Consider the following 113,041-nt stretch of genomic DNA (forward strand, 5'->3'; position numbering starts at 1 on the left):
AAAAGCGGCTTACGCTGGTAATACGGGACAAACCCTCCGGGTTTGCTCGGGCGCGATAAACCGCTCAAGCGGTTTACGCTGGACGCGATAAGCCGCTTTGCGGCTTACGCTGGTAACGCGGGGTGGAGCAGCCCGGTAGCTCGTCAGGCTCATAACCTGAAGGCCGCAGGTTCAAATCCTGCCCCCGCAACCAAATCACCCAAATGCATATACTTCAAAACGGCGATAAGACCGCCACCGCAGACCAATAAAATAGCCCGCTTCTCGCGGGCTTTCGGCGTTTAAGGTTAAGCTGATGGCCGCCAACCTCACCAGCAGACCCAAAAAGGCAAACTGCCCGCCTGGAAGCGTGGCTGTTACAGCTCCGGAGTGAGAATGCAGCATTGCTCGGGCACCGGCACGAGCACGGCCACATTGCCGGCTGCCAGCGGGTCCGACAAAGCGCCGTTGGCGACGATATCGCCGGCCGGCGTCGTGCATTGATATTGATAGGCCCGGCCGAGATAGGTTCTCGTTCCCAAGACCGCCGGCAAGCCATTGCCTTCCTGCTGCACCGAAAGGCCGTCGGCGCGGCAACCGAGGATGAAATCATCGGGAATAAGTCCGAAATCATCCTGCGACAGCGTGATCTTCGCGCCACCGGCGCCTTCTGCCGTGACTAGCGCCCCATCGCGCGCGATAGTCCGCAACGGCAGCAGGTTCTCGAAGCCGACGAAACGGGCAACGAAGGCATTGGCCGGTTTGCGGTAAAGGACTTCGGGCGTATCGAGCTGCATGATGCGGCCGGCATTCATGATGGCGACGCGATCCGAAATCGAGAAGGCTTCCTCCTGGTCATGCGTCACGTAAAGCGAGGTCGTGCCGTTTACGCGCTGTAGCTGCCGGATTTCGACGCGCATGTCGATCCTCAGCTTGGCGTCGAGATTGGAAAGCGGTTCGTCGAACATCAACAGCGGCGGCTCGATGACGAGGGCGCGCGCCAGCGCGACGCGCTGCTTCTGGCCGCCGGAGAGCGCGGCAGGAAGACGGTCGCCAAGGCCGGAAAGGCCGACGCGTTCCAGCATGGCCGCGGCTTTCTGCCGGCGCTCCTGTGCCGCGATGCGGCGTTGCTTCAGGCCGAAGGCAACGTTTTCTAGGACCGTCAGATGTGGAAACAGCGCATAGTTCTGGAACACCAGGCCGATATCCCGGGCATGCGCCGGAAGCGTGGTCAGATCGCGGTCACCCAGTCTTATCGCGCCGCTCGTCGGTTGCAGGAATCCGGCGACGAGCCGCAGCGTCGTCGTCTTGCCGCAGCCGCTGGAGCCGAGCAGCGAGACAAGCTCCCCCGCTGCGACGGACAGCGACAGGTCCTGCAGCACCGGCGTCTTGCCGTAATGGGCGCTGATGGATTGGATGGTAAGCGATACGGTCACGGGCGGCTACTTTGTCAGGAAGGTGAGGCCCAGGGTCGCTTCGACGACCGCCATGACGGCGACTGTCACGAGCATCAGCAGCACGGAGACCGAGGCGATGGTCGGGTCGAAGAACTGTTCCATATGGGCGAGGATCTGGATCGGAAGAGTGGAGATACCGGGACCGGTCAGGAAGACCGAGACGGAGACGTCGTTGATGGACGTGATGAAGGCGAGAATGAAGGCGGCGATGACGCCGGCGCGGATATTCGGCAGCACCACCGTCAGGAAGGTCTTCAGTGGCGGGCAGCCCAGGCTGATCGCCGCCTCTTCTATGGAGAAGTCGAAGCTGGCGAGGCTGGCGCTGACTACGCGCACGGAATAGGGCAGCACCAGCAGCGCGTGACCGATCAGCAGGCTTGGGAAGATCGGAAGTCCGAGGCCGATGGTGACCGATTTCATCAGCGAAAAACCGAAGACGATCTCCGGAACAAGGATCGGAAGGACGAAGAGCGTCGAAAGCCAGCTCGGCAACTCCACTCTGTATCGGCTGATGGCATAGGCGGCGGGGATGCCGATCAGCAGCGAAAGCGCTGTTCCAAGCAAGGCGAGTTCGAGGCTGGTAATGGCAGTCGTGCGAAAGGCCTCGATCTCGAAGATGTTCCAGAACCAGTGCAGCGTCAGGCCCTGCGGCGGGAAGGTGAGGTAGCTGGTGTCGCTGAAGGCGGAGCCGATGATGATGACGAGCGGCGCCAAAAGGAACAGGAAGACGCAAGCCGTGAAAGCGATGAGCGTTGGGTGGACGGATCTTGCCATATCGTCACACCGCCATCGGGTTTAGCCGTCGGGCGATGCGGCTCATGATCGCCACGATACCGATCGTCACGACGACCATGATGGCGGCAATCGTCGAGGCTCCGACCCAGTCGAAGGTGACCATGGCGCGCTGGTAGAGGAAGGTGCCCATCATCATCTGCTTTTCGCCGCCGAGCAGCTGCGGCGTGGCATAGGAGGTGAAGCTGCCGGTAAAGACCAGCACGGCGCCGACGATGAGGCCGGGCGTGGCGAGCGGCAGGATGACCTGTCTAAATGTCGCCGCCGGCGTCGCGCCGAGTGAAGTTGCCGCCTGTATCAGATCCTGCGGTATGCCTTCGAGCACACCGACGAGGGTGAGGATCATCAGCGGCACGAAAAGATAGACCATCGCGACGATGACCGAACCTTCGGTATAGAGCATCGAGAGCGGCTCGCTGATGACGCCGACCGAGAGCAGCATGGTGTTGAGAATGCCGTTCTTGCCGAGAATGATCAGCCAGGCGAAGGAGCGCACGACGACCCCGGTCAACAGGGGAAAGACCGCGGCGATGATCATCAGGCTTTTCGTGCGACCTGGCATTTGCGCGATCACATAGGCGGCAATGAACCCGATGACGAGGGAGATTGCCGTCGTCACAAGGGCGACTTCTATCGTTCGGTAGAGCACCGTGCGGCGAAAGCCGCTGGTGAAGAAGGCGACATAGGGAGAAAACATACCCTTGGGTTCGCCGAATGTCGCTGCGATCGTGATGATTACGGGGACGAGAAGGAATAGCACCACGGCTGTCATCGCCGGCGCCGTCAAACCCCATTTTGCAAGATGCTTCATCAAACGAATTCCGTAAGGGATGCCGCCGGGTCGCCGCGGCACGCCCTGTTACATGCCGAAGATCTCGTTCCAGCGATCGATCCAGTCCGATTGCGCTTCATTCAGCTTGGCATAATCGATGCGGGTGAGCTTGGCGATCATGTCGGGACCGTAGGTCCAGAGCTTCGCCTTGTCGGGCGTCAGCACGACCTTGGTGGAAACAGGCGCATCCACGCCCTGCTCGGCCTCTGCCTGCTGGACGTCCTTCGACAGGATGAAATTGATGAACTGGTGGGCGAGCTCGACATTTTCCGAGCCCTTGGGAATGTTGACCGTATTGAGGGTGGCGACATCGCCTTCCTTGAGAGTGGCCCAGGCCATCGTGGGAACGGCTGATTGCATCGATGCCAGGGTGAAGTCCTGTGCCAGAGCCACCTTGGCCTCGCCCGTCGAGATCAGGTTCACGAGCTCGGAGCCGGTATTGTAGTTCTTGACGACATTCGGCTTCAGCGCGCTGATCGCTTCGAAGGCCTTGTCGGCATCGTCATAGGGATCGGCACCTGCATGCTTGGCGGCCTGAAGCACCGTCAGTGGTCCGGCCGTCGTGGTGATGCCCGGAAGCGTGACGGCGCCCTTCAAGTCGTTGCGCCAGAGATCGTTCCAGGAGGTGATCGGCGTGACGACCTTCGTCGTATCGTAGACGATGCCCACGCGGCCGATCGTATAGGCGGGGCCGTAATTGCCCTGCGGTGCCTTGGCGAGATCGTAGAGATCGGCAAGGTTCGGAATCTTGCTGCGATCGAGCTCCTGAAAGAGACCCTGCTGAATGCCGACCTGCGAATAGCTGTCCGTCAGGTAGATCACATCGACGCCCTTGCCGCCGCGCAGCTTCAGCTTGTTGAGACGATCGGCATTGTTGCCCGTTTCGAAGACGACGTCGCAGCCGCAGATCTTCTTGAAAGGCTCGATAATGTTCGCCTTCATCTTCTCGCCGTTGTAGCCCCACCAGGAAATGGTCAGCGTTTTTGCCTGGGCATAGGCCGGTAGGGCGGCAGTGGCAGCAAGAATCGCAAAGCCCGCGACATGGGCAAGGGTGAGGCCTTTCATTATCGAAATCCTTTGGTCAATGAAATCAGGCATATGCTTCAAGCTTGCAGGATACTATTTTTCGAGCACCGGCTTTACAAGCCCAACAATTGAGCACGGGACAGTTTTTCCGCCGCTGCATCGGCAGGCCACGTATTTCGGCGCGCGTGATAGCCGGAAATGCAACCCTTTGAGATAATTTGGTTTCTTTCAAGCAAGACAGACCGCTTTACACACCGGATCGCCATCTCTACCCTCGGCGGATCGAATTCTCGCAGGCATGCCTATCATGACGTCTCCGACGACAAATCTCCCCGACGATCTGCTGGTGAACGCGGCTGACGAGGTGTTGATCCGCCAGGATCTGACGCTCACCGCACTTGGTCGCCGTCCTGCCGACCGCTTGCTGCGGGTCGGTCGACTGCTTGACGTGCATAGCCGCACCTGGCTCGAGGATCAGGAGATCGTCATCAAGGGCAGGCGCATCGCCTATGTCGGCCCGGCCGGCAGCTATGAGGGCGAGGTCGGCGAGCGTGTCCACGAGCCGCATCTTGTGGCCGTTCCCGGTTTCGGTGAGGCGCACAAGCATATCGAGAGCTCGCATTTGACGTCGGAATGGGAGGCCGCTCTGGTCATGCCGCACGGTGTCACCTGGACCTGCGAGGCGAGTCACGAGTTTTCCAATGTGAACGGCGCCCGCAATCTCGAATTCTGGCTTGAGGCGCGCCGTCGCGGATCGCCGATGAAGATCTTCCCCTTGCCGGGCTCGGCCGTGCCGCCGACGGCCTATGAATGGGGCGGCGGATACTTCGGCTATGACGAGCAGAAAGCCTTTCTCGGCGAAAGCCTGATGGTCGCCGGTCTCGACGAGGTGATGGATTGGCCTTCGGTCAGCAATCCGGAGAACCCGGCTTATGACCGTCTATGGGGCATGATCCGCGCCACTTTCGAGCAGCGTGGCGTCGTCGAGGGCCATGGCGCCGGCCTGCGCGATCTGGCTTCGATCAATGCCTTCGCCGGCGCGGGCCTCGCCTCGGATCATGAAGGCTGGTTCCTCGATGAAATCTGGGAGAAGCTGACGCACGGCCTGTTCATCGAGCTTCGGCCGCATTCCTTGCCCGAGGTCATTCAGGGGCTGATCGAGAAGGGCCTGTCCGACTGGTCGCAGATCGCTTTCGTCACGGATGACCGCAGCGCCTCCGATACGCTGAAAATCGGAGCGACCGATCACAATGTCCGGCTTGCGATCGAGAATGGATTGGCTCCCGAGATCGCCATTCAATGCGTGACGATCAATCCGGCGCGGCATATGCGGCTTACGCCCTGGGTCGGCTCGATTGCGCCCGGCCGCTTCGCCGATATCGTGCTTCTGGACGATGTTGAGAGGCTGTCGATCGCCAAGGTCTGGGCTGATGGTAAGCCGGCTTCCGAAGGCACGAGTTTCGTCGGCGTCCGTCCCGAGATCGACTGGCCGGATTGGGCGACGAAGACGGTGCGGATCGACAGGGTCGTCGCGCCACAGGATTTTCGCGTTGCCGCGCCCTCGGATGCCGCGACGGCGAAGGCGGCGCTGCTGCGGCCATTCCATTGGGCCGACGATTTCATCACCATGGATCTGCCGGTCCGGGATGGCGCCGTCCAGCGCGATCCGGATCGCAATGTCACCAAATTTGCGATCGTCGACCGGTTTTCGGGCGAGGCCAAGGTTTCCCGCATGTTCTGGCTGGGCACCGGACCGCGCACGCCGGATACGGCGCTCGGAGCGACGCTCGGCCACGACAAGCACAATATCTGGGTCGTCGGTTCCTCCGACGAAGCCATGGCAATGGTCGCCAATGCGCTCAATGAGCAGCAGGGCGGCTGGGTACTGGTTTCAGGTGGCAAGGTCGTCGCCCGTGTCCACTATGAGGTCGGTGGCCTGATGACGGCGCGATCGGCGGAGGAACTCGACGCGGAAATGCAGAGGCTTTATGCTGCCGGCGCTGAGATCGATTGGATGTACGAGCCGACTTTCTCGCCCCGCTGGTGGCCGGGTTTCCCCGAGCGCCTCTCCTTTGCGACGCTGACCTGCGCGCCATGGCGCTGGGTTCTTGTGGCGCCGTCTGAGCTTGCGCCGGAAGGTTTTGTCAACGTCGCGACTGGAGAGACGCATCCCGTCGTCTGGTAAGGGATAGCTATATCTCACGCATTGGATATCCTTTATCAGACGACGGGATATCAACGCGCCGGCTCTTGACGGCCGAACATCGTTTCATAATTATCCGTTTGGTTACTTACGCCGCACTGCGGGCGATGGGACAAGGCGGAGGAGGCCGTGGTGATTGCCGCTGACAATGATGGGCCCCACATGACGTTGGCATTTTCGACGCTCGGATGCGCCGACCTCGAATTGGACGAAGCCCTTGCCTTGGCGGCGCGCTACGGTCTCGATGCCATCGAAATTCGCGCGCTTGGCGGCACGATCGATCTGGCGACTCATTTTACCGAAAGATTCGGTTCGCCTGCCGGCCTCGCGCGTGCGCTGGAAGCCTCCGCCGTGCGCGTTTGCGCCTTCAACACCTCGCTGCGGCTCGTCGGCGCGACATCCCAGGCAAAGGAAGAGTTCCTGCGCTATCTGCCTTGGGCGGAGGCGGTCGGCGTCAGATCCCTGCGGGTTTTCGATGGCGGCGATAGCGGAGATGCCGGAGAAGTGGCGGAGGCTCTGTCGACACTGCAATGGTGGCGTGAAACGGCCGTCCGCGAGGGTTTCAGTGCGGAGATGATCGTGGAGACACATGATTTTCTCGTGCAGCCGGATGCCATCGCTCGTCTTCTGGAAGGAGCGCCCGATTGCGCGCTTCTCTGGGATACCCACCACACCTGGCGCAAGGGTGGGCAGGATCCTGTTGAGACCTGGAAACAGGTGCGGGGCAATACGCGGCATCTTCATGTGAAGGACAGTATCTCCAAGCCGGGGCCGAAGCTGCCATATAGCTATGTGCTGCCGGGCAGCGGTGAATTTCCGATGGCTGCGCTGCGTTCCGCGCTCGCCGCCGATGGTTATGACGGTGTCATGAGCCTCGAATGGGAGAAGCTGTGGCACGTCGAACTGCCGTCGTTGGATCTGGCTCTTCAGGCGGCAAGGCGAAGCGGCTGGTGGCCTCCGGCGGCGGCCGGAAAGTGACTGGCGAAGTTCGTTAATAATTTAGTTGAATTAGAAATAAGAAAAACGCGCGGTGTTTGACTTTTGCAATGGTTTGTTAATTAGTGTATTAGCATAAAGTAACTATAAATATTATCGGCGCATCGCGTTGGGTTGACTATCGTCTTCGGCGCAATATCTCCGGCTCATTGAAGGGAACCTCGGTGACATGGGGTTTAAAGGTGTCTGGAAGATGGGAGGAGCGGATTCTAGGCACCAGAAATCTGATGCATCGCAGGCGCATGCGCGGCTTTCAGTCATCGTTCTTTGGTTCCGGATTTCCGCTTGCGGTCATGTCCCTGGCCAAGGGAGGTTTGATGATCGGTAATGGGATTCGCAGCGAGGAGGGACATAGCGCCCTGATTTTACAGGCGATCGCCGACGGTGGCCTGAGCTTTGCGGCGCAATGGATCCATGACGTCGAGAATATCGAGGAGATCGCCTATGCGGAAAGCCTGGCGCGCGTAACGGATTCCGATGGTATCGTTCATACGGCAGGAACGTTCGTTTCGCTTCTCGAGCAACAGGATCGCTGGTTCGATCTCGATTTGCGCATGCTCGACATGGTGTTGTCAGCCTTGGCGGCGGACGCGACCCTTGTACTCGGCTGTAATTTGTCCGTGGCCAGCCTATCCCATCCCGAATGCTTTGCCGGCATCGTCAGCCGAATCGCCCGCCAGCCAGAGCTTACTCCCCGGCTTGTCGTGGAGATCACCGAAACCTATCCGCTCACTGGTGCTGCCATAGAGTGCGTGAAGATGATCCGCGCACTCGGTTGTCGCATCGCGATCGACGATTTCGGTTCCGGTTTTGCCACGCCGGAATCCCTGCTTCAGGTCGCTAGCGACATCGTCAAAATCGACGCCTGCTTCATCCGCGACAATAGGCCAAGCCGCGAGGGCCGCAACAGTCTTTCATATATTGTCGGTTTTGCCGCATGTTTCGCCCCATCGGTCGTCGTCGAGGGCGTCGAGACGGAGTCGCAGCTGGAGGCCGCGCGAATGGCCGGCGCAACGCATGTGCAGGGCTTCCTGTTGTCGAAGCCGGTTTCGCTGACGCAGCTTCGGCGGCCTGAGGGCACGGCTGGCATGAGGGGGGTAGGATGAGCATTCCTGCTGTTGCCCGGCCGTGCGGCGTCGGAATCCGGATACGCCATATCCGGAATTCATGCGCGGTTCGTATCACAGAGGCCTTCATGTTGGCCAAGCGGGTGCTGCCATGATCAAGCATCCGCTCTCTGCCGCCGATTATGAAGCCGCCTCCGCCAGCGCCACGTGTGATCTCAAGACCAAGACATTGTTGCGTGCCTTGGTGTGTCGTCTTCGCGATTTGTTCTCCGATGCAGGCTTTCCGCTGTCCGTCATCTTCACGGGCGGCACCGAGCCTCATGTCACCATCCGCGATGAAACGGCGGGAATCTCCGCGCGTATAGCGATCGACGCCGAAAGCGGCCTGTATGTCTTTTACGAACTTGGCTGTCGCGCAACCGTTATTGTCCTGGCAACGGCGAACGAAAATCGATTGATCGAAGAGATCGCCCTCCACCTTGGCGGCGACAGTCCGGTGCCGCAAACGATCGACACCGCCGTCAGCGTTCTCGTCGGCCAGACGACCGAAGATGTCGAGCGCAAGCTTATCCTGCAGACGCTTCATCACTGCGATGGAGACCCCACTCACACGGCATTCATGCTCGGCATGCCACTCGTTGTCCTCTGTAACAAACTGGCGGTCTATTTTGCGGACTCCGCCAGGAGACTGCCGGAAGCACCCACCGGTGCAGGCCGGAGAGCGGTGGGCGGCCGACCATGATCGCGGACGCACCTGATGCGAACGTATTCTATCCCGGCGACAATGCCGGGGAAACCGGCGCCAGGAAGACGGCGCAATTCGAACCGGTGCGGGGCCTGGAACGGGCTTCGCATATGACCCAATCGCGCTGGGCGGCGCACGAGGAACCAAATGAGATCCGGGAAAAGATCATGGATTCTTTCAGTGAGAGAAAAAACCCCGCACCACCACCGCAATCGCATTTTCTATTTGAAGGCTGTGTGAAGATTGTTTCGGCCTATGTCGCTCACAACGCCATTTCGGCCGCCAGCCTTCCCAAGCTGATCAAGGATATCCACGGCGCGCTGCAAGCTTTGCGCAGCTCTGCTCCCGTTGCCGCGCGCAGCAATCTGGTGCCGGCGGTGGATTTGAAGAAATCGGTGACGAACGACTATATCGTCTGCCTCGAGGACGGCAAACGCTTCAAAACGCTGAAACGCCATTTGCGCGTGCACTACGGCATGACACCTGAGGAATATCGCCAGAAATGGGGTTTGGCGCCAAACTATCCGATGGTCGCACAAAATTATGCGAACCGTCGGTCGGAACTCGCCAAGCTTTCCGGTCTTGGCGCCAATGGCAACAGAAAGGAAACTGTTCGCTAGGGCAATTCCCGGAAAAGTGCGTAGCGGTTTTCCGTTCGGAATTGCGTAAAAACAATAGCATAGAGCGGTCAGGCGATTCCGTGAAACGCGTAACCGCTCTAGCACGTCCGCGTGAGAAAGCGTGCGGATCACGACGGGGATTGCGGACGTTTCGCCGTACCAGCTGTGCGGCGCTACGCTGCAAGGATAATGGCGCCCTACGAGGGGGCGCCATTATCTTTTTGGGCCATTTGTCGGGCAAAATCGGCAGGGCCGATGAAACGTGTCGATCAGAAGACCTGACGGAGCACAAGGAACAGCATGAAGGCGAGCGCGATCGAGGCCGGCAGCGTCAGGATCCAGGCCATCAGCATGTTCCGCACGGTCGACCACTGCAGGCCGGAGCCGTTCGCCGCCATGGTGCCGGCGACGCCCGAGGACAGGACGTGCGTGGTGGAAACCGGCAAGCCGAGGTGGTCAGCCGCACCGATCGTCAGCATGGCGACGACTTCGGCGGCCGCACCCTGGCCGTAGGTCAGATGGGTCTTGCCGATCTTTTCGCCGACGGTGACGACGATACGCTTCCAGCCGACCATGGTGCCGAGACCGAGTGCCAGCGCCACGGCAACCTTCACCCAGAGCGGGATGAACTTCGTCGCATGGTCGACGGCGGCGTGATAGTTGGTAACGGCCTTCAGATCGTCGGCGCTCATCGGCAGCAGCTTCTGCTTGTCGATCAGCTTCAGCGATTCACCGATCAGATAGATGTCGTTGCGCACGTTGCCGACGAGCTCGTTCGGCAGCTTTTCGACGCTCGGATAGGCGGCGATCTCGGCGCTGGTGGTGTGGATATAGGCCTGAAGTGCAGGCGTCGTTGCATCCGACCATGTCTTGCTCTTGACGGCATCGCTGACGGCGGCCTTCGGATCGGCAGGCGCGGTCACACCGGGCTTCACATACTTGCCGAGCACGGTTTCGACCTGCGCCGAAGCGGCCTTGTAGGCCTCGAGATAGTTGATGTCGGGCGTCTTGTTGAGAGCGAAGGCGGTCGGGACGAGACCGATGAGGATGAGCATGATCAGGCCCATGCCCTTCTGGCCGTCATTCGAGCCGTGGGCAAAGCTGACCCCGGTGCAGGTGAAGATCAGCAATGCGCGAATCCACGGCGGCGGCGGCGCGTTGCCCTTCGGCGCTTCATAAAGCTCCTTGTTGCGGATCAGAACCTTGGAAACCAGCAGCAGCAAAGCGGCCGCACCGAAGCCGATGATTGGCGACAGCAGCAGCGACATGCCGACGCTGCTGGCCTGCGACCAGTCGACGCCGCTGGTGGCGGAGCCGGCGGGTGCCAGAAACTGATTGGCAAGGCCGACGCCGATGATGGAGCCGACGAGCGTGTGCGAGCTCGACGCCGGCAGGCCCAGATACCAGGTACCGAGGTTCCATATGATGGCGGCAGTGAGCAGGGCGAAGACCATCGCAAGGCCCGAGCCGGAGCCGACCTGCAGGATCAGTTCGACGGGCAGAAGCGCCAGTATGCCGAAAGCGACGGCGCCGGAAGAGGTCAACACACCGAGGAAATTGAAGAACCCGGACCAGATGACGGCGAATTCGGCCGGCAGCGAGCGGGTGTAGATGACGGTGGCGACCGCATTGGCCGTATCGTGGAAACCGTTGACGAATTCGAAACCCAGCGCGATCAGCAGCGCGAGGCCGAGCAGGATCCACGGAACCGCAGCTGCCTCGGCAAGATCGTTGCCGAGAGCGTAGCCGACATAGGCGAGGCCGCCGAGCACGACGACGCCGAAGAGCGGCAGAAACCATTTCGCCGAACCGCTGGCGCCGTGAATTGGGTGATTGGCGTTGCCACCCTCCACGTTGTTTGAAACGACGTTCACCATCTCAAACTCCCTTATGGCAAATGATATCCCTGATTTAAGCGCCGTTCATGAAACTCTCGTGACGCCTGTAAAGACCGATAGGCGTTTTGCGAATGGGCCGGGATTTCCTTATGGAAAGATGACGAAGCGGCAGAAGAAATCCTTGCTCCGGAGGGCAATCCTGGCGGCTCTCGATTTCGCCGCCAAAACGCCTTTTTCGGTTCAGCCCGTGTTCATCCGCTTGGGTTTTAAATCCCGCATGTAAGGGACTTGGATAGAGGACCACCAAAATGAGATCGTCCGTGTTTGCCATCGCTGCTTTACTTGGTGGCCTGGCTGTATCTTCGGCAGAAGCAATGCCTGTTCCCGCTGTCGGGACAACGGCTGCCGTGCCGGTCGTGAAAGTTGACTATGCCTGCGGTCGTGGCTGGCATGTGACCCGCTGGGGCGAATGCCGCCCGAACCGGTGGGGACCGCCGCCGCCGCGTTATGGCTGGGGGCATAGGCCGCCACCGCCATGGGGCTGGTACGGTCATCGCGACTACCGCGATGGCTGGCACGGAGACGGCCGCTGGCGCCGTCATCGCGACTGGTGAAATTAAAACACCGCCGCAAGCTCTGCGGCGGTGTTTTTTTAAAGCGATTCCAGGAAAAGTGGCTAGCGGTTTTCCGTCCGGAATTGCGCGAAACAACAATATAGAGCGGCTATGCAATTCCCCGAAACGTGTAACCGTCTCTAAGGACGGGGTTCTGTCCGCAGCGCCCGCGCCGTCAGCCACAGTCCGGCGACGGTTGCCAGCAAGGCCGACAGGATGGCCAAGAGGCTTCTGGCGTGCAGAATGATGTCGGTGAGTTTCGGCCGGATCATGTCGGCAGTATTGAAGCTTTCGCCGCTGAATTTGCACAGGATAAGCGATAGATTGTTGTGCACGAGCGTAGCGTCGATCTCCGAGACGAGATCGCCGACGGGCGCCGTTTCATTCTTCATCGTCCGCATATGAAGCAGCACCGCCTTGGCTGCCGCGAGATAGGCGTGCGAGCATTCGTTGAACGGACTTTCCTCGTCGCTCACACTGCCGGGCATCATCCCCCAGAGACAATAGGCGCGCTGGATCTGCGCGAAATTCAGCAGGCGGCGGAAGGTTTCGTCGGTATCCGATGCGTTTTCCGCAAGCGCGACGATCCGCCCGTAATAGGGTGCGATGACAGCCATTTCGCCATGTGGGAGGCTTGGTATCGGGATGCCGGTTTGGTTTCCCGACGAGCTGCCGCCATGGGCGGCAAGCACTGTCGGCCAACAAGACAGCACGAGGCAGAGCGCGGCGAGCAAGGCGCCGCTTCTATGCAGGCGTTTCCCGCGCACGAGATCATGCGCGGGATGGGATGGATTTGCCATGCTAGGCTCGGCGTAGCGCCGGGTTGCGGTAGCGTGTCTGCGGCAGCTCTCGCTCCGCCCAGGCTCCGAAGGCAAGCCCGAGGGTGGCCCACAGGATCGCGTGCATACCGAGCGATGCAATCCGGAACCGCCAGAGCACAACGGCCGAGAACTGTTCCGGCACTTCGTTGATCGACGGAAGCAGGTACTGGATCAGTGCGATGAAGACGATGTAGCCGATGCCGGCAAGGATCGCCCCGTTCCATGATCCGTAACGTGCCGCCAGCCGGCGACCCAGCCCGACCGCGACGATCATGCCGACGATCGAAGCAACGATCATGATGAAGAACAGCTCGGTCCTGGCGCCGATCGTGTCGGAATTGCCGACCGCTGGCGGGTTTGCCGGGTACTTGATATCGGGGACGAGCGAAATCGTCACGAAAGCCGCGATTGCGAGCAATGCTGCCGTGCCACGCGCGCCGAGCGGGCTGATGCGGCCGTAGACGAAGGAGAAGACCAGCGCGAACAACCCGCCGATTGCCGTCGAAAAGATCACGGTGCCGGTGAAAAGACCGATGCCTGACTGTGTGGCGCGGCTGACGATTTCCGGTTCCGGCGCTTCGCCGGCTGCCTGCGCGGCCTTTTCTTCAAAGCCGATCGCCCAATCGACCAGCGGCTCGCCGAAAGTGTGGGCGAAGGCAAAAACGAGAATGCCGGCAAGGGCCCCGACGATCATGCCGCGGAGCAAAAGACGTCCAACCATGTGCCTTGTCCCTTAGTGGCAGGGGAAACCGAGCAGGTGACGGGCATCATGCACGAATTCGTGCACATACATGCCTGATATCAGCGAGGTCGCGCCTTCCTCGGCGCCGACGAAATAGATCGCCAGCAGCATCAACAGGCCGGCGAAAACAGCCCATGGCAGGATTTGGCCGAGCGGGATCGGCTGGGGGATTGCGGATGGTGCGAAAGCGGTGTCAGACATTGTCGTTCCCTCTTTAAGAAAAGCGCGTTCCATTTGCGGAAGGGTTCTTTACGGGAAGGGTCTGGCTCTCGAGGGCGAAGCTTCCGTCATCGATTACAGTGGCGCGACCGCGCCGGGATTTCACCGGCTTCCACACCCGTAAGTGCAAGTTTATATCTGTCCACAAAGATGATTGTCAATCAAACGCTGTTGCGATGTTAAATCGCGACAAGGCATGGGGATATCGAGTGTCATGAAGGCACGCCTGAGCTGGATTTGTCATGGGCCGACGGAAGCCAATCGAAAGGGCTGTTTTCCGGACGACGAGCCGTTGGAAGCGAAAGCAGCGCAGCGAGCCAAGTTGCCCGTTGCCAGGCTCGCAACGATCGATCGGGTCTGGACGGCCCCGGCGATGCGCGCGCGTCAGACGGCCGCTATCCTCGGTCCTGACGCCATCCTTGAAACTGCCTTGCGCGAATGTGACTACGGCGAGTGGTGCGGAAAATCGCTTGCCGAACTTCATGAAAGTGATCCGGAATCCCTGGCGCTATGGATGACAGATTTGGACGCCGCACCGCATGGCGGCGAATCTCTGTCGTCGGTCGTGTTGCGCATTGGCGAATGGATGGGGCATCATCTTCATGATGCCGGTCACACCGTCGCCGTCACCCATGCCAGCGTCATCCGCGCTGCTGTCCTGCACGTGTTGCAGGCCCCGCTTGCGGCATTCTGGACGATCGACGTCGAGCCGTTCGGCATGGTCGAGATGACGAGCGACGGCCGGCGCTGGCAGCTTCGCTTCCCGCGGATGGTGGAATAGAGCAATTCCAGGAAAAGTGCCTAGCGGTTCTGTCCGGAATTGCGGAAAACAATACCATGGGGATCAGCGGACCGCCTTCGCCCGCTGCCGTTCGAAATAGACGAGGAATACTGCGAGGCCGAGCGTCATGACAGCCAGTCCGTACCAGGTAATGGCATAGACGAGATGGCTGTTGTGGAAGACGATCTGCGTCAATCCTCCAACCGGCAGGTCGCCCGGATTTTTCGTATCGTCCGCGTCGATGAAGTAGGGCGCCACGTTCTGCAGGCCGCGCACGTCGGCTATCGCGTTCACGTCGCGTGAATACCAGCGCTCCTCCGCCGGCACATTGGAACGCAGCAGCGTGCCCTTGGGCTCGTTGATCCGCAGCAAGCCGGTGACGGTCGTCTCGTCGCTGATCTGGCCGGCCGGACGCGTCGCCGGCTTGCGCTTGTCTGTGGGAACAAAGCCGCGATTGACAATGACGATCGTCCCGTCGGCTTCCTTCAGTGGTGTCAGCACCCAATAGCCGGGGCCGAGCACGGTCGAGGCATAGACCTGCGTTTCCTTGTCGTTGAGGAAAGTGCCGCTCACCTGGACACGCTTGTATTCGGAGTTTTCGGCTGTCACGTCAGCCCATTGCGCTGGTCCCGGCGCCGGAACCGCCGGTGCGTGCACGCGGGCATCGACCCTGGCGATCAGATCGAGCTTCCAATGCAGCCGCTGCACCTGCCAGGTGCCGAGGCCGATCAGGAGCGCGGTCAGCAGCAGGAGCAGCAGCACCCAGATGGCGAGCTTGAGCATCGAGCGAGGCTTATCGGGAGACGTTGTCGAAGGAGTATCGGTCATGCGCTGGTCTCCGGGGGACGCGCTGCCGCATGATTTCGGGAGGTGCGAAACGGCCTTCGCGGAATATCATGCGTCGTCTGGGAAATTGGGCTGCGAACCTCGTGCGTCCCGAGGGCTGTGCCACGCAGCATCCGGCGGAACTCTCGCGCCGGAAAGAGGGCGGGCCTCCTGTCGAAGGCCCGCCGCTTGCGATCAAGGCATGTTGCGCATCATCTCGGGCGACATGGGCATCATGTTCGAGTTGAGGTGATGCATGACCCAGAGCGAGCCGGAAAGGGCGATGATGACAAGCACGATGGTGAAGATCAGCGCCATCATGTTCCAGCCGCCTTCCGAACGGGTGTTCATGTGCAGGAAGTAGATCATGTGCACGATGATCTGGATCGCGCCGAGCACCATGATCAGGGCGGCTGTCACGACGGGATCGGAGAAGACCTTTGCCATGACCAGCCAGAAGGGAATGGCGGTCAGGATGACGGAAAGAACGAACCCCGTCATGTAGCTCTTGAAGGTGCCGTGAGCGGCCTCGTGACCGCCATGGTGGTCGTGACCGTGGGCGTCGGCGGAATGATGCGAATGGTCGGTGTTCGAGCTCATCCGAGAACTCCCATGAGGTAGACGAAGGAAAACACGCCGATCCAGACGACGTCGAGGAAGTGCCAGAACATCGAAAGGCACATCAGGCGGCGCTTGTTCTCGGGGATGAGGCCATGCTGGCCGGTCTGCACCATCAGTGTGATCAGCCAGACGATGCCGACGGTGACGTGCAGCCCGTGCGTGCCGACCAGGGTGAAGAAGGCCGACAGGAAGGCGCTGCGCTGCGGGCCGGCGCCGTCGAGGATCAGGTGATAGAACTCGTAGAGTTCGAAGAAGATGAAGGCTGCGCCGAACAGGCCGGTGATCGCCAGCCACATCATCGTTCCCGACTTATTGTCCTTCTCCATCGCCAGCATGGCGAAGCCATAGGTGATGGAGGAGAAAAGCAGCATCGCCGTGTTGAGGGCGACGAGCGGCAGCTCGAAGAGGTCGGCCGGAGAAGGGCCTGCCGCGTAGTTATGGCCGAGCACGGCATAGGTCGCGAAGAGGACTGCGAAGATCAGGCAGTCGCTCATGATGTAGATCCAGAAGCCCAGCGTGGTGCTGCCTTCCGGATGATACTCTTCCGTCATGTAGAAGGCGGGCGTTTCGCCGCCCTTGGGAGCATGTGCGGTTTGGGTCGTCATGGGTCTTATACCTGTCCTGCGAGCAGCTTCGTACGCTCGTTCTCGGTCTTCACGACCTCCTCGGCGGGAATGTGGAAGTCGCGCTTATAGTTGAAGGTATGGCCGATCGTAATGATGATCATCGCGGCGAAGGTGATGGCGGCGAGCCACCAGATGTACCAGATCATGCCGAATGCGAAGGCGATCGAGAGAACGCCGAGGATGATGCCCGTCCCCGTGCTCTTCGGCATGTGGATCGGTATGAAGCCTTCGGTCGGCCTGACGTAGCCGCGGCTCTTCATGTCCCACCAGGCGTCGTTGTCGTGGACGATCGGCGTCAGCGCGAAATTGTATTCCGGCGGCGGCGAGGACGTGGACCATTCCAGCGTGCGGCCGTTCCACGGGTCGCCGGTCACGTCGCGAAGCTCTTCGCGCTTGATGAAGCTGACGACGAGCTGGATGATGAAGGAGGCGATGCCGATGGCGATCATCACGGCGCCGAGCGCGGCGACGATGAAGTAGATCTGCAGCGAGGGATCGTCGAACTGCGAGACGCGGCGGGTGACGCCCATCAGGCCGAGCACGTAGAGCGGCATGAAGGCGAAGTAGAAGCCGACGACCCAGAACCAGAAGGACATCTTGCCCCAGAACGGATCGAGCTTGAAGCCGAAGGCCTTCGGGAACCAGTAGGCGATGCCGGCGAACATGCCGAACAGCACGCCGCCGATGATGACGTTGTGGAAGTGGGCGATCAGGAACAAGGAATTGTGCAGCACGAAGTCTGCCGGCGGAACCGCAAGCATGACGCCGGTCATGCCGCCGATCGTGAAGGTGACCATGAAGGCCACGGTCCACAGCATCGGCACTTCATAGCGGATGCGGCCGCGATACATGGTGAAGAGCCAGTTGAACAGCTTCGCACCCGTCGGGATCGAGATGATCATCGTCGTGATGCCGAAGAAGGAGTTGACGCTGGCACCCGAACCCATGGTGAAGAAGTGGTGAAGCCAGACCAGGTACGACAGGATGGTGATGACGACGGTGGCGTACACCATCGAGGCATAACCGAAGAGGCGCTTGCCGGAGAAGGTGGCGACGACTTCCGAGAACACGCCGAAGGCCGGCAGGATCAGGATGTAGACTTCCGGGTGACCCCAGATCCAGATGAGGTTGATATACATCATCGGGTTGCCGCCAAGGTCGTTGGTGAAGAAGTTCGTGCCGGCGTAGCGGTCGAGCGACAGCAGGGCGAGAACGGCAGTCAGGACCGGGAAGGCGGCGACGATCAGCACGTTGGTGCAGAGCGCGGTCCAGGTGAAGACGGGCATTTTCATCATCGTCATGCCTGGCGCACGCATCTTGACGATGGTCGCGACGAGGTTGACGCCCGACAGCAGCGTGCCGATGCCGGCGACCTGCAGGCCCCAGATGTAATAGTCGACGCCGACGTCGGGACTATAGGCGCTTTCCGACAGCGGCGGGTAGGCGAGCCAACCGGTCTTTGCGAACTCGCCGATGAACAGCGAGATCATGATGATGATCGCGCCGGCCGTCGTCATCCAGAAGGAGAAGTTGTTGAGGAACGGAAACGAAACGTCGCGTGCGCCGATCTGCAGCGGCACGACGAAGTTCATCAGACCCGTCACCATCGGCATCGCCACGAAAAAGATCATGATGACGCCATGGGCGGTGAATACCTGGTCGTAGTGGTGCGGCGGCAGGAAGCCGTCCGATCCGTTGAAGGCGAACGCCTGCTGGGCACGCATCATCAGTGCGTCGGAAAAGCCGCGCAGCAGCATGATCAGCGCCAGCACGATGTACATGATACCGATCTTCTTGTGGTCGATGCTGGTGAACCATTCCTTCCAGAGATAGCCCCAGAGGCGGAAATAGGTGAGCACGCCCAGAAGAGCGATGCCGCCGATGGCGACACCGATGAAGGTCACGACGAGGATCGGCTCGTGATAGGGGATGGACTCGAGCGTCAGCCGACCGAAGATGAATTTATAGAGGTCCGGGTTGGAAAACATGGATTGCCTCTGTCCTTATAAATGTCTTGTTACTAAGCGCACCGGATCAGTGACCCTGGTGCTGCGCCGAACCGGTCGACGAATCTGAAGAAGAGCCGTTGCCCATATCCATGCCCTGCATCGAATTATCGCCATGCTGCATGGTATGGTCCGCGGAGCCGTCCGTCTTTACGGGCGTTGCGTCCGCGTGACCGGCGCCGCGGTTGTCGTAGATCAGACGCTCGCGGTTTTCCTGGCTTTCCTTGCCGGCGCCGCCCTTGGCATCGATATGCATCATTTCGCTCATGCACATCTTGCTCGGATCGGCGCACATGTTGAGGATGGCGTTGTAGAGACCATCATCGACGGCGTTGAAGTACTGCACCGGATTGCGTTCGCTCGGCTGAGCGAGGCTCAGATATTCCGGGCGGCCGAGCGCCGTGCCCTGGCTCTTGGCCTTCTGGATCCACTGGTCGAAATCCGCCTGGTTCAGGCCATGGAACTTGAAGCGCATGTGCGAGAAGCCGGCGCCGCTATAGTTGGCGGACAGGCCCTGGAATTCGCCGGGATGATTGATGACGGCGTGCAGCTTGGTCTCCATGCCCGGCATGGCGTAGATCTGGCCTGCCAGTGCCGGGATGAAGAAGGAGTTCATCACCGAGGAAGCCGTGATCTTGAAGTTGATCGGCCTGTCGACCGGGGCGGCCATTTCGTTGACCGTGGCGATGCCGTAGTCCGGATAGAAGAAAAGCCATTTCCAGTCGAGCGCGACGACCTCGACCGTCAGCGGCTTCACGTCGGCGCTTATCGGCTTGTCGGCGGCGATGCGGTCGAGCGGTCTGTAGGGGTCCAGCTGGTGGGTGCTGATCCAGGTGACGGCGCCGAGCGCGATGATGATGGCGAGCGGGGCGGACCAGATGACCAGTTCGAGACGTGTCGAATGATGCCAATCCGGCTCGTAGGCTGCCTCTTTGTTCGACTGGCGATATTTCCAGGCGAAGAACAGCGTGAGGAAGATCACCGGTATGATGATGACCAGCATCAGGACGACCGAGACGATGATCAGGTTGCGTTGCTGTACGGCGATGTCGCCGGAGGGGGTCATCACCACCATGTTGCAGCCTGACAGCAGCAAAATCAGGGGGAGGACAAATAAGCGGCTGAAAATCTTCGCTAGTCTTAGCACGTCTTAAAGCTCTTTTTGTTTCGACCGTACCGCGACTAAAGGACGGCGGTCATGAACGATATGAGGTGTTTCGTCGCACCGCAACAAGCGCAAGTGCGGTGCGGCATGAAATGCCGTTCCCCCCTATCGGGGAAATCCTGAGAAATCTAGAAGGTTCTCCGGCGGCCATTCGCTTTTTATGGCGGCCAATATACCCGGATCGGAACAAATGGCTACCGATGGTAGTTCCCCGGCTATCGGGAATGCGGCGACAAAGGCGGAAATCGTGTCACTTGCCTCTAATTTGCGAATTATTTCATGCTCCAGTCTTGATATGTTCGCGCGTTTGATCGACATTTTCATTATGCGCGAATTCGTGGAGGAGTTCGCGCTCGGAGTGGGAGGCTCCCGTACATGGTCAGCGTGACACATGAAACACTGAACCCTACATCTTCAACTCTCGAGAGCGATGCCCGCAGTATGCATGCCGGTGGTGCGGTCGCCCCGGGCAACATTGCCATCGGCGTGATCATCGGTCGCACGTCCGAGTTTTTCGATTTCTTCATCTATGCCATTGCCTCGGTGCTGGTTTTTCCGAAGCTTTTCTTTCCCTTCGCAGACCCGCTGCGTGGCACGTTGCTCTCCTTCCTGGTCTTCGCGCTGGCGTTCATCGCCCGCCCGATCGGATCGTTCATTTTCATGGCGATCGACCGGAGATACGGTCGCGGCGTCAAGCTTACGATCGCACTGTTCCTGCTTGGCGGCTCGACGGCGGCGATGAGCTTTCTGCCGGGCTACTCCGAGGTCGGTGTCTATGCGATCGTCCTGCTCGCCACCTTCCGCATCGGCCAAGGCCTTGCGCTCGGCGGCGCCTGGGACGGCCTGGCCTCGCTGCTGGCGCTGAATGCACCCGCCAATCGCCGTGGCTGGTATGCGATGATCCCGCAGCTCGGCGCCCCCATCGGCTTCATGCTGGCGAGTGCGCTGTTTGCCTATTTGATCACGAGCCTGACGACGGCGGACTTCCTCGATTGGGGTTGGCGTTACCCGTTCTTCTGCGCCTTCGCGGTCAACGTGGTCGCGCTGTTTGCCCGCCTGCGTCTGGTGGCGACCGAAGAATTCGGCACTCTGCTGGAGCGCCATGAGCTCGAGCCCGTGAAGATGACGGAACTGCTGCGCGTGCATGGCCGCGACGTGCTGATCGGCGCCTTCGTGCCGCTCACAAGCTTCGCGACCTTCCATCTGGTCACCGTCTTCCCGCTCAGCTGGGTGACGCTTTACAGCGAGCAAACTCCCGGCTCATTCCTGTTGATGGAGTTCCTCGGCGCCATTTGCGGCATCGTCTCCATCATCTGTTCCGGCCTCATTGCCGACCGGATCGGCCGTCGCAATCAGCTCGCCGTCGCCGCAGTGTTGATCGCCTGCTTTGCCTTCGTCGCGCCATGGCTGCTCGATGGCGGCGTCACCGGCCGTCACATCTATGTGGTCCTCGGCTTCACGCTGCTCGGCCTTTCTTTCGGTCAGGCGGCGGGCGCCAGTGCCTCGCGCTTCAGCCGCAATTATCGCTATAGCGGCTCGGCCTTGACGTCGGATCTGTCCTGGCTGATCGGCGCGGGCTTTGCGCCCTTCGTGGCGCTGAGCCTCTCCAGCCAGTTCGGCCTCGTCTATACCAGCCTCTATCTGCTGTCCGGCGTCGTTTGCACGCTGGTCGCGATCTTCTTCAGCAAGACGCTGGAGACGAAGGACAGCTGAGCCGGATTTTCGAATTGAAAAAGGCCGCGGCGTGCGAGCGTCGCGGCCTTTTTCGTTCAGGCCGAATGCATCAGCCATGCGATCAACGGTGCCGCCAGCACATTGGTCAGCCCTACCAGCACCATGACCAGCCCGGCGATTGATCCTTCTTCGCGGCCGATCTCGTTGGCCTTCGCGACGCCGACACCATGTGCCCCCATGCCGAACAGCGCGCCGCGGGCGATACCGGACCGGAGCGGCAGCAGCCGTAAGAGCGTCTGGCCGATGACGGCGCCAAACAGGCCGGTGATGACCACGAAGACGGCGGTGAGATTTGGCACGCCGCCGATGTCGCCCGATACGACCATGGCGAAAGGCGTGCTGATCGAGCGCGGCATCAGGCTGAGACGCAGGCTTTCATCAAGGCCGAGAAGGCTGGCAAACCCCCAGGCCGAGACCATGGCCGTGGTGCTGCCGACCGTTACCCCGAACAAAAGCACGGGCCAATAGCGCTTGATAAGATTCCGCTGCTCGTAGATCGGCACCGCGAAGGCAACGGTCGCCGGCCCCAGCAAGGCAAGCAGCCAACGGCTGTCATGCATATAATCCTGATAGCTCGCATGCAGGACGAGGGCGATGAGGATCAGAACCGTCGGCGCTGCGATCAGCGGCGACAGCCACAGCAAAGGCCGGCGGCGATAGAGCGCTTTGGAAAGATAGTAGAGGCCGATCGTCGCCAATGGCCAGAACAGACCGGATGCAGTCGCTTCAATTGCGGACATGACGGGATACTCCCTGGCGCATCATCAGGCGGCAACCGATATCGATCGCAATCGCAGTGACACCCATGACGATGATGGTGCCGACCAGAATGACGGCCAGCACTTTCAGCCCGACGATCCCGATGAATTCGCCATGGTCTAGCACCGCGAGCACAGCCGGCACGAAGAACAGCAGCATTTCGGCCAGAAACCATTCCGCTCCACGCTGCATGCTTGCGACCCCCACCTTGCCGCTCGCAAACAATGCCAGCACCAGCAGCATGCCGGCGATGGCGCCGGGTATGGGCAGATGCACAAGGCGCACGATGGCCTCACCCGCCTGCCAGAAGGCCAATAGCAGCAGGATCTGAGCCAGGCGGCTCAGTTTCGGACGGTCTTGCAGGTCGATGCGCATGGGAAAACTCGGGGAAATCGGATGGCCTGAAGATAGTCGTATCCCGCCCATGAATAAAATGAATTGATTTCATTAAATTCAGTCCTGTATGGAATAGTGATGGAACTTCGAACGCTGCGAGCCTTTGTCGAGGTGGTGCGCCAGGGCGGCTTTTCGGAAGCGGCTAAGGTGGTGTTCGCGACCCAGTCCGCCGTAAGCAAGGCCGTGCGACAGCTCGAGGACGAGCTTGGTCTGCCGCTGCTCAATCGCATCGGCCATCGCACGACGCTGACGGATGCCGGCGAGGTCGTCTATCGCCGGGCGATAACGCTCCTTGCCGGGCGCGACGATCTTCTCGCCGAACTCGCCGAATTGCGTGGCCTCGCACGCGGCACTCTGCGGCTCGGCCTGCCGCCGATCGGCAACGATGCGCTGTTCGCGCCGGTATTTGCCGTCTTCCGTAGCCGCTATCCCGGCATCGAGATCAAGCTGGCGGAGCAGGGCGCCAAGCGGCTGGAGGAGATGGTGCTTTCCGACGAGGTCGATCTCGGCGCCTCGCTTCTGCCGACGCTCGATGCGTTCGAGTGGCAGAGCGTGCGTTGCGAGCCGATGCATGTGCTGCTGCCATCAACGCATCCGCTTGCCGGCCATGAGACGGTTTCGCTCGCGGCGCTGCAAGGCAATCCCTTCATTCTGTTCGAAACCGGCTTTGCCCTTAATGGCATCATTCTCGATGCCTGTCGCATCGCCGGCTTCGCGCCCGATATCGTCGCACGCTCAAGCCAGATCAATTTCATCGTCGAGTTGGTCGCCGCCGGTCTCGGTGTCGGCTTCCTGCCGCGGCTGATCGCCGAGCAACGCCTGCGCCCCGGCATCAGCCACGCGCTCGTTGTCGAACCTGACATGCAGTGGCACATGGCATGGATTTGGCGGCGGGGCGGTTACCTGTCGCATGCCGGCCGTGCCTGGCTCGAGCTTGCCGCAGAGGTGTCAGTGAAAACTTGACTCCGTTGTAAAACTTTTGTGATAAGCAGGGCGCGAGTGTAAACTTGAAAATAATTCTCAGGAAAAATATACGCTAGCGGCATCGCTGCCGGGGGCGGCGACTTTCAAGCGAGAGGACTTATGGCTTTTTCCTTTTCTCACCTCACCGGCGCGCTGGCGCTTGCAGCAGGCCTTGCCGTTGCTCCGATGGTGGCGAATGCCGCCGATTCCGAAGGCATCGTGGTCTACAATGCCCAGCACGAGACGCTGACGCAGGCCTGGGCGGACGGCTTCACCAAGGAAACCGGCATCAAGGTCACGATCCGCAACGGCAGCGACATGCAGTTCGCCAACCAGATCATTCAGGAAGGCGCCGCTTCCCCCGCAGACGTTTATCTGACCGAGAACTCTCCGGGCATGACGCTGGTCGACGCCAACAAGCTCTTTGCCCCGGTCGATGCCGCCACGCTCGGCCAGGTGCCGGACACCTTCAAATCCGCCGATGGCAATTGGGTCGGCGTTGCCGCCCGCTCGACGGTTTTTGCCTATGACAAGACCAAGCTGAAGGAAGGCGACCTGCCGAAGTCGATGCTCGATCTGGCCGATGCCAAGTGGAAGGGCCGCTGGGGCGCTTCGCCGGCCGGTGCCGATTTCCAGGCGATCGTCAGTGCGTTTCTCGAGCTGAAGGGCGAGGATGCCACGCGCGCATGGCTGAAGGCGATGAAGGCAAACGCCAGCTTCTACAAGGGCAACAGCGTCGCGATGAAGGCCGTCAATGCGGGCGAGATCGAAGGCGCGGTGATCTATCACTACTATTGGTTCGGCGATCAGGCCAAGACCGGCGAAAACAGCAAGAACGTTGCCCTGCACTATTTCAAGAACCAGGATCCGGGCGCATTCGTCAGCATCTCCGGCGGTGCGGTTCTGGCCTCCAGCCAGCATCAGAAGGAAGCCCAGGCATTCCTGAAGTGGATCACCGGCAAGGGCGGTCAGGCCGTACTGCGCGACGGCGACTCCTATGAATATGCCGTCGGCATTGGCGACGCTTCCAATCCGAAGCTGGTGCCGCTGACGGACCTGCAGGCACCGAAGGTCGAGCCCTCCAAGCTGAACAGCAAGAAGGTCACCGACCTGATGACGGAAGCCGGGCTCATCTAAGGCAAATGCCCGGATCGAGACGCCTTTCCGCGGTTTTCGGATAGGCCTATCCCGACCTTGGCTCTTGCATCACCGTCGCATGCCCTGCTAGGGGCATGCGATGGCCTTCAGGTCGGTCGATCTGGCAATCGCCTTTCAACGGCGGTTGCCTTCCCATTTCAGGGCGTGAAAGGCAGCTAGGACTTGCTGCAGAAGAACACATATGCCGCGCCGGCCGGTGAGGCCGCCGCTACGCGAATGCCCCAGTTGACGGCTGCTCCCCGCAGTCGCGTTCGGCATGCTTCCGTCGTCGCTTTCGCATCCGTCGTTGCCCTCATGAGCCTGGTGCCGCTCGGCTTTATCGTCTGGATCACGATCGATACCGGCTGGGCCGAAGTCATCGCGCTGATTTTCCGCAATCGTGTCGGCGAACTGCTCGTCAATACCGTCCTGCTCGAGCTCTGCACCATCCCGCTATGCATCCTGCTGGCGGTAACGCTCGCCTGGCTGACGGAGCGCACCGATATCCCCGGTGCCCGCATCTGGTCCTGGCTGGCTGTCGCGCCGCTTGCGGTGCCCGCCTTCGTGCACAGCTATGCCTGGGTCAGCCTCGTGCCGAGTATGCGCGGGCTGTGGAGCGGCGTGCTGGTATCGGTGCTTGCCTATTTTCCATTCCTCTATTTGCCGGTCGCGGCAGCCCTGCGCCGGCTGGATCCGGCGATCGAGGATGCTGCCGCCTCGCTCGGTCTCGGCCCTTGGCGCGTCTTCTTCCGCGCGGTCCTGCCGCAGCTTCGCCTCGCCATCTGCGGCGGCTCGCTGCTGATCGGGCTGCATCTCCTGGCGGAATACGGCCTCTACGTGATGATCCGCTTCGACACCTTCTCGACCGCGATCGTCGATCAGTTCCAGTCTGCCTATAATAGCCCTGCCGCCAATATGCTGGGCGGCGTTCTCGTTTTCTGCTGCCTGCTGTTGCTCGGCATCGAGGTGTTGGTGCGCGGCAACGAGCGTTATGCGCGCGTCGGTTCCGGCGCCGCGCGCCCAGCCGATCGTCGTCGTCTGGGCTGGTTCGTCATTCCGGCCATCGTGCTCCCGGTCTTGACCGCCGCGTTGACGCTCGGTGTTCCCTTTGTGACGCTGGGGCGCTGGCTCTATCTCGGTGGTGCCGGCATCTGGCGGATCGATACCGTCGGCTCTGCCTTGCTGCAGACAATCGTTTTGGCGATTGCAGGCGGCCTGCTGGCCACGATAGCTGCGGTCCCCATGGCGTGGCTGTCGGTGCGGGCGCCCGGACGGCTGCAGCGCATCCTCGAAGCCTGCCACTACTATGTCGGCTCGCTGCCGGGCGTCGTCGTTGCCTTGGCTCTGGTCTCGATCACTGTCCGGTTGATCCTGCCGCTCTACCAGACATTCGCCACGCTGTTGCTCGCCTATGTCCTGCTGTTCCTGCCGCGTGCGTTGGTCGGCCTGCGCGCCAGCATCGCCCAGGCGCCGGTCGAGCTTGAGCGCGCAGCCATGGCGCTCGGCCGCACGCCTGCCCAAGCCGTGCGGCAGATCACCATGCGCCTGGCCGCGCCCGGCTTTGCTGCCAGCGTCGCGCTTGTGGCGCTCGGCATCACCAACGAGCTGACGGCGACGCTCATGCTGTCGCCCAACGGTACTGAAACGTTGGCGACGAAGTTCTGGTCGTTGACCAGCGAAATCGATTATGTCTCGGCCGCGCCCTACGCCTTCATGATGGTCGTGCTGTCGCTGCCTCTCACTCTTCTCCTCTATGTGCAATCCAAGCGGACGGCCGGACAATGACCTTTCTGGCGATCAAGAATATCAGCAAGCGTTATGGTCCGGTGCATGCGCTCGACGGCATCGAACTTTCGGTGGCCGCCGGCAGCCGCACGGCGATCGTCGGTCCCTCCGGCTCCGGCAAGACGACGCTGCTGCGCATCATCGCCGGCTTCGAGATTCCGGATGAGGGCCAGGTGATGCTGGAGGACCAGACGCTGGCGGACGGGCCGGCCATCGTACCAGCGCATCGCCGCGGCATCGGCATCGTGTCACAGGATGGCGCCCTGTTTCCGCATCTGAGCGTGGCCGAGAATGTCGGCTTCGGCATGGAGCGCGGCGCGCAAGACCGTGATCAGCGGATCAATGCGCTCATCGACATGGTGGAGCTCGATCGCGGCATGCTCGATCGCCGCCCGCATCAGCTCTCCGGCGGCCAGCAACAGCGTGTCGCTCTCGCGCGCGCCCTTGGCCGTAAGCCGAGGCTGATGCTGCTCGATGAGCCCTTTTCTGCGCTCGACACGGGTTTGCGTGAAAACATGCGAAAAGCGGTCGCCCGCGTGCTGCAGATTGCGGGCATCACCGCGGTTCTGGTGACGCACGATCAGGTGGAGGCGCTATCCTTCGCCAACCAGGTAGCGGTTCTGCGCGACGGCAGGCTGATACAGGCGGGAACCCCGCAGACGCTCTACCTCAATCCAAAAGACCGCGAGACCGCTATCTTTCTCGGTGACGCCATCGTGTTGCCGGCGGACCTTGGCAATGACGCTGTCTCGTGCGTCTTGGGGCGTATTCCGGCTGATACCAATGGTCGGCAGGGGCGTGCAGACATTATGCTGCGACCGGAACAATTGCGCCTCAGTGTTGTCGCTGATGCCGGCACGGAAGCCGTTTGCATCGGCAAAGTCACCGACATTGAATTCGGTGGCGCGATCTGCACGGTGACGGTTGTCCTTTCCAACGCCAATGGCTTGGAGACGTTGAACATCAAAAGTTCTGGTGTCGGCTTGCCAGAGATCGGCAGCGTGGTCTCCGTTACTGTCCTCGGCAAGGCGCACATCTTCGACAAGCTCGGCGCTTGAGCATCATTTGAGTTGAAGTCGCGGGAGCTTTGGGGAAGATAGAGCGCCCCTATGCCGAAGGAACGCTCATGTCTTTGCTCGATGAGATCGCTCAGGATCTCCCATTCCTGACGTCGCTTCGTCATAACCTTCACGCCCATCCCGAGCTTGGCTTCGAGGAGGAACGCACCAGCAGCATCGTCGCCACTTTGCTGGAGGAGGCGGGTCTGACGGTGCATCGCGGCCTCGGCAAGACCGGTGTGGTCGGCACGCTGCAGGTCGGCAACGGCACCCGCCGCATCGGCCTGCGCGCCGATATGGATGCGCTGGCCATGCCGGAAAAGGGCAACCGAGCTTACAAGTCCACCATTCCCGGCAAGATGCATGCCTGCGGGCATGACGGCCATACGACCATGCTGATCGGTGCCGCCCGCCATCTGGCCGCCAGGTGCGGCTTTTCCGGCACGGTGCATTTCATCTTTCAGCCGGCCGAGGAAGGCCGTGGCGGCGCCAAGCGCATGGTGGACGAAGGCCTCTTCGATCTCTTCCCCTGCGATGCCGTCTATGGCCTTCATAATATGCCCGGTCTCGACGTCGATGAAATGGCTGTCGTCGAGGGCCCTCAGCTCGCGTCTTCGGATAGCTGGCGCATCACCTTTCGCGGCACCGGCACCCACGGCGCCAAGCCGCATCTCGGCAAGGATCCGATCACGGCCGCCGCAACATTTCTGTCTTCGCTGCAGACCATCGTCGGCCGGGTCGTCGATCCGCTTCAGCCGGCCGTCGTCAGCGCCTGCTCGCTGCAGGCGGGTGATCCCAAGGCGCTGAACGTCATTCCCGATACCGTCGATATCGGCGGCACGGCGCGCGCCTATACGCCAGAGGTTCGCGATCAGCTCGAGCAGGAGATCGGACGCCTGGCGCAGGGCACGGCGGCCATGTACGGGATCGCGGTCGATTATCAGTTCGAGCGCCGCATTCCCCCAGTCGTCAACAATGCTGATGCCACCGCGCGGGCGCTGAAAGCCGCGACTGCCGTCTTCGGCGAGAAGGTGTTGACGCGCTTCCCGCCTTCGACCGCCGGCGACGATTTCGCTTTCTTCGGCCAGAATGCTGCGGGCTGCTACGTCTGGCTCGGCAATGGCCCGGCGGTCGACGGTGCGCTGCATCACAACACGGCTTATGATTTCAGCGATGATGCGATCGCGTCGGGCGTGGCATTTTGGACGACGCTGGTGCGGCAGGAGTTGGGGGAGTAAGGCGAGGGTCTTTCTTCTAACTGAAACGCCGAGTTTGACGAGCCTGTGACACCCGTCCGCAAACGCCTAGCTGATGCCGGCTCTCATCTGATGGATCGAGCCTAAACCGCCCCAAGCACCGGCGTCTCCAACACCCGTCCAGTCGCAACGTCAGCAATCCCACGATCCGTCTGGTGCGGTCCGGCATTGCAGGCGAGCGTTGCGCCGAAGCAGGCCTTGAAGACGAGGTAGGGCGGGCTCCAGTCGACGATGGCGTCGATCGCCTCGCGGATGGCGCGGAAGGCGTTGGCGGTTTCCTCGAGCGGCGCATCGCTCACCAGCCCGGAGAGCGGCAGCGGCAACAGTGCCTCGATCCTGCCGTCGCGTGCGACCGCCAAGCCGCCGCCGGCAGAGATGACGGCATTGGCGGCAATTGTCATGTCGCGGACATTGCCGCCGAAAACCGTCAGGTTATGGCTGTCGTGCGAAACCGTCGTGCAGAAGGCACCGCGCCATTCGCCCCAGCTGGTCAGGAAGCCGATGCGCGGCCGGCTGTCCGCCTTACCGTGGCGATGGGCGACTGCGAGCATGGTGGTTCCAGCGGGTGGCACAACGAAGCCATCAGCCACCTCGGCCTCCATCGTCCCCCATTGCGTGAAGCGTGGCCGATCGATGGTCGCAAGCCGTATGCGGCTGCCCGTCGCCGGGACGCGGAAATCGTCCTCGCCAAGTGGCGTCAGCTTGATGGAATCGCGCAGCAGCTCAGGATCGATCTCGGCGGTCGCGCCGACAATCCGGCCCGCCTCGGCGGCCAGCGTGCCGTTGGTGATCACAAGCCTTGCCTTGAAGCTCTCTAAATCTTCGAACAGCACGATATCGGCACGGCGTCCGGCCGCGATCAGGCCGAGGTCGTTCCGTCCGAGCCGCATGGCGCCATTCAAGGTCGCGGCCCTCAGCGCCCATTCGGGCTTCAGCCCATAGCGCACCAGACGGCGCATGACGTCATCGAGGCCGCCGTCGTCATGGAGTTCGTCGGGAAAGACATCATCTGTGCAGAGCGTCACGGTCTGCGGCAGAAACCCCAGCTCGTTGATCGCTTCGACGAATTGCGGCATCAGATGGTCATGCGAACCGCGCAGCTCGATCGTCAGGCCCGCCGACAGCTTGGCCAGCAGATCGGCCCCGGATGTGAGCTCATGGTCCGAGGTAATGCCGGCCGACATGAAAGCGTTGAGATCCGCGCCCTCGAGGTTGCGGGCATGGCCGCAGATCATTTTGCCCGAATGCAGCCCGGCATTGACGATCGCGCTGGCACGCGGATCGCCGCTGATCACTTCGCGCATGGTCATGACTTCCGCGATGCCGCCGATCTCAGGCCATGCCAGCATCTCGGTCATGTCGGTGCGGTCGAAATCGGCGCCCGCCAGCTCGAGCCCCGGCGCCGAAGGCACGCAGGACGGCGCCAGCGGTATCACACGGATCGGTAATTGGCGGCTCGCGTCGATCGCCCAGCGCACGCCTTCCAGCCCGTGCACATTGCCGAGTTCGTGCGGATCCCAGACGATGGTCGTCACACCCCGCGGCAACACGGCCTCGGTGTAGATAGCCGGCGTCACCATGGAGCTTTCGATGTGCATATGCGTGTCGATGAGGCCGGGCGACAGGAAGCGTCCTTCAGCGTCGATCGTCCGCGCCGTATCGGTACGGCTGCCCGGCGCATGCACGCTTGCAATCAGTGGGCCGACGATGCCGATATCGGCAGCGCGGATGCGGCCGGTCACCATATCGACAAGGCGGCCGCCGGTGATCAGCAGATCGAAGGGTTGATCGCCTCGGGCGGCTGCGACCGCCCGGGCTCGCAGCTCGGGGACGTTCAGATCGGCAGGCTCGTTCGCTAAATCGTTGATCATCGGCCGGCCTCCTGAAACAGGGCGTCGAATATGATGGAGCGTGCCTTGTCGGCGTCGATCTCGGCGGCGAAATGGGCGTTGAACTCAGCATGCGAGGCACGCGTTTCGACGACGGCGCGCCCGCGCGTATGCTGCCCCTGCAATTCGACGTCGATCCGTGCATGCCGAAGCGTTGCCATCTCGGGCGCAACGAAAATGGCCGCCGCCGTCGGGTCGTATAGTGCCATGGCCTGCCGGCCGCGGCTGATAGCGATGTTGACGTAGCCTTCCAGAAGATCGGCGAGCAGCTGCGCCTTTTTGCCGGCCGTCTGTCTGAGACGGGCGACGTCCTCGGGCCAGGCCAGCACCTTCCGGCAGATGTCGAGATCGATCATCCGAAGCGGCATATCATGTGCCAGCACGATCGCCAGCGCCTCGGGATCGGCAAAGGCGTTGAACTCGGCAGAGGCGGTGTGATTGCCCGATGTGACGCCACCGCCCATCCACGTCAGTTCATTGATGCGTGCGGCGAGCTCCGGCCTGGCGAGCGCCACGGCGGCGATATTCGTCAGCGGACCAAGCGCGAGGATGCGTTTCGGCCCCGCGCCATCGGCAAGCCAATCGCAGAGCGCGGCAAAGGCATTGCTGATCGGAAGTGGATCGGCCGGCGGCAGGCTCCTGCCTGATGTAGGGATGCCGCTTTGGCCGAGGATCCCCTGCGCCGTTTCCAGCTTGCACAGCACAGGCAATTCGCGGCCGGTATGGATAGGGAATTCCCAGCCGAAGACGGCGGCCGCACTCGCCGCATTGGCACGGACATGGGATAGCGGCGCATTGCCGCTTACCAGCGAAACGCCGTCGATGACGAGATCAGAATGCGCGACCACCAGAATGGCGGCGATGTCATCGAACCCCATGTCGGTATCGATCCAGATTCCCATGTTTTATCTCATCGATCGTGGCCAAAGGACGCGAGGGCAGGCTTGCGGCCGCTCGTCCTTGGATGATGGCGTAAACGCCATCGAGGCGGGAATGGGTGCGGGACGCGCAAGGTGGCATGCGCGTCCCGGTCGATTGATCAAACGGCGAGCGCCTCGAGGATGCGGATCCAGGAGCGGATGCCCTTGTGGTAGGAGCGCAGCTCGTATTTCTCGTTCGGCGAATGGATGCGATCGTCGGAAAGACCGAAGCCGATGAGCAGCGATTCCATGCCGAGCATCTTCTGGAAATCGCCGACGATCGGGATGGAGCCGCCCATGCCGATGACGATGGCCGGCTTCGGCCATTCGTTTGAAAGTGCAGTCTTCGCCTTGGTCAAAGCCGGTGAGTCGTAGGAGAGCTGGATGGCCGGCGAGCCGCCATGCTCGTGGAACTCCACCGAGCAGTCTGCCGGGATCTTGGAGCGCACATAGGCCCGGAAGCTTTCGCGGATCGCAGCCGGATTTTGCTGGCCGACGAGACGGAACGAAACCTTCGCCGATGCCTTCGCGGCGATCACCGTCTTGAAGCCGGCACCGGTATAGCCGCCCCAAATGCCGTTGACCTCGGCCGTTGGCCGCGCCCAGGTGAGTTCCATCACCGAACGGCCCTTTTCGCCCGAGGGGATCGAAAGGCCCACTTCGCCGAGAAAATCTTCGGCTGAAAGCCCCAGCTTTTCCCAGGAGGCCTTGATGTTGGAGGGCGTCTCCTCGACGCCGTCGTAAAAGCCTGGGAGCGTTATGCGCCCGGTCTCGTCATGCAGGCCGGCGAGGATATCGGTAAGGATATGGATCGGATTGGCGGCAGCGCCGCCAAAGAGACCCGAATGCAGGTCGCGGTCGGCTGCGGTGATGGTGATCTCTTCGCCCACCAGCCCGCGCAAGCCGGCCGAAATCGCCGGCGTATCGCCGTCCCACATGCCGGTGTCGCAGACCAGGGCAAAATCCGCCTTCAACTCGGCGGCATTGGCCTCGAGGAAGGGCTTGAGCGAGGGCGAACCGGATTCTTCTTCACCTTCGAATAGAATGGTGATGCGCACCGGAATTCCGCCCTTGGTCTCCTTGTAGGCGCGCACGGCTTCGACGAAGGTCATGAGCTGACCCTTGTCGTCGGACGTGCCGCGGCCGGTCAGGATCTTGCGGCCGTTGCCCATGTCCTTGATCTCGGGCGCGAAGGGGTCGCTCTCCCACAGCTCGATGGGATCGACCGGCTGCACGTCGTAATGGCCGTAGAAAAGCACATGCGGCGCGTCGGCGCTGCCGGCATCGTGATGGGCCACCACCATTGGATGGCCGGGGGTGTCGCGTAGCGAGGCGGTGAAGCCGAGAGAGTTGAGATAGGTGACCAGCCATTCCGCCGCCTTGCGGCATTCCGCCTTGAAGGCCGGATCCGTCGAGATGGATTTGATGCGCAGCAGCTGGAAAAGATTGTCGAGGCTGGATGGGAGGTTTTGGTCCGCGCGATCGAGAACGGGCGTTAGATCGGTCATATCCGACTCCTTACATGAGAATTCGCCGGACGATAGACCAAAGCCCAGCCGGTTTCGAGGCGGTAAAACCGAAAATTTCCAGCACATTCCCGTGTCTGTCGGCAGTCGTTCTTATCTGATTGGTTGCGTATGTAGTTTACAAGTTTTTTAGATAATTGAAATTAATCTCAATCCGGAAGAGTATTCCAGAGAGCGAGATGTTTTCAGTACCTGCATGCATTCGCGACGACCATGACATCGGGCTGATTTTCGTCGCTGTCTGCCTGATAGGCAGACTCGCCACCATGCTCCTCCTCGGGCCGAGCAGCTGGCCTCTGGCCCTGGAAAAAGTCGAAGCCCAAGCCTAGAGGTGCCTGGAGTTTTCCAGGATGCGCCGGATATATTCCAGGAGCAGCTCGCGCTCGAAACTGCGGAAATCCTTTAGAAGGTCCGTGTCGGCAGCCATTGCGGCCTCGATGGCCTCAGCCTGTATGGCGGCGGCCTTGTCGGTCAGAAAGATCAATTGCGCCCGTTTGTCGGAGGGATGCGGCCGACGTTCCACCAATCCGTCGCGCTCCATGCGGGACAGCGTATTGGCCATGGTCGCCTGCTCGATATCGACCCTCTCCAGCAATTGTTTCTGTGTCAGTCCGTCCTCGGACCACAATTCAAGAAGGATCGGAAACTGGCCGGGAGAAAAACCAAGCTTAGCCGCGCGTTGTTGTAACGCGCGAGCGAATCCCTTTGCCATTTGACTGGCGAGGTAGGCCGCGGAGTCCATCCGATTAAATCCCATGATTGCAAGTATGCCGATAATTCAAAACCAAGACAATCAGCAAATCTTGGGTGGGGACGGGTCTGAGATCGGCAACTTCGCCGAAGCTTTTTACACGCTTTAGGCGCAGTTTTCTTAACGAAAAAGCCGCCATGGCCTGGAGGGCACCATGGCGGCTTAGAAAAGGGCGGACAAAGGCCCGGAGAGGGGATAGGCCTTTGTCCAAGTCTGACATGGCGGGGGACAGGCCGGGTGTCAGACCCTCGGCGTAACAATCGCCGGTGAGTATGATTTGTGATTTCAAATATGGTTTTTCAAGGGAATCTGCAGATTAGATTGATTAAAACTTAGTAACGTTTCGGTGAGAGATTTGGCCCCTCGCGACCTCTCGAAATAGAAGTTTATATGGACGTTCCAGGTGCGCCACGCTATCCATGCTTCCATGAAAAAAGGTGATCATCTCTTCCTCGTCGACGGTTCCGGCTTCATTTTCCGAGCCTTTCACGCCCTGCCGCCGCTGACCCGTAAGTCCGACGGATTGCCTGTCGGCGCCGTCTCCGGTTTCTGCAACATGCTGTGGAAGCTTTTGACCTCGGCGCGCGATACATCGGTGGGCGTCACCCCGACGCATTTCGCCGTGATCTTCGATTATTCCTCGAAGACCTTTCGCAAGGAAATTTTCCCGGACTACAAGGCAAACCGCTCGGCCCCGCCGGAAGAGCTGATCCCACAATTTGGCCTCATCCGTCAGGCGACCCGCGCCTTTAACCTGCCCTGCATCGAGACTGACGGCTTCGAGGCCGACGACATCATCGCCACCTATGCGCGCCAGGCCGAGACCACCGGCGCCGATGTCACCATCATCTCGTCCGACAAGGACCTGATGCAGCTCGTCACTCCTGCGGTCCACATGTATGACAGCATGAAGGACAAGCAGATCGGCATTCCCGATGTCATCGAGAAATGGGGCGTGACGCCGGACAAGATGATCGACCTGCAGGCCATGACCGGCGATTCGGTCGACAACGTCCCCGGAATCCCCGGCATCGGCCCGAAGACGGCGGCGCAGCTTCTGGAAGAATTCGGCGACCTCGATACGCTGCTTGCCCGTGCCGAGGAAATCAAACAGCAGAAGCGCCGCGAGAACATCATTGCCAACGCCGATTTGGCTAGGATCTCCCGCCGGCTGGTGACGCTCAGGACCGATGTGCCGCTGGACCTTGAGCTCGACGCACTGGTCCTCGAGCCGCAGAACGGCCCGAAGCTGATCGGCTTCCTGAAGGCGATGGAGTTCACCTCGCTGACGCGCCGCGTCGCGGACGCCTGCGATTGCGATCCCGCCGCGATCGAACCGTCCGAGGTCAAGGTCGAACTTGGTGATACCGCGCATGGCCCGGATCTCGATGTCGCAGACAATGTCGAGCTCGTTGCCGGCAGCGCGGTTGTGGTCGAGGGCTCCTCCGTGCCGGCGCCGGCGGTCAAGCCGCGTTTGGCTGTCGAGGGGCTGACCGAGCCGACCGACCTTGCCAATGCGCGCGCGGCAGGCTTCGCCACCGCGCCGATCGATCATTCGAAATATGTAACCATCCGCGATATTGCCACGCTCGACCAATGGATCGCGGATGCGCGGGAGACCGGCATCGTCGCCTTCGATACGGAGACGACGTCGCTCGATGTCATGCAGGCCGAAATCGTCGGCTTTTCGCTGGCGATCGCCGACAACCGCAACGACCCTTCGGGTGCCTCCATCCGCGCCGCTTATGTGCCCCTCAGCCACAAGACCGGCGTTGGCGACCTGCTCGGCGGCGGGCTCGCCGACAATCAGATTCCGTTGCGCGATGCCCTGGCGAGATTGAAGGATCTGCTGGAGGATGTCTCCATCCTCAAGATCGCGCAGAACCTGAAATACGACTATCTGCTGATGAAGCGCTATGGCATCGAGACCAAGGCCTTCGACGACACGATGCTGCTCTCCTATGTGCTCGACGGCGGCTCCAACGCCGCGCACGGCATGGACAGCCTTTCCGAACGCTGGCTCGGCCACAAGCCGATTGCCTATAAGGATGTGGCCGGCAGCGGCAAATCCAACGTCACCTTCGACCTTGTCGATATCGACCGCGCGACGGCTTACGCCGCCGAGGATGCCGACGTGACGCTGCGCCTCTGGCTGGTGCTGAAGCCGCGGCTTACGGCGGAAAAGCTCTCAGCCGTCTATGAGCGATTGGAGCGGCCTCTGGTGCCCGTGCTCGCCCATATGGAAGAGCGCGGCATCACCATCGACCGGCAGATCCTGTCGCGGCTTTCCGGCGAGCTGGCGCAGGGTGCCGCGCGGCTGGAGGACGAGATCTACACGTTGGCCGGCGAACGCTTCAATATCGGCTCTCCGAAACAGCTTGGCGACATCCTCTTCGGCAAGATGGGATTGGCCGGCGGCAGCAAGACCAAAACAGGCCAATGGTCGACCTCGGCGCAGGTGCTGGAAGACCTGGCGGCGGCCGGTTTCGAGCTGCCGCGCAAGATCGTCGACTGGCGTCAGCTCACCAAGCTGAAGTCGACCTATACCGACGCGCTTCCGGGCTATGTTCATCCGGAAACGAAGCGCGTCCACACCTCCTATTCGCTGGCATCGACCACGACCGGGCGCCTGTCCTCGTCCGAGCCGAACCTGCAGAATATTCCGGTGCGCACGGCGGAAGGCCGCAAGATCCGTACGGCCTTCATCTCGACCCCCGGCCATAAGCTGGTTTCGGCCGATTACAGCCAGATCGAGCTGCGCGTGCTCGCGCATGTCGCCAATATTCCGCAGCTGAAGCAGGCCTTCGAGGATGGTATCGACATTCACGCCATGACGGCGTCGGAGATGTTCGGCGTGCCGGTGGAGGGCATGCCGAGCGATGTGCGCCGCCGCGCCAAGGCGATCAACTTCGGCATCATCTACGGCATCTCGGCTTTCGGGTTGGCCAACCAGCTTTCCATCGAGCGCTCGGAAGCGGGCGACTATATCAAGAAGTATTTCGAGCGCTTCCCGGGCATTCGCGATTACATGGACGGCACGAAGCAAACCGCGCGCGACAAGGGCTATGTCGAGACGATCTTCGGTCGTCGCATCCATTTCCCCGAGATCCGCTCCTCCAATCCTTCCGTGCGTGCCTTCAACGAACGCGCCTCGATCAACGCACCGATCCAGGGCTCGGCCGCCGATGTCATTCGTCGCGCGATGATCAAGATGGAGCCGGCGCTGACCGCAGCCGGCCTCGGCGATCGCGTGCGCATGCTGCTGCAGGTGCATGACGAACTGATTTTCGAAGTCGAGGATGCCGATGTCGAGCGCACGACGCCGATCATCGTCTCGGTCATGGAAAATGCGGCCATGCCGGCCGTGGACATGGCTGTGCCTCTGAAGGTCGATGCACGCGCCGCCAACAATTGGGACGAAGCGCACTGAGGCAATGTCCGGCCCGGCGAAGAGATTAGTCCTCATGGTGCGGAGGCCTGAAAGGCCGGAGCCTCGAACCAAGAGGGGGTGGGGTATTGCTACTCGGCGCCCCCGGTGCTTCGAGGCCTTGACGCTGGCGCGCCAAGGCACCTCAGCATGAGGTGGTGAGAGATCGGCGATTTGGCATCAATATATAAGCGTTGGGATGATCCGAGCAGAACACCGAACGGTTATTTCCCAATCAGCACGTCCAGCGCGGAGATGATCGCGCGCTCGGCATCGCCAAGTGTGCCGCTATTGTCGATATCGGTCACGTCGTAGCTGCCCTCAACGGTGAGCGAACTGCGATCCAGGCGCTTCAACACATCCTCACGGCTTTCGCGCCCGCGCGCCATCAGCCGTTCCGCCAGTACCTCACGCCGCGCCGTGACGTTGATGATCTTCAGTCTTGGAAAGGCCGCCTGGAAACGATGCAGGACCGAACGGGAACCGTTGGCGATGACCAGATTGCCACGCGCCAGCTCGTCGGTGACGTCGGCGGGAATACCGTATTTCAGGCCATGCGCCTCCCAAGAGACAGCGAAAGCACCGGTCTGCTCCATGGCGTCGAAATCTGCTTCGGAAACGCTTCTGTGATCCTCGTTGCCGGCATCCCCCTCGCGGGTGATGACGCGGCGAACGAAATGAACGTCCGACCGGCCGGCGAAATGCCGGGCGGCGAGGTTCATCAGTGTATCCTTGCCAGCGCCGCTCGGGCCAACGACAACGGCCATGATACCAGCTGCGTTATCGGGCAGACGGTCATTAGCCGGCTTGATGTTGGCGTCAGCGCTCATGCGACCCGGCGTCCTTCCCGCCACACCGAACGCGTGACCGGCACGCCGTGATCGCGACGAACGCGCACGAGATCGGCGCGCAGGCCTTCGGCGATGCGTCCGCGATCGCTCAGGCTGACGGTTTTCGCTGGCGTTGCCGTCACCATGGCAATGGCCTGCGGCAGCGAAATACCTTCGACTTCATCGGCCAGGATGAACGGTGCATGCAGCAGGCTGAGCGGCACGTAATCGGAGGAAAGCACGTCCAGTACGCCGAGTTCGGCCAGGTCGCGGGCGGCGATGTTACCGGAATGCGACTTGCCGCGCACGATGTTCGGTGCGCCCATCAGCACGCTCATGCCAGCGCCATGCGACGCCTTCGCCGCATCGACGCTGGTCGGGAACTCCGCCAGGCGAACACCATAGGCAATGGCTTCGTCGACATGGGCGAGCGTAGCGTCGTCATGGCTGGCAACGGTAATGCCGCGCTCGGAGCAGACCTTGGAGATCGCGTCGCGGTTCGGTGTCGCGTATCTGGCCGATTCCTCCTGGCGCTTGGCGACGAAGCGGGCAAAGGCCTCGTCGCTCAGGCCGCGCTTCTTCTGGTAGTAGAAGATATATTGATCCATGGTCTGGAACTGGCGCTGGCCCGGCGCATGGTCCATCAGCGAGACCAGACGGACATAGTCATCCTTCTCGAAATCCTGGAAGTGATCGAGGACGTTGTCGGAGGAGACTTCGCAACGCAGGTGGATCAGGTGATCGGCGCGCAGCCGGTCCTCGCGCTGTGCCGCCTGGATGGCGTCGGCCATATCGCGCATCTCGCCCTTTTCGAAACCGCCGTCCTCGTCGGAGCCCATGCGCAGGCAGTCGAACACCGTCGTGATGCCTGAGGTGACGATCTGGGCGTCATGCGCCTGGATGGCCGCCGTCTTGTTCCAGCGCACGCCGGGGCGCGGCGAATAGTGGGCTTCCAGATGATCCGTATGCAGCTCGACCAGGCCCGGGATCAGAAAATCGCCCTCGAAATCCTCGCCGATATCGGACTTGCCTTCGGAAATGCCGGCGATGCGACCGTCGCGGATCAGCACGGAGCCCTGGACGATCTTGTCTTCAAGGACGATGCGGGCATTGGAGAGGACGGTTTCTTTGGTCATGTAAGGTCTTTCACTTTTAGGCGCCGGCAAGCGGCAGCCAGGAACGGACGGTAAAGGGTGCCCCGCGCTCTTCTTCGACGAAGATGGCGAGACCGGAAATGTCGAGCGGCTTGCCGGTATGGTCGGCAAAGCGTTCGCGCAGCACCTCGTGCATTTCAGCCTGGCGCTTGGCGGGGACGCGCCCCGTCAATGTCATATGGAAACGAAACTCGTCGTTAACATAAGGATAGCCCCAACGCAGCAGATTGGCGCGCTGCGCCTCGGTCATTCCTTCAGGGTTGCGCCGGGCGATATCATATTGCGAAAGCGGCGCGCGGAACGGCTCGAAGGTCTTGACCACCCGCGAGGCGAAATCCTGCAAGGGCTGGTAAAGCGAGCCGGGCACGAGGGCGAAGAAATGGCCGAGCTGGCCAAGAACCAGCTCGGGAATGACGAAGGCCTTCGTGCGGGCCGCGAATTCGGCGGCAACCTCAAGCAGATCGCGCTCGTTCACCGAGGCGGCGAGTTCGAAGGGCGCCTTCAATGTAGCATGGAAGCCGTAGCGGCGCGGATCGGCCGTCAGTTCGGCATGGCCTTCCGGCACCGGGCCGATGGCCTTGTCGGAAAAAATCTCGTCGGAAAAAGCATCGCGACCCAGCCAGAGGGCAGCAAGCGACGTCAACGGATCGTCTTTGGGCGGCGTGAAATAGAGAGCATAGCGCAAGGCTGTATTCCTTGGAAAAATCGGCTGCGCGCGACACTGTTGGGTGATTTGCGACAAACCGCAAGAGCGGCAAGGCAGCAACCTATCGAATCCGGCTAAACCCGGCTCGATCGATGCGATCTTGCCGCGCCTGCGCTATCGGATTCCCGTGACAAAATGATGATGCGTTTCGATTTATATCGGGCTTTTTATTTGACGCGTGTGCCCATCAGGCGCGAGCGCAGAGCGTTGGACGCGGCGTCGAACAGGAAGACCACGAGCAGGATCAACAACACCATGTAGGCGACGTTCTCCCAGTTGGCGTTGGTGCGCATCGCTTCCCAGAGCTTCAGGCCGATACCGCCCGCGCCGACGGCGCCGATGATGGTCGCGCCGCGCACGTTGGATTCCCATTGATAGAGCGTCTGGCTGACGATGACGGGGACGATCTGCGGTACGATGCCGTAGCGATGCACGAGGATCATCGACGAGCCGGTGGACTTCACGCCTTCACGCGGCTTGTTGTCGATATTCTCGAGACCTTCGGAATAGAGCTTGCCGAGCGTGCCGGTCTCCGTGAGGAAGATCGCGCCGCTGCCGGCGAGCGGGCCGGGGCCGAAGGCGCGGGTCAGGAACAGCGCCCAGATCAGCATGTCGACCGAGCGCAGGAAATCGAAGAAGCGCTTCAGCACCTGATTGAGCAGCCGGTTCGGCGTGATGTTGCGGGCGGCCAGGAATGCGAGCGGGAAGGCCGCGAGCGAACCGAGCAACGTGCCGAGGAAGGCCATGACGATCGTCTGGAAGAGCTTGGTCCAGACATCGCCATGCTGCCAGGCGCCGTTGTTCCAGATATTGTCGAAGGCCAGCGAGAGGTTGGACTGGTCCGGCTCAAGCCGCGGGCCGGAAACGATCAGGCTGATGACTTCGCTGGCCGGCTTGTCGAAGAAGGGCGAGTGCGTATCGAAGACGAAATTGGCCCAGCCGATGAAACGCTTGCGGATCTTCACGCGGTCCGTGGAAATGCTGACGTCGCCGGCAAAACCCATGTTCGCGAGGATATTATCGTCATAGACGGTCATCCAGCTGGGAACGGGTTGTGAGCCGACGATCTTCGGCATGTCGCCGGTGATATCGATCGGGATGGTCACGCCATGCGCCGTCACGATGGCCTGCGTCTTGGTGATCGTGACCATGCGGCTGGTGCCGCTGACCGAAACGGTCATGCTGCCGTCGGGCGCGGTCTTCACCCAATCCGGGTTGGGGTTGTCGCCCAGAGGCGAAAAGCGCGGATATTTGATGGTGATCTTGTCGCCGGAGATGCGGAATTCCGGCTGGACGTCATAGCTGATCCATTCGCTGAGATAGATGCCGACGCGTTCCCAATGCGCTTCCGCGATGACTTTCGGCAGGTCGAAGAACCACACCGCATAGAAGCCATAGAGGATCACGCCGATGAAGATCATCAGCGCGCCGAAGCGCTGGCGGAACGACCGGTGAAGGATCTCCGGGTAGCGCGCTTCGATTTCCTGCATACGGCCGGCGTCGATGACGGACATGGGAACCTCAATGCTGCAAAAGGAAGGCATGTTCGCCGACGAGACGGCGGCGGAGCCATGCGGAAAACTGGTCGACGGCGATGATGGTCACGAAGAGCAGCAGCACGAGCGCCACGGTCTTGGCGCCGAAGCCGCGCGAGATCGAGAGTTTCAGCTCCTCGCCGATACCGCCACCGCCGACGGCGCCGATGATGGTGGAGGCGCGAACGTTGATCTCGAGGCGCAGCAGCGCATAGGACATGAAGTTCGGCATCACTTGCGGCAGGGCGCCGAACCGGACGCGCTCCGTCCAACTCGCGCCGACGGCCCGCATGCCCTCGTCGGGCTTCATGTCGATATTCTCGGCGACTTCGTAGAACAGCTTGCCGAGCGCGCCGATCGTGTGCAGGCCGACGGCGATGATGGCGGCGATCGGCCCGATCGACAGGATCGCCGAAAACAGGCCGGCGATGACGATCTCCGGAAAGGCACGCAGGAATTCCATGACCCGCTTCGTCACCAGGCGGATGGGCTTGGAAGGCGACAGGTTGCGCGCGGCAAGGAAGCTGAGCGGCAGCGCGAAGACGAAACCGATGATGGTCGACACGAGCGCCACGTTGATCGTGATGATCATCAGCTCGAAATATTCGGGAATATAGAAATCGCCCCAGACATAGACTCGGCCAAGCGGGAAGTTGAATTCCTCGCCGCCGACGCCATTGGCGCCGTTGGGGCTCGGCAGATCGAAGAGCGCACGGTAGACATCGGCCCAGTCTTTGGGGATGAGCCAGCTCAGGAAGTCGAAGAGATGCGGTAGACGGTCGAAGAAGTGGCCGGCATTGCTTTCGTCCGCAAAGCGGACGGAACTGACGAAGGCAACAAACAGAATGAGCAGGCCGATGCCGGTATAGAGGCGGCGCCGCGCCACCATCTTGCTCCAGGCGTCGCCGATATCCCGAGCGCTCTGCGGCGCTGCTTGCATCTTCAGCTGCGTATCGGCAATCGTCATGAATTCTGCCCTTGTGATAGCAAAAGGGCGGCCGTTGCCGGCCGCCCCGTATTCAGAATGCGGATCAACCGCCGATGGCAGCCTTACGAACGTCGATAACGGCGTTGTAGAAGTCCGGGGTGACCTTGACGTAACCCTTGAAGTCGCCGCCTTCGATAGCCGAGAAGCACTTGGCGTCGGTCGTCGGGAGCTTCAGGAAGAAGTCGGTCAGCTTGGTCTTCCATGCGTCGCCGAGCGCGTTGCGGACAACGAGCGGGCCGTTCGGGATCAGCGGCGAACGCCAGACTTCGACGAGCTTGTTCGGGTCGACGGCGCCCTTGTCGACTTCCTTGCGGAACGTGCCGGAGGTGTAGCCGTCCTTGAAATCGCCGAGGCCCGAGGAGTCGTCGACGGCGACGTCGACCTTGCCGTCATAAGCGGCGAGCAGGTTGTTCTCGTGGCCGCCGTTGAACTGCGTCGAGGCGAAGAACTTGTCGTTTGGAGCGCCCGTGTCCTTCGGGATCTGCGTCAGCGGAACGAGATAGCCAGACGTCGAGTCCGGATCGGCGTAGCCGAGCTTCTTGCCCTTGGCATCCTTGATGTTCTTGATGCCGGAAGACTTGAGGGCGAGACCGATCGAGTAGTAGCCGGTCGAGCCGTCTGCCTGCTGCGTGGTCAGGATCGGGGTGACGGCCTTCGGGTCCTTGATGGCGACGGCTGCGTAGCCGGACGCACCGAGTTCGGCGAAGTCGAGCGTGCCGCCGAGCAGGCCCTGGATAACGCCGTCATAGTCGGCGGCCGGGAACAGCGATACCTTCTCGAAACCGAATTCCTTCTTCAGGTGGTCGGAGAGGCAGGCATAGTTGCGCAGGCGGTCGGCTTCGTTTTCGCCACCGAGAATGCCGACTCGGAATTCCTTGAGGTCTTGAGCGGCAGCGCCGCCAACGAGCGCGAGAAGCGCCGTGGCTGCGAGAAGGGTCTTCTTCAACATTGGGTTCGTCTCCTGATTAACCGGTGTCCCCGGATGCCTTCGGTCTAGAAAAATGTGCCCTTGACGCGGGCTCTCGATCCCGGCTGCCTCTCTCAGAGACCGGCCAGTGCCAGCGGTTGCGGGCCGGCAGATTCGCTGGCCGCGGCTTGCGCGGCCGGATCGGCGAAATTGATTGATGTCGACGTCATGGTTTCGTCGATGCCGGCGCCGTCCTTGTCGGTTCCGTAGATTTCCTTGACGGCTGCAGCCGTGAGATCAGCCGCCTTGCCGTCGAAGACGACGCGGCCGGCCGCCATGCCGATGATGCGTTCGCAATAGTTGCGGGCCGTATCCAACGTATGCAGGTTGGTGATGACGGTGATGCCTTCGCGCTCGTTGATGTCGCGCAGCGCGTCCATGACGATTTTGGCATTGAGTGGGTCGAGCGAGGCGATCGGCTCATCGGCGAGCATCATCTTCGGCTGCTGCATGAGGGCGCGGCAGATGGCCACGCGCTGCTGCTGGCCGCCGGAAAGCGTGCCGGCCATCTGCAGTGCCGTCTGCTCAATGCCGAGGCGCTCCAGCGCCGCGATGGCTTCGATGCGCTCTTCGCGGGTGAAGACGGAAAGGAGGCTCATGACGGTCGAGCGCTGATTGAGGCGGCCGAGCATGACGTTGGTGAGCACGTCGAGGCGGGGAACGAGATTGAACTGCTGGAAGATCATGGCGCAGTCGCGCTGCCAGTTGCGCAGCGCACGGCCTCTGAGCTTGGAGACCTCGACGCCGGAGAAATGGATGGAGCCGGAGCTCGGGTCGGCCAAGCGGTTGATCATGCGCAGCAGCGTCGACTTGCCGGCGCCGGAGCGGCCGATGACGCCGACCATCTGTCCCTGCGGAATGTCCAAAGTCACGGAATCGACAGCGAGCTTGTTGCCAAACCGGCGTGAGACATTCCTGAGTTCGAACATGAAGCTTCCCTTTCGCGGCTGCCCTGGATCGGCAAAATGCATTCGATCCGACGCTATGAACGGGCGCACACCCTTGCCTCGAAGTGAGTTTCAAGGGGCGCGCGCCAAGCACAAGGCAACGCATTAGTCTCGCTTCGTGAAGCTCCAATGTCAGTTTTGTGTAAGTGCTGTTACAATCGGCGGCTATTCGATATGATTAGCCGGCTGACGGATTTGGTTACTTTTAGCCGTCAAACAAACCCGTCGGCAAACCATCCATGCTAAGGGTATTCTTCTCGCGCCGGTATTCCTCAATACCATCAGGCCCCTTGGCCTTGGCCCACTGATCGAGGCTTGGTCTTTCGCCTTCATAGGAAAACAGCGGCACGCCGAAACCGCAGGACGTCTGCACGAGATCGATGTCCAGCCAAACGATCTGCCGTGCGCCCAGCGGCTCGTCTCCGGCGTAGTGGTCATGCAGCAATTCCCGGTATTCTGGCGATGCCCGATGCATGATCCTGCCGCGGCCGTAAAGACGCAGGATCATCGGTGGCCCTTCCATCGCACAGAACATGATGGTCAGTCGGCCGTCGGCCTTCATGTGGGCCGACGTTTCGTTGCCGCTGCCCGTGCGATCGAGGTAGATGGCCGTGTTCGGGGAAATGATGCGCAGGCACAGCGTTTCGCGCGGCGAAACATTGACACGGGAATTCGCGGTCGCGGATGCCGTGAAGAAGATGTGTTGCCGCGCGATGAAATCGCGCAGCCGGTCATCGATGCTGGAAAACTGCTTTGCCATGAAGAGAAGCCTCCCTTGGTCTCGGGCTGGACAGATCGCCCGAGGCTGGATCGCCTGTCGGCCCCATGCAAGCCCGATGTGGGCGGAAAGCGTCCTCAGGCGCCGTAGCGATCCAGAAATTCTTCGCCGGAAAGGGCGCGGAAGTCGGCAAGCGCCGTGCGAAGGCGATCGTGATCCCAATCCCACCAGGATAGCTTATCCATACGCGCTCCGACCTCGGCGGTGAAGCGCTCGCGGATCAGCTTGGCGGGTACGCCGCCGACGATCGCATAGGGAGCGACATCCTTGGAGACAACAGCACCCGCGCCGATAACAGCGCCGTTGCCGACCTTGACACCAGGCAGGATGGTGGCGCCATGGCCGATCCAGACATCGTTGCCGATGACGACGCGATGATCGCGCCGCCAGGTGAAGAAGTCCGTTTCCATATCGGCATCCGGCCAATAGTCGGCGGCACGGTAGGTGAAATGGTGCAGCGTTGCCCGCCATGTCGGATGATTGGTGGCATTGATGCGCACGGCAGCGGCGATGTTGACGAATTTGCCGATGGTCGTGCACCAGACGGCGCCGTCCTGCATGATGTAGGAATAGTCGCCGAGCTCGGTTTCATCGATGCGGCAGCGGTCGGACACTTCGGTATAGCGGCCGAGCGTCGATTTGCTAACGCTGGCCGAGGCACTGATGAAGGGCGTTTCGCCCAGCTTGCGGCTCATGCGGCGGCCTTTCTCGGCGAAAATTGCGAAACATCGAGGATGCGGCTGCCGACGGCTTCGCGCACCTCTTCGTCGTGGAAGATGCCGAGAAGGGCGACGCCCGCTTGTTTCTTCTGTTCGATCATGTCGACCACGACGGCTCGGTTTTTGGCGTCGAGCGAGGCTGTGGGTTCGTCGAGCAGAAGGATGGCGTGGTCGGTAATGAAGCCGCGCGCGATATTGACGCGCTGCTGCTCGCCGCCTGAGAAGGTGGCAGGCGGCAACTGCCAAAGCTCTTTCGGCAGGTTTAGCTGCGCAAGCAGGCCGGCCGCCTTTTCGCGGGCGTCAGCGGGTGCGACGCCGCGGGCCAGCAGCGGCTCGGCGACGACATCGAGGGCGGGGACGCGCGGCACCGTGCGCAGGAACTGGCTGACATAGCCCATGGTCTGCCGGCGCACCTCGAGCACGGTGCGGGGATCGGCGGTGGCGAGATCGACGATCTTGCCGTTGTGCGTAACGAGGATCTGGCCGTTGTCGACGGCATAGTTGCCATAGATCATCTTCAGCAGCGAGCTCTTGCCGATGCCGGAGGGGCCGCCGAGCACGACACATTCGCCAGAGGCGACAGAGAAGGAGACGTCGGCGACGACAGGCAGGCAGATGCCGTCGCGCAGGTGCATGATGAAGCTTTTGAAGACTTCGGAAACGACGAGTGGGGTTGCCATGATAGTTCCTCAGACCTGCAGGATCGAAGAGACGAGCAGTTGCGTATAGGGTTCACGCGGATCGTCGAGCACGCGGTCGGTCAAGCCCTGCTCGATGACGTACCCATCCTTCATCACCATCATGCGATGCGACAGAAGCCGGGCGACGGCGAGATCATGCGTGACGATGATCGCCGACAGGCCGAGATCGTTGACGAGGCCGCGGACGAGATCGAGCAGGCGTGCCTGCACCGAAACGTCGAGGCCGCCGGTCGGTTCGTCCATGAACACCAGGCGCGGCCCGGTCACCAGATTGCGGGCGATCTGCAGGCGCTGGCGCATGCCGCCGGAGAAGGCGCGCGGCTGGTCGTCGATGCGGTCGGCATCGATTTCGACCCGCTCCAGCCAGTCGATGGCCGTGTTGCGGATGTTGCCGTAGTGGCGGTTGCCGATCGCCATCAGCCGTTCGCCGACATTGGCGCCGGCCGAAACCGTCATGCGCAGGCCGTCGGCGGGGTTCTGATGCACGAAGCCCCAGTCGGTACGCATCAGGAAGCGCCGTTCGGCCTCGCTCATGCGGAACAGGTCGCGATAGGTCTCGTCGCGCATATGATATTCGACACTGCCGGTTGTCGGCAGCAGCCGCGTCGAGATGCAGTTGAGCAGCGTCGTCTTGCCGGAGCCGGATTCGCCGACGATGGCCAGCACTTCGCCGGGCCAGAGATCGAAGGACACGTCCCGGCACCCGATGCGGCTGCCGTAGAATTTCGAGATGTCCTTGACTTTCAGAAGCGGTGTGTCGCTCATTCGGCGGCCTCCTTGCTATCAGGCAATCCATCGGCTGCGAGCCCATTTGGCGCCAGCATAGGGCCAACATGGCCATGGGCGCGGCGGTCCTCGCAGAAATCGGTATCGGAGCAGACGAACATGCGCCCACCCTTGTCGTCGAGGATCACCTCGTCGAGATAGACCTGCTCGGCGCCGCAAAGGGCGCAGGGCTTGTCGAAACGCTGCACCTCGAAAGGATGGTCCTCGAAGTCGAGGCTGACGACTTCGGTATAGGGCGGCACGGCATAGATACGCTTCTCACGACCGGCGCCGAAAAGCTGCAGCGCATCCGACAGATGCATTTTCGGATTGTCGAATTTCGGCGTCGGCGACGGGTCCATCACATAGCGTCCGGCGACCTTGACCGGATAGGCATAGGTGGTGGCGATGCGGCCGTTGCGGGCGATATCCTCGTAGAGCTTCACATGCATAAGGCCGTATTCCTCGAGCGCATGCATCTTGCGCGTCTCGGTCTCGCGCGGCTCCAGATAACGCAGCGGCTCGGGGATCGGCACCTGATACACCAGCACCTGATTGGGGCCGAGCTTGGCTTCCGGGATGCGATGGCGCGTCTGGATGATGGTTGCCTCATCGGTGCGGGTGGTCACCGCGACATTGGCGACCTTCTGGAAGAAGGCGCGGATGGAGACGGCGTTTGTCGTGTCGTCAGCCCCCTGGTCGATGACCTTCAGCACGTCTTGCGGGCCGATGATGGCCGCCGTCAGCTGCACGCCGCCGGTGCCCCAGCCGTAGGGCATCGGCATTTCGCGCGAGGCGAAGGGCACCTGATAACCGGGTATGGCGATCGCTTTCAGGATGGCGCGGCGGATCATCCGCTTGGTTTGTTCGTCGAGATAGGCGAAATTATAGGTGGCGAGTTCGGTCATTCGGCTGCCTCCGTCATCGGGTCCATGCCGCTGTCACGGGCGGCTTCGAATTCGCGGCGCATGCGCCGCACCAGGTCGAGTTCGGCCTGGAAGTCGACATAGTGCGGCAGCTTCAGATGTTCGACGAAGCCGGTCGCCTGCACGTTGTCAGAGTGCGAGATAACGAATTCCTCGTCCTGTGCCGGCGCCGTGATGTCTTCGCCAAGCTCTTCGGCGCGCAGCGCCCGGTCGACGAGCGACATGGCCATGGCCTTGCGCTCGCTCTGGCCGAAGACCAGCCCGTAGCCACGGGTGAACTGCGGCGGCACCTTGGCGGAGCCCTTGAACTGGTTGACCATCTGGCATTCGGTCACCTGGATGCGGCCGAGCGACACGGCAAAGCCGAGTTCCGGCACCTCGAATTCCACTTCCACTTCGCCGATGCGGATTTCACCGGTGAAGGGATGTGTGCGGCCGTAGCCGCGCTGCGTCGAATAACCGAGCGCCAGCAGGAATCCTTCGTCGCCGCGGGCGAGCGCCTGCAGGCGCAGGTCGCGGGTCATCGGGAACTCCAGCGGCTCGCGCGTCAGGTCGCCGATTTCATGATCGACCGGCATGACGCCGTCGCCTTCGATCAGCCCTTCCTGATCGAGAATTTCGGAAACGCGCATGACGCGGCCCTCTTCGGCCGGCCGCTGCATCGGCTCGTCCACTTGCTCGTCGGTCAGAAGGCTCGGATCGAGCAGGCGGTGCGTATAGTCGAAGGTCGGGCCGAGAAGCTGGCCACCCGGCAGATCCTTGTAGGTGGCGGAGATGCGGCGCTCGATCTTCATCGCCACCGTGTCCAGCGGCTGGGAATAGCCGAAGCGCGGCAGCGTCGTGCGATAGGCGCGCAGCAGGAAGATCGCCTCGATCATGTCGCCGCGTGCCTGGCGGACGGCGAGGGCTGCCAAGGTGCGGTCATAGAGCGAGGCTTCGGCCATGACGCGATCGACGGCAAGCGCCAGCTGCGCGACGATCTGGTCGATGCCAACAGCCGGCAGCGAACGGTCGCCGCGGCGACGGTCGGCCAGTAGCCGGTGAGCATTGGCGATGGCGGCTTCGCCACCCTTTACGGCAACATACATATGTCACATCTCCGTCGCGGTGATCTTGGTGGTGCGCGGCAGGCAAAGGAATTGCCGGCCGGCCGTCAGAACGAGATCGACGCCGCGCGGGAAGAGCGCGCGATTGTCGGTCCAGATGCGCAGGAATGCATCCGGCAGGCCCCTGGGCGCGATCATATGGACGCCGTTGATGCCGGGACCCGAAAGTGCCAGATCCTTGCCGCCTTCAAGGCTTTCGACTTCCAGCACCAGCGTCGTCGAACGGTCGGGATATTCCTGGGTGCCGATGCCGAACTGGTTGAAGGAGGAAAGCGCCATGCTGGCCTCGATGAAGGCAAACATCGCTTCCAGCCGTTCCTGGATGATGGGCGCGCCGGTGTGAAAGCTCAGCCATTCCGGCAGGCTCGACCGTCCAAGGCTGGTGGAGAGCCAGACCGGCGTATCATGGTCGCAAAGCGTCAGCCCGATCGCGCCGGCAGCGATGCCAAGCGGGGCAGGCGGTGCAATATCGGCTGTCACGGTCTGCAGGATGCCCGGCCGCGCCATCGCGTCCATCGTCATCTTGAAGACGCTCTGTGCATCGAAAACCGGGTCGGTGAAGCCGCCGATCAATGCATCATTGCCGAAGGTGGAGGTAGTGAAGCTCATCAGTCTTCTCCGCGAACCATGGTGAAGAAATCGACGCGGGTAGCGGCCGTTTCCTCCGCGCGCTTGCGATCATAGTCTGCGATGCGCTCGGTGACCGGCTGCAGGATCGCCTTCTCGACGAATTCCTTGGTGGCCGACTGCTGCCAGAGGGCATCGAATATGGCCGAAAGCCGTGCCTTTTCGCGATCCGTGCCGAGTGCATGCGCATGGCCTATGGTGCCGGATGCCAGCCGGATGGTGGCGCGGGTCACCGTGACCTCGCCGAGATTGAAGGGGGAACCACCGCCGCCGATGCGGCCGCGCACCATGACGAGCCCCGTTTCCGGTCCGCGCACCGGCTGTACCGTCGGCTTGCTCGGCAATGCTTCCCAGGCTGCGTCGAGCTCGTCGCGCTGGGCCTGTGCCAGAAGATCGGCAACACGTTTGCGCTCCCGACGCTCCTGTGCGGCTGCTTCCTGCCTTTGTGCTGAATTCATCGCGCCTTCCTCTAAATGTCTATTGATATAGACAACCATACAAGATAGATTTATATCTATTAGTGAGTCGTGACAAGCGTGTGACAGGGCGAGTGGGCGAAATGGCAGGGCAGAGGATACAAAGGCAGACAGGCGTGGCGCTCTGGCGGCAGATCGCCGACCGAATACGGATGTCGATCAATCACGGCGACTTCGACGAAAGCGGCATGGTGCCGCCGGAAACGACGCTGGCGCTGCAGTTCGGGGTCAACCGGCATACCATTCGCAGCGCGCTCGCCGCGCTGGCGCAGGAAGGCATCGTCAGGGCTGTGCAGGGGCGCGGTACGCTGATCGAGCGCAAGGAGCGGCTGAGCTTCCCGATTTCGAAGCGGACACGTTTCTCGCAGGGCATCGGCGATCAGGTGCGCGAGACCCGCAGCGTCCTGCTTGCGACGAGCGACGAGGCAGCGAGCGCGGAGGTGGCCCGGCACCTCAAGATCAAGACCGGTACGCCACTCGTGCGCCTGGAAACGCTCGGTCAAGCGGATCGCCGTCCGGTATCGCGCGCCACCAGTTGGTTCCCGGCGGATCGGTTTGGCAATATCGCCGAGATCTACCGGGCGACGGGATCGATCACCAAGGCGTTTCGGGAGCTTGGCGTGCCGGACTATGTGCGCGTCATCACCGAGATTACCGCGACCCATGCCGACGAGAGCGATCTCGCCGATCTTCAACTATCTCCCGGCGCCATCGTCCTGATCACACAGGCGCTGAACACCGATCTCGACAACGTGCCGGTCCAATACTCGATCTCCCGCTTCGCCGCCGACAGGGTGCGTTTCACGATCGAGAATTGAGGTTGGGGCGCGGCCCCTCATCCGGCCTGTCGGCCACCTTCTCCCTGCCGGCGGGGAGAAGGGGAAAGACGCACCCTCCGTCGCTTCTCAACATAAGAGTCAAGAGTTTGCCGCAAGAGAGGTCGTCCCCTCTCCCCGTCAAACGGGGAGAGGGCCAGGGGCTTTTCGGAGATAGCTAGTTTAGATGACGCTCAATGCGCGCCGGACATGTCGCCAAGGACTTCCTTCGAGGCGACGGTGGAGTCGGCCTTGAGCTTGTAGACCATCGGCACGCCGGTCGCGAGGTTGAGCGCCAGGATCTGTTCCTTGCTCAATCGGTCGAGAACCATGACGAGAGAGCGCAGCGAGTTGCCATGGGCGGCGACCAGCACGTTCTTGCCGGCAAGCACGCGCGGCAGGATTTCCGTCAGATAATAGGGCCAGACGCGGGCGCCGGTGTCGCGCAGGCTTTCGCCGCCGGGCGGGGGCACGTCGTAGGAGCGGCGCCAGATGTGCACTTGTTCCTCACCCCATTTGGCGCGGGCGTCATCCTTGTTGAGGCCGGAGAGATCGCCGTAGTCGCGCTCGTTCAGTGCCTGATCCTTGATGGTCTCGAGCCCGGGCTGGCCGATTTCATCAAGGATGATCTTCAGCGTGTGCTGGGCGCGGACGAGGGCCGACGTGAAGGCGATGTCGTATTTGATGCCGTAGTCGGCGAGCGCCTTGCCGCCCGTCTTGGCTTCCTCGATGCCGAGGGCGGTCAGATCGGGATCCTTCCAGCCGGTAAAGAGATTCTTCAAATTCCAGTCGCTCTGGCCATGGCGAACGAGGACGAGAGTACCGCTCATAAAATTTCTCCTTAATGAAGCAATTCCAGGAAAAGTGTGTAGCGGTTTTCCGTCCGGAATTGCGAGACAATAAAAGGCTGGAGCGGATCGGCAGTTCCATGCCGCTCCGCTCCAGGATCAGGTCAACGTGTGGAGAGCCCGAGAACATCGAGCATGGAATAGAAGCCGGGTTTCCTGTCGCGCGCCCAGAGAGCGGCTTGCAGCGCGCCCCGGGCAAACAGCGAACGGTCGCCGGCGCTGTGGGACAGGGTCAGCCGCTCGCTCTCGCCGGCGAAGATGACCGAGTGATCGCCGACCACGCCGCCGCCGCGCAGGGTCGCAAAGCCGATCGTGCCAGCCGGACGCGGGCCGGTATGGCCATCGCGCACGCGCACGGAATTGTCATCGAGATCGATGCCGCGGCCTTTGGCCGCGGCCTGGCCGAGCAGAAGCGCGGTGCCCGAGGGCGCATCCACCTTGTGCCGGTGATGCATCTCCAGCACTTCGATATCCCAATCGGCGGAGGGAAGGGCGCGTGCCGCCTGCTCGACGAGCACGCTCAAAAGGTTGATGCCGAGGCCCATATTGCCCGATTTGACGATGCGGGCATGGCGGGCCGCCGCCTGGAATTTGGCTTCGTGTTCGGCCGTGCATCCCGTTGTGCCGATGATGTGGACGATGCGCGCCTGCGCGGCAAGCCCGGCGAAGGTGACGCTGGTTGCCGGCGTCGTGAAATCGATGACGCCTTCGGCATGCAGAAAGGCGGAAAGCGGATCGTCGGTGACGGGAACGCCGATCGGCCCCAACCCGGCAATCTCGCCGGCATCCTTGCCGATGAAAACGGAGCCGGGACGCGCGACGGCGGCATGCAAGGTCAGGCCCTCGGTGGCGTGGATGAGGCGGATCAGAGCCTGCCCCATGCGGCCCGCCGCGCCAACCACCACCAGCTTCATCGCATCGTCGCTCATGTCGTCTCTATCGTCTTATTTGCGGGAGTTGCCGGAAACGGCCGGCCGCTGAAGGTTGTTGAGGCGAGCGTAAAGGCCATTGTCGGCCTCCGCAAGCGTCTCGTGGTTGCCCTCTTCGACGACACGCCCATTCTGCATGACGATGATCTTCTCGGCTCGAACGACGGTCGACAGGCGGTGAGCGATGACGACGACCGTGCGGCCGCTCATGGCTTCGTCCAGCGCCTTCTGCACGGCCGCTTCCGATTCCGTGTCGAGCGCGGAGGTCGCCTCGTCGAGCAGGAGGATCGGCGCGTTGCGCACCAGCGCGCGGGCGATCGACAGGCGCTGCCGCTGGCCGCCGGAAAGCGTCACGCCGTTTTCGCCGACGGGCGTGTCGTAGCCCTGCGACTGCGCCATGATGAAATCATGGGCGTAAGCGAGGCGGGCTGCCTCTTCGATCTCCGCGTCGGTCGCGTCAGGGCGGCCATAACGGATGTTGTCGCGGATCGAGCCTTCGAAGAGATAGGGCTGCTGCGAGACGTAGGCGAGATGCTGGCGTAGCGACTGCTTGGTGATATGGCTGATATCCTGCCCGTCGATGAAGATGCTACCGGCCTTCGGGTCGTAGAAGCGCGGAATGAGATTGATGACGGTGGACTTGCCGGCGCCGGAAGGGCCGACGAGCGCCGTCGTCTGTCCGCCTTCGGCAACGAAGCTCACGTCGTCCAGAACAGTATCGTCGCCATAGGCGAAATGGACGCCGCGAAATTCGATGCGGGCCTCGGTGACAACCAGCGCCTTGGCTTCGGGCAGATCGCGCTGGCGCGGCTCCATGTCGAGCAGTTCGTAGATCATCCGTGCATTGACGACCGCGCGTTCAAGCTGCGTCTGCAATTTCGCGAGGCGGCGGGCCGGATCATAAGCCAAAAGCAGTGACACGATGAAGGAAAACACTGCGCCTGGCGGCACATTTTCATAAATCGAACGGTAGGCGGCATAGGCAAAAACACCGGCGACGGCAAAGCCGGCAACCGTTTCGATCAGCGGGCCGTTACGCTCGGAAATGCGAACAATACGGTTTTGCCGATTCTCTGCTGCCGTAATCAGCTTGTTGATCTTGCGGTCGAGTTCGGGCTCCATCGTGAAGGCTTTGACGATGGAAATGCCTTGAATGGTTTCCTGCATCGCGCCGAGCACGCGGCTGTTGAGAACGACCGCCTCGCGCGTGACGGCGCGCAGGCGCCTGGAGATGTGGCGCAAGGCCAGAAAGACAGGTGGGGCAATAACGAAAAAGATAAGGCTGAGCAATGGGTCCTGATAGACCATGTTGCCGAGCAGAAAGACGAATGACAGAAAGTCGCGCGCCGTAGACGTGATGACGAGGTTCATCACATCGCGGATGCCGGAAACGTTCTGGCTGACCCGCGCGGCAATCTGAGCCGAGCGCGCTTCACTGAAAAAACCGACCGACAGCGTCATCAGATGCGCATAGAGGCGCCGTTGATAGCGAGCAATGATGTCATTGCCGATCTTGGACAGAATGACCGATTGAAAATAGCCGGCAAAACCACGCGCTATAAAAGCCGCAAATATGGCAAGACAAATCAGCCACATGACTTCGGCGCGGCGCTCGTAGAAGGCTCCGTTGACGATCGGCCTCATCACGAAGGCCATCATTGCTGTGGATGCTGCGACGACAACGAGGCAAAAGATTGCGACCGAATAGCCCCAGACATGATCACGGCCGTTTTCAGCTATAACGCGCTTCAGGACAACGGTAATGGCTTCGCTGTCGATATCGGTCTTTTTCGTGTTGGGCGACTTCAAAAATCGGTTTCCTGTCTCAAACCAAGTGAGCCGCGCACGGCACATGCTGCCGCGGCTCTATAAAGAGTTAGGACGGCTTTGGCTAGGGATGGCCTGCGGCACTGGTTAAGGCCGATCTCGGAGCCGACCTTATTATAGAGGAAGGCGGCTTCTTCAAAAAGGCATAACGCGCCGGTAGTTTCGATGCGCCATCGGCTGTTGGAAGCGATCAAGGCCGCCAGCGGCGGCCGTCGGTCGCAAGCCCGAAGCTCGACGGCTTGCGGGCGTAGGCCGCAAGGCCGGAAAGCGCAGCCAGCGGATTGACGACGACATAGGTCGGGATCGTCTTCATCATTTCGGTATGCGGCGCCTTGTCTTCAAAGGCCGCGCGGAATTCCGGCTTCTGCAGCGCCGGTAGGATCTTTTGCGAGATGCCGCCGGAAAGATAGACGCCGCCGCGCGCCATGAAGATCATGGCGATATCGCCGGCAAGGCGACCGAGATAGGTGACGAAGAGTGTCAGCGTCTCCTCGGCCTGCGCATTGGTGCCGGCAAGCGCATGGGTGGTGATATCGGCCGGCTCCTTCAGGCTCGGCTCGACGCCGTCGACCTTGCAGATGGCATGATAGAGGTTCTGCAGCCCGCGACCGCAAATGACCTGCTCGGCCGAGATGCGACCTTCAATGGCTTCCAGATGCGGCCAGATCTGCAGGTCTCGTTCCGTGCGCGGCCCAAGATCGATATGGCCGCCTTCGCCCGGCACCGGTATCCACTGATGCTGGGTGTGGATCAGGCCGGCGACGCCAAGCCCGGTGCCCGGTCCGAGAACGGCGCGCGAGGCGGCCACGCTGTCCCCTGTCTCACCGATGGTTTCGCGATGCTCGTCGGCAACGTCGGCGATTGCCAGCGCCTGCGCCTCGAAGTCATTGATGACCAGCACGTCCTCGATGCCGAGATTGGCGATCATGGTCTTCGGGCGGATCACCCAGTCGCAATTGGTCAGCGGAATTTCATCGCCCTGCACGGGGCCGGCCATGGCAAGGATCGCGGCGCGGGGCTGGACCTTGCTCTTTTCGAGGATCAGCTTGATCGCATCGTCGATCGTCTCGAAATTCGCCGTCTGCACGACAGGAAAATGCTCCTGTTCGGAATTCGCATCGGCAAGGATCGAGAAACGCGCATTGGTTCCGCCGATATCGCCGATGAGAATCGGAAAAGGCAGGGGGGCATCGCTGTGATTGAGCTCGGGCATGGCCAGGTCCGTGGTCTGCCGCCGGCAAGGCGGATTAATGGTTCAGTGTTTTGATCAGCCGCTCGGCGGTGGATTCGTTGAGCGCCATCGGAATGTCGTAGACAACGGCAAGCCGCGTCAATGCCTTCACGTCGACATCGTGCGGCAGCGGGGTGAGGGGGTCGATGAAGAAGACGAGCATGTCGATCTCGCCGGTGGCGATCAGCGCACCGATCTGCTGGTCGCCGCCAAGCGGCCCGCTTTTCAGGCGGGTGACCTTGAGATCAGGGCAGGCGTCGAGCACGCGGCTGCCGGTCGTGCCGGTCGCGACGATATGCCAATCGGCAAGGGCGGGTTGGTTACGCCGCGCAAACTCCGCCATCGCATCCTTTTTCTGATCGTGCGCGATCAGCGCGATGCTTTTGCCGCCGGCCATAAAACTCTTGCTCCACCCAGTACTTTCAATCGATTTATTCGCCTTCTATACCAAGGGGAGGCGTTTTGAAAGGCCGCTCCGGCAAGGACCATCCGAGCCTCACTGCTGCGGGATCTGGCCGGGCGGCGTGTTGCCGGAGATCGGCATCGTCTCCGTTTCCGCGGACGCGCCGATACCGGTGGCGCCATAGGTGGCAGCACGAACGGAAGCGACCGGCGGCGCGGCCACCACGGCCTGGCAGGCCCTGGGCAGATCCGAAACCATGATCTCGCGGGGCTTTGCCGGCGGCTTCGTGTCGGGCTTCGGCTTTGCCCACGGTTCGGGGCCAAGCCACCAGGCGAGCGTCTTGTCGCAGCCGTCGCCGGCCGCAACAGGCGCCTGCGGCGTGCAGCCGACCGAGCCGGCCGGGCAGCGGATACGGATATGGAAATGCGAGTCATGTCCATATTCCGGGCGCAGCTTGCCGAGATTGCTGCGGTCGCCGGTCCATGTATCGCACATCTTTTTCTTGATGGCCGGATTGACGAAGATGCGCTCAACCTCCGGGTAGCTGGCCGCGCGCATCAGCAGGCGGGCATGCGCCGGCGTCCAGACCCTGTCGTTGATGGTCAGGAACTTGTCCTTCGCCAGCATCGAGGTGAAGGGCAGGGTCTCGCGCTCCGCGACCGTCAGCTTGCGCGGAGGCATGGGCGTCAGCCAGACATCGGCATCGAGGCCGATCTGGTGCGAGGCATGGCCGTTGAACATCGGGCCGCCGCGCGGCTGCGAGATGTCGCCGACAAGCAGGCCCGGCCAGCCGTCATGCTTTGCCGCATCGCGTGACAGGCGCTCGAGAAGGCCGATCATGTCAGGCCGGCCCCAGCGACGGTTGCGCGACAGGCGCATGGCCTGCCAGGTCGGCCCGTCGGTGGGCAGCGCCACGGCACCGGCAAGGCAGCCCTTGGCATAAAAGCCGATCGATTGCGTCGGTCCCTGCGTCGGCAGCGTCACAGCCCCGAAGATCGCCTTGGCACTGCCGGGCGTCGGCCCCGCCTGCTGCGCCAGCGCATCGCCGGCAATGAGACCCGTGCTGATCGTGGCGATGAGGGAAAATTTGCCGATAGTTTGGCCGATAGTTTGGAAAGTGCGAACCAGGAGCGAAACCATGCATATCCTTGAAAGGCGGTCGGCGTCAGCCGAGGTGATTTGCGGCGAGATTACCTTGAAAAGGAAGCGAGGGTAATCCACGTTCAATCGCCGCTGGCTGATGAGCGACCGCCCGCCGCCCGCTTAGACCGTCACCTCCGACGGATCAATTTGCAAGAATTTCTTCCGTCTTGCGAATGCGCGACAGTCGCGGCAATACCTTCGTGCAGGCGAAATCCTGCATTTCCTGGGAAAAAGTCGTCACCGCGTCCTCAGCGACGATGACGGCATAATTTGCCGCATGGGCATCGCGCACCGTCGATTCGACGCCGAAATTGGTGGCGACACCGGTCAGGATCAGCGTTTTGATGCCGCGGCGACGAAGCTGCAGATCGAGTTCGGTGCCGTAGAAGGCGCTCCATTGGCGTTTGACGATCGCGACATCCGGCGTCAGCGCGGCGATTTCGATGGGTGCCGCCAGGGCGGCCGGCGACAAGCCTCCGGCGGGAAGGGCGAAGGTTTCGTCGGTGGGCTGATTGACAGCGTCGGTATAGTCCGAGGAAAATCCAACCGTTACAAAAACGGTGGTTCCGCCATCGGCCTTCAGTTTGTTCGCGATCGCAACTGTATTCGCAACGATCTGTTGAGCGGAATAGGGGGCAAGCGGCAGGCTGAGAACGAGGCCTTGCAGGTCGATGGAAACAAGCGCGGTGGTCCGGGGGTCGTAAAGAGGCATTTGGGGCTCCGAGAGAAACGTGAGGGTATCCTCACAATGGAAATATGAGGATGACCTCACAAAAATCAAGTGAAGAATTGAAGACGCGCACCCCGAAGCGACAGCGCGGCCATGATCGTGTCGTCGTCCTGCTGGAAGCGGCCGCAAGGGTCTTTGCGCGGAAGGGTTATGAAGCCGCAACGATGACTGAGATCGCGGCCGAGGCGCAATCCTCCATCGGTTCGCTCTATCAATTCTTTCCGACCAAGCCTTTGCTTGCGGAGGCGCTGCATATCGATCGCCTGGAGCGGCTGAAGGCGGGTCTTCAGAACCTGGCGGAACGCAGTTCCGGCCTCTCCGCGGCCGATAGCGGCGAAGCGATCTTCGATGCGCTTGGCGCATTTATCGAAGAATTTCCGGAATTTCCTGTGCTTGCCGCGCGCCGCGATATCCCTAAAGACCGGAAGATGCGCTCGCGTGCGGAATTGAAAGAGTTGATCGCCGCCGTCTTGCGGCGAGCGGAGCCGTCGATATCGGACGATATCACGCTGATGTCGGGTATCGTCCTCGAACTGTTGCGCATCGCCGCGGCCGTCGCCAACGAACCCGACGCCAAAGAGGACCAACGCGTCGTCAGCGAATTGCGCCTGATGCTGCGCCGGCGTCTCGAAGAAGCCACCTCCAAAACCTGATTTCGAGAGCTGCCAAACGATTGCGGAGGGAAGAGGTGAGCAATTGCGTCCTGTTTTTTGCCCTCATTTGGCTTATGCTGATTCTAGGAAAAGCATCAGGAGATGATGAATGGCATTGACGCGGTTGAAAGCAGGCTTGGTTGTTTCTCTCATGTGCCTGCTGGCCCTGCCAGCGTCCTCGAAAGCCGAAGAGCCGCAATTCCGCATCGGCACGGCCATTCTCGGCGATCTCAAATACCAGCCCGGTTTCAAGCATTTCGATTACGTCAATCCGGATGCGCCGAAGGGCGGCGAGGTGAAGCTGTCGAGCAGCGGCACGTTCGACACCTTCAATCCTGTCCTGTCGAAGGGCAATATCGCCGAGGGGACAGAGCTGATCTATGATACGTTGCTGAAGAAAGCCGATGACGAGGCCAATTCTTCCTATGGTTTGCTTGCCGAGGGCGTCTCTTATCCGGATGACGTTTCGAGCGCCACGTTTCGGCTGCGCGCCGAAGCGAAGTGGCCCGACGGCACGCCGGTAACGCCCGAGGATGTGATCTTCAGTTTTGAGAAAACCAAAGAACTCAATCTGATGGTCACAAGCTACTACGCCCATGTCGTGGGCGCCGAGAAAACCGGTGAGCGCGACGTTACCTTCCGTTTTAATGAGAAGGGCAACCGCGAACTTCCCTCGATCCTGGGCCAACTGACCATCCTGCCGAAACACTGGTGGGAAGCAAATGGCCCCGATGGCAAGCCGCGCGATATCTCGCGCACCACGCTCGAGCCCGTCATGGGGTCGGGTCCCTATAAGATTGCTTCCTTCCAGCCTGGCTCTTCGATCCGCTACGAACTGCGCGACGATTATTGGGGCAAGAACCTGCCGGTCAATATCGGCACGAACAACTTCGGCGCGATAAATTATGTCTATTTTTCTGACTACGACGTCGCGTTCGAGGCGTTTCGTAGCGGCGTCATCGATTACTGGCAGGACAATTCCACAAGCCATTGGGTGACCGGCTACGATTTTCCAGCTGCCAAGGACGGCCGCATCAAGCGGGAGGAACTACCCAACACGCTGCGCTCGGTCGGCATCATGCAGGCGCTCGTTCCCAATATGCGACGCGCGCAATTCAAGGACGAGCGTGTCCGCGAGGCGCTGAACTACGTTTACGATTTCGAGGAACTCAACCGAACCCTTTCCTTCGGGAAGTTGACGCGTGTCGACAGCTTCTTTTTCGGTACGAAATTCGCCTCCTCCGGTCTCCCGCAAGGCGAGGAGCTCAATGTTCTGAACAGCGTCAAGGACAAGGTGCCCGCCGATGTCTTTACCGTGCCCTATGCCAATCCCGTCGGCGGCGACCCGCAAAAGGCGCGCGATAATTTTCGCAAGGCTATTGGTTTGTTCAAGGACGCGGGCTGGATTCTCAAGGGCAATAAAATGGTGAACGCGCAGAGCGGCCAACCGTTTTCGCTGGAACTCTTGCTGAACAATCCTTCGCTGGAAAGATCGGTGCTGCCTTATGTACAGAACCTGAAGCGCATCGGCATCGATGCCAGCGTCAGGACGGTCGATCCCTCGCAGTACATCAACCGCATCCGCAGCTTCGACTATGATATGATCTGGGTCGTCTGGGCGGAGACGCTGAACCCCGGCAACGAGCAGGCCGAATACTGGGGCTCCGCCTCCGCCGCCCGCCAGGGATCGCGCAACTACGCCGGAATAGCCGACCCGGGCGTCGACGACCTCATCCGGAAAGTGATCCTCGCGAAGGACGTGGCGGAGAAGGAAGCGACGACCAAGGCACTCGATCGCGTGCTGCTCGCCCACCACTATGTTTTGCCCACTTTCTACGGGACGACGACCAGGATCGCCTATTGGGACAAGTTCGAACATCTTCCGGAACTTCCTTACTACTCCATCGGCTTCCCGGACGTATGGTGGTCGAAAAACGCCGGAAAGTGAGGCTCTCTTGCAATAGGGGGCTTGCTGCCTCCAAATGCTAAGGCTGATTCGCAAGTTTCAAGCTGAAATGACTGCGCCGGTCTGTATGCGGCGGAAGGGAATGTGAATTGAACGACGGACGGATTGAGGCGAAGCGGGACATGTCCCTCTGCGAGGGAGCAATGGGCTGATGGGCGCCTATATCCTCAGACGCCTGCTGCTGATGATCCCGACCATCGTCGGCATCATGGCTATTTCCTTCACCATCGTACAGTTTGCGCCCGGCGGTCCGGTCGAGCAGGTCATCGCGCAATTGACCGGCCAGGGCGACAACGCCACCGGCCGGCTTTCGGGCGGCACGGACATGCTCGCGCAGCAGGCGGTTGAGGACAGCGGCTCGAAATATCGCGGCGCGCAGGGGCTCGATCCCGAGCTGATCGCCAAGCTCGACAAACAGTTCGGTTTCGACAAGCCACCGCTTGAGCGCTTCGGCCAGATGATGTGGAACTATATCCGCTTCGATTTCGGCGAAAGCTTCTTCCGCAACACGTCGGTCATCGACCTCATTGGCCAGAAACTGCCGGTGTCGATCTCGCTTGGCATCTGGATCCTGATCTTCTCTTACGCGATCTCAATCCCGCTGGGCATCCGCAAGGCGGTGCAGGATGGATCGACCTTCGATGTCTGGACCTCGGGCATCATCATCATCGGCTATGCCGTCCCGAGCTTCCTGTTCGGCATCATGCTGATCGTGCTGTTTGCCGGCGGCTCCTTCTTCGATTGGTTCCCGCTGCGTGGTCTCGTCTCCGACAATTTCGCCGATCTCAACTGGTGGCAGAAGATCCTCGATTATCTCTGGCATCTGGTGCTGCCGCTGATTTCGCTGTCGCTCGCCGCCTTTGCCACCACGACGCTGCTCACCAAGAATTCCTTCATCGAGGAAATCAAGAAGCAATATGTCACCACCGCTCGCGCCAAGGGGTTGAGCGAGCGGCGCGTGCTCTATGGCCATGTCTTCCGCAACGCCATGCTGATCGTCATCGCCGGCTTTCCCGGCGCCTTCATTTCCGCCTTCTTCACCGGTTCGCTGCTGATCGAGAACATCTTCTCGCTGGATGGCCTCGGCCGCCTCAGCTATCTCTCCGTCGTCCAGCGCGACTATCCAGTGGTGTTTGCGACGCTCTTCATCTTTTCGCTGCTCGGCCTCGTCGTCGGCCTCGTTTCCGACCTGATCTACACCTGGATCGATCCTCGCATCGACTTCGAGCGGAGGGACGTGTGATGGATGCAGCCAACCCTCCGGCAACCCCGACGACGGTAAAGCCGCCGCGCAAGGGGCTGTTCTCGCCGACCAACGTGCGCCGCTGGGAGAATTTCAAGGCGAACCGCCGTGGCTACTGGTCGCTCTGGATTTTCCTCGTTCTGTTCGTCCTCACCCTCGGCGCCGAGTTCATCGCCAACGACCGGCCGATCCTGGTCTCCTACAAGGGCGAGATCCTGACGCCGATCTTCGTCGATTATCCCGAAGAGAAGTTCGGCGGCTTCCTGGCGCAGACGGATTACCGCGCGCAGGACATTCAGGACGAGATCAATGCCAACGGCTGGATGCTCTGGCCGCCGATCCACTATTCCTATCAGACGGCAAATTCCAACCTTCCCCAAGGAAAGTCGGCGCCGACCCCGCCGTTCTGGATGATGAGCAAGGAGCAGCGCTGTTCAGGCTATGCGGGAGGCGTTGCCGACCCGAACTGCAACTGGAGCAATTTCAACTGGCTCGGCACCGATGACCAAGCGCGCGATGTGCTGGCCCGGCTGATCTACGGCTTCCGCATATCGGTGCTGTTCGGGCTGGTGCTCACCATCTGCTCGGCTGTCGTCGGCGTCTGCGCCGGCGCGATGCAGGGCTATTTCGGCGGATGGACCGACCTGTTGATGCAGCGCTTCATCGAGATCTGGTCGTCGATGCCGGTGCTCTATATCCTGCTGATCATCGCGTCCGTCCTGCCGCCTGGCTTCTTTATCCTTCTCGGCATATTGCTGCTGTTTTCCTGGGTCGGTCTCGTCGGCGTCGTGCGCGCCGAATTCCTGCGGGCGCGCAATTTCGAATATGTTCGTGCCGCCCGGGCGCTCGGCGTCGACAACCTCACCATCATGTATCGGCACCTGCTGCCGAATGCCATGGTCGCGACGCTCACCTTCGTCCCCTTCATCCTGTCAGGCTCGATTTCGACCTTGACCTCGCTCGATTTCTTAGGCTTTGGCATGCCACCCGGCTCGCCGTCGCTGGGTGAGATGATCGCCCAGGGCAAATCCAACCTGCAGGCTCCATGGCTCGGGCTGTCGGCCTTCTTCACCATGTCGATCATGCTGTCGCTGCTGATTTTCATCGGCGAGGCCGTGCGTGACGCCTTCGATCCGAGGAAGACGTTCCGATGAGCGAGAATTCCACTCCCCTGCTGTCCGTCCGCAATCTGTCCGTCGCCTTCCACCAGGGCGGAAATACCTTGACCGCGGTCGATGGCATCTCGTTCGATATAAGAAAGGGCGAGGTCCTGGCGCTGGTCGGCGAATCCGGCTCAGGCAAATCCGTGTCGGCCAATTCCATCCTGAAGCTGCTGCCCTATCCGGCCGCCAGCCACCCCTCGGGCGAGATCCTGTTCAAGGGCAAGGATATGCTGAAGGCGTCGGATAACGAGCTGCGCGCCGTGCGCGGCAACGACATCACGATGATCTTTCAGGAGCCGATGACCTCGCTCAATCCGCTCCATTCGATCGAACGGCAGATCGGCGAGATCCTGGCCTTGCATCAGGGCATGGGCGGCCAGGCCGCCCGCAGCCGCACGCTGGAGCTCCTGAACCAGGTCGGTATCCGTGAGCCGGAGAAGCGTCTCAAGGCCTATCCGCACGAGCTGTCCGGCGGCCAGCGCCAGCGCGTGATGATCGCCATGGCGCTCGCCAACCGTCCCGAGCTGCTGATCGCCGACGAGCCGACGACGGCGCTCGATGTGACGGTGCAGGCGCAGATCCTAGAGCTGCTGCGGGATCTCAAGGGCGTGCACGGCATGTCGATGCTGTTCATCACCCATGACCTCGGCATCGTCCGCAAGTTCGCCGACCGCGTCTGCGTGATGACCAAAGGCCACATCGTCGAGACCGGTCCGGTGGAGGATGTCTTCACCCGGCCGCAGCATGAATACACCCGTCACCTGCTTGCCGCCGAGCCGCGCGGCGAGCCGCCGCTTGGCGATGCCAGCAAGCCCGTGGTCATGGAAGGCAGCGATATCCGCGTCTGGTTCCCGATCAAGGCGGGCTTCATGCGCAAGGTCGTCGATCACGTCAAAGCCGTCGACGGCATCGATCTCAAGCTCCGGGCCGGCCAGACGCTCGGCGTCGTCGGCGAATCCGGCTCCGGCAAGACGACCCTCGGCCTGGCACTGGCCCGGCTCATTTCTTCCCAGGGGCGCATCGCCTTCGTCGGCAAGGACATAGCCGGCTATTCCTTCCGCGAGATGCGGCCGCTCCGCAACCAGTTGCAGGTCGTCTTCCAGGACCCCTACGGTTCTCTGAGCCCACGCATGTCGGTGGGCGAAATCATCGCCGAGGGGCTCAAGGTGCATGAGCGGTCGCTTTCGGCGGACGAGCGGGACAAGCGCGTCTGCTGGGCGCTGGAGGAAGTCGGCCTCGATCCGTTGACCCGCTGGCGTTTCCCGCATGAATTCTCCGGCGGCCAGCGTCAGCGCATCGCCATTGCCCGCGCCATGGTGCTGAAGCCGCGCTTCGTCATGCTCGACGAGCCGACCTCGGCACTCGACATGAGCGTGCAGGCGCAGGTGGTCGACCTTCTGCGCGACCTTCAGAAGCGGCATGACCTTGCCTACCTCTTCATCAGCCACGACCTGAAGGTGGTCAAGGCGCTCGCCAACGAGCTGATCGTCATGCGCTTCGGCAAGGTCGTGGAGCAGGGCACCTCGGCCGATATTTTCCGCGCGCCGAAAGAGGATTATACCAAGGCGCTTCTCGCCGCCGCCTTCAACATCGAGGCGGTGCCCACCGCCACTATCCAGCAATAAAGACAATCGCCATGCCGGCCAAAAGCCCCGTTCTCGTCGACCTCAAATTCGATCCCGCTATGATCGCCAAAGTGCTGAAGACCGCCTTTGCCGATCGCGGCAGCATCAATCTCGCCGATCCCGCGAGCAAGGGTGTGGATCTGAGCCATGTCGACTATGCGCTTCTGTGGAAGCCGGATGCCGACATTTTTGAGCGTGCGCCCAATCTCAAGGTCATTTTCTCGGGGGGCGCCGGTGTCGATTCGATGATGTCGATTGCCGGCCTGCCGGACATACCGATCGTCCGCTTCGTCGATCGCAGCCTGACGGTGCGCATGAGCGAATGGGTCGTGATGCAATGCCTTATGCACCTGCGCGATGTTCCGGGGCATTTCAGGAACCAGCGCCAGCGCGTCTGGGTTCCGCAGGATGGCCCCGAGGCAGGTGATGTCACCGTCGGCGTCATGGGCCTTGGCGTTCTCGGCTGCGATGCCGCCGCCAAGCTGAAGGTCATGGGTTTCAACGTCATCGGCTGGTCCCGCAACAAGAAACAGATCGATGGCATGGAAACCTTCGATGCCGGCGAGCTGGATACCTTTCTCGCGCGGACCGATATTCTGGTCGGGCTGCTGCCGCTGACGCCGGAAACAACGGGGCTATACGACGCCTCGCTCTTTTCCAGACTCCGCCGCGACGGTGCGCTCGGCAAACCGGTGTTCATCAATGCCGGCCGCGGCAAGAGCCAGGTCCAGGCCGATATCGCCTCGGCGATCGGGACTGGCGTGCTTGGCGGCGCGTCGCTCGACGTCTTTACAGTCGAGCCTTTGGCGGCGGACGATCCCCTCTGGGGTCTGGAAAATGTTATCATCACGCCGCATGATTCCGCCATGTCGGAGGAAAGAGCGCTGTTCCGCTATGTCGAGGAACAGATCGCCCGCTTCGAACGCGGTGTGCCGCTGCTGCATCTGGTGGATCGCGGCCGGGGTTACTAGAGCAACTCCAGGAAAAGTGCGCAGCGGTTTTCCGTCCGGAATTGCGTAAAAATAAACAGATAGAGCGTTCGGCGATTCCATGAATCGCTAAACCGCTCTAAGCCCCGCTGGAATGACCTCTGCCGACCACTATATCGTTCGGGATGGGCAGCTATGGGCACAGTTCAGCCGTGCCCGTGCATGTTCAAAAGCGGTGCGGTCGCTTTGGCATCAATTTTCTTTCAGTGACTGGACTTTCGCTCAACATTTTTTGATAACAGGCACCACATACGCGTGCCGACGCGTCGGCGGGCGGCAAGCATGACGTCCGGAGCGCAGGAGACGGGGCAGGAACGACATGACGAAGACGGATATCGCCACCCGCGTCTATAACCATACCTGGAAGCTCGATCCGATCATCCGCAGCCTGATCGATACGGATTTCTATAAGCTTCTCATGCTCCAGATGATCTGGAAGCTCTATCCGGATGTCGACGCCACCTTCTCCTTGATCAATCGCACCAAGAGCGTCCGGCTTGCCGAGGTGATCGATGAGAGGGAACTGCGCGAACAGCTCGATCACGCCCGCACGCTCAGGCTCTCCAAGAAGGAGATGATCTGGCTTGCGGGTAACAGCTTCTACGGCCGCGCCCAGATCTTCGAGCCGGAATTCCTCGCCTGGCTGTCGAATTTCCAGCTGCCGGACTATGAACTGTCGAAGCGCGATGGCCAGTATATTCTCGACTTCCACGGTTCGTGGAAGGAAACGACCATGTGGGAAATCCCGGCGCTCGCCATCATCAACGAGCTTCGCTCGCGCACGGCGCTGAAGGCGCTCGGTCCATTCACGCTCGATGTGCTCTATGCGCGCGCCAAGGCGAAGATGTGGGAAAAGGTCGAGCGGTTGAGGGAGCTGCCGCACCTGCGCATCTCCGATTTCGGTACGCGCCGTCGTCATAGCTTTCTCTGGCAGCGCTGGTGCGTCGAGGCGCTGAAGGAAGGCGTGCCCCATGCTTTCACCGGCACGAGCAACGTGCTGCTCGCCATGGATTCGGATCTCGAAGCCGTCGGTACCAACGCACATGAGCTGCCGATGGTCGCAGCCGCTCTTGCCAAGAATGACGAAGAGCTCGGCAAGGCGCCCTACAAGGTGCTACGCGACTGGAACCGCCTCTATGGCGGCAACCTTCTGGTGGTTCTGCCCGATGCCTTCGGTACCGCCTCGTTCCTGCGCGATGCACCGGAATGGGTGGCCGACTGGACCGGTTTCCGCCCCGACAGCGCGCCGCCTATCGAAGGCGGCGAGAAGATCATCGACTGGTGGAAGAAGATGGGCCGCGATCCGCGCCAGAAGCTGCTGATCTTCTCCGACGGCCTCGATGTCAATGCGATCATCGATACCTACAAGCATTTCGACGGCCGCGTCCGCATGAGCTTCGGCTGGGGCACCAATCTTACCAATGATTTCGCCGGCTGCGCGCCGACCGAACTCAAGGGCCTCAACCCCATTTCCATCGTCTGCAAGGTCATCGAGGCCAACGGCCGCCCGGCCGTCAAGCTCTCGGACAATCCGCAGAAGGCGACAGGCGAACCAGCGGAAGTCGAGCGCTATCTGAAGTTCTTCGGCGCAGAAGATCGCATCGATCACGAAGTGCTGGTGTAGAGCGTTTTCCGTCCGCAATTGCGTGAATTGCGTGAAAATAACGCTTCTAGAATGATCGCGCGATTCCGTTCAAAGCTTGATCGCTTTAGTGGAGCTTAGCTGCCGCTATCGGCGCCACCCGCTTGAACAGCGTCCACCTGCCGCTCTCCCAACGATACTGATCCGGCGAAATAACGTAAGGCACCTCGCTGAGATCGGCGCTGATCAGCTCCAGCAGCTGCAGGCCCAGAGCATCGTTTTCATGGGTGAAGAAGACCTTGTCGCGTGAAAGAAAGGCCGCAATCGGCGCCGCTCCGCCGGATTGCTCCTGCACTTGCGCCCAGAAATTCGGCAGGAAAGCGATGCTGGATTCGAACTGGCCGTCCACCTCGACATATTGAAACTGGCTGCGCTTGGCGATCTGTACGCCGGTCTTGTCGAGGAATTTCTGCAGGTTGGCCTGTGCCAGCACGGCAAGTTCCTCGGCGTCGATGCCCCAGCTTTCCAGCGCCGTCGACATCACGTAGCTGACCGTGGTTTCGCCGTTGACGGCGAAGAGCTTGATCAGGTTTTCCGCCTCGTCGAGATAGACGAATTGCGGCGGGTCGGGTTCGTCCTTGGCGGCCTGGATCATCTGTTGCCGCGCCACGTCAACGAAGTCGCGCGCCTTCAAGACCGGCAGGACCTTGGCGAGCTCGCCGCCGTCATCCATGACTTCGGTCATGTTGAGATAGTTCATCAGCGCCTGCGCGCGGGCTTGTCCGCGCTTCTCGCGCAGCGCCAGCAACGCATTGCTCAGGAATTTCGTCATCGTGTCGCCATTGCGGCTGTGCAGCGTCAGGCTGCCGGCCGCGGCATCGTAGTCGATCCCGATCAGGTCGCCGAAAAACGGCAGCCGTTCCTGCAGATAGGCCGCAAAGCGGGCTTCGTCCTGCAAAGCTTCGTCTGGAATGTTCAGATCGAGCGTCTTGACTGGTGTGGCGGTCACCGGTTCGGTTGCCGTGAGCCGCTGCTCGGGTTGCTTGCCTTTACCGAAGAGCTTTTTCAGGAAATTGAACACGCGCGTCCCCGAGCACCGAACGGTATTGCCGCAGAACCTAGCGCGGCAACCGCTCCGGGGCAATGCCGCCGGCGCCGATCGCGCCATGGGCGTAAGTGCCTGCTTGCCCGCATAAAAAAGGCGTATAGTCTGCAAAAACGGGCCGGCGGCCCGATTGCGGGAAGGGCAGCGCATATGAAGAATGTCGGGGGTAGCAGCCTGTCGATCAGGACACCGCTTTTATGTCTTTTTGCATTGGCCGCGCCTCTTGCGGCGCTCGCACAAAACACGGCTGCACCACAGCCGGCGCCGCCGCCCGAAAAGGTTCGCGAACTCATTCAGCTGATGAACGAACCGGAGGTCAAGCAATGGCTTGGTGTCCAGCTGAACAATCAACCCGCCGCCAGCGCTCCCGGAACGTCCGACGGTGACCAGATGTCCGTCCTCTCCGGCATGCTTGGTCATACGCGGCATCACCTGGAGGTCGTATCCGGCGCGGCGATGACGTTGCCTTACGAGGTGATGACGGCATCCGAAAAGCTCGAAAGAGAAGGCAGGGCGGTTGGTATCCTGCGTATTATCATCCAGGTCGTGATCCTCTTTTTCATGGGACTTGTGGCAGAGCTCGCCGTTGCGCGCTTCATCAATACCAAGCACATGCGTCGCACCGAAAGGGCTGCCGGCATCGAGACCGAGTTGCAGGCTGCCCGGTTCCAGTTTTTGGGCGGGGTGGTGCCTGCGATCATTCACGCCCTGGTGACGCTGGTTCCGCTGCTCGCTTTCGACTGGCCGCCGGCCATCGAAAGCTTCGCCATCGCCTGTGTCATTGCGCTGGTTTCCATCAGGCTCGTGATTTCCATCGGCAAACTGCTGATGGAGTTGATCGCCATGCGCCGAACGAACGATGTTCTGGACGAGGACAGCGGTACCGCCCGCATTGCCGAACGGCGGCGTGTGGCGAGATACTGGTATCGGCGATGCACGCTGTTTGCTGTCTATTTTGCCTGCGGTTGGGCAGTTCTGCAGGCCGTCACGTCTCTCGAATTTTCCGTCGGCGCCCGGGATCTCATCAGCTATGCACTCGGCATCGGCCTGTTTCTGATCGCCGTGACGGCCGTGTGGTCAAGACCCGTCGCGCCGGAGGAACGTGGGGCGAAGACGATTTCCTGGCTATTGACGATTTTCTTCGTGGCCCTCTGGTGCCTGTGGGTCGCCGGTTTCGACGGCCTTCTCTGGCTCGGCATCTATGCGATCCTGTTGCCGCGCGTTCTCTCGGTATCCACGCGTGCCATCGAGGCGCTGCATGATGCGGCCGACGGCATTTTCGGCGCCGGCAAGTTGGCAGCCGTGCTTCTCGATCGCGGCGTGCGGGCACTGATCATCACCTTCGCGGCCCTCTGGCTGGGGCGGATGCTGGGTGTCGAGGCCCACGCGATGATGAGCAGCAGCGAATCAATCATCGGGCGAATCGCGCGCGGTGTTCTCAGTGGCATCGTCATCCTGCTGGTCGCAGATCTCGTCTGGCACCTGATGAAAACCTATATCGACGCCAAGCTGATGGAATCCTTGCCCGCCGACAGCGACTCCGAGGAGATGAAGGCGAGCCGCGCCCGGCTGCAGACGCTGCTGCCGATCTTCCGCAATATCCTTGCGGTTGCCATCGGCATCATCGCCATCATGATGGTGTTGTCGGGGCTCGGCATCCAGATCGGGCCGCTGATCGCCGGTGCCGGTGTCGTCGGCGTCGCGGTCGGCTTTGGCGCGCAGACCATCGTCAAGGACGTCATCAGCGGCGTCTTCTATCTGTGGGACGATGCCTTCCGGGTCGGCGAATACATAGAAAGCGGCAACCACAAGGGCGTGGTGGAGTCATTCAGCCTGCGCTCGGTCAAGCTGCGTCACCAGCGCGGACCGCTGGCGACCATTCCGTTCGGTTCGCTCGGCGCGGTCAACAACATGAATCGTGACTGGGCGATCGACAAGATCATCGTCAAGGTCACCTATGATACCGATCTGGTGAAGATGAAGCGGATCATCAGGGATATCGGCCAGCGCCTGCTCGACGATCCTGAACTGGCGCCGAGCATCATCCAGACGCTGAAGATGAAGGGCGTGGAACAGTTCGGCGATTTCGCGATCGAAATCAGGCTGGCGCTCACCGCCAAGCCCAACGACGTCTCGGTCATCCGCCGCAGCGCGCTGGCGCTGATCAAGCAGGCCTTCGATGAAAACGGCATCCAGTTCGCCTTCCCGACCGTGCAGGTGGCAAGCGACAGGGACGCTTCCGCCGCCGCTGCCCGGCAGCTCATGGAGATGCGTACTGCAGCCGTCGACGGCGCGCAGCAAGCGGGCTGAGACGCTGTGTCGGATAGTGTCGCGGCATCATAGCTTCGGCGCCGCCGTGCTGCCACGGACGATGAGCGTGACGTCGATCATCTCGCGCTCGATCGGCATGGCATCGTCCAGAACCGCCCTTACCGCGCGTTGCGCGATCTGGTCAAAGGGCTGCGCCATCGTCGTAAGGCCCGGCTCCACCATGCCGCCCTCCGGAACGCCATCGAAGCCGATGATGGAGACATCTCTTGGAACGGAAAGTCCCCGTGCCTGCAGCCAGTTCATGGCCAGCAGTGCGATATGGTCGGACATTGCGAGGAGGGCGGTCGGCGGCTCAGGCGCCGAGAACAGATATTCGAGACCCGTCTCGACGCTCGTCTTGTGGTTATCCGTCTCGTAGATCGGAACATCCTGGCGTCGGATGCCGAATGTCTCAAGCGCCTGCCAATAGCCGGTGGCACGATCGCGCGAGGTCGAATAAACAGCCCGCTCGATCTCGCCGAGGCCCACCGGCCCGACATGATCGTAAGAGAATTCGGTGGCAAGCACGGCAAAGCGCCGGTGGCCCAGTTCCGCCAGATGCGTCGCGGCTGTCGCAGCCCCGGCGACATTGTTGACGCCGATCGACGCGACCGACGGATCATCGTCGTTCAATGCCAGGGCAATGAAGGGCAATTGCCGCTCGCGCGTCAGCTGCACCAGCTTTTCGCCGCCCTCCACGCATAACAGGATGAAGCCGTCCACGAGGGCGCTCTTGATGTTCCAGTCCAGCTTCTGCCGGTCCTTGGCCGAAACGAGCGCCAGCCCGGTGCCGCTGGCATCGCAGACCTGGGCCACGGCCGCCAACAGGGCTCTCGCCCATGGGTCGTCGAAGAAATAGGCGAGCGGTTCCACGGCGGCGACGCCGATCGCATTGACCTTTCCTGCCCGCAACAACCGCCCCGTGAGGCTCGGGCCGGCATATCCGAGCTGTCTGGCGGTCTTAAGGACATGCTCGCGCACCTCCTCGCGCACCACATCGGGCCGGCTGAAGACATTCGATGCGGTTCCCTGCGATACCCCTGCCGCCTTGGCGACATCTGCAAGCTTGATCGTGCCCTTGACCAATAGCCTCTCCATTTTCGTTCCCGTGCACAGTAGCAGGAAATTGTATCGGTTCAATTCCGCTTGACAGCGGAGCATTCAAGCGTAGGATTGAACCGATTCAAGTCAATGAATCCGATATAGGATTGAATCGGTTCAAAAAAGGCAAACCCAAATGCTGACCAACTATTTCTTCAGGGATCTTTACAATGATCGTTGGGGTGATCCGGCAAACCTGAAGGCGATCGAGCCGCCTTCGGGCGCGGACAAGGATCGAGCTGCTGCGAGGGGCATTTTCGGCCGACTTCGTCGCCTGTATCGCGGTAGCCCGTCCCGCCCGTCTCCATGGTCCTTCACGATCCCCAGCGAAACCCCTGACGCTGAAAGTGAAACAAGTGCGTGGCGTCGCAACGAGTGCGATGCCACGCAGCCGAAATTTCTCAACATCGCGAAAGCGCTCTCGCGGAATTGCTAGCCTGTGCCTCGATTGCCGGCCTCAGAAATTTTCCTTGTAGGGACGCAGGTCGAGCTCCTGTGTCCAGGCCGAGGGATGCTGGCGGTGGATATGCCAGTAGCTCTCGGCGATGGCGTCGATATTGAGCAAGCCGCTGGCGTCCATATCTGGCCGCCGGGAACGCAGCCGCTCACCGTCTATGCCGCCATCGATGATGGTGTGGGCGACATGCAGGCCGAGCGGCCCGAATTCCCGCGCCATGCTCTGGCTGATCATTCTTAAGCCCGCCTTGGCGGCGGCGAATTGCGCATAGCCCGCCTTGCCGCGCAGGCTGGCGGAAGCGCCGGTGAAGATCACGGTGCCGCGGCCGAGCGGCACGAGGTGGCGGGCCGCCTCGCGCCCGACGAGGAAGCCGCCGAAGCAGCAGATGCGCCAGAACTCCTCGAACTGGGCGGCTGTCAGATCGCGAAAGCCGATCGGGCGGTTGATGCCGGCGTTGAAGACGATGAAATCGGGCGCCGCGATGCCGTCCCGCGGCGCAAAGGCATGTTCGAAGAGCCGCACGACGGCGGCTTCGTCCGTCGCGTCCGTTTCGATGGCCTCGGCGCTGCCGCCGGATGCCTTGATGGTCTCGGCGACCTTGTCGATCTTCGCCGGTGTGCGGCCGGCGATGATGACATGATAGCCCTTGCCGGCCAGAAGCCGGCAAAGCGCGGCACCCAATCCCTGTTCTGCTCCCACTCCGACGATGACGGCGCTTGGCGTGCTCATTCGGCGGCCTCCCTGGCATCGAACGTTGGATAGTCGGTATAGCCCTCGGCACCGCCGCCGTAGAAGGTCGGGCGATGATAGGGATTGAGCGGAGCCCCGCGACGGATGCGTTCCGGCAGGTCGGGATTGGCGATGAACAGCCGGCCGAAGGCGATAGCGTCTGCATGCCCGGCGGCAAGTGCTGCTTCGGCGGTCTCCGGCCGGAAGTTTCCGGCTGCGATCAATGTGCCCGACCAGGCAGGGCGAAACAGCTCCGCCGCCGATGGCACATTCTTGTGGTCGACCTCAGCGAAGCCCGCCCCGCTGGCGCGCGGTTCGATCAGATGCAGATAGGCAAGATGCAGCCGGTCCAGCTCGCGAATGACATGGCCGTAGAGACGCAAGGGGTCATCCTCGCCGCTGTCATTGGCGATGCCGAAGGGCGAAAGGCGGACGCCGACGCGGTTCGAACCCCATACGCCGGAAACCGCCTCGACCACTTCGAGCAGCAGCCGCGTGCGATTCTCGATCGAGCCGCCATATTGGTCGGCGCGCTGGTTGGTACGCGCCTGCAGGAATTGCTCGATCAGATAGCCGTTGGCGCCGTGGATCTCGACGCCGTCGAATCCGGCTTGCTTGGCGTTGGCGGCCGCCTGCGCATAGACGTCGATCAGCAGCGGCATGAGATCGATGTCGATCGCCTGCGGCGTCTCGAAGGGCACGCGTTCGAACGAAGCGGTGAAAGCCTGTCCCTTGGCGGCGATGGCGGAAGGGGCGATGGGCAGAGCACCGCCCGGCTGGTGCGAGGAATGGGAGATGCGGCCGACATGCCAGAGCTGCAGGAAGATCCTGCCGCCCTTGCGATGGACCGCCTCCGTTACCGCCTTCCAGCCGGCGATCTGTTCGGCCGTGTGAATGCCGGGCGTTGCCGGCATGCCTTGTCCGGCAAGAGAAATCTGCGAGCCTTCGGAAATGATCAGCCCCCCTTGGGTGGCACGCTGCGCATAATATTCGGCGTTCAGTGCGGAAGGCACATTGCCCGGCTGGCTCGCCCGCATGCGGGTCAGCGGCGCCATGACGATGCGATGCGCGAGTTCATAGGGGCCGACGGCAAGTGGTGAAAATAAGGTCGCTGTCATAAAATTATCCTGCCTGGAGCTGATGTTGCTCCCCCGGGGCGGAAGGGCCTGTCAGCGGCGATTCGGTCTCGGGAGTCTCGAATAAGATGATGATCATCATTTATTCCAACAATCGGACGTGCGCAACTGAATCTGATATCAGGCCGAAATCCTCGCAAGGAAGGGAAGAAGGGAGGCGTTGAACTGCGCTGGTCGCTGTAATGGGGCGAAATGGCTGACGCCGGTCAGAAGGATCAATTCCGCGCCGGGGATGTGCCGCGCGAGGTGATCGGCGTGCTGGCGCTTGATGAACTCGTCATGCTCGCTATGCACGATGGCAACGGGCACATCGATATCGGCGAGATCGGTGGCGGTATAGTTCGGCTCCGTTCGTTGCATCAGGCCGACAGCCTCAACGAAGCTATCGAACTGATCCGGTGTTGACGACAGAGCCGTGTAATCCTTGGTGTGGCGGGAAAAGCAGCGGTCGATGACCGGCGTGGCCACGAATTCCTTCGTACCGCTCGGGTCCATGTTGCAGGCAAAGAAGAAGACGCCGGCAACGCGCTCCGGATGGGTTCTTGCGAGAATGAGACCCGTACAGGCGCCGTCGCTCCATCCGACGATGGCGGCTTTTCGGACCCCCAGCCTGTCCATCACGGCCAGAACGTCGGTAGCCATCAGCTCGTAGGTGTAGGGTCGCATGTCGCGCGTACTGCGACCGTGGCCACGGCTGTCGATGACGATGACGCGATGGGCGGCGTCGATCAGCGCCGGCACCTGATAGCCCCAATTACCGCTGTTTCCGAGCCCGCCATGAAGGAGGATCACCGGGGCGCCGCTGCCGTAGGCCGCATACCATATGCGAGCGCCGTCGTGATCGACGTGTCCTTCCGTCTCTGCGTGCGGCAAGGGCGCTGCGCCCTCCGCCTCGAATCGATCGAGACCGTCGTCCTGAAATTCCATGCTGACCTCCCAACGCGCTGCCTCCTCCAGGCAGCAACGCGAACGAACCTATTCGATCCTGCTTCGTTTTTCCAAGAGGGCGCTGTGGTTACTTTACTGCCAGATGCTCGAAAAGATCCCGTGCCGGCGGTGCCAGCTCCTCGGCGGAGCGCGTGCATGCCGTGAGTAGGCGCGTGGCCCAATCGTCGGTGAGCCGCAGTGCCGCGATCTTTGCGGAGCGGCCGCAGCGCTGCTGTTTCAGGCTGGATGGGAACTGCATTTTGCACCCGGCCGCGAGGAAACGGTCATCAAAAGACGAGGGATGACGGTTTCGACGGCACGGATCTCGATGCCATTCTTACAGCGTTCGGCGTGCATTATACGCTGATCCGCGGGGCCGCTGGTCATTGGCGCCCTCCAATTTTGCGGGGTGCTCCTGCTGCGCAGGTCCATGCGGAGCACGCTCTCGAGCGCACGCTGATCGCCGGTTATTGCGGAGGATAGAGAGTTACATCACGCTGTAGCGTTGGATGGCGGACAAGGTGGGATTCGAACCCACGGTACGCTTTCACGTACACACGCGTTCCAGGCGTGCGCCTTAAACCACTCGGCCACCTGTCCATCTGCACTTCGCGTCCGATAAAGGAGCTATCGTGGGAACGGCGCGATATATACCGATGAATTTTCTGGGATCAACCTGAATCTGACAGTTTTTTGACTTCTGGACAAAAAACTACGCGCTTCTCCTCCATTGCGTTTGTCCCATTCTCAACCTATCTAAACAGAAGGACGGAAAAAGAACGCGACCGGCCAAACGTGTATGGCCGAGGATAATTGAGTATCCGGAGGGGTTCATGCGTTTCCTGCTGCGTTTCGCCAGCCTTGTCGCGCTGGTGGTTGCGGTCATTGCCGGCACCATCGATTCCATCCAGTCGGTCGCGGCATCGGCTGTGGTGATGACCCCGATGGGCGATGCCTGGAACGATGTCAGCCCATCGTCGCTGGCGACGCTCCGCTCGATGATCTCCTATTATGTCCATCCGCAATTCTATGATCTGGCGATGCAATGGTTGCTGTTCCAGCCGGCCTTTGCCGTTTTCCTGGTGCTCGCGCTGCTCCTTTGGATGGTCGCCTACAAGCGGCCGCCGGTTGCCGGTCGCTTCAGTGTCTGAAGCGCTATGCAAGAGCCGTCGGGACCTGTGCCATTTTGGGGAGTTTGGCAGTGACGGGAACGCCCTCGGGCGGTCTTGCAAAGGGAATGCGAAGCGCCGAACCAACGGCTGCCGGACGTTCGACGACCGCCTCGCTGGCTAATAAAATCGCAGTTTGAGAGCGAAATTGTTCAAAAATCGGCCCCTTTGGACGGGTTTTTGGCAATTCCCACAAATCTTTACCAACTGAAAAATTTCTCGTGAATTTTTCGTGCAGCCATGCAAGGATGCGCCAGCTTGGCCTCGGGGGAGGCCGGCGGTTCCGCAGACATGTCCGGCCAACGGGCTTGCGGGAGGACCCAACAAAGATAGCAACAACAGGGCTGCAACTCATGAAAAAATCCCTTCTGACCCTTTTCGCCTTGGCTGCCATGTCGGCAACGGCGCTTGCGGCCGATATCAAGCCGGCAATCGTCTACGGAACTGGCGGCAAGTTCGACAAGTCCTTCAACGAAGCTGCCTACAATGGCGCTGAAAAGTTCAAGAAGGAAACCGGCATCGCCTATCGCGACTTCGAGCCGACGGGCGACACCCAGGGCGAACAGGCGCTGCGCAACTTTGCCAGCAAGGGCTTCAATCCGGTCATCGCCGTTTCTTTCGCGTGGACCTCTGCTCTTCAGAAGGTTGCTGCTGAATATCCGAAGACCGAATTCGTGCTGATCGACGACAGTCTTGATCTGCCGAACGTCCGCTCCGTCAAGTTCAAGGAAAACGAAGGCTCCTATCTCGCCGGCGTCATGGCTGCGCTGTCTTCGAAGAGCGGCAAGGTCGGCTTCGTCGGCGGCATGGACATCCCGCTGATCCGCAAGTTCGAGTGTGGCTACGAGCAGGGCGCACGCGCTGCCAATCCGAAGATCGAAGTTTTCCAGAACATGACCGGCACGACGGGCGCTGCCTGGAATGACCCGGTCCGCGGCGGCGAGCTCACCAAGAACCAGATCGACCAGGGCGCCGACGTTGTTTACGCGGCTGCCGGCGCGACCGGCCTCGGCGTGCTGCAGACGGCCGCCGACAACAAGAAGCTGTCGATCGGCGTCGATAGCAACCAGAACTACCTGCATCCGGGCTCCGTTCTGACCTCCGTCGTCAAGCGCGTCGACCTCGCCGTCTACAACGCGTTCAGCGATGCCAAGAACGGCAAGTTCACGCCCGGCACGCAGGAGCTCGGCCTGAAGGAAGAGGGCGTCGGCGTCGCCATGGACGACAACAACAAGCCGCTCGTGACGCCGGAAATCAAGGCTGCGGTCGACAAGGCAAAGGCCGATATCATCGGCGGCACCGTCAAGGTCCACGACTATACGACCGACAACGCCTGCCCGAAGAGCTGATATGAAACAAGGGCGTATGACGGATCAAAACGTCATACGCCCTTTTCTTATCCGGAATCTGGTTTCTGGAGCCCCCTATAGTGAGCCAAACACCTGCCATCGAGCTCGTGGGCATCGACAAAAAATTCGGTGCTGTCCACGCCAATAAAGATATCAACCTGACCGTCGCCAAAGGCTCGATCCACGGGATCATCGGCGAAAACGGTGCCGGGAAATCGACGCTCATGTCGATCATCTACGGATTCTATCACGCCGACAGCGGCGAGATCCGCATCAACGGCAATCCCATCGCCATCCGTGATAGCCAGGCGGCAATCGCCGCCGGCATCGGCATGGTGCACCAGCATTTCATGCTGGTCGATAATTTCACCGTGCTCGAAAACGTGATGTTGGGTGCCGAAGGCGGCGCGTTGCTCGCCAAGGGCGTCGCAGCCGCGCGCGCCGAGCTTAGTCGTCTGGAGAAGGATTACGGCCTGGAGGTCGATCCGGACACATTGATCGAGGAGCTTCCCGTCGGCCAGCAGCAGCGCGTCGAGATCCTGAAGGCAATGTTTCGCGGCGCCGAGATCCTCATCCTCGATGAGCCCACAGGCGTTCTGACGCCAGCCGAGGCCGACAATCTGTTCCGTATTCTCCGCGTGCTGCGCGATCAGGGCAAGACGATCATCCTGATCACTCACAAGCTGCGCGAAATCATGGCGATCACCGACACGGTATCGGTGATGCGCCGCGGCGAGATGGTCGCCACCCGCAAGACGGCGGAAACCACGGTGGAGGAACTCGCGGAGCTGATGGTCGGCCGCCGCGTGTTGTTGCGCGTCGAGAAGGGTGCTTCCAATCCCGGCGACGTCCTGCTGTCGGTACGCAATCTGACGGTCAAGGATGGGCGCGGCGTCACCATGGTCGACAACGTCTCCTTCGATGTCCGTGCGGGAGAAATCGTCGGGATCGCCGGCGTGGCCGGAAACGGCCAGTCCGAATTGCTGGAGGCGATCGCCGGCATCCGCAAGCCGGCCTCAGGCGAGATCCATCTGCACGGCAAGCCGATCGGCATGGCCGATCCTGCCGCCCTGCGCGACCTGGGCCTTGCCCATATCCCCGAGGACCGCCATCACATGGGCCTCGTCCTCAAGTTCGAGGAATACGAGAACTCGATGCTCGGCTATCACCGCGACGTCAAATACGGCCGGGGCGGAATGCTCGATCTCGAAGCCATGCGCAAGGATGCCGTCGAGAAGATCGAGAAATACGATATCCGCCCGCCGAATGCGCGGCTGAAGACCGCCAACTTCTCCGGCGGCAACCAGCAGAAGATCGTTGTCGCCCGCGAGATCGAGCGCGATCCGAAAGCGCTGCTGATCGGCCAGCCGACGCGCGGCGTCGACATCGGCGCCATCGAGTTCATCCATCGGCGCATCATCGAGATGCGTGATGCCGGCAAGGCGATCCTGCTGGTTTCGGTGGAGCTGGATGAAATCCGCGCGCTGTCGGACCGCATCCTCGTCATGTTCGCCGGGCATATCGTCGGTGAAAAAACGGCTGAGGCCGGTGAACAAACGCTCGGCCTGATGATGGCCGGCATTGCGGCATGAGGCCTTGATGAGTACTGCTTCCGTTCCACTTCCAAATTGGATCAATTACGGCCTGATCCCCATCCTCAACCTGATCGTTGCTTTTCTGATTTCCGGCCTCGTGGTCTGGTTCATCGGCGAGAGCCCGCTCGATGCCCTTGTGCTGCTGCTGCAGGGTGCTCTCGGCAGCGGTGAGGGTATCGGCTTTACTCTGTACTATGCCACCAGCTTCATCTTCACAGGCCTTTCCGTCGCCGTCGCCATCCATGCCGGTCTGTTCAACATCGGCTCCGAAGGCCAGGCTTATGTCGGTGGTCTCGGTTGCGCCCTGGTGGCGCTGGCGCTGGACAGATACGTGCCCTGGTATGTGACGATGCCCTTCGCGGTGATCGGCGCGGCCATCTTCGGCGCGCTCTGGGCTCTCATTCCCGCCTGGCTGCAAGCCAAGCGCGGCAGCCACGTCGTCATCACCACCATCATGTTCAACTTCATCGCCTCGGCGATGATGAATTTCATCCTGGTGCATGTGTTGATCGTGCCAGGCAAGATGGCACCGGAAACCCGCACCTTTCTCGAGGGCGGCCAACTTCCGAAGCTCGATTGGCTGATGGGCATCTTCGGCTCGACCATCGGGGCAGCGCCGCTCAACGTGTCCTTTCTCATCGCGCTGGTCATGTGTTTTCTCGTCTGGGTTCTCGTCTGGCGCACCAAGCTCGGCTATGAAATGCGCACGCTCGGCCTCAGCCCGACCGCCGCCGTCTATGCCGGCATTCCCTATGCGCGCACGGTCGTCATCGCCATGCTGATATCAGGCGGTCTCGCCGGTATGATGGCACTTAATCCGGTCATGGGAGCCTCCGCGCGCCTGCAGGTGGAGTTCGTGCTCGGCGCCGGTTTCGTCGGTATCGCCGTGTCGCTGATGGGACGCAACCATCCGTTCGGCATCATTCTGGCGGCGATCCTGTTCGGTATTCTCTACCAGGGCGGCGACGCGCTCTCTTTTGATATGCCGAACATCACGCGTGACATGATCGTTGTGATCCAGGGCCTCGTCATCCTGTTCGCCGGCGCCCTGGAATATATGTTCCGACCTGCGCTTGCGCGCATCTATCAAAAATTCGCCAGGGCGTGAGGATCGGATGATGGACTATTATGATCTTCTCATCAGCATACTTGGCTCGACCATCCGCCTGTCGATTCCGCTGATCTTTACCGCGCTTGCGGGCCTGTTTTCCGAGCGTGCCGGCATTTTCGACATCGGCCTCGAAGGCAAGATGCTGGCATCGGCCTTCGCTGCGGCCTGTGTCGCCTCCGTCACCGGTTCGGCCTGGGCCGGGCTTGGCGCCGGCATTGCGATATCGGTCGTCCTCGGCCTGCTTCATGGCTTCGCCTCGATCACCAATCGCGGCAACCAGATCGTCTCCGGCGTCGCCATCAACTTCCTGACCGCCGGCTTGACCATTGTGCTCGGACAGGCCTGGTTCGGCCAGGGCGGCCGCACGCCGACGCTGCCGGGCTCGGCGCGCTTCGCCTCGATCACGCTGCCCGGCGTCGATGCCATGCGTGACGTGCCGTTCATTGGGCCGCTCTATGCCAACGTCATTTCCGGCAACAATATCCTCACCTATCTCGCCTTCCTCGCCGTGCCGATTTCCTGGTGGATCCTCTATCGCACCCGGTTCGGCCTGCGGCTGCGTGCCGTCGGGGAAAATCCGGGTGCCGTCGATACGGCCGGTATCTCCGTCGAGTGGCTGCGCTATCGTTCGCTGATCGTCGCCGGCATTCTCTGCGGCTTCTCCGGCACCTATCTTGCCATCGCCCAGTCCGCCGCCTTCATCAACAACATGTCGGCGGGCAAGGGCTATATTGCACTTGCGGCGCTGATCTTCGCCAAGTGGAAGCCGGTGCCGGTCATGTTCACTTGCCTTCTGTTCGGCTTCCTCGATGCCTTCGCCAATTTCATGCAGGGCAAGGCGGTTCCGGGTATCGGCGAAGTGCCGGTACAGATTTTCCAGGCGCTGCCCTATATCCTCACCTGCATCCTGCTCGCAGGCTTTATCGGTGTCGCCAAGCCTCCCAAGGCCGGTGGCGTGCCCTATACCAAGGAGCGCTAGTCCATGTCGCATGATCTGTTCGAGGCCGCCCGCGGGGCGATGGCTTTCGCCCATGCTCCCTATTCGAAATTTCCCGTTGGAGCGGCTATCCGCGCCGAGGACGGCAAGATCTATACCGGCGCCAATGTCGAGAACCTGTCCTTCCCGCAGGGCTGGTGCGCTGAACCCACAGCGATCAGCCACATGATCATGGGTGGCGCCAAGAAGATCGTCGAGATGGCCGTGATTGCGGAAAAGCTGCCGCTCTGCCCGCCCTGCGGCGGCTGTCGGCAGAAGATCGCCGAATTCGCCAGCAAGGAGACACGCATCTACCTTTGCGACGAGGCCGGCGTGAAGAAGACCATGACCATGGACGAGATGCTGCCCTTCAGCTTTGAAACCGAGATGCTGGGATGAGCGCCGCCGTCGAAATCCTCACCAAAAAGCTCGGCGATCTGAAGCCGCGCTACGGCGTCGTTTTGGGCTCCGGCCTCGGCTCTCTCGTCGATGAGGTTGGCGATGCCGTGCGCATTCCCTATGCCGATCTGCCTGGTTTCCCCGTCAGCGCCGTTTCCGGTCATGCCGGTACTTTGGTCGCGGGCCAGCTCGGCGACGTGCCTGTTATCATACTGTCCGGCCGCGTGCACTACTACGAAAAGGGCGACGCCAACGCCATGCGCGTGCCGATCGAGACGCTGAAGGCGCTCGGCGTCGAGACGCTGATTCTCACCAACTCGGCCGGATCGTTGCGGGAGGAGATGGCACCCGGATCGGTGATGCAGATCACCGATCACATCAACTATTCCGGCATGAACCCGCTGATCGGCGAAGAAAGCGACAAGCGCTTCGTCGGCATGACCAGCGCCTATGATACCGACCTGATCATGCGCATGCGCAAGGCGGCGGAAAAGGCCGAGATCAAGCTGTCGCACGGCGTCTATATGTGGTTTTCCGGACCGAGTTTCGAAACGCCGGCGGAGATCCGCATGGCGCGCATCCTCGGTGCCGATGCCGTGGGCATGTCGACCGTGCCGGAAGTCATTCTGGCACGTCTTTTCGGCCTGAGGGTTGCCGCTGCCTCAGTCATCACTAACTATGGTGCTGGCATGACCGGCGGCGAACTCTCGCATGACGAGACCAAGGACATGGCTCCGGTCGGCGGCGCCCGTCTCGCCGCCATCTTGAAAGAAATGATTGCCGACGGAGGAGATCCCCAATGACGAGCCATTCCCTCAGAGAAACGGCGGCCGTTGCGCTTTCCCTTCTCGATCTCACCAATCTCAAGGATGATTGCACGCCCGCCCAGATCGAGACGCTCTGTGCCCGCGCACAATCCCCCTATGGCAATACCGCCGCGATCTGCATCTGGCCGCGCTTCGTCGCTCAGGCCCGCAGCATTCTCGGAACCGACCATGTCGTGAAGATCGCGACTGTCGTGAACTTCCCGGCCGGCGACATGGAGGTGGCCGACGTATCAGCCGAGGCCCGCGAAGCCATTGCCGACGGCGCCGACGAGATCGATGTGGTCATTCCCTATCAGGCATTTCTGGCCGGCAATGAACAGGCCATCACCGACATGGTGGCTGCCGTCAAGGCCGAGTGCAAGGGGCCAGTCATCTTGAAGACCATTCTCGAAACCGGCGAATTGAAGGACGCCGCGCTGATCCGGCGCGCCTCCGAACTCGCCATCGACGCCGGCTCGGATTTCATCAAGACCTCAACCGGCAAGGTTCCCGTCAATGCGACGCTCGAAGCGGCGGACATCATGCTGCGGGCGATCCGCGCCAGCGGCCGCAAGGTCGGCTTCAAGCCGGCCGGCGGCATCGGCTCCGTCGCCGACGCGGCGCTTTACCTAAGCCTTGCCGAGACCATCATGGCGCCCGACTGGGCCATGCCATCGACCTTCCGTTTCGGTGCGTCGAGCCTGCTTGACGATATCCTGAACGTATTGGCCGGCGGAGAGTCGAAGACGGCCTCCTCAGGCTATTGAACTCATGATCCCGCAGGAAATCATCCGGCTGAAGCGTAACGGCGCCGCGCTGTCGGCTGCCGATATCGACGATTTCATCGGTGCATTGGCGCTTGGCGAACTGGCGGAAAGCCAGATCGGCGCTTTTGCCATGGCCGTGTGGTTTCGCGGAATGACGCGCGATGAGACCGTGGCCTTGACGCTCGCCATGGCCCGCTCCGGTGATACGCTCTCCTGGTCCGGCATCGGCAGGCCGATCGCCGACAAGCATTCGACTGGCGGCGTCGGCGACAACGTCTCGCTGATGCTGGCCCCCATTGCCGCCGCATGCGGCCTCGCCGTGCCCATGATCTCCGGTCGCGGCCTCGGCCACACCGGCGGCACGCTCGACAAGCTGGAATCCATTCCCGGCTACGGGATCACCCCGGATGCGGCGCGCTTTCGCAAGGTGGTGGACGAGGTGGGCTGCGCCATCATCGGCCAGACCGGCGCTTTGGCACCCGCCGACGGCAAGCTCTATGCGGTGCGTGATGTCACCGCAACCGTCGACTCCGTACCCTTGATCACCGCTTCGATCCTGTCGAAGAAACTGGCGGCGGGGCTGGAAACCTTGGTGCTTGACGTCAAGATCGGCAATGGGGCCTTCATGACCTCGCAGGAGGAGGCGGAGACACTGGCGCGCGCGCTGGTGGATGTCGCCAAGGGCGCCGGCGTGAAAACCTCCGCCCTGATCACCGATATGAATGAGCCACTGGCCGATGCCGCCGGCAATGTGGTCGAGCTTCGCAACTGCCTGGATTTCCTGAAGGGCAACAAGGCGGGCACGCGGCTTGAAACGATCGTGCTGGCCTTCGCTGTGGAGATGTTGGTTCAGTCCGGCATTGCTGCGGACAGCACCGAGGCGGAGGGCAGGGCGCGAGACGCCATTGCTTCCGGGAGGGCGGCTGACGTGTTCGGCCGCATGGTGCATGGTCTCGGCGGTCCGGTCGATCTGCTTGAGAATCCCGATCGGTATCTGACAGCCGCGCCGGTGCAAAAGCCCGTTCTTGCCTCCTCCGATGGATGGCTCGGCACCTGCGATGCCCGCGCGATCGGCATGAGCGTGATCGATCTGGGCGGCGGACGACGTCATCCGCAGGACAAGATCGATCATCGCGTTGGCTTCAGCGATATCCTGCCGCTCGGCACCAGGGTCAGCAAAGGCGGCCGCATCGCAACCGTTCACGCCGCCGATGAGGTAACTGCGGAAAAGGCCACGGCCGATCTGGCTGCCAACTATCGCATCGTTGAGACTGCGCCTATCTTGCCGCCCGTTATCGTCACCAGGATATGACGTCAAAACAATAGAGTGGAGCGGTTGAGCGATTCTGCGAAACGCTTGGCCGCCCTATTGCGTCAGGCGCAATGTGCTGTTCTGGACGCCATAGGAATTCAGCCTTTTCAGGAAGCTCATGCCGATCAGCGTCGTGGATAACGCGCTGTCCTTCGCCACGATGGCGTCGATATCGCGGACCCTGATCCCGCCGATCTCCAGGCGCCCGAGCTTGACGAGAGCTACCTTGGAAGTGCCGTTTGCGGTTTGCATCGGATAACGATAGTCCAGATCGACGCTGCTGAAGCCGATGCTGCGTGCTGTGCTTTCGTTGATCGCGACATAGGTTGCACCGGTATCGATCATCCCATGCACCGGTCGGCCGTTAAGGTTGAAATCGCCCTGATAGTGGCCGCTCGCATCGGCGTGCAGCAATACGGTGCCATAGAGGCTGGGCGGTTCGGCCTTCTGCGGCGGAACGGAAACGGTTTCCACCGGCGCGGGCTTTTCTCTGTTTGCGATCCCGGTCAAGAGCGGTGGCACCTGGGTGGCCGCAACGGCGATGATGCCGGCAAAGACAAGAACGCGAACAAGCATCAGCGAGGCCCCTCCTGCGGGCATCGCCATATGTAAGTCAACTTTACTGAAGGGCCGCTAAGGCAATCAATAAAAAGCCCGGCAGTTGGACACCACCGGGTAAAAAGCAAATATAACGGCGAAATCTACTTCGTGCCGTACATACGGTCGCCGGCATCGCCGAGGCCGGGCACGATATAGCCCTTCTCGTTCAGATGGCTGTCGATCGCGGCGGTGAAGACCGGCACGTCCGGATGCGCGTTGCGGAAATTGGCAATGCCTTCGGGAGCGGCCAGCAGGCAGAGGAAGCGGATATTGTGGGCACCACGTTCCTTCAGCTTGTCGATCGCCGCAATCGAGGAATTGCCGGTCGCCAGCATCGGGTCGACGACGATGATCAGGCGCTCGGCGATATCCTCCGGTGCCTTGAAGTAATATTCGACGGGCTGCAGCGTCTCGTGATCGCGGTAGACGCCGATATGCGAGACACGGGCCGAGGGTACGAGGTCGAGCATGCCTTCCAGCAGGCCGTTGCCGGCGCGCAGGATCGAAGCGAAGACCAGCTTCTTGCCTTCGAGGATCGGCGCGTCCATCGGCTGAAGCGGCGTTTCGATCGTCTCGATGGTCAATTCCAGGTCGCGCGTCACTTCGTAACAAAGCAGCGTCGAGATCTCGCGCAGCAGTCGGCGGAAGCTCCCTGTCGACGTCTCCTTCTTGCGCATGATTGTGAGCTTGTGTTGCACAAGCGGGTGATCGATGACAGTGACGCCGTCCATGGTTTCAGCCTTCCAGTAATTCCGCGATATGAGATGTTTCTTTCACGGAAATCGTCTCTGGTGCAAGAAAATAGGCCGCTTTGGGAAATTTCATCCCCAGTCTGCGGCCTGGAATCCAGCCTTTACAGCCTCGCCAGCAACGCCGCCCGGGTCGCCTCGTCCACGAAGGCAGCTTCGATTGCCGTGCGGGTCATGGCGTCGATCTCGTGGTCGCTGAAGCCGAAGGCGGTTGACGCCAGTTCGTATTCACGCTTGAGCGACGTATGGAAGAAGGGCGGATCGTCGGAGTTGATCGTCACCCGCACGCCGGCCTCGCGCAGCTTGCGCAGTGGATGCGATGGGAAATCCGGGAAGACATTGAGTGCGACGTTGGAGCCCGGGCAGACCTCCAGCACCGTGCCGAGATCGGCGAGGCGCTTGACGAGGTCTGCATCCTCGACGGCGCGCACGCCATGGCCGATCCGATCGGGGCGGACCAGCTCGACGGCATCGGCAACGCTGAAGGCGCCGCAGACTTCGCCGGCATGGATGGTGATGCCGAGACCGGCCTCGCGGGCGATGTCGAAGGCGCGGGCGTAATCGGCGACGCGGCCCATACGTTCTTCGCCCGCCATGTTGAAACCTGATATCAGCGGATTGTCGCTCCTGGCCGCATATTCGGCCGCCTTCACCACCCGATCCGGGCCGAAGTGGCGTTCGCCTGTTACGATCAGCCGGGCCTCGATGCCGGTCTTTGCCTTGGCGGCCCGAATACCAGCAGAAACCCCGGCCATATAGGCGTCGGCGCCGAGGCCGATGCGGTCCCCATGATCGGGCGAGACGATGAGCTCGCTATAGATGGTGCCGATGCCGGCAAGCTCTTCCAGATAGGTTTCCGTCAGCAGCGCATAATCTTCCTCTGTGCGGTAGACCTCGGAAACCTTGTCGTAGCAGACGAGGAATTCGGCGAAATCCTTCCAGAGATAGATGCCATCCTTGAGGAAAGCGCTGGTGTCGACGCCGTATTTCCGTGCCTGCGCGAGCGTCAGCGCCGGCGGAGCCGCGCCTTCCAGATGGCAATGCAACTCCACCTTCTTCAAATGCGATGTCAAAGGAAACTCCTTCCATGCGGTCCTGCCGCAACGCCCAGATGTTGTGCGATCGTCTCGCCGATGTCGGCATAGGTTTGGCGGATGCCGATGGAGCGCGAGCGGATTCCCGGTCCATAGGCGATGACCGGTACGCGCTCGCGCGTGTGATCCGTGCCGCGCCAAGTCGGGTCGCAACCGTGATCGGCGGTCAGTATGACGAGATCGCCTGCCTTCATTTTCTTAAGCACTTCCGGCAGCCGCGCGTCGAAGGCCTCGAGCGCCGCAGCATAGCCCGGCACATCGCGGCGATGGCCGTAGACCATGTCGAAATCGACGAAATTGGTGAAGACCAGATCGCCGTCGGCAGCTTCGTCCATGGCCTTCAGCGTGGCATCCATCAAAGCCATGTTGCCATTGGCCTTGATGACTTTGGAAACGCCCTGATGGGCGAAGATATCGCCGATCTTGCCCACCGCATGCACGGTGCGTTCGGCCTTGACGAGGCGGTCGAGCAGGGTCGGTTCCGGCGGCAGCACGGAGAAGTCGCGGCGGTTTCCGGTCCGCTCGAATGTTGCCGCCGTCTCGCCGACGAAGGGGCGGGCAATGACGCGGCCGATATTATAGGGATCGAGCAGGGTGCGCACGATCTTGCAGAGGCCGATCAGCCGATCCAGCCCGAAATGCTGCTCATGTGCGGCGATCTGGAAGACGGAATCGGACGAGGTGTAGCAGATCGGCTTGCCACTGCGAATATGCTCTTCCCCGAGCCTGGCGATGATATCCGTGCCGGACGCATGGCAATTGCCGAGAATACCGGGCAGATCGGCCGCCTCGCAGATGGCTTTCACCAGCTCCGGCGGAAAGGCGTCGCCCTCGACCGGAAAGTAACCCCAATCGAACATAACAGGCGTTCCGGCGATCTCCCAATGGCCTGATGGCGTGTCCTTGCCGCGTGAAACCTCGCTGGCGCAGCCGTAGACCCCATAAAGCTTCTCAGGCTGCGGCATTCCGGCGGGATAGCTGCCTGTCGCCGCCTTGGCGATCTCCAGCAGCCCGAAGGCGGACATGGTCGGCAATACCAATGGTCCCTGGCGCAGGCCTTCGCGGTCGGCGGCACCGGCGGCACAGAATTCGGCGATATGGCCGAGCGTGTCGGCGCCCTCGTCGCCATAGCTTGCCGCATCCGGGCCGCCGCCGACGCCAAAAGAGTCCAGAACGAAGAGAAAGGCGCGCGCCATGGATCACCCGATAAAGATCATCGCCGCCCGGCGGTTCCGCCGGGTGCATTGGACGTCACCCATATAACGGAGCCACCGACTTGGCAATTTTCCGTTTCGGTTGGGAATGCCGAGCTTGGTCTTGATGATCGCGCTCAGCAGTCGCTGCAGCTGATCGACGTGCCGACGCGCTGGCGATAGTAATACTGCCGGCTTATGGTGATCTGGTTGGTGCCGCTCGGCAGGAAGTTGGCGCCGAAACTGATGAGCTGGTAAGGGATGGCAAGCTCGCTGCGGACGAGGAACGTGCTCGCCTGGTTCAGGCTGCTGGGGATCGTGACCGCGGTGCCGGCCGAATAGGGCCGCGTCCCGTCCTGTGCCCAAGACCAGGCCACCGTCGCATTTCCTGTAGCGTCGATCGCAATGCCGGTAATCTTCAATGTCAGGCCGGTCGTGACATAGGGCGCGAAAATAGCACTGGCCACGGACGGCATGGTGGCAAGCACCGACTTCGTGACGCTCGACTGCTGCGAGACGATATCCGCGATCGAGCCGGCCGAGCGGCTGGCGCGCTTCGAGAAGCTGAGGCCGACGGTAAGCTCGAAAGCGCCGAGGTAGAGCATTAGCAGCACGGGAAAGAGAATGGCGAATTCGATCGCGCCGACGCCGCGCCGGTCGCGTACAAAGCGCCGCAGGAGACCGAAGGACGTGCCCTCCTTCTCTATTATGTTCGCTTGCCCGCTCAAGGATAGTTCTCATTCTGGAAAGCAGCGGTCGCGACGATGAGGTAGGTCGTCGGCATCGAGCCGTCGGACGGCCGTATGTTGGTGAGATAGGGCCGCATGAGGTCCGTCATGATCTGCCATCGATAATAGGCGCGCACCATGTTCATGGATTTGGCGCCGCCAGGTGCGAATGCAAAGCCGGTGGTCTTGAGATCGGAATAGGGATCCGTCGACGATTGGCGCGGAACTGTCGTCGGCATGGCTGCGAAGCTGGTGTAGTTTTCAACATCGAGATAGAGGCTCGATGGCGTCGTCGCTTCCGATGACGAGCAGGTGATCAGCACCGAGATCTCATTGCAGAAGGCCTGGCGGAATTGCTGCTGAGTTGTATTGCTTGCGGTGATTTGTCCGGTTCTGATCTGGCGCGACAGGGTGTCGACGGCATTGGAAATGACCTGCTCGGCGGTGAAGGCGACGAAGGTCTCCAGGATCGCGAAGACGATCAGGAAATAGGGAATGGCAAGCAAAGCGAATTCGATCGCCGCGGTTCCGTCGCGAGAGCGCACGAATTCGCGCAAACGACCTCGGGCACGCCGCCGTGCTGGGCTCTTGTTTCCGAGAAGATCATCGTCTGGCATCGTTGAGTATCCGCGGCGATTTGCCTGCGGGTGAAACTAGAGATGCTTTCTTGATAATCCGTTTCTCTTCTCTCTTCATATTTAAAGGAAACCAGGATTATCGATTGGAGGGTAATTCCTAAATATTTCTTTCGAATATTTGCATCAACAAAAGCGTCTTACTGGCCAGTTGGCGCGGCTGTCGCGGTATTGCTCTGCTGGGCGTGCTGTTCGCAATTGGGTGTGCACGATAGTACGGCGCGATCGGTCTGGCGAAAGACGCGCACAGTATTGCCTTCATCGATCGAGACCAGGATCTGTTCGTCCACGATCGCATTGTCGTCAGCATCGAGCAGGATGATATTTGTGGTGCCAAAATTGCGGCCGGTCAGCACGATGGTCTTCGGATCCGCGACAGTCGCATCGGCGACCTGGGAATTTCCGACGATGACTTTGGCGACGGGACGGTCAAGCTTCAATACGCGCGCGTGATCCATATAGACGCGCAGCATGCTTTCTCCCGCAGCCTGGGAAAGCTGTGGTGTCATGCTGGCCAGGGCGACGACGCCGGCAAGGAATGCGGTTTTGCCGCCGATTGGCATGGCTTTGCCTCTTGGAGTTGATGTCGAAAATGTTTACCGCACAGAATGAGAAAGAATGGTGAATGAACGATTAAGGCGTCGCTCGATAGCGTGATTATGACGCTGGTGTCCCTCATCTGGCTTCCGTTCTTCGTTTTTCACGACAAATACGTGTCATTACGAGGCAAGTCGCATATTATTCTAATATACATGTACCTAATAATTTCTTTTAACCTAAAAGTTTTCTTTAAAAATGCTTGGAAAGACATGAATTGGAGTTAACTATTCTATTTTCGCTTTGGAATTTACACTGCGTTAACCCACTTCCTTAAAGCGATGGAAACGGCGCGCGACTAGGGTTCAACGCATCCGATCAACGGCAAACAGTTGGCGGACGTGCTGTCAACAAAGTGAGTGGAGTAAATCAATGTCCAAGCTTTTTTCGCGCTTCCTGAAGGATGAATCCGGTGCGACCGCAATCGAATACGGCCTGATCGCTGCTCTGATCTCGGTCGCCATCATTGCCGGCGCAACCACCCTGGGCAACACGCTCAGCACGACCTTCAACAACATCTCCACCCAGATGAACAAGTCTGGCACCGGTGTTGGTACCAAGTAAAATATTTGCCTTGAGGGCATAACATTTCCCGGAAGCCGCTCAATAAATGGGCGGTTTCCGATATTTATATTTACAAAGGGGATATGGCATGTTCGACGCTGCAGCGTTACTTATATTTCCGCTCTGCATGTCGATCGCGGCAATCTCCGATCTGCTGACAATGACGATCCCAAATCGTGTATCCTTGGCGCTCGCGGTCTCTTTCTTGGTATTAGCACCCGTTTTCGGACTATCAGTGACGGAAATCGGCATGCACTTTGCCAGCGCCAGCGTTGTCTTTTTTGCCTGCTTCGCACTCTTTGCGTTGAATGTCATGGGCGGCGGCGACGCGAAGCTCTTGGCTGCTGCAGCACTCTGGTTCGGTTTCGATTCTTCCCTGGTGGTATTTCTCGTCTATGTCGCGTTTATTGGCGGGGTAGTGACGGTTCTGATTGTTCTGCTCCGATCGCAAGCCAGCATCATCATGGCCATTGGTCTGCCCGTGCCAAATTCATTGATGGTCGCCAAAAAAATCCCCTACGGCATTGCGATTGCCATCGGCGGCATCCTTGCCTTTCCCTCCTCGCCGCTCTTGATTGCAGCGACCCAAGGGGCACTCTAAGCCGGAAATCGGCGAGTATAAATTAAATCATTATATGAATATTCTCTAATTTACTTCAAGTAATTATGGTTAAGTAATGGTAGATGTAATACACCATTAACCATAATTACACCAATTGCTGAGCATTCTGCGGGGCGAAGAATCCTGTTCCCCAAGGAATGACTATGAAACCCGCTCGTACAATAATACTCGCAGTGGCAGCCGTCGCGGCAGGAATGGCCGGGCTCCTTGCGATGCGTCTTGCTGGTTCGCACAATATCGTACCGCAGGTTGCGGCGGTGGTGGAAAAGGAAGCGACGATCAATGTGCTCGTTGCCAGTGCCAACCTGCCCGTCGGATCGCGCCTGAACGAGAAATCGGTCCACTGGATGGGCTGGCCGGAAAGCGGCATCGTCAAGGGCCTTATCACCGAGAGCGAGCGGCCCGACGCGCTGAAAGACCTGAACGGCGCGGTGGTCCGCCTGCCGATTTTCGAGGGCGAGCCGATCCGGGAAGAAAAGGTCGTCGATTCCAACAGCCGCATCCTTTCCTCGTTGCTGCCTTCCGGCAAACGGGCCGTCGCCACCGAGATTTCCGTCGCGACCGGCGCCGGCGGTTTCATTCTTCCGAATGACCGCGTCGATGTGATCATGGTCCGCAAGGGTGCGCAGCAGCAGCTCATAACCGAGACGGTGCTCAGCAACGTGCGTGTCTTGGCCGTCGACCAGCAGATCGAGGAGAAGCAGGACGGGAGCAAGGCTGCGGTTGGTGCGACCGCGACGCTGGAACTGACGCCGGATCAGACAAAGGTTCTGGTCGTCGCGCACCAGATGGCCGACCGGCTGACGCTGGCATTGCGCTCCGTCGCCGACGCACAGCAACCGGATACGACCTCCGCCGACTATCTGCTGGCCGGCGACAGCGGCAGCGGCCTTGTGCAAGTCATCAAGTCGGGAGCGATCGTGACCGATGGCCCAACCGGAATGAAACCACAATGAGAAGGGGCGGGATCATGTTCAAGACCAACAAGAAAGCCAGCTCTCCCCTTGCTGCAATTCTCTCGTTTTCCGTGGCTTTTGCGGGATTGCCCTTGGCGGACATCCCGGCTTTTCTGCGTATGTCCGCCGCACGTGCAGGCGGTTCCGACAGCATCGTTACGATTGCCGGCCTCGGCACGAAACGCACTTTGAAGCTTGGTCTCAACAAGGCGCTGGTCGTCGATCTGCCGGCCGACGCACATGATATTCTCGTTTCCGATCCGAAAATGGCGGATGCTGTGACACGCACATCGCGTCGCATCTATCTTTTCGGCAAGACGGTCGGCCAGACCAATATCTTCGTCTTCGGTGCTGACGGCAAGGAAATCGTCAGCCTCGACCTGCAGATCGAGCGCGACATTGCCGGCCTGCAGGACAATATCAAGCGTTTCATCCCGGACTCCGATATCAATGTCGAAATTGTTTCCGACAATATCGTCCTGACAGGCACCGTACGCACGCCGCAGGATGCGTCACGGGCTGTGCAGCTTGCCCAGGCCTTCCTGAAGGGCGGTGAAGCAACCACTCGCTTCGCGACGGCGACAGGCAGCGGCGACAACAGCTCTGTCGCTCTCTTCGCTGAAGGGCGGCAGACCTCGCAGATCGTCAACATGTTGCAAATCGAGGGCGAGGATCAGGTCACGCTCAAGGTGACCGTCGCCGAGATCAAGCGCAGCGTGCTGAAGCAGATCGGCTTCGACAATCTTGTCAGCAACTCTTCTGGCCTGACGGTGGCGCAGCTGGGCAATATTTCGCCCGACGCTACTGCGGCGGCTGGCGGCGGCGGTCTGGCCAGCCTCTTCAAAACTGCCGTCGGCAAGTACAGTATCGGCACCTATCTCAACGCGCTGGAGCAGGCGGGTGCCGTTCGTACACTGGCGGAGCCGACGCTGACTGCGATCTCCGGTCAGGCCGCGACCTTCACTTCGGGCGGTCAGACGCTGTACGCCGTCACGAACAAGGACGGGACTGTCACTGTAACCCCCTTCACCTATGGTATCAGTTTGGCCTTCACACCTGTCGTGCTGTCCGCCGGACGGATCGCCCTGCATGTGCAGACCCAGGTTTCCAATCCGGTTGGCACAGCTAACGCTGGCACGGCAACCTACAACCAGCGCGCAGCCGATACGTCGGTTGAATTGCCGTCGGGTGGATCAATCGCCTTGGCCGGTCTACTGAGCGATACCATCCAGCAGACCACCAACGGTACGCCGGGTGCCTCGAAGATTCCGATCCTCGGCGCGCTGTTCCGCCAGAAGAGCTTCCAGCGCGACGAAACCGAGCTTGTCATCATCGCGACGCCCTATCTGGTCCGCCCGGTGGCCCGCAGTCAGCTTGCTCGTCCTGACGACAATTTCTCGCCGAGCAACGATGTCAGCGGCTTCTTCATGAACCGTGTCAACAAGATTTACGGCCGCAAGGATGCGCCGCCGGTCGCCGACGCCGATTTTCACGGCACCGTTGGCTTCATCTACAAATGAGGGGACACGGAGCATGACGCGCACCTTTTCAACCGGATCAACGAGAGATCAGAAGATGGCCAGTCTCGACCGTAACGCGCCCCGCACCGGCCGGCCCCGTTTCTCCACGCTGGCCTTGATTGCCCCGGTCTTGATCTTGACGGCCGTCGCCGTCAGCGGCTGTGCCGATTCAAGGGATCGCATGACGACCAGCGCCATCAATGACGATTATCGTCAGCGCCACCCGATCGTCTTGACGGAGAAGGAACATAATATCGACATACCGGTGGCCGCCAGCGACCGCCACCTGACCACGGGCATGCGCGACACCGTCCGCGGCTTCGTTCAGGACTATAGGGCGCACGCGACCGGCACGGTCGAAATACTGTCGCCAAGGCAGTCGGTGAACACTTTGGCCGCATCGGCGCTGCGCCGGCAGATTCGCCGGGAAATGGTGGCAAATGGCATACCGTCGGGGCGTATCGTCGATACCTATTATCCAGCCGGTGGTCCTGATGACGCTGCTCCGATCCGTCTGCGCTTCGCCGCGACGACGGCAGCCACCAATGCTTGCGGCCAATGGCCCGACGATCTCTCAGACAACGCCTTCGACAACCAGAACTATTACAATTTCGGCTGCGCGACCCAGCAGAACCTGGCGGCACAGGTCGCCAACCCGACGGATCTTATCTCGCCGCGCGCCACGACGCCGATCGATACCGATCAGCGCGGCAAGATAATCGACAATTATCGCAGCGGCTCGGTCGCGACCAGCACGGCCACCGTCGGCGGGTTCAGTTCTGGAAATTGAGAGCAAGCGGTCGGCAGAACAGGATAAAGTGATGAGCGCCATCGATTACGACATTGGATCGACTGCCGCGGAGGCCGAGGAAGCCCCGCGCTCTGGCAACCTCGACAATATGCGGCCGCTGCCGCGCATTTCCGTGCATGTCTTCTGCGAAAGCGAGCAGTTGCAGCAGGTTATGGACCGATGCGTCAACGATCGCCGCATGTCCAAGGTCAACCTCCGGATCACCAGCGGCGGCACGGCCGCTGCTGCGAACATGTTTGCTTCGACGCCGACACCCAATCTGATTGTCCTCGAGACGCGCGCAAATTCGCGCAATCTGCTGGCCGAACTGGCGCCGCTCGCGGCCGTCTGCGATCCGAGCACCAAGGTGATCATTGTCGGTTACCACAATGATATCGCCCTTTACCGCGAACTGATACGCAACGGCATTTCCGAATATATCGTCCAGCCCGTTGATATGAACGATATCATGACGGCGATGGCGGGGATTTTCATCGACCCCGACGCGGAGCCGCTCGGCCGCAGCATTGCCTTCGTCGGCGCGAAGGGTGGGGTAGGCGCATCCACAATCGCGCATAATTGTGCCTTCGAAATCTCGACCCTGTTCTCGACCGAAACCATTCTTGCCGATCTCGATCTGCCGTACGGCACGGCCAACATCGATTTCGACCAGGACCCCGCTCAGGGTATTGCCGAGGCAGTCTATGCGCCGGAGCGTCTGGACGAGGTCTTCCTCGATCGCCTGCTGACCAAATGCTCGCAGCATCTGTCCTTGCTGGCCGCGCCCTCCATGCTGGATCGTGCTTATGATTTCGACGGTCAGGCATTCCTGCCCGTCCTGGATGTCCTTCAGCGCAGCGCGCCGGTCGCCGTCCTCGACGTACCCCATCAGTGGACGGAATGGACACGCTCGGTGCTTGCGGCTGTCGATGAAGTCGTCATTTGCGCTGCACCCGATCTTGCCAATCTGCGCAACACCAAGAACCTGATTGACGCGCTGCGCAAACTGCGTCCCAACGACAAGGCGCCGCATCTCATTCTCAATCAAGTCGGCATGCCGAAGCGCCCCGAGATCAACCCGGTGGAATTCTGCGCGCCATTGGAGACGGATCCGATCGCCATCATCCCGTTCGACATCAATCTGTTCGGCAATGCGGCCAATAGTGGTCGCATGATTTCGGAGACGGATCCGAAGTCGCCGGTCGCCGAGACCTTCGCGCAGATATCGCACATCGTCACCGGGCGCATCGCTGTGAAGAAGGCAAAAAGGGGCGGCCTTCTTGGTCGCCTGAAGCGGAAGTAGTTGTTTGATTTCGCATGAGTTTCGAAGGGTCGATTTCCCTCGGTGAAAATCATGCTGCAGTAATGGAGTTGGATCGAGACCATGTTTGGCAAGCGCGGAAATGAAGGTTCTGCAAAGAGCGGTGGCGGCGCACTTCCGCCGGCGCCGGCGCGCGCGCCTGCCACGACGGGCGCACTCGCGGGTCCGGCAGTGCTGGTCGAGCCGTCGCGCGACGCCGCGCAGCCGCGTCAACAGGTGGCACCGCCTTCGATGCAGACGCCCGCCCGGCGCCGACCCGCACGCACCGAGGAATATTACGACACCAAGGCGCAGGTCTTTTCCGCGCTGATCGATACGATCGACCTGTCACAGCTTTCCAAGCTCGACAATGAAGCCGCGCGCGAAGAAATCCGCGATATCGTCAACGACATCATCACCATCAAGAATTTTGCGATGTCCATTTCCGAGCAGGAGGAACTGCTCGAGGATATTTGCAACGACGTGCTTGGCTATGGCCCGCTTGAGCCACTGCTGGCACGCGATGATATCGCCGATATCATGGTCAATGGCGCAGGTCAGACTTTCATCGAAGTGGGCGGCAAGACCGTCGAATCCGAAATCCGTTTCCGCGATAATGCCCAGCTTCTTTCCATCTGCCAGCGCATCGTGAGCCAGGTCGGCCGCCGCGTCGATGAATCGAGCCCGATCTGCGACGCTCGCCTGCCCGACGGCTCGCGCGTCAACGTCATAGCGCCGCCACTGTCGATCGACGGCCCGGCGCTTACCATTCGCAAATTCAAGAAGGATAAGCTGACGCTCGACCAGCTCGTCCGCTTCGGCGCCATCACGCCGGAGGGTGCGACACTGCTGCAGATTATCGGCCGCGTACGCTGCAACGTCGTTATCTCCGGCGGCACCGGCTCGGGCAAGACGACGCTTCTGAACTGCCTGACCAATTACATCGACCGTCACGAACGCGTCATCACCTGCGAAGACACCGCAGAGTTGCAGTTGCAGCAGCCGCATGTCGTGCGTCTCGAAACCCGCCCGCCGAATATCGAGGGGGAGGGCGAGATCACCATGCGCGACCTCGTCAAGAACTGCCTGCGTATGCGCCCCGAACGCATCATCGTCGGCGAAGTGCGCGGCCCCGAGGTCTTCGATCTGCTGCAGGCAATGAATACCGGTCACGATGGCTCCATGGGCACCATCCACGCCAACACGCCGCGCGAATGCTTGAGCCGTATCGAATCGATGATCGCGATGGGCGGCTTCAGCCTGCCGGCCAAGACCGTGCGCGAAATCGTTTCCAGCTCCGTCGACGTGATCATCCAGGCCGCGCGCCTGCGCGACGGTTCGCGACGGATCACCCAGATTACCGAGGTGATCGGCATGGAGGGCGATGTGATCATTACGCAGGACCTGATGCGCTATGAGATGGACGGCGAGGACGCCAATGGCCGCATCATCGGCCGGCACGTCTCCACCGGTATCGGCAAGCCGCATTTCTGGGATCGTGCACGCTATTATAACGAGGAAAAGCGCCTGGCCGCCGCCCTCGATGAGATGGAACAAAAGTCGCAATAGGACTCCCCATGTTCGGTGTCGATCCAACGGTGCTACTGATTGTCTTGCTTACGGCCGTCTCCGCGGCTGCGATCTGCTATGGCATTCTTTATTCGCGGATCGAGTCGCAGAAAAAGGCCGACAGCCGCGTCAACCGGGTCAGCCAAGCCGAGACCGACCGGCTGAAGGTCAAGGCTACGCGTGATCGTGTTCAGGAACTGTCGAAGCGGCGCAAGTCGGTGCAGGATTCGCTGAAGGATCTGGAAAAGCGCCAGACCGAAAACATCAAGAAGAAGCAGTCGCTGAAAGCGCGCCTGGGACAGGCTGGCCTGTCGCTGACGCCCTCGCGTTTCTACGTCTTCAGCGTGCTGTTCGGCCTGTTTGTCATGTTGATCCTTTTCATCGGCGGTGCACCGTTCCTCGTCATCCTGGGTTTGCCCTTCGCTGCCGCCTTCGGTCTGCCGCGCTGGCTCATCGGGTTCCTCATCAAGCGCCGGCAGAACAAATTCCTCGATGAATTTCCGAACGCGCTGGATCTTATCACGCGCTCGCTTCGCGCTGGTCTGCCACTCCACGATGCCATACGGCTGGTGGCGGGCGAGGCGCGCGAGCCGGTCAAGACCGAGTTCCGGCGGGTGGTCGAGGCACAGCAGGTCGGCCTCAGCATGTCGGATGCCTGTGGGCGCATGAACAACCACATGCCACTGCAGGAGGTGAGTTTCTTTGCAATCGTCATCACCATCCAGGCTCAGGCTGGCGGCAACCTGTCGGAAGCGTTGGGCAACCTGTCGCGGGTGCTGCGTGAACGCAAGAAAATGAAGGCGAAGGTCCAGGCGCTGTCGATGGAAGCAAAGGCGTCCGCCGCCATCATCGGCGCGCTGCCCTTCATCGTCATGCTGCTCGTCTACCTGACGTCGCCGCAATACATGATGGTCCTGTTCAGCGATCCGCGCGGTCACCTGATCCTGATGGGCGCTGGCATCTGGATGTCGATCGGCATCTACATCATGCGCAACATGGTCAATTTCGAGATCTGAGCGGAAGGAGCCGCATAGCCCATGTCCGATCTGGCCTCTCAACTGACCGATCCCGGCACCATTCTCGCCGTCGTCGTCGCGATCGCCGTCTTTGCTACCTTCTATACGATCGCCATGCCCATGCTTGAGCGCGGCGATCTCAATAAGCGCATGAAGGCCGTGTCGACGGAGCGCGAGCAGATCCGGGCGCGCGAGCGGGCGCGGCTGAGCGCCGAAGGCGGCAAGGCAACGTTGCGCAACCAGAACAATCGTAACGTCAGGCAGATCGTCGAGCGTTTCAATCTGCGCAACGCGCTGGTGGACGCAAATACGGTCAACCGTCTGCGTGCCGCCGGCCTGCGTTCGGAAAACGCGCTGAACATGTTTCTGGTGGCGCGGTTTCTGTTGCCGTTCCTGTTCCTGGCCGTTGCCATCGTCCTGGTCTTCGTTCTCGGATATTTCGCCGCCAAGCCTCTTCCGATCCGCCTGCTCGGCGTCATCGGCACGGCCTATCTCGGCTTTTATGCGCCGAACATCTATATTTCGAATTTGGTGACCAAGCGCCAGAAGTCGATCAAGCGCGCCTGGCCCGATGCCCTCGACCTGATGCTGATCTGCGTGGAGTCGGGCATATCAATCGAGGCCGGCATGCGCCGTGTGGCCGAGGAAATGGCCGAGCAATCCCCGCCGCTTGCCGAGGAAATGGTGCTGACCACGGCGGAGCTTTCATTCCTGCAGGATCGCCGCACCGCCTTCGACAATCTTGCCGCCCGCACCCAGATCGAACTTGTCAAGTCGGTTACCCAGGCTCTTATCCAGGCCGAGCGCTACGGTACGCCGCTATCGCAGGCCCTGCGCGTCATGGCGCAGGAAGGCCGCGACGAGCGCATGAACGAGGCAGAGAAGAAGGCGGCCGCCTTGCCGCCGAAGCTGACAGTGCCGATGATCGTCTTCTTCCTGCCCGTTCTGATGGCGGTCATTCTCGGTCCGGCGATCATTCAGGCCATGGACAAGTTCTGACCGGCAAGCTTGCCGCCAGCGCGGAAGCGTGGTTAATCTCCAATTTGAAGTCGCTGACAGCATCAGCGGATGGCCTCCCCGATGCGCGGAGGTTCGCATCAGTTGCCAAGCGGATTTCCAGGCATGTTGGGAGGTGTCGCATGTCATCCATAGCCATATTTTTCAGCGTTATCGCCGCGGTTTTTATAGGGGCTGTCAGCCCCGGGCCGAGCTTTGTGCTCGTGTCCCGCATTGCCGTTTCCCGCTCGCGCAAGGCCGGTCTCGCCGCCGCCTTCGGCATGGGAACCGGCAGCGTCATCTTCGCGACGCTGGCTCTGTTCGGCCTGAGCGCACTTTTGATGAAGGTCGAATGGTTGTACCTCGCGCTGAAGGTCGCGGGCGGCCTCTATCTGATCTATGTCGGCATCCGCATCTGGCGCAGCGCGGCGCATGATCTCCCGATCGACGCACCGGCCACGCCGGCGGCGGCCGGTATCGTGCGCAATTTCCTGTTTGCGCTTGGAACCCAGCTCAGCAATCCGAAGACGGCCATCTTCTACGGCAGTATTTTTGCAGCACTTCTTCCGGCGTCTCCCGCTCCCTGGTTGCTGCTCACCGTGCCGCCGGCAGTTTTCGTGGTCGAGACGGGCTGGTACATGGTGGTGACGATGGCGTTTTCGTCCAATCGCCCGCGTGCGCTCTACATCGGATCGAAATTGTGGATCGACAGGGTTGCCGGTGTCATCATCGGAGCGCTCGGAGCGCGGTTGGTGATCGACGGCCTGCCACGGCATATCTGGCGTTGATCAACTGGCGAACGGGCAATTCCAGAGGCAAGCGCCGCTCATTTTACTGGAATTATTTTATTGGACCGTTTTCTTCGCATCGCCACTGGCGGCGAGCTTCTGCCATGAGTTTTGTTGCGCCAGCATAGAGCGCAGATAGGCGACGTTGGCGTTTGCCTGCTGCGGCGTGAGCTCCTGCCGGGCGATCTGCTCGGCTTCGGCGAAGCGGCCCTGCAGGCCGACGACAAGCGCCAGGTTCTGCCGCACGCGGCTGTCGGCGCCCGGCTGGCCGACGGCTGAACGAAGATAGGTTTCGGCATTCTTGAGATCGCCGGTCAGCACGTAGGACATACCGAGGTTGGAAAGGATCGTCGGCTCGTTGGGAGCCAGCACCAGCGCGTCGCGATATTTGCCGCGGGCATCGGTGGAACGCCCGAGCTGGTCGAGGATCGCACCTTGTGCGGACACCAGGCGCCAATCGGGTCGGTCGGGGGTCTGGGCGCGATCGATGGTCGCCAGCGCCTCGTCCAATTGGCCTGCCGCCGCCTGTGCCTTGCCATAGGCCGCCAGCACGCCGCGATCGCTCGGATTGTTGATCGCAACCTGTTGCATGACGGCAAGCGCCTGATCGTTGCGGCCGCTCATGCGCAGGGCATTGGCATAGTTGACGCCGGCGTCGCGATCCTTGGGATTGGCGTCATAGGCCTTGCCGAAGGTAATGGTCGCCTGCGCCAGGTCGCTGCCGTTCATCGTATCGAGGGACTTCGACGCCGTCGGGATCGAGCCGGTCGTCATCTTGTCTTTGCCCGTTGTCGAGCAGCTTGCGAGTGCGAGCGCCAGAAGCGCGGCCGAGGTGCCCTGGAAAAGAAAGGTTCTGAACGAAGACGCGATTGAACCGGCGGACATGACGCTTTTCCCTGAATCCTTAAGTCTTGCGCCCGGCCTAGAATCGGAACAGGGAAAGGTTCGACGCAATGTTCGCTCCAGCAATAATCTGTTAACCCTAACAGACGGTTAACTCTCGATTCCCTGAAGTCATCGTCAAAGGAAAGTCATGGCCCCCTATCAATTCATCGAGCGCGCGACGCCCTTCAATTCGAAGGGTGGGGCGACGCTGCCGATCTTTGCCGTCACGCCGGCGCATATAGAAACCGGCACCATCGATCCCATCGCGCTCGATTGGGCGCGCAAGGCCGGCTACAAGGCCGACAGCGGCTCCTTGCTCCTGATTCCGACGGCAGATGGACATCTGGGCGGTGCATTGTTCGGCCTTGGCTCCAATCCGTCCGAGCAGCCATTCCTGACCGGCAGGCTGGCGCGCAGCCTGCCGGCGGGCGACTGGCATATCGAAACGGCGCCTTTGACCGCGAACCGGCTTTCGCTTGGCTTCGGTCTCGGCAGCTATCGTTTCGAGCGCTACAAGTCCGAGAAGGTAACGGCGCCGACGCTGATGATCCCGCGCGATACCGATGCCACCGACATCAAGCGTCAGCTTGCCGGCGTCTTTCTTGCCCGCGATCTCATCAACACGCCGACCAACGACATGGGGCCGGAACAGCTCGAAGCCGCCTTCCGGGCGCTTGCCCAGCACTATAAGGCCGACATGTCCGTCATCATCGGCGATGATCTGCTGAAGGAGAATTTCCCGCTGGTGCACACTGTGGGACGCGCCAGCGCCGATGCCCCGCGCCTCTTGGAGCTGCGCTGGGGCAAGAAGGGCCATCGCCGCATCACGTTGGTCGGCAAGGGTGTGTGCTTCGATACCGGCGGCCTCGACATCAAGCCGGCATCCTCGATGCTCCTGATGAAGAAGGACATGGGCGGTGCCGCCAATGTCATGGGCCTGGCGCTGATGATCATGGACGCCAAGCTCAAGGTCGACCTGCGCGTCATCGTTCCGGTCGTCGAAAACTCGATTTCGGCCAATGCATTCCGGCCCGGTGACATCTACAAGAGCCGCAAGGGCCTGACGGTGCAGATCGACAACACGGACGCCGAGGGACGGCTGATCCTCGCCGACGCGCTTGCCTATGCCGACGAGGATGCGCCCGACCTGATGATCGACATGGCAACGCTGACCGGCGCTGCCCGCGTCGCGCTCGGCCCGGACCTGCCGCCCTTCTTCACCGACGACAACGATCTTGCCCGCGATCTGACCGAGGCGAGCCTGGAGACGGACGACCCGCTGTGGCGCATGCCGCTCTACATGGGCTACGACAAGGATATCCGCACGAAATTCGCCGATATCACCAATGCGCCCGCCGGCGGCATGGCCGGCTCCATCACCGCCGCCCTGTTCCTCAAGCGTTTCGTCACGAAAACGCCGAGCTGGGTGCATTTCGACATCTTCGGCTGGGCTCAGAGCGAACGACCGCACTCTCCGGGTGGTGGCGAGGCACAGGCGATCCGGGCTTTGTATCACCATATCCGGCAGAGTGTGCGTTAGGGCACTATAGTTCCCTCTCCCCGCGTTGCGGGGAGAGGGCTAGGGTGAGGGGCCAGACACGTCGGCGCGGTCACGCCGGACTGGCCTTACCATCACCAATAACGGATCCGAAAGGACGGTAACTCTCGTCTTGAGGCTGCTGCAGAGAAAGCCCCCATCCCGAGCCCTCGACATTTCACTTAAGCTCAATGTCCCGGCCTCACCTTCTCCCCCCTTCGCGGGGAGAAGGGGTTGATGAATTCCCCTTGAATCCGCCACGATCTTGGCCGAAAATGGAACGGTAGCGTAACGATTTTCGGGGTTGCCCTTGCCGCTTGATCTCTCCGCCTCGCAGGCCCTTGGTCTCTGGCACGGCGTGACGCTCACTCAGGTGCGCCGCGAGGATCATGATTTGACGCTGCGGCAGACCGCGATCCTGCTGCAGATCTATCTCGTGCCGCCGCCGCATACGGTGCGCGGGCTTGCTGCGACGCTCGGCGTCACCAAGCCGGTCATCACTCGGGCGCTTGACACGATGGGCGAGATGGGGCTGGTCGACCGCGTGCGCGACGATCGCGATCGCCGCAATGTCATCATCAAGCGCACGGTTACCGGCGCTCTCTATCTGGAAAAACTCGGCGATCTCGTTATCGAGCAGGGCCGCAAACTATGAGTTCGGGATTTTCTTCATGACGCTCGACCGCCGTCTCAACGCCTTCAGACCTGACCTCGCCGAAGCCTCGCTGCGAGGCAAAGTCGAGGTCGAACGCTTCATCGAAGGCAGCAAAGCACAGATCGTCACTCCTGTTGTAGCACTTCGCCCAGAGCCGGATCTTGCCTCCGGCATCGATACAGAGTTGCTGATGGGTGAGGAGGTGACGGTTTTCGAGCGCAGCAATGGCTGGTGCTGGGTAAAGTCCCTGTCGGATGGCTATGTCGGCTATCTCCCCGAAGGCGCGGTCAAGGAAGGGACGGCGGCAGCGACGCACATCGTTATCCCGCAGCGTACCTTCCTTTATCCCGAACCGGAGCTGCGCAAGCCGCATGTTACAGTGCTTTCGATGGGCAGCCGCGTGCGCGTCACCGGCACCGCCGAAGCGCGCGGCAATCATTACGTCGTTCTGGAAGACGGCACCGCCATTTTTGCCAGGCATGTGGGGCCGATCGGTCACAATGACGGCGGCGATTACGTCGACGTCGCCTTGCGCTTTCTGGAGACACCCTATCTCTGGGGCGGCCGCTCCGGCCTCGGCATCGATTGCTCCGGGCTGGTGCAACTGGCGCTCTCGATGACAGGGCGTGCAGCACCGCGCGACACCGATATGCAGGCAGCGGGTCTCGGCGAGCCGATCGCCCGCGAGGAGCTGCGTCGTGGCGATTTCGTCTTCTGGAAAGGCCATGTTGCGATCATGGAAGACCCGGAGACCATCGTCCATGCCAATGGCCATACCATGACCGTCGCGCGCGAGAATTTCGCCGCTGCCGTCGCGCGCATCGGCTGGCTCTACCAGCAGCCGACCGGATACCGCCGCCTCGTCGGTTGACCTGCCTCGGAACAGTCTCTCCGCTCGTCCGTTATTCTTCTGATCGCGATATCCTATCGAGAGGAGAAGAAACATGCCCATTACGGCGATGGAAAAGACAGTCAGGGATATTCTGTGCGACAGCCATATCCGCAAGAGCGGCAAGATCGACAGGCTGCGCGAATTGCAAAGTGAAGCGCGCGGCATCCAGCGCGCCGGCAGCGAAAGCTCGATGAGCGCGGACGACGGTCTTCAGGACGATCTGCGCGTCATCGAAAAGGCATTGCACGATCTCGATGCCGACATCGAGCAAAAGGGCGCCGCCACGCTGTAATGCGGTTGGCGCCCCGTGCTTCTTTCGAGAGACAGCCTCTACGGCGTGCGCGGCCGGGAAATCCAGATGCCTGCGACGATGATGATCCCGCCCAGGGCCTGTATCAGCGTGACATTTTCACCGAATAGGATCCAGGCGAAAAGCGCGGCGGCGATCGTCTCGAGGAAAATGACGAGCGACGAGAAAACGGTTGGCAGGCGTCCGAGCGCCACCGAGACCAGCCCCTGCCCGCCGGCATGGCTGACAAGGCCGAGCGCAAGGAGAACGCCCCATCCCGAAACCGATTGCGGCAGCATCCTCGGCTCGAAGAAGAAGGCAACGACAAAGAGGATTGCCGATGTGACGACGCTCAATTCGAAGGTCGCGCGTGCGGCGTTCGTCTTGCCGCGCGCCGCGCCGACCGCCAGAAAATAGAGGCCGAAGAAGGCACCGGTGATGATCCCCAGCGTGTCGCCGACGGCGCGGCTTGGATTGAATGCAAGGCTCTGCACCACCAGCGCCGTGCCGCCCGAAAGGCATACGAGGAGCCCGACAAGCGTGGCGCGGTTGACCCTTTGCCGCAGCAGCAGCCAGCCGAAGATAACGACCCATAGCGGCGCCATCGTCGCAAAGAAGGTCGCGTTGGCGATGGTGGTCCGCAAGATGGCGAGATGCCAGAAGAACAGATCTCCCGTAAAGGCGAGACCGGCAAGGATGGTCGCCAGCGTGAAGCTCGCGCGGGGCGCGTCGGCCTCTGCCGCCTCGGCATATCGCATCCATACCCAAAGGATAGGCAGGGCGAGAAAGACACGCCAGAATGCGCTGGCGAAGGGGCCGACATCGGCCAGGCGCACGAGGCTGGGGGAGATGCTCATCGCCAGCGCCGCGAGAACCATCGCCACCAGACCGACAACCAGACCTTTCGAGCCATCGGATGCGGAGGTTGCTCCGATGGCGGCAACGTCTTTCGCCGCCATGATTTCGCCAACGACTGGGGATCGAATATCGTATTCGGGCGCGGACATTCCTGTACCTTTTTTGGAGTCAGATGGTTTGTGGCGCAAATCTATTGCATAAGAAGCGAGGATTTGGCTCCATTTAGGCAGCCTTCGTGCAATTTTGTTTCATTTTTGATGACGGGATGTTTTGAAATGCCCAACCCTGCCGATCTCGACGGTTTCGATCTGGAGATCCTCGATATTCTTCAGAAGGACAACACCGTCCCGCAGCGATCGATCGGCGAGCACGTCCACCTGTCGGCACCCGCGGTGCAGCGGCGCATCAAGCGCATGCAGGCGAGCGGCGTCATACAGGCGAATATCGCGGTCGTCGATCCGGCGGCAGTGGCATTGCCGATCACCATCATCGTCGAAGTCCAGATCGCCAACGAACGCTACGATCTTATCAATGCGATCAAGCGCAGCTTCCTTGACGCACCCGAAGTTCAACAATGTTACCAGGTCACCGGCGAGGCCGATTTCGTTCTCGTCGTCGTCGTGGCCAGCATGTCCGACTATGAAGTCCTGACGCGCCGCCTTTTCTACGACAATCCGAATGTGACGAAGTTCAAATCGCTCGTCACCATGGACCGGGTGAAGATCGGTCTTTCGCTACCCTTGGCACGAGACTAGAGCAATTCCAGGAAAAGTGCGTAGCGGTTTTCCGTCCGGAATTGCGCAAAAACAATAAGCTAGAGCGGTTAGGCGATTCCGTGAAACGCGTAACCGCTCTAGCCGGCGGCTCATCCCGGCCGCTTCGGCCAGTTGGTAACACCGCCGGTCCAGTCCTCGAAAGCCTTGGAGAGCCGCAGGACCAGCATGTCGTCGAAGCGCGGGCCAACGATCTGCAGGCCGATCGGCATGCCGGAGCGGGAGAAGCCGCAATTGATCGAGGAGGCCGGCTGCTCCGACATGTTCCAGGGAACGGTGAAGGCGATATGCTCGAACGGCAGGGCCGGGTCGTTGGTCGGCGAGGCCCATTCCGCCGGATAGGAAACGATCGGATTGGTCGGCGAAAGCACGGCGTCTACCTCGGTGAAAAGCTTGCCGCAGCTCTTGCGCATCTCGATCGTCTGGTTGAAGCCGCGCACTGCCTCGACGCCGCTGACATCGGCGCCGCCCTTGGCCCATATATGGATATAGGGCAGGATCATGTTGCGGCGTTCCTCGCTCAGACCCATGATGTCGCCCCAGAAGCGCGCGCGCCAGAAGACATCGAGCCCATCCAGCATCTGCCGTGTCAGCACCGGCGCAACGTCGATGATGATGGCACCGGCTTCCTCGAAGCGTCTGGCGGCTGATATAACGGCATCGCGCACCTCGTCATCGACAGGCAGCCCGCAGCCGGCATCCAGCATCAGGCCGATCTTCATTCCCCTGACGTCGATGTCGAGGTCCAGCCAGTCGATCTCGCTCGGCGGCAGGCTGGTGCCGTCGCGCCAGTCCGGCCGCGACAGCGTCGCCATCGAGAAGGCCGCATCCTCGACCGTGCGGGTCATCGGCCCGGCGCATCGCCCGACATAATAGGGATCGACGGGAATGCGGCCATGGCTCGGCTTGAAGCCGAAGATGCCGGTCCAGCCGGCCGGCAGGCGCACGGAACCGCCGATATCCGTACCGATATGCAGCGGTCCGTAGCCAGCGGCCGCGGCCGCCGAAGCTCCGGCGCTGGAGCCGCCGGGATTTTGTGAGGGATCCCATGGATTGCGGCTGAGTTTGTGGAAGCTGGAAAGGCCGGAGGAAAGCATGCCATAGTCGGGGCAGGTGGTCTTGGCAAAGATCACCGCGCCGTCCTCGCGCATGCGGGCGGCGATCGGCGCGTCCTCGGCTGCCGGAACGAGCTCGACGGCGGCGGTGCCGAGCGGCACCGGCTGGCCCTTGGTGGCGATCAGTTCCTTCAAGGTCACCGGGATGCCGTCCAGAGGCCCAAGCGGCGCGCCCTTTGCCCAGCGTGCGCTGGAGGCGGCTGCCTGCCTGCGCGCATCCTCGGGATCATAGGCATAGAGAGCCGATATCGTCGGCTCCCACGCATCGATATGCCGTTCGAGCGCCAGCCAGTATTCGCTGGGCGACAGGCTCTTGTCGGCAAATTTGCGCTTGAGGTCTCGGATGGAAAGATCGGTCGGTTCGGTCATGGTCTATTCTCTTCGTGTCTGAAATCAGCGTGCCGCCTCGCGGGGGTCGAGAAGGTCGCGCAGGCCGTCGCCGAGCAGGTTGAAGCCGAGGACGGAGAGTGCGATGGCAAGGCCTGGCAGGAGGGCGAGCCACGGCGCGGCATGGAAATAGGTCTGGGCATCGGCGAGCATCCTGCCCCAGGTCGGCTCCGGTGGCGGCACGCTTAAGCCCAGGAAGGCAAGCCCGGCTTCGGTCAGGATCGCGAGGCCAAGCTGGATCGTCGCCTGCACGATGATGCCGCTCATGATATTCGGCAGCACGTGACGCACGGTGATCGAAAGCTGTGTATTGCCGATCGCGCGCGCCGCGAGCACATAGTCGCGGCTCCAGGCCTGCAGAGCAGAGCCAAGCGCCACGCGGGCAAACACCGGCACCATGAAGACGGCAATGGCCAGAATTGCGGTTGTCCGCCCCGTTCCCAGAAAGGCGCCGAGGATCATGGCCGAGAGGATGGGCGGCAGCGCGAAGATCACGTCGCAGGCACGCATGACCAGCGCCTCGAAAATACCGCGCCGCGCCGCCGCCGTGATGCCGATGATCGTCCCGAGCGTGCCACCGATCGCAACGGCCGAGACCGAGATCGACAGCGAATTCCAGCAGCCGGCCATCAGCATGGACAATACGTCGTGGCCGAGCTGATCCGTGCCGAGAAGCCCAAAGCCGAAAGGCGGCTGCAGCTTGTGGGTGATCTGCATCTTCGCCGGCGGCACCGGCGTCCAGAAGAGCGAGAGAATGGCGATGCCGACAAGCGCAAGGATGATGATCGCCCCGAGGATCAGGTTGGCGCGGCGCAGCCCGCGAAAGCGGGAACGGTGGGGGCGGGCGACGGTCGCGCTGTCGGTGACGCTCATCGTGCACCTCCAGCCCGAAGCCGGGGATCGATGACGAGATAAGAGAGATCCACCAGGAAGTTCACGACGATGACGAGGCCGGCAAAGAACAGCACGACATCCTGAAGCACGATGATGTCACGCTGGCTGAGCGCCTGATAGGCGAGCCGGCCGAGGCCGGGCAGGGTGAAGACATTTTCGATCAGCACGGCTCCGGCGACGAGAAAGGTGAATTGCAGGCCGAGAATGGTGAGCACCGGCACCAGCGCATTCGGCACGACATGTCCCCAGAGCACGCGGCTGCGCGACAGGCCCTTGGCAAGCGCCGTGCGGGCGAAATCCTCATGCAGTGTGTCGAGCACGGCCGAACGGGTGACCCGGGTCAGCACCGCCGCCTGCGGCAGGGCAAGGGCGACAGCCGGCAGCACCAGCGATTTCATCGCTGGCCAGAGCCCATTGCCCCAGCCGGGAAAGCCGCCGGCCGGCATCCAGCCGAGCGAGGTGGCAAACAGCAGCACCAGCAGCAGCCCCACCCAGAAACCCGGCACGGCAATGCCCATCTGCGAAAACAGCGCGGCGAGGATGTCGAAGAAGCCGCCGCGCCTGGCGGCAGCCGCAACGCCGAGGGGAACGGCGATGAGGACCGAAAGCACGACGGCAAGGGCGGCAAGCGGCAGCGTGACGGCCAGCCGTTCGGCAATCAGGCCGACGACCGGCACGCCGTAGGTATAGGATTTGCCGAGATCACCGGTCAGCGCGCCGGCTAGCCATTGGCCGTAGCGGACGATCAGCGGCTGGTCGAGGCCCATATCGTGCCTCAGCGCTGCAAGTGTCTCCGGTGTCGCGGATGTGCCGAGCGTGATCGCAGCGGGATCGCCCGGCAGCAGCGCCATGACCGCGAAGACCAGCAGCGAAACGGCGATCAGCGTCAGCAGGAGCCCGAAAATCCTACGGATGAGGAGTGCGATCATAGCATGTCCATGGCCGATCATGCCCGGCATCGAAATGGTTGGCGGCGGGCGAAACGATTCGCCCGTCCGCGCCTGCAGGCGAAAGAGGTCAGTCTTCCCAGGAAACGTTGGTAAGGACGTTCGAGGGAATAGGCTCGCTTTCCCAGAGGCCCTTCAGCTTCTTGTCCCAGACGCCGAGCTTCGGCATGACGAAGAGGAAGAGTGCGGGCACATCCTCGGCGAGAATGGTCTGCGCCTCCCCGTAAAGCTTGTTCTGCTCGACTGGGTCGGCAGTGAGCTGGATCTTCTTCATCAGCTCGTTGAAATCAGGGTTCTTGTAGTTGAAGTAATAAGGGTCGCGCGAATAGATATCGATATCAAGCGGCTCGGCATGAGCGACGATGGTCATATCGTAGTTGCGGCCGCTGAAGACGTCCTGCACCCACTTGGCCGGAAACTCGGTCGGCTCGATGTTCATCGTCACGCCGATATCGGCGAACATGGCCTGCATCACCTGGGCGCTGCGCGGCGCATAGGCCATCTGCGGTGTCTTGATGGTGAAGCTGAAGCCGTTTGGATAGCCGGCTTCGGCGAGCAGCGCCTTGGCCTTCGCCGTATCATAGGGAAGCGTGCCCGTCAGGTCCTTGTAGCCGGGATCGTTCGGCGTGTAGTGGCTGCCGATCGCCGTGCCGAAACCGGACCAGGCGCCCTCGATGATCGTCTTGCGGTCGAGCGCCATCATCAGCGCCTGGCGCACGCGCTTGTCGTTGAAGGGCTTGCGCGTATTGTTCATACCGGCCACGACCTTCAGCTCGGTATTGCCGATCTTGGTCATCAGCCTGGGGTCGCCGTCGAAGGAGCTCATCAGCTCGGGCGCGGCGAATTCCGGAAAGGCGTCGACATCGCCGGCTTTCAGGGCCGCAGCTTCGGCCTGCGGGTCGGAAATGAAGCGGAAGGTGACCTTCTCGAGCTTCACGTCGACGGATTTGTTCCAGTAATCGGGGTTCTTGGTGAGTTCGACATGGTCACCCTTCGCCCAAGAGGAAAACTTGAACGGGCCGGTGCCGACGGGCGTCGTCTTGTCGTTGGCGGAGGATTTCGGTCCGACCATGACCGCAGAGGGCCAACCGAGCCAGTAGAGCAGGCTGCCGGTCGGCGAGGAAAGATGCAGGACCAGAGTTTCCGGATCCGGCGTATCGATCGAGGCGATGGTCGCGAAGAAGCGCTTCTGCGGATTGACGGAATCCTTGCCGCGGGCGCGATCGAGCGCGAATTTCGCCGCTGCCGAATCGAAGGCCTCGCCATCATGGAATTTGACGCCGCTCTGCAGCTTGAACGTATAGGTCAGGCCATCGGCAGATATTTCCCAGCTCTTTGCGAGCTGCGGCACGATCTTGCCGCTTTCGTCGATGGCAACGAGCCCCTCGAAGATATTCTGCCAGGTGACCTGACCGATCGCGACGGGTGCTGCGATCGTCGGATCGAGCCCGGTCGGCTCGACGCTCATGCCGAGATTGAGCGTCGTCTTGGCAGCTTCCGCTGGCGTTAGACCAAGCATCAAAAGACCGGCGGAAAGCGCCGCACCGCAGGCGAGGCGGCGCGCAAAATCGCCGAGGCTCGGGCGTAAAAACGTGGTCATTTTAGTTCCCTTGCTTTTGTCCGCAAGTCCGGCTTCCCTTCCGGCATACGGTCTTTTCAAGATAGTGTCATCTCGCGGGCGTACACTCAATTCTGAAAATGTGTGCTCAGTGTAGCCGATATCGCTACACTGAATTCCGTCATCTACAGTATTTCGATCAATCCTGCCTCTCCTTGGCGGTCAGTTGCTGGCGCATGAAGCGCTCGATGAAATCAAGCAGCTTGCCGGCGGCAAAGGAAAGCTGGCGGTCGGGAGCGACGCACAGGTCGATCGGTGTCCTCACTCCCTTACCATCAGCGACGGGCAAGGCGATAAGCTGGCCTGCCGCGGTCTCCCGCTGCACCGTCAGCGCCGGCAGCATGGTGATCGCAGCGCCACGCAGCACCAGCTCCTTCTGCATTTCCAGCGATCCAGTCTCGAATACCGGATCGAGCGTCAGCCCTTCGCGCTCGAATAGGGCGTCGAAGGCTTGCCTCGCACCGAAGGAGCGGTCGGGCACGGCAAGCGCTTGCGCGGCGATTTCGGCCATAGTGATCTCCTTGCTACCCGCGAGCGGATGCGAGGCCGCGAGGATCACGTCGTAAATCAGCTCGGAGCGCAGGCGCACTTTGGTTCCCGAAAGTGGCGGCGCAAACAGCGTCACCGCCATATCGGCCTCGGCACTGTTGACGGCTTCGATGGCGCCGCGAGCGCTGGTGACGGTCACCTCGAAGCGAAGCCCCGGATAGCGCAGGCTGAATTCGGCAAGCGCGGGAGCGAGGATATTGGCGACCGCAGCACCATTGGCATAGATGCTGACGCGGCCGCGCTGGAGGCCCTTCAGGTCTTCGATCAACTGATGCACATGCTCGAGTTCGCGCAGCGTCCGGCCGGCGCGTGCGGCCAGCAATTCGCCGGCGGCCGTCAGCTTGACGCCACGGGCGCTGCGCTCCACCAGCTGCGTGCCGAAGTGATATTCGAGATTCTCGATCTGCCGGCTGATGGCCGTCGGCGCCACATTCAGGTTTTCGGCCGCCTGGCGCATCGAACTGGTGCGCACCAGCTCGTCGAAATAGATCAGCGCCCGGATCTGCATGCGCGAAACCTCCGGCTAGGCGACAGGCTTGGCGAAGCGATCCCGCCACGCGGGCTGCGTGCCGTCGATCGGCAGCGCCGCCGCCTCGTAAACGCCGCGGGCGATCGCGCGAGCCATGACGATGGCGGCGAGGTGGCAGAGCTCCATGAAGCTCGGCATGTCGTCGCGATCATGCTTGCCGGTGGAGGCCGCAAATATCGTATCACCGTCCAGCGGCAGA

Annotated in this window: 109 protein-coding genes, 2 tRNA genes and 1 riboswitch (1 of these 112 cut by a window edge); of the genes, 48 read left to right on the plus strand and 63 right to left on the minus strand. The window is 61.2% G+C overall.

Annotated elements, in window-relative coordinates; genetic code table 11:
* Positions 1-116: 116 nt before the first annotated feature.
* Positions 117-193 (plus strand) — tRNA-Met (locus FHT29_RS08440).
* Between the two features lie 163 nt (positions 194-356).
* On the opposite strand, the gene FHT29_RS08445 is transcribed toward FHT29_RS08440, so the two are convergent.
* Genes FHT29_RS08445 through FHT29_RS08460 form a run of 4 tightly spaced genes read right to left on the minus strand, consistent with a single transcriptional unit; the run spans position 357 to position 4,125 of the window.
* On the minus strand, positions 357-1,415 hold the full coding sequence (locus FHT29_RS08445; RefSeq protein WP_047640354.1) for an ABC transporter ATP-binding protein: 1,059 nt from the start codon (positions 1,413-1,415) through the stop codon (positions 357-359).
* Between the two features lie 6 nt (positions 1,416-1,421).
* A complete protein-coding gene (locus tag FHT29_RS08450; protein ID WP_168599572.1) occupies positions 1,422-2,210 on the minus strand; it encodes an ABC transporter permease in 789 nt (262 codons plus the stop codon).
* 4 nt (positions 2,211-2,214) lie between these two features.
* Positions 2,215-3,039: an ABC transporter permease gene (locus FHT29_RS08455; protein ID WP_113134368.1), complete on the minus strand. Its 825-nt coding sequence runs from the start codon at positions 3,037-3,039 to the stop codon at positions 2,215-2,217.
* A gap of 48 nt (positions 3,040-3,087) precedes the next feature.
* Entirely contained in the window at positions 3,088-4,125 is a 1,038-nt protein-coding gene (locus tag FHT29_RS08460) for an ABC transporter substrate-binding protein (protein WP_168598791.1), read from the minus strand.
* Positions 4,126-4,393: 268 nt separating this feature from the next.
* Between FHT29_RS08460 and FHT29_RS08465 the strand changes: the two genes are divergently transcribed.
* The 5 genes from FHT29_RS08465 (at position 4,394) to FHT29_RS08485 (ending at position 9,717) form a co-directional block, all read left to right on the plus strand.
* Positions 4,394-6,271 carry an adenine deaminase C-terminal domain-containing protein gene (locus FHT29_RS08465; RefSeq protein ID WP_168599573.1) on the plus strand — a complete coding sequence of 626 codons (1,878 nt, stop codon included), beginning with the start codon at positions 4,394-4,396 and terminating at the stop codon, positions 6,269-6,271.
* A gap of 180 nt (positions 6,272-6,451) precedes the next feature.
* Entirely contained in the window at positions 6,452-7,267 is an 816-nt protein-coding gene (locus tag FHT29_RS08470) for a sugar phosphate isomerase/epimerase (RefSeq protein ID WP_168599574.1), read from the plus strand.
* A 335-nt stretch (positions 7,268-7,602) separates the two neighbouring features.
* On the plus strand, positions 7,603-8,391 hold the full coding sequence (locus FHT29_RS08475) for an EAL domain-containing protein (RefSeq protein ID WP_037200907.1): 789 nt from the start codon (positions 7,603-7,605) through the stop codon (positions 8,389-8,391).
* A gap of 112 nt (positions 8,392-8,503) precedes the next feature.
* Positions 8,504-9,094: a helix-turn-helix domain-containing protein gene (locus tag FHT29_RS08480; RefSeq protein ID WP_202032581.1), complete on the plus strand. Its 591-nt coding sequence runs from the start codon at positions 8,504-8,506 to the stop codon at positions 9,092-9,094.
* A gap of 113 nt (positions 9,095-9,207) precedes the next feature.
* Complete coding sequence (locus FHT29_RS08485) at positions 9,208-9,717, plus strand: MucR family transcriptional regulator (protein WP_244655105.1); 510 nt, start codon at positions 9,208-9,210, stop codon at positions 9,715-9,717.
* 269 nt (positions 9,718-9,986) lie between these two features.
* Here FHT29_RS08485 and FHT29_RS08490 read toward each other — a convergent pair whose 3' ends face one another.
* Positions 9,987-11,594 carry an inorganic phosphate transporter gene (locus FHT29_RS08490; RefSeq protein WP_168599575.1) on the minus strand — a complete coding sequence of 536 codons (1,608 nt, stop codon included), beginning with the start codon at positions 11,592-11,594 and terminating at the stop codon, positions 9,987-9,989.
* 269 nt (positions 11,595-11,863) lie between these two features.
* Between FHT29_RS08490 and FHT29_RS08495 the strand changes: the two genes are divergently transcribed.
* The gene (locus FHT29_RS08495; RefSeq protein WP_080760617.1) at positions 11,864-12,169 is read left to right on the plus strand and encodes a hypothetical protein; all 306 of its coding nucleotides are present in this window, start codon (positions 11,864-11,866) and stop codon (positions 12,167-12,169) included.
* A 140-nt stretch (positions 12,170-12,309) separates the two neighbouring features.
* On the opposite strand, the gene FHT29_RS08500 is transcribed toward FHT29_RS08495, so the two are convergent.
* From FHT29_RS08500 to FHT29_RS08510, 3 genes are read right to left on the minus strand one after another with little or no spacing between them, the layout of a single operon-like run.
* Positions 12,310-12,969 carry a hypothetical protein gene (locus FHT29_RS08500; protein ID WP_168599576.1) on the minus strand — a complete coding sequence of 220 codons (660 nt, stop codon included), beginning with the start codon at positions 12,967-12,969 and terminating at the stop codon, positions 12,310-12,312.
* A gap of 1 nt (position 12,970) precedes the next feature.
* A complete protein-coding gene (locus FHT29_RS08505; RefSeq protein ID WP_168599577.1) occupies positions 12,971-13,711 on the minus strand; it encodes a CbtA family protein in 741 nt (246 codons plus the stop codon).
* Between the two features lie 12 nt (positions 13,712-13,723).
* Positions 13,724-13,933, minus strand: a complete 210-nt coding sequence (locus FHT29_RS08510; protein ID WP_034512131.1) for a CbtB-domain containing protein — start codon at positions 13,931-13,933, stop codon at positions 13,724-13,726.
* A gap of 59 nt (positions 13,934-13,992) precedes the next feature.
* Positions 13,993-14,065, minus strand: a riboswitch (cobalamin riboswitch).
* Positions 14,066-14,165: 100 nt separating this feature from the next.
* Between FHT29_RS08510 and FHT29_RS08515 the strand changes: the two genes are divergently transcribed.
* Positions 14,166-14,732 (plus strand): histidine phosphatase family protein, encoded by a 567-nt coding sequence (locus FHT29_RS08515; protein ID WP_168599578.1) that lies wholly within the window; start codon positions 14,166-14,168, stop codon positions 14,730-14,732.
* Between the two features lie 63 nt (positions 14,733-14,795).
* Here the strand turns inward: FHT29_RS08515 and FHT29_RS08520 are convergent, their stop codons facing one another.
* The 5 genes from FHT29_RS08520 to cyoA all read right to left on the minus strand — a co-directional run bounded on the left by FHT29_RS08520 (position 14,796) and on the right by cyoA (position 19,957).
* Positions 14,796-15,560, minus strand: a complete 765-nt coding sequence (locus tag FHT29_RS08520) for an SURF1 family protein (RefSeq protein WP_168599579.1) — start codon at positions 15,558-15,560, stop codon at positions 14,796-14,798.
* 192 nt (positions 15,561-15,752) lie between these two features.
* Positions 15,753-16,157, minus strand: coding sequence for a cytochrome o ubiquinol oxidase subunit IV (cyoD, locus tag FHT29_RS08525; protein ID WP_037200882.1), 405 nt, complete (start codon positions 16,155-16,157; stop codon positions 15,753-15,755).
* Positions 16,154-16,783, minus strand: a complete 630-nt coding sequence (gene cyoC, locus FHT29_RS08530; protein WP_168599580.1) for a cytochrome o ubiquinol oxidase subunit III — start codon at positions 16,781-16,783, stop codon at positions 16,154-16,156. Before cyoC ends, cyoD begins: the two co-directional genes overlap by 4 nt.
* 5 nt (positions 16,784-16,788) lie before the next feature.
* Positions 16,789-18,792, minus strand: a complete 2,004-nt coding sequence (gene cyoB, locus FHT29_RS08535; RefSeq protein ID WP_037200878.1) for a cytochrome o ubiquinol oxidase subunit I — start codon at positions 18,790-18,792, stop codon at positions 16,789-16,791.
* A 46-nt stretch (positions 18,793-18,838) separates the two neighbouring features.
* Positions 18,839-19,957: a ubiquinol oxidase subunit II gene (gene cyoA / locus FHT29_RS08540; protein ID WP_168599581.1), complete on the minus strand. Its 1,119-nt coding sequence runs from the start codon at positions 19,955-19,957 to the stop codon at positions 18,839-18,841.
* Positions 19,958-20,350: 393 nt separating this feature from the next.
* Here cyoA and FHT29_RS08545 point away from each other — a divergent pair, with 393 nt between their 5' ends.
* Complete coding sequence (locus FHT29_RS08545) at positions 20,351-21,688, plus strand: MFS transporter (RefSeq protein WP_037200874.1); 1,338 nt, start codon at positions 20,351-20,353, stop codon at positions 21,686-21,688.
* Positions 21,689-21,744: 56 nt separating this feature from the next.
* On the opposite strand, the gene FHT29_RS08550 is transcribed toward FHT29_RS08545, so the two are convergent.
* The gene (locus tag FHT29_RS08550; protein ID WP_037200873.1) at positions 21,745-22,449 is read right to left on the minus strand and encodes an LrgB family protein; all 705 of its coding nucleotides are present in this window, start codon (positions 22,447-22,449) and stop codon (positions 21,745-21,747) included.
* Positions 22,436-22,843 carry a CidA/LrgA family protein gene (locus FHT29_RS08555; RefSeq protein WP_092577294.1) on the minus strand — a complete coding sequence of 136 codons (408 nt, stop codon included), beginning with the start codon at positions 22,841-22,843 and terminating at the stop codon, positions 22,436-22,438. Before FHT29_RS08555 ends, FHT29_RS08550 begins: the two co-directional genes overlap by 14 nt.
* Before the next feature lie 99 nt (positions 22,844-22,942).
* Between FHT29_RS08555 and FHT29_RS08560 the strand changes: the two genes are divergently transcribed.
* From FHT29_RS08560 to FHT29_RS08580, 5 genes are all read left to right on the plus strand, one after another.
* Complete coding sequence (locus FHT29_RS08560) at positions 22,943-23,827, plus strand: LysR family transcriptional regulator (protein ID WP_047640343.1); 885 nt, start codon at positions 22,943-22,945, stop codon at positions 23,825-23,827.
* 120 nt (positions 23,828-23,947) lie between these two features.
* Positions 23,948-24,964, plus strand: coding sequence for an iron ABC transporter substrate-binding protein (locus FHT29_RS08565; RefSeq protein WP_092577297.1), 1,017 nt, complete (start codon positions 23,948-23,950; stop codon positions 24,962-24,964).
* A gap of 237 nt (positions 24,965-25,201) precedes the next feature.
* Complete coding sequence (locus tag FHT29_RS08570) at positions 25,202-26,749, plus strand: iron ABC transporter permease (protein ID WP_208865056.1); 1,548 nt, start codon at positions 25,202-25,204, stop codon at positions 26,747-26,749.
* Positions 26,746-27,807, plus strand: coding sequence for an ABC transporter ATP-binding protein (locus tag FHT29_RS08575; RefSeq protein WP_037200863.1), 1,062 nt, complete (start codon positions 26,746-26,748; stop codon positions 27,805-27,807). Before FHT29_RS08570 ends, FHT29_RS08575 begins: the two co-directional genes overlap by 4 nt.
* A 68-nt stretch (positions 27,808-27,875) precedes the next feature.
* Positions 27,876-29,045, plus strand: coding sequence for a M20 aminoacylase family protein (locus FHT29_RS08580; RefSeq protein WP_047560066.1), 1,170 nt, complete (start codon positions 27,876-27,878; stop codon positions 29,043-29,045).
* A gap of 101 nt (positions 29,046-29,146) precedes the next feature.
* Here the strand turns inward: FHT29_RS08580 and FHT29_RS08585 are convergent, their stop codons facing one another.
* From FHT29_RS08585 to FHT29_RS08600, 4 genes are all read right to left on the minus strand, one after another.
* Positions 29,147-30,934, minus strand: a complete 1,788-nt coding sequence (locus tag FHT29_RS08585) for an adenine deaminase (protein ID WP_047559876.1) — start codon at positions 30,932-30,934, stop codon at positions 29,147-29,149.
* Positions 30,931-31,854 (minus strand): nucleoside hydrolase, encoded by a 924-nt coding sequence (locus tag FHT29_RS08590; protein ID WP_047559879.1) that lies wholly within the window; start codon positions 31,852-31,854, stop codon positions 30,931-30,933. Before FHT29_RS08590 ends, FHT29_RS08585 begins: the two co-directional genes overlap by 4 nt.
* Before the next feature lie 137 nt (positions 31,855-31,991).
* Entirely contained in the window at positions 31,992-33,380 is a 1,389-nt protein-coding gene (locus FHT29_RS08595) for a M20/M25/M40 family metallo-hydrolase (RefSeq protein WP_047559882.1), read from the minus strand.
* A 343-nt stretch (positions 33,381-33,723) separates the two neighbouring features.
* A complete protein-coding gene (locus tag FHT29_RS08600; RefSeq protein WP_037200902.1) occupies positions 33,724-34,140 on the minus strand; it encodes a MarR family transcriptional regulator in 417 nt (138 codons plus the stop codon).
* A gap of 436 nt (positions 34,141-34,576) precedes the next feature.
* Between FHT29_RS08600 and polA the strand changes: the two genes are divergently transcribed.
* The gene (polA, locus tag FHT29_RS08605) at positions 34,577-37,579 is read left to right on the plus strand and encodes a DNA polymerase I (protein WP_047559885.1); all 3,003 of its coding nucleotides are present in this window, start codon (positions 34,577-34,579) and stop codon (positions 37,577-37,579) included.
* 221 nt (positions 37,580-37,800) lie between these two features.
* On the opposite strand, the gene phnN is transcribed toward polA, so the two are convergent.
* From phnN to phnG, 15 genes are all read right to left on the minus strand, one after another.
* Positions 37,801-38,406 carry a phosphonate metabolism protein/1,5-bisphosphokinase (PRPP-forming) PhnN gene (gene phnN, locus FHT29_RS08610; protein WP_052212508.1) on the minus strand — a complete coding sequence of 202 codons (606 nt, stop codon included), beginning with the start codon at positions 38,404-38,406 and terminating at the stop codon, positions 37,801-37,803.
* Positions 38,403-39,542, minus strand: a complete 1,140-nt coding sequence (locus FHT29_RS08615) for an alpha-D-ribose 1-methylphosphonate 5-triphosphate diphosphatase (protein ID WP_047559888.1) — start codon at positions 39,540-39,542, stop codon at positions 38,403-38,405. Before FHT29_RS08615 ends, phnN begins: the two co-directional genes overlap by 4 nt.
* Positions 39,543-39,558: 16 nt before the next feature.
* Positions 39,559-40,245, minus strand: coding sequence for a DUF1045 domain-containing protein (locus FHT29_RS08620; RefSeq protein WP_047559891.1), 687 nt, complete (start codon positions 40,243-40,245; stop codon positions 39,559-39,561).
* A 188-nt stretch (positions 40,246-40,433) separates the two neighbouring features.
* A complete protein-coding gene (gene phnE / locus FHT29_RS08625) occupies positions 40,434-41,780 on the minus strand; it encodes a phosphonate ABC transporter, permease protein PhnE (protein ID WP_168599582.1) in 1,347 nt (448 codons plus the stop codon).
* A gap of 7 nt (positions 41,781-41,787) precedes the next feature.
* The gene (phnE, locus tag FHT29_RS08630) at positions 41,788-42,768 is read right to left on the minus strand and encodes a phosphonate ABC transporter, permease protein PhnE (protein WP_168599583.1); all 981 of its coding nucleotides are present in this window, start codon (positions 42,766-42,768) and stop codon (positions 41,788-41,790) included.
* A 64-nt stretch (positions 42,769-42,832) separates the two neighbouring features.
* Positions 42,833-43,738: a phosphonate ABC transporter substrate-binding protein gene (phnD, locus tag FHT29_RS08635; RefSeq protein ID WP_168599584.1), complete on the minus strand. Its 906-nt coding sequence runs from the start codon at positions 43,736-43,738 to the stop codon at positions 42,833-42,835.
* A gap of 92 nt (positions 43,739-43,830) precedes the next feature.
* Positions 43,831-44,685 (minus strand): phosphonate ABC transporter ATP-binding protein, encoded by an 855-nt coding sequence (phnC, locus tag FHT29_RS08640; protein WP_047560072.1) that lies wholly within the window; start codon positions 44,683-44,685, stop codon positions 43,831-43,833.
* A gap of 223 nt (positions 44,686-44,908) precedes the next feature.
* Positions 44,909-45,463 (minus strand): pyridoxamine 5'-phosphate oxidase family protein, encoded by a 555-nt coding sequence (locus tag FHT29_RS08645; protein ID WP_168599585.1) that lies wholly within the window; start codon positions 45,461-45,463, stop codon positions 44,909-44,911.
* 95 nt (positions 45,464-45,558) lie between these two features.
* Positions 45,559-46,176, minus strand: a complete 618-nt coding sequence (locus FHT29_RS08650) for a DapH/DapD/GlmU-related protein (protein WP_037200341.1) — start codon at positions 46,174-46,176, stop codon at positions 45,559-45,561.
* A complete protein-coding gene (phnL, locus tag FHT29_RS08655; protein ID WP_037200342.1) occupies positions 46,173-46,880 on the minus strand; it encodes a phosphonate C-P lyase system protein PhnL in 708 nt (235 codons plus the stop codon). The genes FHT29_RS08650 and phnL overlap by 4 nt, the downstream gene beginning before the upstream one ends.
* A 9-nt stretch (positions 46,881-46,889) precedes the next feature.
* Positions 46,890-47,666 carry a phosphonate C-P lyase system protein PhnK gene (gene phnK, locus FHT29_RS08660; RefSeq protein WP_037200343.1) on the minus strand — a complete coding sequence of 259 codons (777 nt, stop codon included), beginning with the start codon at positions 47,664-47,666 and terminating at the stop codon, positions 46,890-46,892.
* A complete protein-coding gene (locus FHT29_RS08665) occupies positions 47,663-48,574 on the minus strand; it encodes an alpha-D-ribose 1-methylphosphonate 5-phosphate C-P-lyase PhnJ (protein WP_037200344.1) in 912 nt (303 codons plus the stop codon). The genes phnK and FHT29_RS08665 overlap by 4 nt, the downstream gene beginning before the upstream one ends.
* Complete coding sequence (locus FHT29_RS08670) at positions 48,571-49,680, minus strand: carbon-phosphorus lyase complex subunit PhnI (protein ID WP_092576004.1); 1,110 nt, start codon at positions 49,678-49,680, stop codon at positions 48,571-48,573. Before FHT29_RS08670 ends, FHT29_RS08665 begins: the two co-directional genes overlap by 4 nt.
* 3 nt (positions 49,681-49,683) lie before the next feature.
* Positions 49,684-50,307: a phosphonate C-P lyase system protein PhnH gene (phnH, locus tag FHT29_RS08675; protein WP_047559910.1), complete on the minus strand. Its 624-nt coding sequence runs from the start codon at positions 50,305-50,307 to the stop codon at positions 49,684-49,686.
* On the minus strand, positions 50,307-50,783 hold the full coding sequence (phnG, locus tag FHT29_RS08680) for a phosphonate C-P lyase system protein PhnG (protein WP_047560075.1): 477 nt from the start codon (positions 50,781-50,783) through the stop codon (positions 50,307-50,309). Before phnG ends, phnH begins: the two co-directional genes overlap by 1 nt.
* 101 nt (positions 50,784-50,884) lie before the next feature.
* Between phnG and phnF the strand changes: the two genes are divergently transcribed.
* Positions 50,885-51,619, plus strand: a complete 735-nt coding sequence (phnF, locus tag FHT29_RS08685) for a phosphonate metabolism transcriptional regulator PhnF (protein ID WP_168599586.1) — start codon at positions 50,885-50,887, stop codon at positions 51,617-51,619.
* Between the two features lie 191 nt (positions 51,620-51,810).
* On the opposite strand, the gene FHT29_RS08690 is transcribed toward phnF, so the two are convergent.
* The 7 genes from FHT29_RS08690 to FHT29_RS08720 form a co-directional block, all read right to left on the minus strand.
* A complete protein-coding gene (locus FHT29_RS08690; RefSeq protein ID WP_037200350.1) occupies positions 51,811-52,446 on the minus strand; it encodes a 2,3-bisphosphoglycerate-dependent phosphoglycerate mutase in 636 nt (211 codons plus the stop codon).
* 122 nt (positions 52,447-52,568) lie between these two features.
* Complete coding sequence (gene dapB / locus FHT29_RS08695) at positions 52,569-53,393, minus strand: 4-hydroxy-tetrahydrodipicolinate reductase (protein ID WP_047559912.1); 825 nt, start codon at positions 53,391-53,393, stop codon at positions 52,569-52,571.
* Between the two features lie 15 nt (positions 53,394-53,408).
* Positions 53,409-55,202: an ABC transporter ATP-binding protein gene (locus FHT29_RS08700; protein WP_037200353.1), complete on the minus strand. Its 1,794-nt coding sequence runs from the start codon at positions 55,200-55,202 to the stop codon at positions 53,409-53,411.
* A gap of 208 nt (positions 55,203-55,410) precedes the next feature.
* On the minus strand, positions 55,411-56,433 hold the full coding sequence (locus FHT29_RS08705) for a glucokinase (RefSeq protein WP_047559914.1): 1,023 nt from the start codon (positions 56,431-56,433) through the stop codon (positions 55,411-55,413).
* A gap of 34 nt (positions 56,434-56,467) precedes the next feature.
* Positions 56,468-56,848 carry a methylglyoxal synthase gene (locus FHT29_RS08710; protein ID WP_047559916.1) on the minus strand — a complete coding sequence of 127 codons (381 nt, stop codon included), beginning with the start codon at positions 56,846-56,848 and terminating at the stop codon, positions 56,468-56,470.
* 99 nt (positions 56,849-56,947) lie between these two features.
* Positions 56,948-57,994 (minus strand): penicillin-insensitive murein endopeptidase, encoded by a 1,047-nt coding sequence (mepA, locus tag FHT29_RS08715; RefSeq protein ID WP_047559919.1) that lies wholly within the window; start codon positions 57,992-57,994, stop codon positions 56,948-56,950.
* 145 nt (positions 57,995-58,139) lie between these two features.
* Positions 58,140-58,709 (minus strand): isochorismatase family protein, encoded by a 570-nt coding sequence (locus tag FHT29_RS08720; RefSeq protein WP_047559922.1) that lies wholly within the window; start codon positions 58,707-58,709, stop codon positions 58,140-58,142.
* Positions 58,710-58,759: 50 nt separating this feature from the next.
* On the opposite strand from FHT29_RS08720, the gene FHT29_RS08725 reads away from it, so the two are divergent.
* From FHT29_RS08725 to pncB, 7 genes are all read left to right on the plus strand, one after another.
* Positions 58,760-59,380, plus strand: a complete 621-nt coding sequence (locus FHT29_RS08725) for a TetR/AcrR family transcriptional regulator (RefSeq protein ID WP_037200359.1) — start codon at positions 58,760-58,762, stop codon at positions 59,378-59,380.
* Between the two features lie 109 nt (positions 59,381-59,489).
* On the plus strand, positions 59,490-61,328 hold the full coding sequence (locus tag FHT29_RS08730; RefSeq protein ID WP_047559924.1) for an extracellular solute-binding protein: 1,839 nt from the start codon (positions 59,490-59,492) through the stop codon (positions 61,326-61,328).
* 169 nt (positions 61,329-61,497) lie between these two features.
* A complete protein-coding gene (locus FHT29_RS08735; RefSeq protein WP_037200362.1) occupies positions 61,498-62,589 on the plus strand; it encodes a microcin C ABC transporter permease YejB in 1,092 nt (363 codons plus the stop codon).
* Complete coding sequence (locus FHT29_RS08740; protein ID WP_037200364.1) at positions 62,589-63,743, plus strand: ABC transporter permease; 1,155 nt, start codon at positions 62,589-62,591, stop codon at positions 63,741-63,743. The genes FHT29_RS08735 and FHT29_RS08740 overlap by 1 nt, the downstream gene beginning before the upstream one ends.
* A complete protein-coding gene (locus FHT29_RS08745; protein ID WP_047559927.1) occupies positions 63,740-65,377 on the plus strand; it encodes an ABC transporter ATP-binding protein in 1,638 nt (545 codons plus the stop codon). The genes FHT29_RS08740 and FHT29_RS08745 overlap by 4 nt, the downstream gene beginning before the upstream one ends.
* Positions 65,378-65,388: 11 nt before the next feature.
* Positions 65,389-66,348 (plus strand): glyoxylate/hydroxypyruvate reductase A, encoded by a 960-nt coding sequence (locus FHT29_RS08750; RefSeq protein WP_047559931.1) that lies wholly within the window; start codon positions 65,389-65,391, stop codon positions 66,346-66,348.
* 337 nt (positions 66,349-66,685) lie between these two features.
* Positions 66,686-67,990 carry a nicotinate phosphoribosyltransferase gene (gene pncB, locus FHT29_RS08755; protein WP_037200368.1) on the plus strand — a complete coding sequence of 435 codons (1,305 nt, stop codon included), beginning with the start codon at positions 66,686-66,688 and terminating at the stop codon, positions 67,988-67,990.
* A gap of 85 nt (positions 67,991-68,075) precedes the next feature.
* On the opposite strand, the gene FHT29_RS08760 is transcribed toward pncB, so the two are convergent.
* Positions 68,076-69,029: a stage V sporulation protein S gene (locus FHT29_RS08760; protein WP_047559934.1), complete on the minus strand. Its 954-nt coding sequence runs from the start codon at positions 69,027-69,029 to the stop codon at positions 68,076-68,078.
* A 174-nt stretch (positions 69,030-69,203) separates the two neighbouring features.
* Between FHT29_RS08760 and FHT29_RS08765 the strand changes: the two genes are divergently transcribed.
* A complete protein-coding gene (locus tag FHT29_RS08765) occupies positions 69,204-71,363 on the plus strand; it encodes a mechanosensitive ion channel family protein (protein WP_047559937.1) in 2,160 nt (719 codons plus the stop codon).
* Between the two features lie 27 nt (positions 71,364-71,390).
* On the opposite strand, the gene FHT29_RS08770 is transcribed toward FHT29_RS08765, so the two are convergent.
* From FHT29_RS08770 to FHT29_RS08795, 6 genes are all read right to left on the minus strand, one after another.
* A complete protein-coding gene (locus tag FHT29_RS08770; RefSeq protein ID WP_047559940.1) occupies positions 71,391-72,461 on the minus strand; it encodes a LacI family DNA-binding transcriptional regulator in 1,071 nt (356 codons plus the stop codon).
* A 460-nt stretch (positions 72,462-72,921) separates the two neighbouring features.
* On the minus strand, positions 72,922-73,650 hold the full coding sequence (locus FHT29_RS08775) for an SDR family NAD(P)-dependent oxidoreductase (protein WP_168599587.1): 729 nt from the start codon (positions 73,648-73,650) through the stop codon (positions 72,922-72,924).
* Positions 73,647-74,768, minus strand: coding sequence for an alkene reductase (locus FHT29_RS08780; RefSeq protein ID WP_037200375.1), 1,122 nt, complete (start codon positions 74,766-74,768; stop codon positions 73,647-73,649). The genes FHT29_RS08775 and FHT29_RS08780 overlap by 4 nt, the downstream gene beginning before the upstream one ends.
* A 138-nt stretch (positions 74,769-74,906) precedes the next feature.
* Positions 74,907-75,713 (minus strand): alpha/beta hydrolase, encoded by an 807-nt coding sequence (locus FHT29_RS08785; protein WP_168599588.1) that lies wholly within the window; start codon positions 75,711-75,713, stop codon positions 74,907-74,909.
* A gap of 88 nt (positions 75,714-75,801) precedes the next feature.
* Entirely contained in the window at positions 75,802-75,972 is a 171-nt protein-coding gene (locus FHT29_RS08790; protein WP_246703013.1) for a hypothetical protein, read from the minus strand.
* A 251-nt stretch (positions 75,973-76,223) separates the two neighbouring features.
* Positions 76,224-76,313 (minus strand) — tRNA-Ser (locus FHT29_RS08795).
* Between the two features lie 233 nt (positions 76,314-76,546).
* On the opposite strand from FHT29_RS08795, the gene FHT29_RS08800 reads away from it, so the two are divergent.
* From FHT29_RS08800 to deoA, 9 genes are all read left to right on the plus strand, one after another.
* Positions 76,547-76,864: a hypothetical protein gene (locus tag FHT29_RS08800; protein ID WP_034512015.1), complete on the plus strand. Its 318-nt coding sequence runs from the start codon at positions 76,547-76,549 to the stop codon at positions 76,862-76,864.
* 371 nt (positions 76,865-77,235) lie between these two features.
* Positions 77,236-78,231: a BMP family ABC transporter substrate-binding protein gene (locus FHT29_RS08805; RefSeq protein WP_037200377.1), complete on the plus strand. Its 996-nt coding sequence runs from the start codon at positions 77,236-77,238 to the stop codon at positions 78,229-78,231.
* A gap of 80 nt (positions 78,232-78,311) precedes the next feature.
* Positions 78,312-79,823: an ABC transporter ATP-binding protein gene (locus tag FHT29_RS08810; protein ID WP_047560007.1), complete on the plus strand. Its 1,512-nt coding sequence runs from the start codon at positions 78,312-78,314 to the stop codon at positions 79,821-79,823.
* Between the two features lie 7 nt (positions 79,824-79,830).
* Positions 79,831-80,934 carry an ABC transporter permease gene (locus FHT29_RS08815; protein WP_037200380.1) on the plus strand — a complete coding sequence of 368 codons (1,104 nt, stop codon included), beginning with the start codon at positions 79,831-79,833 and terminating at the stop codon, positions 80,932-80,934.
* Positions 80,935-80,944: 10 nt separating this feature from the next.
* Positions 80,945-81,916: an ABC transporter permease gene (locus FHT29_RS08820; protein WP_037200398.1), complete on the plus strand. Its 972-nt coding sequence runs from the start codon at positions 80,945-80,947 to the stop codon at positions 81,914-81,916.
* A gap of 3 nt (positions 81,917-81,919) precedes the next feature.
* Entirely contained in the window at positions 81,920-82,312 is a 393-nt protein-coding gene (locus tag FHT29_RS08825) for a cytidine deaminase (protein WP_047560011.1), read from the plus strand.
* Positions 82,309-83,115 carry a purine-nucleoside phosphorylase gene (locus FHT29_RS08830; RefSeq protein WP_047560013.1) on the plus strand — a complete coding sequence of 269 codons (807 nt, stop codon included), beginning with the start codon at positions 82,309-82,311 and terminating at the stop codon, positions 83,113-83,115. The genes FHT29_RS08825 and FHT29_RS08830 overlap by 4 nt, the downstream gene beginning before the upstream one ends.
* Entirely contained in the window at positions 83,112-83,885 is a 774-nt protein-coding gene (deoC, locus tag FHT29_RS08835) for a deoxyribose-phosphate aldolase (protein WP_168599589.1), read from the plus strand. The genes FHT29_RS08830 and deoC overlap by 4 nt, the downstream gene beginning before the upstream one ends.
* 4 nt (positions 83,886-83,889) lie before the next feature.
* The gene (deoA, locus tag FHT29_RS08840; protein WP_168599590.1) at positions 83,890-85,197 is read left to right on the plus strand and encodes a thymidine phosphorylase; all 1,308 of its coding nucleotides are present in this window, start codon (positions 83,890-83,892) and stop codon (positions 85,195-85,197) included.
* A gap of 54 nt (positions 85,198-85,251) precedes the next feature.
* Here the strand turns inward: deoA and FHT29_RS08845 are convergent, their stop codons facing one another.
* The 7 genes from FHT29_RS08845 to FHT29_RS08875 form a co-directional block, all read right to left on the minus strand.
* Positions 85,252-85,773, minus strand: coding sequence for a TIGR02281 family clan AA aspartic protease (locus FHT29_RS08845; RefSeq protein WP_047560084.1), 522 nt, complete (start codon positions 85,771-85,773; stop codon positions 85,252-85,254).
* Positions 85,774-85,898: 125 nt separating this feature from the next.
* Positions 85,899-86,528, minus strand: coding sequence for a uracil phosphoribosyltransferase (upp, locus tag FHT29_RS08850; protein WP_037200387.1), 630 nt, complete (start codon positions 86,526-86,528; stop codon positions 85,899-85,901).
* Between the two features lie 122 nt (positions 86,529-86,650).
* The gene (locus FHT29_RS08855; RefSeq protein ID WP_047560022.1) at positions 86,651-87,619 is read right to left on the minus strand and encodes an adenosine deaminase; all 969 of its coding nucleotides are present in this window, start codon (positions 87,617-87,619) and stop codon (positions 86,651-86,653) included.
* Positions 87,616-88,836, minus strand: coding sequence for a phosphopentomutase (locus FHT29_RS08860; protein ID WP_037200390.1), 1,221 nt, complete (start codon positions 88,834-88,836; stop codon positions 87,616-87,618). Before FHT29_RS08860 ends, FHT29_RS08855 begins: the two co-directional genes overlap by 4 nt.
* Before the next feature lie 134 nt (positions 88,837-88,970).
* A complete protein-coding gene (locus FHT29_RS08865; RefSeq protein WP_052212516.1) occupies positions 88,971-89,543 on the minus strand; it encodes a TadE/TadG family type IV pilus assembly protein in 573 nt (190 codons plus the stop codon).
* A gap of 14 nt (positions 89,544-89,557) precedes the next feature.
* Entirely contained in the window at positions 89,558-90,178 is a 621-nt protein-coding gene (locus FHT29_RS08870) for a TadE/TadG family type IV pilus assembly protein (protein WP_037200391.1), read from the minus strand.
* 158 nt (positions 90,179-90,336) lie between these two features.
* Positions 90,337-90,759, minus strand: a complete 423-nt coding sequence (locus FHT29_RS08875) for a pilus assembly protein N-terminal domain-containing protein (protein WP_037200393.1) — start codon at positions 90,757-90,759, stop codon at positions 90,337-90,339.
* A gap of 406 nt (positions 90,760-91,165) precedes the next feature.
* Between FHT29_RS08875 and FHT29_RS08880 the strand changes: the two genes are divergently transcribed.
* From FHT29_RS08880 to FHT29_RS08925, 10 genes are all read left to right on the plus strand, one after another.
* On the plus strand, positions 91,166-91,357 hold the full coding sequence (locus tag FHT29_RS08880; RefSeq protein ID WP_037200394.1) for a Flp family type IVb pilin: 192 nt from the start codon (positions 91,166-91,168) through the stop codon (positions 91,355-91,357).
* An 88-nt stretch (positions 91,358-91,445) separates the two neighbouring features.
* Positions 91,446-91,958, plus strand: a complete 513-nt coding sequence (locus FHT29_RS08885; RefSeq protein ID WP_037200396.1) for a prepilin peptidase — start codon at positions 91,446-91,448, stop codon at positions 91,956-91,958.
* A 164-nt stretch (positions 91,959-92,122) separates the two neighbouring features.
* Complete coding sequence (gene cpaB, locus FHT29_RS08890; protein WP_047560088.1) at positions 92,123-92,935, plus strand: Flp pilus assembly protein CpaB; 813 nt, start codon at positions 92,123-92,125, stop codon at positions 92,933-92,935.
* 14 nt (positions 92,936-92,949) lie between these two features.
* Positions 92,950-94,455 carry a type II and III secretion system protein family protein gene (locus FHT29_RS08895; protein WP_047560025.1) on the plus strand — a complete coding sequence of 502 codons (1,506 nt, stop codon included), beginning with the start codon at positions 92,950-92,952 and terminating at the stop codon, positions 94,453-94,455.
* A gap of 55 nt (positions 94,456-94,510) precedes the next feature.
* Positions 94,511-95,245: a CpaD family pilus assembly lipoprotein gene (locus tag FHT29_RS08900; RefSeq protein ID WP_047560027.1), complete on the plus strand. Its 735-nt coding sequence runs from the start codon at positions 94,511-94,513 to the stop codon at positions 95,243-95,245.
* 31 nt (positions 95,246-95,276) lie between these two features.
* A complete protein-coding gene (locus FHT29_RS08905; RefSeq protein WP_037200994.1) occupies positions 95,277-96,548 on the plus strand; it encodes a hypothetical protein in 1,272 nt (423 codons plus the stop codon).
* Positions 96,549-96,629: 81 nt separating this feature from the next.
* Positions 96,630-98,114 carry a CpaF family protein gene (locus FHT29_RS08910; RefSeq protein WP_037200992.1) on the plus strand — a complete coding sequence of 495 codons (1,485 nt, stop codon included), beginning with the start codon at positions 96,630-96,632 and terminating at the stop codon, positions 98,112-98,114.
* 8 nt (positions 98,115-98,122) lie between these two features.
* Positions 98,123-99,130 carry a type II secretion system F family protein gene (locus tag FHT29_RS08915; protein ID WP_037200990.1) on the plus strand — a complete coding sequence of 336 codons (1,008 nt, stop codon included), beginning with the start codon at positions 98,123-98,125 and terminating at the stop codon, positions 99,128-99,130.
* A 21-nt stretch (positions 99,131-99,151) separates the two neighbouring features.
* Positions 99,152-100,129, plus strand: a complete 978-nt coding sequence (locus FHT29_RS08920; RefSeq protein ID WP_037200987.1) for a type II secretion system F family protein — start codon at positions 99,152-99,154, stop codon at positions 100,127-100,129.
* Between the two features lie 140 nt (positions 100,130-100,269).
* Positions 100,270-100,914, plus strand: coding sequence for a LysE family transporter (locus FHT29_RS08925; protein WP_168599591.1), 645 nt, complete (start codon positions 100,270-100,272; stop codon positions 100,912-100,914).
* Between the two features lie 57 nt (positions 100,915-100,971).
* On the opposite strand, the gene FHT29_RS08930 is transcribed toward FHT29_RS08925, so the two are convergent.
* Positions 100,972-101,799 (minus strand): tetratricopeptide repeat protein, encoded by an 828-nt coding sequence (locus FHT29_RS08930; RefSeq protein WP_168599592.1) that lies wholly within the window; start codon positions 101,797-101,799, stop codon positions 100,972-100,974.
* Between the two features lie 148 nt (positions 101,800-101,947).
* On the opposite strand from FHT29_RS08930, the gene FHT29_RS08935 reads away from it, so the two are divergent.
* The 4 genes from FHT29_RS08935 to FHT29_RS08950 all read left to right on the plus strand — a co-directional run bounded on the left by FHT29_RS08935 (position 101,948) and on the right by FHT29_RS08950 (position 105,175).
* On the plus strand, positions 101,948-103,339 hold the full coding sequence (locus FHT29_RS08935) for a M17 family metallopeptidase (protein ID WP_037200981.1): 1,392 nt from the start codon (positions 101,948-101,950) through the stop codon (positions 103,337-103,339).
* Positions 103,340-103,646: 307 nt separating this feature from the next.
* The gene (locus FHT29_RS08940) at positions 103,647-103,991 is read left to right on the plus strand and encodes a MarR family winged helix-turn-helix transcriptional regulator (RefSeq protein WP_034511967.1); all 345 of its coding nucleotides are present in this window, start codon (positions 103,647-103,649) and stop codon (positions 103,989-103,991) included.
* Positions 103,992-104,007: 16 nt separating this feature from the next.
* Positions 104,008-104,862 carry an NlpC/P60 family protein gene (locus FHT29_RS08945; protein WP_168599593.1) on the plus strand — a complete coding sequence of 285 codons (855 nt, stop codon included), beginning with the start codon at positions 104,008-104,010 and terminating at the stop codon, positions 104,860-104,862.
* Between the two features lie 73 nt (positions 104,863-104,935).
* Entirely contained in the window at positions 104,936-105,175 is a 240-nt protein-coding gene (locus FHT29_RS08950; RefSeq protein WP_037200979.1) for a hypothetical protein, read from the plus strand.
* A gap of 38 nt (positions 105,176-105,213) precedes the next feature.
* Here FHT29_RS08950 and FHT29_RS08955 read toward each other — a convergent pair whose 3' ends face one another.
* Complete coding sequence (locus FHT29_RS08955) at positions 105,214-106,131, minus strand: DMT family transporter (RefSeq protein WP_246703014.1); 918 nt, start codon at positions 106,129-106,131, stop codon at positions 105,214-105,216.
* Positions 106,132-106,305: 174 nt separating this feature from the next.
* On the opposite strand from FHT29_RS08955, the gene FHT29_RS08960 reads away from it, so the two are divergent.
* Entirely contained in the window at positions 106,306-106,785 is a 480-nt protein-coding gene (locus tag FHT29_RS08960) for an Lrp/AsnC family transcriptional regulator (RefSeq protein WP_112442623.1), read from the plus strand.
* 110 nt (positions 106,786-106,895) lie between these two features.
* Here the strand turns inward: FHT29_RS08960 and FHT29_RS08965 are convergent, their stop codons facing one another.
* The 6 genes from FHT29_RS08965 to FHT29_RS08990 all read right to left on the minus strand — a co-directional run.
* The gene (locus FHT29_RS08965; RefSeq protein WP_168599595.1) at positions 106,896-108,287 is read right to left on the minus strand and encodes an amidase; all 1,392 of its coding nucleotides are present in this window, start codon (positions 108,285-108,287) and stop codon (positions 106,896-106,898) included.
* Between the two features lie 24 nt (positions 108,288-108,311).
* Positions 108,312-109,178 (minus strand): ABC transporter permease, encoded by an 867-nt coding sequence (locus tag FHT29_RS08970; RefSeq protein WP_037200973.1) that lies wholly within the window; start codon positions 109,176-109,178, stop codon positions 108,312-108,314.
* Positions 109,175-110,128, minus strand: a complete 954-nt coding sequence (locus FHT29_RS08975) for an ABC transporter permease (protein ID WP_037201016.1) — start codon at positions 110,126-110,128, stop codon at positions 109,175-109,177. Before FHT29_RS08975 ends, FHT29_RS08970 begins: the two co-directional genes overlap by 4 nt.
* An 88-nt stretch (positions 110,129-110,216) precedes the next feature.
* Entirely contained in the window at positions 110,217-111,746 is a 1,530-nt protein-coding gene (locus FHT29_RS08980) for an ABC transporter substrate-binding protein (RefSeq protein WP_168599596.1), read from the minus strand.
* Positions 111,747-111,903: 157 nt separating this feature from the next.
* Positions 111,904-112,821, minus strand: coding sequence for a LysR family transcriptional regulator (locus FHT29_RS08985; RefSeq protein ID WP_168599597.1), 918 nt, complete (start codon positions 112,819-112,821; stop codon positions 111,904-111,906).
* Positions 112,822-112,836: 15 nt separating this feature from the next.
* Positions 112,837-113,041: the end of a P1 family peptidase gene (locus tag FHT29_RS08990; RefSeq protein WP_168599598.1), read on the minus strand. It continues 794 nt past the right edge of the window; the window shows 205 of its 999 coding nt (coding positions 795-999); its start codon lies off the right edge, out of view; the stop codon is at positions 112,837-112,839.

This window comes from Rhizobium sp. SG741 (assembly GCF_012275435.1).
GTDB lineage: Bacteria > Pseudomonadota > Alphaproteobacteria > Rhizobiales > Rhizobiaceae > Rhizobium > Rhizobium lusitanum.

Bases quoted from the DNA above. Each gene is read 5' to 3' on its own strand.
- FHT29_RS08480 (WP_202032581.1), top strand. From the start codon at position 8,504: ATGATCAAGCATCCGCTCTCTGCCGCCGATTATGAAGCCGCCTCCGCC.
- FHT29_RS08790 (WP_246703013.1), bottom strand. From the start codon at position 75,972: ATGCAGTTCCCATCCAGCCTGAAACAGCAGCGCTGCGGCCGCTCCGCA.
- FHT29_RS08985 (WP_168599597.1), bottom strand. From the start codon at position 112,821: ATGCAGATCCGGGCGCTGATCTATTTCGACGAGCTGGTGCGCACCAGT.
- deoC (WP_168599589.1), top strand. From the start codon at position 83,112: ATGACGAGCCATTCCCTCAGAGAAACGGCGGCCGTTGCGCTTTCCCTT.
- FHT29_RS08570 (WP_208865056.1), top strand. From the start codon at position 25,202: ATGCCCCAGTTGACGGCTGCTCCCCGCAGTCGCGTTCGGCATGCTTCC.
- FHT29_RS08735 (WP_037200362.1), top strand. From the start codon at position 61,498: ATGGGCGCCTATATCCTCAGACGCCTGCTGCTGATGATCCCGACCATC.
- FHT29_RS08450 (WP_168599572.1), bottom strand. From the start codon at position 2,210: ATGGCAAGATCCGTCCACCCAACGCTCATCGCTTTCACGGCTTGCGTC.
- upp (WP_037200387.1), bottom strand. From the start codon at position 86,528: ATGGACGGCGTCACTGTCATCGATCACCCGCTTGTGCAACACAAGCTC.
- FHT29_RS08875 (WP_037200393.1), bottom strand. From the start codon at position 90,759: ATGCCAATCGGCGGCAAAACCGCATTCCTTGCCGGCGTCGTCGCCCTG.
- FHT29_RS08945 (WP_168599593.1), top strand. From the start codon at position 104,008: ATGACGCTCGACCGCCGTCTCAACGCCTTCAGACCTGACCTCGCCGAA.
- FHT29_RS08650 (WP_037200341.1), bottom strand. From the start codon at position 46,176: ATGAGCCGCAAGCTGGGCGAAACGCCCTTCATCAGTGCCTCGGCCAGC.
- FHT29_RS08710 (WP_047559916.1), bottom strand. From the start codon at position 56,848: ATGGCCGGCGGCAAAAGCATCGCGCTGATCGCGCACGATCAGAAAAAG.
- FHT29_RS08885 (WP_037200396.1), top strand. From the start codon at position 91,446: ATGTTCGACGCTGCAGCGTTACTTATATTTCCGCTCTGCATGTCGATC.
- FHT29_RS08805 (WP_037200377.1), top strand. From the start codon at position 77,236: ATGAAAAAATCCCTTCTGACCCTTTTCGCCTTGGCTGCCATGTCGGCA.
- phnK (WP_037200343.1), bottom strand. From the start codon at position 47,666: ATGAGCGACACACCGCTTCTGAAAGTCAAGGACATCTCGAAATTCTAC.
- FHT29_RS08495 (WP_080760617.1), top strand. From the start codon at position 11,864: ATGAGATCGTCCGTGTTTGCCATCGCTGCTTTACTTGGTGGCCTGGCT.
- FHT29_RS08900 (WP_047560027.1), top strand. From the start codon at position 94,511: ATGGCCAGTCTCGACCGTAACGCGCCCCGCACCGGCCGGCCCCGTTTC.
- phnD (WP_168599584.1), bottom strand. From the start codon at position 43,738: ATGTTGAAGAAGACCCTTCTCGCAGCCACGGCGCTTCTCGCGCTCGTT.
- FHT29_RS08930 (WP_168599592.1), bottom strand. From the start codon at position 101,799: ATGTCCGCCGGTTCAATCGCGTCTTCGTTCAGAACCTTTCTTTTCCAG.
- FHT29_RS08475 (WP_037200907.1), top strand. From the start codon at position 7,603: ATGATCGGTAATGGGATTCGCAGCGAGGAGGGACATAGCGCCCTGATT.
- FHT29_RS08975 (WP_037201016.1), bottom strand. From the start codon at position 110,128: ATGATCGCACTCCTCATCCGTAGGATTTTCGGGCTCCTGCTGACGCTG.
- FHT29_RS08465 (WP_168599573.1), top strand. From the start codon at position 4,394: ATGACGTCTCCGACGACAAATCTCCCCGACGATCTGCTGGTGAACGCG.
- FHT29_RS08580 (WP_047560066.1), top strand. From the start codon at position 27,876: ATGTCTTTGCTCGATGAGATCGCTCAGGATCTCCCATTCCTGACGTCG.
- FHT29_RS08690 (WP_037200350.1), bottom strand. From the start codon at position 52,446: ATGAGCGGTACTCTCGTCCTCGTTCGCCATGGCCAGAGCGACTGGAAT.
- FHT29_RS08915 (WP_037200990.1), top strand. From the start codon at position 98,123: ATGTTCGGTGTCGATCCAACGGTGCTACTGATTGTCTTGCTTACGGCC.
- FHT29_RS08455 (WP_113134368.1), bottom strand. From the start codon at position 3,039: ATGAAGCATCTTGCAAAATGGGGTTTGACGGCGCCGGCGATGACAGCC.
- FHT29_RS08645 (WP_168599585.1), bottom strand. From the start codon at position 45,463: ATGGCAAAGCAGTTTTCCAGCATCGATGACCGGCTGCGCGATTTCATC.
- phnE (WP_168599583.1), bottom strand. From the start codon at position 42,768: ATGACGATTGCCGATACGCAGCTGAAGATGCAAGCAGCGCCGCAGAGC.
- phnH (WP_047559910.1), bottom strand. From the start codon at position 50,307: ATGAGCTTCACTACCTCCACCTTCGGCAATGATGCATTGATCGGCGGC.
- FHT29_RS08770 (WP_047559940.1), bottom strand. From the start codon at position 72,461: ATGGAGAGGCTATTGGTCAAGGGCACGATCAAGCTTGCAGATGTCGCC.
- phnE (WP_168599582.1), bottom strand. From the start codon at position 41,780: ATGTCCGTCATCGACGCCGGCCGTATGCAGGAAATCGAAGCGCGCTAC.
- FHT29_RS08825 (WP_047560011.1), top strand. From the start codon at position 81,920: ATGTCGCATGATCTGTTCGAGGCCGCCCGCGGGGCGATGGCTTTCGCC.
- FHT29_RS08935 (WP_037200981.1), top strand. From the start codon at position 101,948: ATGGCCCCCTATCAATTCATCGAGCGCGCGACGCCCTTCAATTCGAAG.
- FHT29_RS08860 (WP_037200390.1), bottom strand. From the start codon at position 88,836: ATGGCGCGCGCCTTTCTCTTCGTTCTGGACTCTTTTGGCGTCGGCGGC.
- FHT29_RS08910 (WP_037200992.1), top strand. From the start codon at position 96,630: ATGTTTGGCAAGCGCGGAAATGAAGGTTCTGCAAAGAGCGGTGGCGGC.
- FHT29_RS08490 (WP_168599575.1), bottom strand. From the start codon at position 11,594: ATGGTGAACGTCGTTTCAAACAACGTGGAGGGTGGCAACGCCAATCAC.
- FHT29_RS08500 (WP_168599576.1), bottom strand. From the start codon at position 12,969: ATGGCAAATCCATCCCATCCCGCGCATGATCTCGTGCGCGGGAAACGC.
- FHT29_RS08565 (WP_092577297.1), top strand. From the start codon at position 23,948: ATGGCTTTTTCCTTTTCTCACCTCACCGGCGCGCTGGCGCTTGCAGCA.
- mepA (WP_047559919.1), bottom strand. From the start codon at position 57,994: ATGGTTTCGCTCCTGGTTCGCACTTTCCAAACTATCGGCCAAACTATC.
- FHT29_RS08800 (WP_034512015.1), top strand. From the start codon at position 76,547: ATGCGTTTCCTGCTGCGTTTCGCCAGCCTTGTCGCGCTGGTGGTTGCG.
- FHT29_RS08920 (WP_037200987.1), top strand. From the start codon at position 99,152: ATGTCCGATCTGGCCTCTCAACTGACCGATCCCGGCACCATTCTCGCC.
- FHT29_RS08560 (WP_047640343.1), top strand. From the start codon at position 22,943: ATGGAACTTCGAACGCTGCGAGCCTTTGTCGAGGTGGTGCGCCAGGGC.
- FHT29_RS08515 (WP_168599578.1), top strand. From the start codon at position 14,166: ATGAAGGCACGCCTGAGCTGGATTTGTCATGGGCCGACGGAAGCCAAT.
- FHT29_RS08720 (WP_047559922.1), bottom strand. From the start codon at position 58,709: ATGCCTCTTTACGACCCCCGGACCACCGCGCTTGTTTCCATCGACCTG.
- phnF (WP_168599586.1), top strand. From the start codon at position 50,885: ATGGCAGGGCAGAGGATACAAAGGCAGACAGGCGTGGCGCTCTGGCGG.
- phnN (WP_052212508.1), bottom strand. From the start codon at position 38,406: ATGAGCGCTGACGCCAACATCAAGCCGGCTAATGACCGTCTGCCCGAT.
- FHT29_RS08670 (WP_092576004.1), bottom strand. From the start codon at position 49,680: ATGTATGTTGCCGTAAAGGGTGGCGAAGCCGCCATCGCCAATGCTCAC.
- FHT29_RS08745 (WP_047559927.1), top strand. From the start codon at position 63,740: ATGAGCGAGAATTCCACTCCCCTGCTGTCCGTCCGCAATCTGTCCGTC.
- FHT29_RS08510 (WP_034512131.1), bottom strand. From the start codon at position 13,933: ATGTCTGACACCGCTTTCGCACCATCCGCAATCCCCCAGCCGATCCCG.
- FHT29_RS08585 (WP_047559876.1), bottom strand. From the start codon at position 30,934: ATGATCAACGATTTAGCGAACGAGCCTGCCGATCTGAACGTCCCCGAG.
- FHT29_RS08870 (WP_037200391.1), bottom strand. From the start codon at position 90,178: ATGCCAGACGATGATCTTCTCGGAAACAAGAGCCCAGCACGGCGGCGT.
- deoA (WP_168599590.1), top strand. From the start codon at position 83,890: ATGATCCCGCAGGAAATCATCCGGCTGAAGCGTAACGGCGCCGCGCTG.
- FHT29_RS08905 (WP_037200994.1), top strand. From the start codon at position 95,277: ATGAGCGCCATCGATTACGACATTGGATCGACTGCCGCGGAGGCCGAG.
- FHT29_RS08815 (WP_037200380.1), top strand. From the start codon at position 79,831: ATGAGTACTGCTTCCGTTCCACTTCCAAATTGGATCAATTACGGCCTG.
- FHT29_RS08820 (WP_037200398.1), top strand. From the start codon at position 80,945: ATGGACTATTATGATCTTCTCATCAGCATACTTGGCTCGACCATCCGC.
- FHT29_RS08485 (WP_244655105.1), top strand. From the start codon at position 9,208: ATGACCCAATCGCGCTGGGCGGCGCACGAGGAACCAAATGAGATCCGG.
- FHT29_RS08955 (WP_246703014.1), bottom strand. From the start codon at position 106,131: ATGGCGGCGAAAGACGTTGCCGCCATCGGAGCAACCTCCGCATCCGAT.
- FHT29_RS08965 (WP_168599595.1), bottom strand. From the start codon at position 108,287: ATGACCGAACCGACCGATCTTTCCATCCGAGACCTCAAGCGCAAATTT.
- FHT29_RS08550 (WP_037200873.1), bottom strand. From the start codon at position 22,449: ATGTCCGCAATTGAAGCGACTGCATCCGGTCTGTTCTGGCCATTGGCG.
- FHT29_RS08505 (WP_168599577.1), bottom strand. From the start codon at position 13,711: ATGGTTGGACGTCTTTTGCTCCGCGGCATGATCGTCGGGGCCCTTGCC.
- cyoD (WP_037200882.1), bottom strand. From the start codon at position 16,157: ATGAGCTCGAACACCGACCATTCGCATCATTCCGCCGACGCCCACGGT.
- FHT29_RS08460 (WP_168598791.1), bottom strand. From the start codon at position 4,125: ATGAAAGGCCTCACCCTTGCCCATGTCGCGGGCTTTGCGATTCTTGCT.
- FHT29_RS08575 (WP_037200863.1), top strand. From the start codon at position 26,746: ATGACCTTTCTGGCGATCAAGAATATCAGCAAGCGTTATGGTCCGGTG.
- FHT29_RS08845 (WP_047560084.1), bottom strand. From the start codon at position 85,773: ATGCTTGTTCGCGTTCTTGTCTTTGCCGGCATCATCGCCGTTGCGGCC.
- pncB (WP_037200368.1), top strand. From the start codon at position 66,686: ATGACGAAGACGGATATCGCCACCCGCGTCTATAACCATACCTGGAAG.
- FHT29_RS08960 (WP_112442623.1), top strand. From the start codon at position 106,306: ATGCCCAACCCTGCCGATCTCGACGGTTTCGATCTGGAGATCCTCGAT.
- FHT29_RS08785 (WP_168599588.1), bottom strand. From the start codon at position 75,713: ATGGAATTTCAGGACGACGGTCTCGATCGATTCGAGGCGGAGGGCGCA.
- FHT29_RS08705 (WP_047559914.1), bottom strand. From the start codon at position 56,433: ATGCCCGAGCTCAATCACAGCGATGCCCCCCTGCCTTTTCCGATTCTC.
- FHT29_RS08970 (WP_037200973.1), bottom strand. From the start codon at position 109,178: ATGAGCGTCACCGACAGCGCGACCGTCGCCCGCCCCCACCGTTCCCGC.
- FHT29_RS08925 (WP_168599591.1), top strand. From the start codon at position 100,270: ATGTCATCCATAGCCATATTTTTCAGCGTTATCGCCGCGGTTTTTATA.
- FHT29_RS08600 (WP_037200902.1), bottom strand. From the start codon at position 34,140: ATGGACTCCGCGGCCTACCTCGCCAGTCAAATGGCAAAGGGATTCGCT.
- FHT29_RS08980 (WP_168599596.1), bottom strand. From the start codon at position 111,746: ATGACCACGTTTTTACGCCCGAGCCTCGGCGATTTTGCGCGCCGCCTC.
- FHT29_RS08950 (WP_037200979.1), top strand. From the start codon at position 104,936: ATGCCCATTACGGCGATGGAAAAGACAGTCAGGGATATTCTGTGCGAC.
- FHT29_RS08740 (WP_037200364.1), top strand. From the start codon at position 62,589: ATGGATGCAGCCAACCCTCCGGCAACCCCGACGACGGTAAAGCCGCCG.
- FHT29_RS08895 (WP_047560025.1), top strand. From the start codon at position 92,950: ATGTTCAAGACCAACAAGAAAGCCAGCTCTCCCCTTGCTGCAATTCTC.
- FHT29_RS08830 (WP_047560013.1), top strand. From the start codon at position 82,309: ATGAGCGCCGCCGTCGAAATCCTCACCAAAAAGCTCGGCGATCTGAAG.
- FHT29_RS08725 (WP_037200359.1), top strand. From the start codon at position 58,760: ATGACCTCACAAAAATCAAGTGAAGAATTGAAGACGCGCACCCCGAAG.
- cyoB (WP_037200878.1), bottom strand. From the start codon at position 18,792: ATGTTTTCCAACCCGGACCTCTATAAATTCATCTTCGGTCGGCTGACG.
- FHT29_RS08545 (WP_037200874.1), top strand. From the start codon at position 20,351: ATGGTCAGCGTGACACATGAAACACTGAACCCTACATCTTCAACTCTC.
- dapB (WP_047559912.1), bottom strand. From the start codon at position 53,393: ATGAGCGACGATGCGATGAAGCTGGTGGTGGTTGGCGCGGCGGGCCGC.
- FHT29_RS08555 (WP_092577294.1), bottom strand. From the start codon at position 22,843: ATGCGCATCGACCTGCAAGACCGTCCGAAACTGAGCCGCCTGGCTCAG.
- phnG (WP_047560075.1), bottom strand. From the start codon at position 50,783: ATGAATTCAGCACAAAGGCAGGAAGCAGCCGCACAGGAGCGTCGGGAG.
- cyoC (WP_168599580.1), bottom strand. From the start codon at position 16,783: ATGACGACCCAAACCGCACATGCTCCCAAGGGCGGCGAAACGCCCGCC.
- FHT29_RS08775 (WP_168599587.1), bottom strand. From the start codon at position 73,650: ATGAGCACGCCAAGCGCCGTCATCGTCGGAGTGGGAGCAGAACAGGGA.
- polA (WP_047559885.1), top strand. From the start codon at position 34,577: ATGAAAAAAGGTGATCATCTCTTCCTCGTCGACGGTTCCGGCTTCATT.
- phnC (WP_047560072.1), bottom strand. From the start codon at position 44,685: ATGTTCGAACTCAGGAATGTCTCACGCCGGTTTGGCAACAAGCTCGCT.
- FHT29_RS08780 (WP_037200375.1), bottom strand. From the start codon at position 74,768: ATGACAGCGACCTTATTTTCACCACTTGCCGTCGGCCCCTATGAACTC.
- FHT29_RS08520 (WP_168599579.1), bottom strand. From the start codon at position 15,560: ATGACCGATACTCCTTCGACAACGTCTCCCGATAAGCCTCGCTCGATG.
- FHT29_RS08750 (WP_047559931.1), top strand. From the start codon at position 65,389: ATGCCGGCCAAAAGCCCCGTTCTCGTCGACCTCAAATTCGATCCCGCT.
- cpaB (WP_047560088.1), top strand. From the start codon at position 92,123: ATGAAACCCGCTCGTACAATAATACTCGCAGTGGCAGCCGTCGCGGCA.
- FHT29_RS08765 (WP_047559937.1), top strand. From the start codon at position 69,204: ATGAAGAATGTCGGGGGTAGCAGCCTGTCGATCAGGACACCGCTTTTA.
- FHT29_RS08730 (WP_047559924.1), top strand. From the start codon at position 59,490: ATGGCATTGACGCGGTTGAAAGCAGGCTTGGTTGTTTCTCTCATGTGC.
- FHT29_RS08665 (WP_037200344.1), bottom strand. From the start codon at position 48,574: ATGACCGAACTCGCCACCTATAATTTCGCCTATCTCGACGAACAAACC.
- FHT29_RS08590 (WP_047559879.1), bottom strand. From the start codon at position 31,854: ATGGGAATCTGGATCGATACCGACATGGGGTTCGATGACATCGCCGCC.
- FHT29_RS08470 (WP_168599574.1), top strand. From the start codon at position 6,452: ATGACGTTGGCATTTTCGACGCTCGGATGCGCCGACCTCGAATTGGAC.
- FHT29_RS08595 (WP_047559882.1), bottom strand. From the start codon at position 33,380: ATGACCGATCTAACGCCCGTTCTCGATCGCGCGGACCAAAACCTCCCA.
- FHT29_RS08880 (WP_037200394.1), top strand. From the start codon at position 91,166: ATGTCCAAGCTTTTTTCGCGCTTCCTGAAGGATGAATCCGGTGCGACC.
- FHT29_RS08615 (WP_047559888.1), bottom strand. From the start codon at position 39,542: ATGACCAAAGAAACCGTCCTCTCCAATGCCCGCATCGTCCTTGAAGAC.
- phnL (WP_037200342.1), bottom strand. From the start codon at position 46,880: ATGGCAACCCCACTCGTCGTTTCCGAAGTCTTCAAAAGCTTCATCATG.